Below are 111131 nucleotides of genomic sequence, written 5' to 3'. Positions count from 1 at the left end.
TAGGGTTCGGCCACATCGTCCAACTGGGGCAGCATCCCCGCCGCTTCGCACCAAACCTCGATATGCAGGTCTTGCCCGGCCAGCTTATCGCGGGTGTAGTTCCTGCCCATTTCACGAACGCGGCGCAGAAAAGCATCCCGATCCTCGAAGTGATCGCGGCGATAGGTCGTCACCCCATCGTCACGGATCGCTGCGAAGGGGATGAACCGGCCCCGGCGCGCATTGGCAAGGTGATGGCAAAGGCGACCATAAGCCGCCTCCGTCTTGTCATAGCCATGCGCCCCGACCAGCCGATAGAAGATCTGGCGACAGGTCAGCGGCCAATACTGGCGATATTCGTCCAGCACGTCTTTGACCTGTTCCAGAAGTTCCAGCGTCTTGGCTTGGGGGCGGTAGTTTTCGATGTAGCCACGCGCCCGGCCAGTTTTACGGCTGGCTGTAATATCGTCCGGTTCAGTTTTACGGCTGGCTGTAGAAAGGTGATGAACGCTCATTCGATCACCTCAAAGTCGTCCTGCCCGTCAAAGTCGCCACGGTGCCGATAGACCTCGTTCACCATGCGCATCATTAGGGCGTGTTGCTTGGGGCTTGGTCGCCAGTTGCGCCGCTTGGACTGCTTAGCGATGGACAGGGCAAAGCCCTTGGCCCATTCCTCCTTTGCCGCCTTGCAGACGGACGGCCAGGACCAGAGCAGTTCATCGACCGGGGGCAGGGATTGCGTATTCATGCCGCAGTCCTCCGGTCGATATGCCCCAGGAACGCCGCTTGGTCGCGCCCGCTCATGGCCTCGTAACAGGCCAAGGCATAGGCTTTCAGTTCGGCGCGGCTGGCCCAAGATGCCCAATCGCGGGCCGATGCCATGATGCCCATGAAGGGGGACAGAGGATCGCCGGGGCGCAGCGCGTCGATGAACCGTTCCATCAGCGGGATGCGGTCGTGCGGGTCGCAGGCCAGAACGGCCTCCATCAAGACCCTTGCCGCCGACTCACGCTGAATGTTAAGATCCACCCATTCCAGCCAGGAATGCAGATCAGCCCCGGTTGCGCCCGTCAGCGCGCCGGGGTTTTCGTTTGTGTCTATTTCAGGGCTGGAAAGGCCGTTATCACGTTCACCGCCCGTTCGCGGTATGTCCTGATAACGATTTTCGGGGAAGCGGTTGATCTGGCGGGAAACCAGCGGGGCTTTGCAATCCGCTGCGTAACCTCTCCGCCAACCCGCCGCCGTCAAGGTGGGCATGGAATAGAGGATCGGCCCGCCGCTTGCAAGACGGGAATGTGCGGCGTTGCGAGGTCCACCAAATCGTGGCAATAAGCTTGAAAGCACTTGCAGAGGCTCCCTAAGATGAGCGATTTCGCCACCCGGCGCACCATGATGGTGGACACGCAGGTCCGCCCCAACGATGTCACCCGCTTTCCCGTGATCGAGGCCATGCTGGCCGTCCCGATGGAGGATTTCGTGCCCCCCTCGCGCCGGGCGGTGGCCTATGCGGGGGAAAACCTGGACCTGGGCGGGGGACGCGTCCTGCTGGAGCCGCGGACGCTGGGCAAGATGATCGACATGCTGGACCTGCAGCCCGACGACCTGGTCCTGGATCTGGGCTGCGGCTATGGCTATTCCTCGGCGGTCGTGGCGCGGATGGTCCAGGCCGTCGTCGCCATCGAGGAACAGCCCGAGATGGCGGCCGAGGCCGAGCGCCGCCTGGGCGAGGCGGGCGTCTTCAACGTCGCGGTGCTGAATGCCCCCCTGGCGCAGGGCGCGCCGAAGCACGGTCCCTATGACGCGATCATGATCGGCGGCGGGGTCGAGGAGGTGCCGGAGGCGGTCCTGGACCAGCTGAAGGAAGGCGGGCGCATCATCGCGCTGTTCCTGGAAGGCGCCCTGGGGGTCGTCCGCATCGGCCACAGGCTGAACGGCCGCGTCAACTGGCGCTATGGCTTCAATGCCCAAGCCCCCTTGCTGCCGGGGTTCGAGCGCGAGAGGGGGTTCACGCTATGATCAAGCTGCGTCGTTTTTCAGCGGTCGCCGCCGTCGCGTTGACGGCTTTCACCAGTCACGCAGCCGTGGCCGAATCCTTGGCCGACACGATGGTCGCGGCCTATCGCCATTCCGCCCTGATCGAGCAGAACCGCGCCGTGCTGCGGGCCGCCGACGAGGACGTGGCCGCCGCGCTGGCCGAACTGCGGCCCATCGTCCAATGGACCGCCAGCCATCAGGTGTCGCGCAACGAGAATGCGTCGGACTATCTCACGGCCCGCTCGACCTCGTTGCAGATCGGCGCGCAGATGCTGCTTTACGACTGGGGCCGGTCGCAACTGGCGATCGACGCCGCCAAGGAACAGGTCCTGGCGACCCGCCAAGGCCTTGTCTCGGTCGAGCAGGACATCCTGCTGGCCGCAACCGTAGCCTTTTTCGACATCAAGCAGGCGACCGAGCAGGTGGCCCTGCAGCGCAACTCGGTCGAGGTGCTGAGCCGCGAACGCCAGGCCGCGCAGGACCGCTTCGACGTGGGCGAGATCACCGTGACCGACGTGGCGCTGGCCGATGCGCAGCTGGCGGAAACCCAGGCCGGGCTGGCCTCGGCCCAGGGGGATCTGGAGATCGCGCGCGAAGCCTATCTGGCCGCGACCGGACGCTTTCCCACCGGGCTGGACGCGCCCCCGCCGCTGCCCAGGCTGCCCGCCTCGGTCGATGAGGCGCGGGCCATCGGACAGCGCAACCACCCGCTGATCGCGCAGGCGCAGCGCCAGGCCGCGGCCTCGGAACTGGGCGTTGCCCAGGCCGCGGCCGAACGCAATCCGTCGCTGTCGGCCAATGTCGCGGCGGGCATCACCCGCAGCCCGCAGCAGTTGACCGGGGAATACGACACCCGCAACAGCGCCTCGGTCGGGCTGGAACTGAACCAGACCATCTATTCGGGCGGGCGCCTGCCTGCCGCGCATCGCCGGGCCATGGCGCTGCGCGACCAGGCGCGGGCCAACCTGCTGAACGTGTCGCGCCAGATCAGCCAACTGGTCGGCGAATCATGGGCCAACATCGACGTTGCCCGTGCCCAGATCGGGGCCATCGACGAACAGATCTCGGCGGCGCAGCAGGCCTATAACGGGGTGCGGGAAGAAGCGGCGCTTGGCGCGCGCACGACGCTGGACGTGCTGGACGCCGAACAGTCGCTGCTGGAGGCGCGGGCCAACAAGATTACGGCGGAAGCCAACCTGCAATTAGCACATTATCAACTTCTGGCTGCTATGGGTCGTCTTACGGTAGAACACCTGAACCTGGGGATTCCGACCTATGACCCTTCGCAGTACTACAATGCCGTGCGCGACGCGCCTTATACCAGCAAGCAGGGCGAAAGCCTTGACCGCGTGCTTCGCGCGATCGGCCGCAACTGAACGTCTGATCCGCGGGGGCGTCCATGGCTGACCCCCGCTTTTCACAAAACGCCGCCCGTCTGTCCGAGGACATCGGGGACGTGCTGTCCGCCATCCGCCGCATGATCGCCGATGACGACGCGCTCAGCACCGCGCGGGACCGGATCCGGGCAGGGCGCTCGGACCTGGTCCAGGACGACGCGGGCGAATTCCTGGCCCGCCGCTATGGCGGCAATGCCGCGCTGGCGCGGCAGATGGTCGAAACCGCCGAAGCGGTCCGGCCTGCGCTTCGCGAGCCGCACGACGTTGAGGATGCCCCGCAGGTCCCGGCCTTCATCCTGCGCACGGCACCCAAGCCTGCCGCCCCCGTGGCGCCCCTGAAGCTCGCGGCCGAGCGGCGGATTGCCGAGCCGGAGCAGGCCAAGCCCTCGGGCTGGCGGGCCTGGCTGCGGCCGGAGGCTCGCGAAAGCGCGCCGCTGCCCGAACCCGCGCCCGCCCCGGCCAGCCTTGAAGCGGCGATCCAGGACATTGGCGAGGATGCCGACGATTTTGCCGAAGCCTTCGACTGGAAGGCGCGGATGCGGCCCGAACTGGACGAACCGGCCCCCGTCCTGGCCGCCAAGCCGGTGGACCAGCGCCCCTCCGGCTGGACCCTGCCGCCCGAACCCGCGTCCGATCCCGTCGCCGAACTGGCCGCCGCGGCCGCCGCCTTCGATGCCGAACTGCAGGCGCAGGCCGATGGGGACAGCACCGAGCAGGACATCCGCGACATGCTGCGCGAGATGGTGCAAGAGGAACTGAACGGAGAACTGGGCCAGCGGTTCTCGGCCAATCTGCGCGCCGTCATTCGCCGCGAGGTCGCCGCCGCGCTCGAGGCGCAGCTGGACCGGTTCTGACACCGCGGGGGGCAGCGCCTGACCCGGCGCTGCCCGGACATCCGCTCAGGCGGCCGCGGTTTGCAGCGTCTTGGCCCACCAGGTCAATTCGTCCAGCATGGCCTTCAGCGACCCTTCCAGGTGATCCTCGATCTCGGCTATCGGGGCGTTTGCGCCCAGGGGCGAGACCTTGAAGAAATCGCCTCCGCCGATGTGGACGGCGTTGCGCAGGGGCACCATCTGAAGCTCGATCCCGATCAGGCGCAGGTGTTCCAGGGCGCGCGCCCCGCCCATGCTGCCATAGGCCAGCGCCGAAAACGGCTTGCGGTTCCATTCCTTGAAGGCCTGGTCCAGCGCGTTCTTCAGCGCGCCGGTGATGGAATGGTTGTATTCCGCGACGACGAAGATGAAGCCGTCGAAGCCCGCCAGCGTTTCCTGCCAGGCCACCGCGTTCGGGTCGCCCGACGGCATCCACAGGTTCGACGCGGGCTCGTTGAAGAAGGGCAGGTTCCGGTCGCGCAGGTCGATGAGCGCGAAGTCCAGGTCGGGATGATCCTTGACCTTGTCCATCAGCCAGGCCGTCGGCTTGTCGGCAAAGCGCGTGTCGCGGGTGGAGCTGATGATGACGCCGATGCGGGGCTTGGTCATGTCCGTTTGTCCTTTCGTTGGAATGGCACGGTCAGCCTAACGTCTTTTCGCGGGCGCGGTTCACCCTTTCGGCAGGGCGGGGGCGCACAGCCTGTTCCGCATTCATGCACAACGGTCTTGATCGGGGCGCGCGGCGGTGGTCTACCGATCCTTATGAAAAAGTCCGACAACCCCGCCGATCCGTTCAAGAAGGCCCTGTCCGAGGCGACGCGCGCCCTGGCCGACGATCGCGAACTGAACGTGACCTTCAGCGCCGATCCCTCGGGCGTGGCGGGCGACACGATGCGCCTGCCGCAGGTCAGCCGCCGCATGGGCCGGGACGAGATCCTGCAGGCCCGCGGCACCGCCGACGCCCTGGCGATGCGGATGCGCCACCACGATGCCGCGACCCATGCCCGCTTCGCCCCCGCCGGACCCATGGCGAAGGAGCTTTACGAGGCCATGGAAACCGCCCGCTGCGAGGCGCTTGGCGCCCGCGACATGCCGGGCGCCCTGTCCAACATCGACGCCCGGATCGGCGCGGATGCGGACAAGAAGGGCTACGGCCAGATCAAGGCCCCCGCCGACGCGCCGCTGGCCGTGGCTGCGGGCTATATCGTGCGCCAGGCCGCGACGGGCCGCGCGCTGCCCGGGGGGGCGCAGCATGTGGCCGACCTGTGGCGGCCCTTTGTCGAACAGCAGGCGGGCGGGTCGCTGTCGCATGTGAACGAGGTTCTGGCCGATCAGGCGGCGTTCTCTCGCCTGTCGCGGCAGGTCATCAGCGACCTGGGCTACGGCGACCAGCTGGGCGACGATCCCGACCAGCAGGAAGACGACGATTCGGACGACAGCGCCGAACAGGACGAGGAAGCGGGCGACAACCAGTCCCGCGACCAGGACGACAGCGAGGATGCCGAGGCCTCGCCCGAGCGGTCCCAGGAACAGAGCCAGGACGAACGGCAGGCCCAGGTCAGCATGGATGACCAGTCCGACGAGCAGCTGACCGACGAGGCCGAGATGCCCGAATCGGAAACCCCGCCCGACCTGCCGCCCCCGGTCAGCGATGCGAGCGCGGATTACAAGGTCTTCGCCCAGACCTGGGACGAGGAGATCCGCGCCGAGGATCTGGCCGATCCGGCGGAACTGGAACGGCTGCGCGCCTATCTGGACAAGCAGCTGGAACCCCTGCGCGGCGCGGTCAGCCGCCTGGCGAACAAATTGCAGCGCCGCCTTCAGGCCCAGCAGAACCGCAGCTGGGAATTCGACAAGGAGGAGGGCGTGCTGGACGCGGGCCGCCTGGCGCGGGTAGTGGCGAACCCGACGACTCCGCTGTCCTTCAAGGTCGAAAAGGACACCGAGTTCCGCGACACGGTGGTGACGCTGCTGATCGACAATTCCGGGTCGATGCGCGGTCGCCCCATCAGCATCGCGGCGATCTGCGCCGACGTTCTGGCCCGCACCCTGGAGCGGTGCAGCGTCAAGGTGGAGATCCTGGGCTTCACCACCCGCGCCTGGAAGGGCGGGCAATCGCGCGAGGCTTGGCTGCAGGCGGGCCGTCCCGCCCAACCGGGGCGGCTGAACGACCTGCGCCACATCATCTACAAGCCCGCCGACGCGCCCTGGCGGCGGGTGCGGCCGAACCTGGGGCTGATGATGAAGGAAGGGTTGCTCAAGGAAAACATCGACGGCGAGGCGCTGGAATGGGCGCATCGGCGGCTGGTGCGGCGGAGCGAGGCGCGCAAGATCCTGATGGTGATCTCGGATGGCGCGCCCGTCGATGATTCGACCCTGTCGGTCAACCCGGCGAATTACCTGGAAAAGCACCTGCGCGACGTGATCGCCATGGTGGAAAAGCGGCGCATGGTGGAACTGCTGGCGATCGGCATCGGCCATGACGTGACGCGGTATTACGAACGCGCGGTGACGATCACCGACGCGGACCAGTTGGCCGGCGCGATCACCGAGCAACTGGCCGCGCTGTTCGACGCCGATCCGCGCAAGCGGGCGCGGGTCTTGGGGATGGCCCGCCGCGCCTGATTGCGTCCCGCGGTGGCCGGGGGCTGTCTGCCCCCGCTAGGGCCTGCCGGCCCCTTCTCCGCTGAAAAAGGTCCACTGGACCTTTTTCCGGGCGCTGCGAAGCCCGAGGATATTTCAGCACAGAAGATGAGGCAGGGTGGCGCGCAGCTTTGCCATGCCGCCGGGTTGCCAGCCCAATGCGCGCAAGCGGTCGCAGGTCTGGATGCGCAGAAAGGCGGGATCGGCGCGGTCGGGCAGGGGATGGGGGCAGTTGGTCAGCGTCCGAACCTCGGCCAGCAAGTCGTGGCGGTCTAGGATCAGGTCGCTGCAATTGACCTGCGCGGGCGGGTCGGGCTGGTCCAGCAGCAGCAGGATGGCGGCGGCCAGGTCGTCGCCGTGAACCTCGGTCGCGATGCGGGGCGGGATGGGACGGCCCGCCAGATAATCGTCGAACAGGCCGCGCCATTTGGCGGGCAGGCCATAGACGCCGGTGGCGCGGATCGCGGTGCCCTTGACCGGCAGCTGCGCGAGGAAGGCCTCGGCATCGGCCTTGACCTGGCCGTAAAGGTTGGCGGGGCGGGCGGGCAGGTCGTCGGGCAGGGGCGTGCCCGGCGGATAACCGTCATGGACGGCGCGGGATGACAGGAAGACGATGCGGTCCACCCCATCCCGCACGGCGGCGTCGAACAGCCGGAATGTGCCGTCGCGGTTCAGGCGCCCGAAGGTTTCGGGATCCTCGCCCTCGCCCCCCCGATAGCGGCCGGGGGCATGGGCGAAGGCGCAATGGATCAGCGCGTCATGGCCCGACAGGTCGGGCGCATCGCCCAGGCGGAAGCCGGTGCCGCGGTCCAGGGGCGTGACTTGGTGCCCCGCCGCCCGGGCCGCGCGCAGCACGAAGCCGCCGACGATGCCCGAGGCGCCGGTCAGGGCGATGCGCATCAGGCGGCGGGGCGGGCCTGCGCGGCCAGGTCGGGGACGGGGTGGCCTTCGGCGATGGCGCGCCACAGCTCGATCAAGGGGCGCAGCAGATGCGCCTTGTCGTGGTCCTGCCAGGGCTTTTCGTATTGGAAATGCAGGATGCGGATGTCCTCCCAGCTCCACAGTTCGGGCATGTTCATCCACACGTATTGCAGCATGTTGTGGTGGATCGACAGCCCGTGCCAGTCGGGGAAGTAGTCCTGCAGGAAGGTCTGGTCGGTGCGCCGCCAGAAGACGCCGGGGCGGTCCAGATGCGCCATCATCGCGTGATAGGTGCGGATGTCGGGGCGCGCGGTGAAGACGCCCGAATTCATGCGGTGGAACCCGTCCAGCCCGTCATAGACATTGGGCGCGGCGCAGAATTCCGGCAGGTCGAACAGCTTTTCCACGGAACGCAGCACCACCGCGTCGGCGTCGATGAAGACGCAGCGGTCATAGTCCAGTTGCCACAGCCGCAGCTTGACGAAGTTGTCCAGGGGCGTGTGGAAATCGGGCTTGCCGCCGCGAGTGAAGGCCGCGCGGGCGTGCAGGGCGTCGCGGGCATGGGTGCGGTCGAAGGTCTCGCCGGTGGGCAGCAGGTCGGCGGCGATCAGCCGGGCGCCGTGCGCGCGCAGCCGCGCCAAATGGGCGGGACCAAGGCCGCGATGCATCACCACCAGGTCGGCGCGCGTGCCCGTCAGCTTTAGCGACCGCAGCAGCGCCTCGGCCCCCGGCAGATAGTCGGGATTAGTGACCAGCGTGACATAGGCATGGTCGGATCGGGCGGGGATTTCAGCCTGCAGGCCGTCGGGCAGGGCGTGGCCGTTGCCACGCGATGCGGCGGGGTACAGCGGCGAGATCCGGGTGGTGTCCATCGGGTATCCTGGGCAGTCAAGGAAGTCTGGCGGCGGCTTGGCGCGACGTTATGGCGTTTTTACGAACCGTTGATGACAGAACGCACCGGGCTTTGCCAAGGTTCATCGAAAGGCTAACCTGCCCGCCACAAGCAAGGAAACCGTCATGAGCCTGCCCCCCGACCTTTCCGGCCGCCTGCGTGGCATCTTGGGAACACGCCTGTCCGAGACCGCCGCCGACCGCGGCCACCATGCGCAATCGGAAAGCTTTCACCGTTCGCCCGCGCCCGACGCCGTGGCCTGGCCCGAGAGCGCCGAGGAGGTGGCAGTGATCCTGCGGGCCTGCAACGAGGCGCGCGTTCCGGTGATCGCCTGGGGCACCGGCACCTCGCTGGAAGGGCACGCGCTGCCGGTGCAGGGCGGTCTTTCGCTCGATCTGTCGCGGATGGACAAGGTGCTGGAAGTGCGCCCCGAGGACATGCAGGCCAGCGTCCAGCCCGGCGTCACGCGAGAGGCGCTGAACACGGAACTGCGCGCGACGGGGCTGTTCTTTCCGGTCGATCCCGGGGCCAATGCCAGCCTTGGCGGGATGGCCGCGACGCGGGCCAGCGGCACGACCGCCGTGCGATACGGCACGATGCGCGACAACGTGCTGGCCTTGCAGGTGGTTCTGGCCGACGGGCGCATCATCCGCACCGGCACGCGGGCCGCGAAATCCAGCGCGGGCTACGACCTGACCGGCCTGTTCGTCGGGTCCGAGGGCACGCTGGGCGTCATCACCGAACTGACCCTGCGCCTGCACGGCCAGCCCGAGGAGGTCGCGGCCGCCGTTTGCGCCTTCGACAGCCTGGATCACGCCGTGGAATGCGTCAGCGCGACGATCCAGTCGGGCATCCCCATGGCGCGGATCGAGTTCGTCGATGCGGCCAGCGCGCGGGCCTTCAACCTCCATTCCGGCAGCAGCCTGCCGGAACAGCCGCACCTGATGATCGAGTTCCACGGCAGCCCCAATGCGGTGCGCGAGGATGCGGCCCGGTTCGGGGACATCGCGGCCGAGTTCGGCGCCCGGGGTTTCGACTGGGCCACGACGGCGGAAGATCGCGCCCGGCTGTGGCGGATGCGGCACGGCGCCTATCACGCCTGCCTGGCGCTGCGGCCCGGGGCATCCGGGCTGATCACCGATGTCTGCGTACCGATGTCGCACCTGCCCGCCGCCGTTCATGCCGCCGCCGAAGACATTGCCGCCGAGGGGCTGATCGGTCCCATCCTGGGCCATGTGGGCGACGGCAATTTCCATTCGCTGCTGCTGGTCGATCCCGCCAGCCCCGATGAAATCGCGGCGGCCAAGCGCATCGCCACGCGCATGGCCGAACGCGCGCTGGCCGTGGGCGGCACGATCAGCGGCGAACATGGAATCGGCATCGGCAAGCGCGGCCTGATGGCGGCCCAGCACGGCGAAGGCTGGCAGCTGATGGGCCAGATCAAGGCGGCGCTGGATCCCCGGGGCATCCTCAACCCCGGAAAGCTGGTGCCCGACAGGAACTAGGCCGTCGTCCGGCAGTTGCCTTGCCAAGTCACCGGAGGAAATCCCATGTCCCACAACGACAACAATCCGCAGCGTTCGGCCAGCCGCCACAAGCCCGCGTTGATCGCCCTGGCCATCGCCCTGCTGGCGGCCTTCCTGGCCTTCATGGTGTTCAGGCCCGGAATGGACGAACAGAACGAAGGGCTGGCGACCACGCCCCCGCCCGCCGACACCCCGATCAGCAATGCGGAAGGCACCGACGGCACGGCCCCGCCGGTGGTCTCGCCCGAAGGCCTGCCCGAACCCGAGGACAGCGAGGTCCGCGGAACCGAAGCCGCGCCTGCCACGGAAAACGTCGCCCCCGCGACCCAGGACGCGCCCCGGGATGCGAACTGACTGACGCACTCGTGACCGTCACCGCCCGGTGACTTTCCCTCACGACCTTGCGATAAGCGGCGAAAAGGCGCGGCAAGCGCCCGATGCAAGGTCGAAGGGGCAGGATGCGGTATTTCAGCAAGATACTGATGGGGCTGATGCTTGTGCTGGCGGTGGCCTGCGCGCGGACACCCGAACGGGGCGGCTATCGTGCGGCGCCGGGACCGGGGGCCAATCCGCAACTGGGCGATTCGGCGCCCCATGACTGGGGCGGGCGCCATCCCTATGGCCATGCCGTCCACGGCATCGACGTGTCGCGCTGGCAAGGGGACATCGACTGGAACCGCGTCCGCAGTGCCGGGATCAGCTTTGCCTTCATCAAGGCGACCGAGGGCGGCGACCATTACGACCCCAGCTTCCACCGCTATTGGCGAGAGGCCGCGGCGGCCCGGATCCCGCGGGGGGCCTATCATTACTACTACTTCTGCCGCTCGGGCGCGGAACAGGCGGCCTGGTTCATCCGCCAGGTGCCGCGGGAAATCGGATCGCTGCCGCCGGTCATCGACCTGGAATGGACCCGTTCGCAGACCTGCCCGTATCGCCCCTCGCCGTCCGAGATCAAGCAGCAGGCGTCCATCTTCATGGACATCGTGGGGCGGCATTACGGCCAGCGTCCGATCATCTACACGACGGTCGATTTCTACCGCGACAACCGGCTGGGCGACATGCGGGCGGAATTCTGGCTGCGCTCGACCGCCGGCCATCCCAGCGAGCGTTATCCGGGCCAGCGGTGGGCCTTCTGGCAATATACGGGGACCGGCATCGTTCCGGGGATTCGGGGCAACACCGACCTCAACGCCTTTGCCGGATCGCGCGAGGATTGGGTGCGATGGTTGCAAACACGCCTGACACGGTAAGACCCCGCCTCTGGCTGGGGATCGAGTTCGCGGCGCTTTATGTCGGGGCGCCGCTGGCCATCGCGCTGTTCATGCCGGGCCGCCACCTGTTCGAGGCGCTGGCAGTCTTTTCCGTCGCGGGCCTGCTGCTGTTGTGGCGCACCGGTGGCTTCGGCTTCCGCTCGCTTGTCCGGGGGTGGAGCAGGATGCCCTGGCTGGAGGTCCTGGGCCTGTCGCTCGCCACCCTGCTGGCGGGCACGGCGATCCTGTATGTCACCCATCCCGAGCGGCTGTTCGCCATGCTGCGGTCGGGGATGCTGCCGCTGATCTGGGTGTTCTATCCGCTGCTGTCGGCGCTGCCGCAGGAGCTGATCTTCCGCCCGCTGTTCTTCCACCGCTACGGATCGCTGCTGCCGCAAGGGCAGGGGGCCATCGCCGTCAACGCCGCGATCTTTTCCTTTGCCCACCTGATGTACTGGTCGTCGGTCGTGGCTGTCATGACCTTCGTGGGCGGCTGGATCTTCGCGCGCGCCTATCTGCGCCACGGCTTTCCGGCGGCCTGGATGCTGCACGCGGTCGCCGGGAACGTGCTGTTCACCGTCGGCATGGGGGCCTATTTCTATACCGGCAACGTGGTGCGCCCGTTCTAGGTTGACTTCCCGGCCCTGCCGCGCTTGATGCACGGCGGATTATTCGGGGAACGACCATGCACGCCTATCGCAGCCACACCTGCGGCGACCTGACCGCCGCCCATGCCGGCGAAACCGTCCGCCTGTCCGGCTGGGTCCACCGGGTCCGCGATCATGGCGGCGTGCTGTTCGTCGATCTGCGCGACCATTACGGCATGACGCAGGTGCTGGCCGACAGCGACAGCCCGGCATTCGCCGCGATGGACAAGTTGCGCGCGGAAACCGTCGTGCGCATCGACGGCCGCGTGAAGCTGCGCGATGCCTCGCTGGTGAATGCGAAGCTGCCGACCGGCGAGATCGAGGTCTATGCGACCGAGATCGAGGTGCTTGGCCCGGCCGACGAGCTGCCCCTGCCGGTCTTCGGCGACCAGGAATACCCCGAGGAAACGCGGCTGGCCTATCGCTTCCTGGACCTGCGCCGCGAGTCGCTGCACAACAACATCATGCTGCGGTCGCAGGTGGTGCGATCCATCCGCAACCGCATGTGGGACGGGGGCTTCACCGAGTTCCAGACGCCGATCATCACCGCCTCCAGCCCCGAAGGCGCGCGCGATTTCCTGGTGCCCTCGCGCCTGCATCCGGGCAAGTTCTACGCCCTGCCGCAGGCCCCCCAGCAGTTCAAGCAGCTGATCATGGTCGCGGGCTTCGACCGCTATTTCCAGATCGCCCCCTGCTTCCGCGACGAGGATCCCCGCGCCGACCGCAGCCCCACCGACTTCTATCAGCTTGACCTGGAGATGTCGTTCGTCGAGCAGGAGGATGTCTTTGCCGCGATCCAGCCGGTCATCCAGGGGTTGTTCGAGGAATTCGGAGGCGGCCGTCCCGTCGATGCCGACTGGCCGCGCATTCCCTATGCCGAGGCGCTGCTGAAATACGGCAGCGACAAGCCCGACCTGCGCAACCCGATCGAGATGCAGGTCGTCAGCGACCATTTCCGCGGCTCGGGCTTCGGCATCTTCGCCAAGCTTCTGGAGCAGGAGGGGACCGAGGTCCGCGCCATCCCGGCGCCGGGCGGCGGGTCGCGCAAGTTCGCGGATCGGATGAACGCCTTCGCGCAGCGCGAGGGGCTGCCGGGGATGGGGTATATCTTCTGGCGCTCAACGGTGCCGAATCTCGAAGAACTAGGCTATGAGCAACTTTCCGAAAGGGGTGATGCTTATGAAATGCATGCATTTATGCAGGCTCAAGAGCGGCGCGAGGCATGGCTGGCAGCGCATGGTGAAACGTATGAAGCGGCTGGACCAATCGCCAAGGCACTTGGTCATGAAAAAACAGAAGCAATTCGAAAACAGCTAGGATTGGGGATAGGCGATGCCGCCTTCTTCCTCGGCGGCCGCCCCGAGCAGTTCGAGACCGTGGCAGGCCGTGCGCGCAACGAGATCGGGCGCGCGCTTGGCCTGACCCGGGAAAACCAGTTCAAGTTCGCCTGGATCGTCGATTTCCCGATGTATGAAAAAACCGACGACGGCAGGATCGACTTCAGCCACAACCCGTTCTCCATGCCGCAGGGCGGGCTGGAGGCGCTGAACGGCGATCCCTTGCGGGTCAAGGGCTACCAATACGACCTCGCCTGCAACGGCTACGAGCTGATTTCGGGCGCGATCCGCAACCACAAGCCCGAGATCATGTTCAAGGCCTTCGAACTGGCGGGCTATCCCGCGTCCGAGGTGGAAAAGCGGTTCGGCGGCATGGTCAAGGCCTTCCGCTATGGCGCGCCGCCGCACGGGGGCTGCGCCGCCGGCATCGACCGGATCGTGATGCTGCTGGCGGACGAGGTGAACATCCGCCAGGTCATCATGTTCCCCATGAACCAGCGGGCCGAGGATCTGATGATGGGCGCGCCGTCCGAACCCACCAACGAACAGTTGCGCGAATTGCGCCTGCGCGTCCTGCCGAAAGAGTGATCCGCCCTTCGCCTCGCGCCTGACCCGGGCACGGGGATTGCCGGACAAGGCGAGGGGTCAGGCGGTGCGCGGCATCGGGCTGCGCGTCCCCGGGGATCAGGGTGGCCGCGCGCAAGCGTTTGGTCCGGTTCCAAGGCTCGACAGGGGGAAAAATCCGCGCATTCTTGGCGGGATACCGAAAGGAAGGTGCGGTATGCAGGGTACAAGTTCCACAAGGCCCGAAACCTCCCTGTCCGAATTCGTGCCGCCGCCAGGCCCCGCGGCGCAGCCCATCCGCAGCGACATCCTGCAACCCTTGTCGGCAGACCGCCACGCCGCCGACCTGTTTCAGGCGCAGGCCGGGCACGATGCGCTGTGGACATGGCTGCCCTATGGTCCCTTCCCGTCCCGAAGCGACCACCAGGCCTGGATGACGCGGGCCGAGGCCTCGACGGACCCCTTTTTCCTGGCGATCCTCGATCCCCGGACCGGGCGGGCGGCGGGCCATGCCGCGTTCCTGCGCATCGACACGGCCAATGGCGTGATCGAGATCGGGCATATTCTGCTGACGCCGTCCTTGCAGCGCGGACGGACCGCCAGCGCGGCCCTGATGGCAATGATCGCCTGGGCCATGGATCACGGCTATCGCCGGGTCGAATGGAAATGCAACGCGCTGAACGAACCCTCGCGCCGGGCGGCCCTCCGGCTGGGCTTCACCTACGAAGGCACGTTCCGCAACCACATGATCGTCAAGGGCGCAAACCGCGATTCGGCCTGGTTCTCGATCACCGATGCCGACTGGCGGGCCTTGGCGCCGGCCCATGCGGCCTGGCTGGACGACGCGAATTTCGACGCCGAGGGCCGGCAACGGCAAAGCCTGTCGGATCTGACGGGCAGGGCGCTGCCGGGGCGCGATGGTGCGGCCTAAAGGCTTGCGACCCTGGCCAGACGTTCCTGCACCAGCCCGCTGATCCGCGCCAGGTCGCTGGCCAGGGCGTGGCCTGCCTCGCGGTCGCGTTGCAGCGCGGTGGCGGCGGCTTCCAGCACCGGGTCATGGGCCGACCGGGCGATGCCCGCCAGGAAATGCGCGATGTAATCCACCGCCGTGGTGTCCTGCGCGCTGGCCAGGATCTCGGCTACATGGGCCAGGTCGTCGCGCAGGCCCGAGGGGTCGGGCTGGATCACCTCATCCGGCAGGATGCGCAAGCCGTGGCCCCGCGCCTCGACCGGCAGGGCCGAAAGGATTGTCTGCTGGAAGACCGCCAGGCTTTCGATGGGCTTGGCCAGAAAGCCATCCGCCCCCGCAGCCATCGCCAGATGCCCAAGCCCGGGATCGCCCGAGATGCCCAGCAGCACCGGCACGCGCGGTTCCGTCGCGGCGATCTGCCGGATCAGCCCCGCGCCGTCGCCGTCGGGCAGGCCCAGGTCCACGATCACCACCGCCGGGCGATAGGTCTGCAGGTGCCGCGCGGCCGACCGCAGGCAATCGGCCCGCCGGATCCGCGCGCCCGAGCGCAGGCAGAGCAGCCGCACGGCCTCGCTGGCGAAGCGGGAATCCTCGACCACCAGGACGGTCAGCCCGGCCAGCGGGCGGTTCGGCGATGCGGCCCGCCACAGGGGCAAAGCCTCGACCACGTCGGACGCGATGTCGTTCTGCATGTCAGTGTCCCTACCAATGTCGCCGTTCCAGTTAGCGGCTGATTCGCTAAGAAGCGGTTAATGCCGCCGGGTTTTCCTTTCACCGCCAGCCTGAAGGCCCTAGAAGCGGGGAAAACGGAGGAAATGATGATCGGACGCCTCAATCACGTCGCCATCGCGGTTCCCGACCTGGGCGCGGCGCAGGCCCAATATGCGGACACCCTGGGCGCCCGGGTGGGCGCGCCGCAGGACGAACCCGACCACGGGGTCACGGTGGTCTTCATCGAACTGCCCAACACCAAGATCGAACTGCTTCATCCCCTGGGCGAGGACAGCCCGATCCGGGGCTTTCTGGACAAGAACCCTTCGGGCGGGATCCATCACATGTGCTTCGAGGTGGAGGACATCCTGGCCGCCCGCGACCGGCTGAAGGCCGAGGGCGCGCGCGTGCTGGGCAACGGGGAACCCAAGATCGGCGCGCATGGCAAGCCGGTGCTGTTCCTGCATCCCAAGGATTTCAACGGCTGCCTGATCGAACTGGAGCAGGTCTGATGAACCTGACCGGAGGCATCGTCCTGTTCGCCGTCCTGTGGTTCCTGACGCTGTTCATCGTGATCCTGATCGGCCAGCAAAGCCAGCAGGACGCGGGGGAAATCGTGCCGGGCACCCCCGCAGGCGCGCCCGCCGACCTGCGGCTGCGCGCCAAGCTGATCTGGACCACGGCCATCACCGCCGTGATCTGGGCAGCCATCGCCACCGTCATCCTGGGCGGCTTCGTCACCCGCGCGGATATCGCGAACCTGGACCGGATGTTCCGCTGACCAGATGGAACAGATGCGTGAAGGCCGCTGCCGCCAGCAGCGGCACTGCGATGTTCACCACCGGAATGACCAGCGCCACCGCGACCAGCACGCCCGCCAGCATGACCCGCGCCCCGTTGGCCTTGCGCAGGGCGGTGGCCTGCGGTTCGTCCATGTGACGGCGTGCGGCCATCTGGAAGAACTCTCGCCCCAGCAGCCAGCCGTTCGCGCCGAACAGCAGCACCGGCGCCAGCGGACCCAGGAAGGGCGTCAGGACCAGCGACAGCACGGCCACCGCCAGCACGGCCAGAACAACGGCAACCGATTCCAGCAGCCCGTCCAGGAAATCCAGCCCGCTGCCGCGCCGGGCGGGATAATGGATCTCCTCGACCGCGTCGGCCACCTGTTCGGCGAACAGCCCGGCAAAGCCCGCCGCGACCGGAGCCATCAGAAAGAACCCCATCAGCGGGAACAGCGCCAGCGACCCCCAGGACAGGGCCGATCCGACATCCAGCGTGCCGATCCAGGGCAGCGACCAGCCCCCCGGAACGAAGCTGCGGACGGCCCAGAAGACCGCCGATTGCAGGGCCACGAACAACAGGATCGTCAGCCCGACCCCGATCAGCGCCAGCCGCAGGATGCGCGGGCGCAGCAGGTCCAGCCAAGCCAGGACCAGGGCGCGGAACACCATCATTCCAGCCAGGTCGTCTTGGCCGCGACATCGGGGCGCGGGCGTTCGGGCGGGGTTTCCCCCCGGCTGCCCAGGTGGACCAGGCCCACGATGCGCTCGTTGTCCGACAGGCCCAGGTGCTCGCGTCCGAAGGCCTGATCCAGCACCGCAGGTCCGGTCAGCCAGGCCGCCCCCCAGCCTGCGGCCAGCGCCGCGTTGACCAGCCCCAGGCAGACCGCGCCCGCCGACAGGAACTGTTCCCACTGGGGCACCTTGTCGCTGGCAACCGGGGCCGAGACCACCGCCACGATCACCGGCGAGGCAAAGGCCGAGGCCGCCTTGTCCGCCGCCGCCCCATCCTGACCCGATGCCAGCACCCGGTCGCGCAGGATCGGTGCCATCCGGTCCAGTGCCGCGCGTTCCAGCACGACGAAGCGCCAGGGTTCCAGCTTGCCGTGGTCGGGCGTGCGCGCGGCTAGCGTCAGCAGGCGCAGGATCTCGGCCCGGTCGGGGGCGGGTTCGCGCAGCATCTTGGGCGGATGGGACCGGCGGGTCGCCAGGAAATCCAGCGCGGCCTCGTTGCGATAGGTCATGGCAGTCTCCTTCGCGCCCGTTCTTTCCGAAAGCGGCAGGCGGCGCAACCTAGCCGCGCTCGATCCGGTAATTGCCCTCGGGCAGGTTCAGCGCCAGCCGCAGCTCGGCCAGCTGGTGCATCGACAGGGTGACGCGCACCACCTCGTCGTCGGGACCCACCTGCTCCACCACCACGCGGTCGTCGAAGGACAGGATCACCACGTCCTCGTTCAAGGGACCGGTGTCGGGTTCGACCTCGTCGATCAGGGTGATGACGGTGGCGTCGAAATCATGCTCGATGGTGAACATCCAAAGCTCCTCGGTTCGGGCCGACATTCGCGTGATGAGCGTGCTTCGGCAGGCGGGCAGGGTTTGCGCGGCTTCTGGCGACACGATAAGATCGCCGCGATCAAAGGGTAAGACCGCATCACGGCGAAATGCGGCGAAGGGCAAGGGACAGGGTGATGAGGCAAGTCGCGGCGATCCTGGGTGCGGGGCTTCTGGGCGTGGCGGCCTGCGCGCCCCTGCCGATGGACCAGGCGACGGTGCCGACCGGTCCCTATCCCATCCCCGCGCCCGTCCTGACCAATGACGGCAGCCCGCAATCGACCGCCCGCATGTTCGTGGCCGTGATGCGCCGGATGGAGCCTGCGGTCGAACGCGAATGCCTGCAACGGCGCACGCAGCCCATCAACTGCGACTTCCAGTTCGTCGTGGACGACCGCCCGGGGCAAGAGGCCAATGCCTTCCAGACCATCGACGCCACCGGCCGCCCGATCATCGGCTTTACCCTGTCGCTGATCGCCCAGACCCGCAACGGCGACGAGATCGCCTTTGTCGTGGGCCACGAGGCCAGCCACCATGTCCTGAACCACCTGGACCGCAAGGCGGGCGCGGCGGCGGCAGGGGCGGTGATCCTGGGCAGCATCGCATCCGTTTACGGCAACAACCCCGACGCGATCGAGACCGCGCAGCGCATCGGCGCCTCGGTCGGGTCGCGCTATTATTCCCGTGACTGGGAGCTTCAGGCCGACTATCTGGGCGCGATCATGACGCTGAACGCGGGCTTCGATCCGATCAACGGATCGCGATTCTTCGAGCGAATCCCCGATCCCGGCGATCATGTCCTGGGCACCCATCCGTCGCGTGCCGCGCGGCTTGCCCAGGTCAGGCGGGCTGTCGATGACGTGGTCAGCGGGCGGGTCCGATAGGACAGGCAGGGGCGTGGCCTGCGGCAAATATGCCACGTTTTCTGCCGGAAAATCGGCATCCGGGCAAGGCCATCCCCGACGGAATTCATTTTCGATCAAAAACCTGGGTCATAAACAACGCGTTGGACTTGGTCGTGCCTGCTACCAATGGGGACGCTAACAATTTGCGTCCGGAAGATAAAAAAGGCTGACCTATTGGCGGAAATCTGCTTTTGTCGTCATTACCTTGCACATAAAATGCATGTGACTTGACGTGGTAGCGCGATGCCGGAGGGCGTCCGTTTGGAGTTGCGGAATGATCGGCGTCGTTGTGTGGAGTAGCGTGGACAAGGAAAAGGCGGTGATCTGGTGCGAGGATCACGCAGCCCTGGCCTATCTGCAGGGTCGCGAGAATCTGGCCAGCCCGTCATGCTGGCCCCAGCCAGGGGATCTGGTCGAACTGGAAAGCGAGATCATCGGCGCGCTGCGCAATGCCCGCCGCGTCAGCCTGCTTTCGGAACAGGAATACGCCGACCTTCCCGGAATGCTGCGCGCCATTGTGCCCGCGGCCGAATCGCACCTGCGCATCGTCTGCTCGAACGTCCAGCCCGAGGCGAAGGACCAGCTTGCAGCGCCGCCGGGGCTGAGGGCGGCCGCCGCAAGCTGACGCGGTCAGATCCCGCGCGACAGGGCGGCGACGCCGGTGCGGGCCAGATCGGCCAGCCCCAGGGGGCGCATCAGGTCGGCAAAGGCGTCCAGCTTGGTGGGCGTGCCGACCAGTTCGAAGACAAAGCTTTCCAGCGTCGAATCGACCACGTTGGCGCGAAAGATTTCGGCGATCCGCAGCGCCTCGACCCGCTTTTCGCCTTGGCCGCGCACCTTGAACAGGCCCAGTTCGCGTTCGACCGCCGGACCCTCGACCGTCAGGTCGTGGACCTCGTGCACCGGCACGATCCGCCCCAGCTGCGCCTTGACCTGCGCGATCACCGCGGGCGTGCCGCGCGTGACCAGCGTGATGCGCGAGCGGTGGCCAGTGTGATCGACCTCGGCCACGGTCAGGCTGTCGATGTTGTAGCCGCGGCCTGAAAACAGCCCGATCACGCGGGCCAGCACGCCCGGTTCGTTCTCGACCAGCACGGCCAGGGTGTGGCTTTCCTCGACCTGCGAATTCGGGTCGCGCAGGTCATAGGCCGAATGGCTGGACGCGCCCTTCTGGATGTTCAAAGCGTTCATTGTCTTGCCTTTGCATTGGCATAAATATCCCGGGGGGTGCGGGGGGCTGGCCCCCCGCCCAACGGCTCAGACCAGCACCGCGCCTTCCGATTCGATCACGCCGAAGGTCGCGGCCTCGCCCAGCAGCATCTCGTTATGCGGCTTGCCGGACGGGATCATCGGGAAGCAGTTCTCGTGCTTCTCGACCAGGACATCCAGGATGAAGGGACCGTCGTAATCCAGCATCTGCTGGATCGCACCGTCCAGATCCTTGGGATCCTTGACCAGCGCGCCCTTGCAGCCGAAGGCCTCGGCCAGCTTGACGAAATCGGGCAGGCTGTCCGACCAGCTCTGGCTGTAGCGTTCGCCATGCAGCAATTGCTGCCACTGGCGCACCATGCCAAGGCGTTCGTTGTTCATGATGAACTGCTTGACCGGCAGGCGGAACTGAACCGCGGTGCCCATTTCCTGCATGTTCATCAGCCAGCTTGCATCGCCCGCGACGTTGATGACCAGGGCGTCCGGGTGGGCCATCTGCACGCCGATGCTGGCCGGCAGACCGTAACCCATCGTCCCCAACCCGCCCGAGGTCATCCAGCGATTCGGCGCGTCGAAATGCAGGTATTGCGCGGCCCACATCTGGTGCTGGCCCACCTCGGTCGTGATGTATCGGTCACGGCCCTTGGTCAGCGCCTCCAGCCGTTCCAGGGCGTATTGCGGCTTGATGATCGTGTCGCTGTTCCGATAGCCCAGGCAGTTCTTGGCCTTCCAGCCTTCGATCTGTTGCCACCACTGGTTCAGCGCGGCGCTGTTGACCTTGCGGCCGCGCGACTTCCAGACCTTCAGCAGATCCTCCAGCACGTGACCGACATCGCCGACGATGGGAATGTCCACATGCACGACCTTGTTGATGCTGGACGGGTCGATGTCGATATGGGCCTTGATCGACTGCGGGCTGAAATCCGCGATCCGTCCGGTGATCCGGTCGTCAAAGCGCGCGCCGACGTTGATCATCAGGTCGCAGCCATGCATCGCGAGGTTTGCCTCGTACAGCCCGTGCATCCCCAGCATTCCCAGCCAGTTCTTGCCGGATGCCGGATAGGCGCCAAGCCCCATCAGGGTCGAGGTGACGGGAAAGCCCGTCGCATCCGCCAGTTCGCGCAAAAGCTGGCTCGCGCCGGGACCCGAGTTGATGACGCCGCCGCCGGTATACAGGATCGGCCGCTCCGCCGCCTCGATCAGCTCGACCAGGCGGGTGATGGCGGTGATGTCCCCCTTGCGGACCGGCTGATACCGCGCAGGCTCGATCTGCTTGGGGCCGACATAGGTGCCGGTCGCGAACTGCACGTCCTTCGGAATATCGACCAGCACCGGTCCCGGACGCCCCGAGGTCGCGACCTGGAAGGCCTTGTGGATCGTCCCGGCCAGCTTGTCGGTGTCCTTGACCAGCCAGTTGTGCTTGGTGCAGGGGCGGGTGATGCCGACGGTATCGGCCTCCTGGAAACCGTCGGTGCCGATCATGAAGGTCGGAACCTGGCCCGACAGCACGACCAGCGGAATCGAATCGAGCAGCGCGTCCGTCAGCCCGGTGACCGCGTTCGTCGCCCCCGGACCCGACGTGACCAGCACGACCCCCGGCTTGCCCGTGGACCGGGCATAGCCTTCGGCCATGTGCACCGCGCCCTGTTCGTGGCGGACCAGGACATGGGTGATGTCGTTTTGCTGGAACAGCTCGTCATAGATGGGTAGCACCGCCCCGCCCGGATAGCCGAATACCGTATCGACGCCCTGATCGCGCAGGGCTTCGACAACCATTCTTGCACCCGTCATCATTCGGGACATCGCTTTTCTCCATCACAGCCAAGCCGTCGCCGGGGAATCCCGCCAGCGCGTCGGCGCAAACTATGGATGTGGTCCGGCAGGGTCAATGGGGTGGCGCGGATAAAATGACGCAGTTCACGCGAAATTTGTAATTTTCTTTCGCGGATCAGCGATCGAATTGCGGCAAGGCGATCCGGGCCACCTGTTCGACGATGGGATCGACCGACAGGGGATGCGCCTCGTTGGAATGGTCCTGCGGATCGCCGATCGGCTGCCAGACCCCGCCCTTGTAGATCTCCAGCGCCGAAAAGCGCGCCTTGTAGTCCATCTTGCGGCTGCCCGGCACCCAATAGCCCAGATAGATATAGGGCAGCTTGGCGGCCCGCGCGATCTCGATGTGATCCAGGATCAGGTATGTCCCCAGGCTCGCCGGTTGCAGGACGGGGTGGTAGAAGCTGTAGACCAGGCTCAACCCGTCATCCAGCACGTCGGTCAGGCAGACGGCGGCCAGGAAATCGTCGCCGGGCGCCAGGCGTTCGGGCCGGTCCCCGCTGCAGCGGTATTCGATCACGCGGGTCTTGACCGGCGTTTCCTCGATCATCGCGGCGAATTCGAAGATGTCCATGTCGGCCATCCCGCCGTCGGCGTGGCGGCTGTCCAGGTAACGGCGGAACAGCTCGAACTGCTCCTCGGTCGCCCAGGCACTGGTGGCCAGGCGCTTGAGGCCCGCGTTGCGCCGCATCAACCGGCGCTGCGTGCGCGAGGGCTGGAAGTCGGCCACCCGGATCCGCGCCGACATGCAGGCCACGCAGCTTTCGCAGCTGGGACGATAGAGCACGTTCTGCGACCGCCGGAAGCCCTGGCGGGACAGCGCGTTGTTCAACTCGGCCGCATTGTCGCCATGCAGCGCCGTGAACAGCTTGCGTTCCGCCCGCCCATGCAGGTAAGGGCAGGGCTGCGGGGCCGTGACATAGAATTGCGGCGCATGGGGAAGCGTATGGCGCATCAGGGGCGGCCCTTGTGGCGGGGTGTCGTTCCAGAACTGATCATGCGCCGAAAAGGATCCGTCTGCCCAACTGGGGATTTTCGCGAAAGCCTAGCAACGATTGTCCGGCACGCCAAGCAGGGAAAGCGTTAAAGCTTGAACCGCCGCGGCGATGCCGCACGTTGACGGGACCGGGCCTTTGTCTAACCTGCCGCGCATGGATTTCGCCGCCCGCATCACCCGCCATCCCCTTGCCGCCGATCCCGACCGGGCGCGGCATGTCCTGTCGCTGTTCCCGGCCCTGGATCCCGCGCTGTCCGCCCTGATCGGCGGGACGGCGGGGTGCAGCCCCTATCTGGCAGGGCTGCTGGAAAAAGAGGCGGACTGGCTGCCCGGCGCGCTTGACCATGACGACGTGGTCGCCCGCGAAACGGCGGGGTTCCAGGACCTCGGGCCGGACGATCTGGCCATTGCCCTGCGCCGGGCCAAGCGCCGGGTCGCCCTTTTCACCGCCTTGGCCGACCTGGGCGGCGTCTGGCCGCTGGAGCGGGTGACGGGCGCGCTGTCCGACCTTGCCGACCGGGCCGTCGATCTGGCCCTGCGGGTCCATGTCGCGCAGGAACGCCGCCGGGGCAAGCTGCCTGAAACGGAGGCCGATGCGGGCGGGATCGTCGCGCTGGCCATGGGCAAGGGCGGCGCGCGCGAGTTGAACTACAGTTCCGACATCGACCTGATCGTGCTGTTCGATGAAACTGCCTATGCAGGATCCGACCAGCAGGATGCGCGGGCCGTGCTGATCCGGGCGACCCGCAAGATGGCCGCGATGCTGTCCGAGGTGACGGCGCATGGCTATGTCTTCCGCACCGACCTGCGCCTGCGCCCCGATGCGGCGGTCACGCCGGTCTGCATCTCGACCGCGGCGGCGCTGGCTTACTACGAGGCCGAGGGACGGACCTGGGAACGCGCGGCCTTCATCAAGGCCCGCGCGGCGGCAGGCGACATCGCGGCGGGCGAACGCTTCCTGGCCGAACTGCGGCCCTTCGTCTGGCGCAAGCACCTGGATTTCGCCGCGATCCAGGACGCCCACGACATGCGCCTGCGCATCCGCGACCACAAGGGCCTGGGCGGGCGGCTGGAGGTTCCGGGCCACAACATGAAGCTTGGCCGGGGCGGCATCCGCGAGATCGAGTTCTTCACCCAGACCCGCCAGCTGATCGCGGGCGGGCGCGACCCCGGCCTGCGCCAGCGCGACACGGTGGGCGGGCTTGCCGCGCTGGCCGACAAGGGCTGGATCCCCCCGGACGTGGCCCGCGCGCTGATCGGCCATTACCGCGAACACCGCGACATCGAACACCGCATCCAGATGGTGAACGACGCCCAGACCCACACCCTGCCCAGGGAGGCGGCCGGGCTGGCGCTGATCGCCGCGATGATGGGCGAGGGGGATGCGACCGCCTGGTCCGCCCGCCTGCGGACGCGGCTGGAGCATGTCCACGAGTTGACCGAAAGCTTCTTCGCGCCCGGCGGGGCCGCCGCGCCTCCGCGCATATCGCCACAATCGCAGGCGATCATCGACCGCTGGAACGGCTATCCGGCCCTGCGATCCACCCGCGCCCAGCAGATCTTCAAGCGGGTCGAGCCGGAACTGCTGTCGCGCATGGCCCGCACTGGCCACCCGACCGAGGCGCTGAGCCGCTTTGACGGCTTCCTGTCGGGCCTGCCCGCCGGCGTGCAGATCTTTTCCCTGTTCGAGGCCAATCCGCAACTGATCGACCTGCTGGTCGATATCTGCGGCAGCGCGCCGGGTCTTGCCGCCTATCTGACGCATCATCCGGCGGTGCTGGACGGGGTTCTGGGGGGCAGCTTCTTCTCGCCCTGGCCCGGCGTGCAGGGGCTGCGCACGGATGCCGACCGATTGCTGCAAGGGGCACTGGCCGGACCGGGCGGCGGGTACGAGGCCGCGCTGGACGCCGCCCGCCGCTGGGCGCATGAATGGCATTTCCGCGTGGGCGTCCATCACCTGCGCGGGCTGATCGACGCGGACGAGGCCGCGGGCCAGTATGCCGACATCGCCGACGCCTGCATCGCCGCGCTGTTTCCCGTCACCGCCGCCGAATTCGCGCGCAGGCATGGCCCGCCGCCGGGACGGGGGGCGGTGGTGCTGGGCATGGGTTCGCTGGGCGCGCGCACGCTGAACGCCGGATCCGACCTGGACCTGATCGTGATCTATGACGCGGACGGGATCGACGGCTCGGACGGGCTGCGTCCGCTGGCCGCGCGGCCTTATTACGCGCGGCTGACGCAGGCGATGATCACCGCCGCATCCGCCCCCACGGCCGAGGGGCGGCTTTACGAGGTGGACATGCGGCTGCGTCCCTCGGGGCGGCAGGGACCGGTGGCGACCGCGATTCAGAGCTTTGAAAGCTACCAGATGACCGAGGCCTGGACGTGGGAGCATCTGGCCCTGACCCGCGCGCGCGTGGTGGCCCAGGCGGGCGGGGGGGCCGAGGCTCTGGCGCATGACATCGAAACGCTGCGCCTGGCCGTGCTGCGCGGGCGCGGCTCTGATCCGCGGGTGATGCCCGACCTGGCCGACATGCGCGAGCGGATCTTCGCGGCCAAGCCCATGGACGGCGCGTGGGAGGCGAAGGTCGGCCCCGGCCGGTTGCAGGACATCGACCTGCTGGCGCAATCGCTGGCGCTGCGGGCGGGCGACCCGGCGCGCGGGACGCTGGCGCAACTGCGCGCCGGACGGCGGGCCGGGCTGATCGCCGCCGGTGACGCCGACCGGCTGGCCTCGATCTGGCGGTTCCTGTGGCGGCTTCATGCCTCGGGGAGGCTTCTGACGGCCAAGCCCCTGGACATGGACGAGATCGGCCTGGGCGGGCAGGAATTCCTGCTGCGCGAAAGCGGCGCGAAGTCGATCGCGGACCTGGCCGACCGCCTGCGCGACTTCTGCACCGAGGCCGCCGCGCTGATCGACGCGGCCCTGCCGGTCGGGGCGGACACCGCCTAGGCAATCTTGCGGACGGCAGGGACCGCCGCCGTCGCGGCCTCGCCGGCGATCACGATGTCGCCAGCGGGCGCCGCATCCGGCCTGCGTTCGCCGATGGGACCCAGCAGCGGCACCGCGACCGTGCCATCATGCCCCGGAGCCGCGGCATCGGCAGCGTCATAGATGCCATGGGCCGTCTTGTCCCAATAGAAGGGTTTCACGACCACCTCGTAGATGGCCTTCCACCCGGCAAGGCAACCCAGGGGGAAATACAGGTGCAGGCTGGGCACCCAATACATCAGGTGGCGGTGCTTGTCGGCCCGCACGGCCCACATGCCGACGCCGATGGACAGCAGTTCGGACGCGATGAAGGTGCCGAACAGCGCGGGGATCGCGTAACCGCCCCAGACCCCGGCCAGCGGCTCGCGCAGCGGGTGCGGCAGGCCCAGGCTCAGCAGCCAGAAGCTCCACAGGATCGGGGCCAGCAGGTATTGCGACAGGCTGCCCAGGAACTGGATCTGGAAGCCGATGAAGCGGCGCGGCCCCAGTTCGCGCCACAGGGCGCGCGGGTCGCGCATGTGGACGCCCCAGGTCATCGCATAGCCCTTGAGCCAGCGGGACCGCTGCTTGATCCAGGGCAGGGCGCGGCAGTTCGCCTCCTCGTCGGTGGTGGTGTCGATGATCTCGGTCCGCCAGCCGCGCCGGGCCAGGCGCACGCCCAGGTCGGCGTCCTCGGTCACGTTCCAGGCGTCCCAGGCACCGACCTGTTCCAGCGCGTCGCGGCGGAAGAACAGCGTGGTGCCGCCCAAGGGCACGACCAGGCCAAGCCGGGCGACGCCGGGCAGGATCACCCGGAACCAGGCCGCGTATTCGATGGTGAAGCAGCGCGCCAGCCAGTTGGTGCGCGGATTATAGAAATCCAGCGCGCCTTGCAGGCAGGCCACGTCGGCGGGCGCGAAATGGAAACGGCGGGCGACGGTGTGCAACTGGTCGGGATCGGGCCGGTCCTCGGCGTCCCAAACCCCGATGATCGCCCCCCGGCAGAAGTTCAGCGCATAGTTGAGCGCGCGGGGTTTCGTCTGGACCGGGCCGTTCGGAACCTCGACCACGCGGATCCAGCCGGGCAGGCGCGCGCCCTGCAAGGCCTTCTGGGTGACCTGGTCGCTGGCCTCGATCACCAGAAGGATGTCGGTCAGTTCGCGCGGGTAATCCAGCCGCGACAGGCGGCCCACCAGCTTGCCCGCGACATCGCTTTCGCGGAACAGCGGCACCATGACCGAGATCACCGGCAGCGGTCCCGTCATTTCCGGCTGCTTGGCCCTGCCACGGGCCAGATCCTCGGCCCATTCGCCTTGCTCGGCCAGGATCCGGCGGCTGGACAGGAAGGCCAGCAGCTTCAGCCCGCTCTGCGCCAGCAACGAGGCGGTCGCCCACAGCGTCAGAACCGACAGGATCACCACGGGCGCCAGCCACAGGCCAAGTGCAAGAACCGCCATCGCGCCCAGGGCGATGCGGCCGGTGCGCCCCTCGTTGCGGGACCGGCAGCTCTCGGCGGCGGGAACGCGCATCTCGGCCTGGCGGATCATGGCGATGCGGCGGACGGCGAGGACGGCGGCCTGGACCTGATCCTCGCTGCACAGAAGCATCCGCACCTGGCCGAAGCTGGCGGGGAACGAGGGGATCAGGGCGGCGAAAGCCTCGGGGCGGGCGGTGGCGATCCAGGTGACGCCGCCGATGCGCCGCCAGGGCAGGATGGCGTTGGCCAGGCAGAACTCGGCCCCTAGGGCGTCGATCAGGCGCGGATCGCCCGGCGTTTTCACGGGGTCCAGCGCCGTGGTGCGCCATTGACGGGTCAGCGCCCGCAACAGCGCCTCGGGCGTGACCCAGCCTTGGGACAGCAGGATCTGGCCCAGGCGGCTGTCCTGCCGCCCGCGCATCACGCTGGCCTTCAGCAGGTTGCCGGGATCGACGGCGCCATCTTCCAGCAGCAGTTGTCCCAGGGGGGCCTGGTTGCGGGGCGCCATGGTCGGCGCGGCTGCGTCAGCGGGCAGAACGGCTGAAGTGTGCGGACTGGCCATGGGCGATTCCCTTTTGGATCGCCCATGGGTGGCACGAAAGCCGTTAAGAAGGGGTTAAGCCCCCCGGCGCGCGCGCATCGCGTCCGTGAACCGCTGGAACAGATACAGGCTGTCCTGCGGTCCCGGTGCGGCCTCGGGGTGGTATTGCACGGAAAAGACCGGCTTGTCCTGCACCCGGATGCCGCAATTGCTGCCGTCGAACAGGCTGACATGGGTCTCGATCACGCCGGCGGGCAGGGTCTGGCTGTCCACCGCGAAGCCGTGGTTCATGGACGTGATCTCGACCTTGCCGGTTTCCGTGTCGCGCACGGGATGGTTCGCGCCGTGATGGCCGTGGCCCATCTTCACCGTCTTCGCGCCAAGCGCCAGCGCCAGCATCTGGTGGCCCAGGCAGATGCCGAAGATCGGCATGTCGCGGTCCAGAAGCCCCTGGATCATCGGCACGGCATAGGCGCCGGTCGCCGCCGGATCGCCGGGGCCGTTCGACAGGAACACGCCCTCTGGCTCATGGGCCATGACCTCCTCGGCCGTCGCCGTGGCGGGCAGCACGGTCACGTCAGCGCCGTAGGCCACCAGGGACCGCAGGATGTTGCGTTTCGCGCCGTAATCCAGCGCGACCACCTTGAAGGGCTTCTGTTCAGGCGAGGTGCCGAAACCCTTGCCCCACTCCCATGCGCCCTGGTCCCAGCGATAGCTTTGGCGGCAGGTCACGTCGCGGGCCAGATCCAGACCAACCAGGCCGGTCCAGGCGCGCGCCCGGGCGACCATGGCGGCGATGTCGAAATTGCCCTCGGGGTCGTGGGCCAGCACCACATGGGGCGCACCCTGCTGGCGGATCGCTCGGGTCAGGCGGCGGGTATCGACGCCGCCCATGCCGATGCGGCCGCGCCGGGCCATCCAGCCGGGCAGGTCGCCCGCCGCGCGCCAGTTCGACGGATCGGTCGGATCCCAGCGGACGACGATGCCGCTGGCGACGGGATCGGGGGCCTCGTCGTCTTCCGGCGTGATGCCGGTGTTGCCGATATGGGGGAATGTGAAGGTGACGATCTGGCTGGCATAGGAGGGATCGGTCATGATTTCCTGATAGCCGGTCATGGCGGTGTTGAAGACCAGCTCGGCCACGACCTCTCCGGCGGCGCCGAAGCCCTGGCCGTAGAAGACGGTCCCGTCGGCAAGCGCAAGGCAGGCGGTCGGTTTCATGGCCATGGCAGGCACCCCTTGTCTGAAATCTGCCGGTGAATAAGGGGCAGGGCGGGCAAGGTCAAGGACATCGCCCCATCTTGATTTGCCGGGGGGACTGGCCTAGACCGCAGGCTTTCGCGACCGGGAGACGACCATGGACCTTCGCGCCACGCTGCAAGCCGCCACCAAGGAGGCCATGAAGGCCAAGGACAGCGCGCGCCTGTCCACGCTGCGCCTGATCTCTGCCGCCATCAAGGACCGGGAAATCGCGGCGCGGGTGGGCGACGGGGACGGGACGCTGGGCGACGCCGACCTGATCGCGATCCTGTCGAAGATGGTCAAGCAGCGCCAGGAATCGGCCAAGGCCTATGAGGAAGGCGGCCGGCTGGAGCTGGCCCAGAAGGAAGAAGCCGAGATCGGCGTGATCCAGGAATTCCTGCCCCGGCAGCTGACGGAGGGCGAAACCACGGCGGCCATCGACGCGGCCATTGCCGCCCTTGGCGCGACCGGCATCCGCGACATGGGGCGGGTCATGGCGGAACTGCGCGACCGGCACGCGGGGCAGATGGATTTCGGCGCCGTGGGGCCGATGGTCAAGGCGCGGCTGCTGAACTGAAGGGGCTTGGCGGTCCGGTCAGCGCAGGCTGGCCAGCCGCCGTTGCAGGTCGTCGTGCAGGCTGCGGCGTTCCTCGGGCGTCAGGAAGGCGCCCAGCTCGATCTCTCGTTGCCCGTCGGTAAGCGTCAGATAGGATTCGACCGGCCCGCGCCGCAAGGTCGCCCGCAACCAGTAACTGTTCGTGGTCCATTCGCGCAGCCGCCCGCCCGGATCGCGGCGCGATACCCGGGCGGTCTTGCGGTCCATCACCAGTTCCTCGGCCCTCTCGCCCTGGGCATAGCTGCGCTGGATCGCATACCAGACCCCGCCGATCACCAGCAGCACGAAGGGCAACAGTCCCCACAGCACCGCCGTGCCCAGCATCGCCACGACCGGCAGCGCCATGAAGCCCGCCGTCACCCCGATGAACCAGACAAAGCCGCGGCGGGGCAGCGACTGATAGGGCCAGAGCCGCAGCCGATATGATAAGGCCCCGGTGTGATCCGGGGCCGTTTGGGTCCATTCATAGGGCATCAGTGGCCGTGGGCGTGGTCCCAATCCTCGCGCTTGGGAAGCTGCTCGAAGGTATGCTCCGGCGGGGGCGAGGGCAGGGTCCATTCCAGCGTGTCCGCGTGGACGTTCCAGTAGTTGTTTTCCGTCACGCGCTTGCCTGCGAACAGGGTGTAGAACACGACGCCGATGAAGAACAGGAACGACGCGAAGGACAGATAGGCGCCCAGCGAACTGATGTAGTTCCAGTAGGAAAATTCCACCGGATAGTCGATGTAACGGCGCGGCATCCCCTGGCGGCCCAGGAAGTGCTGCGGGAAGAAGGTCAGGTTCGCGCCGATGAACATCATCCAGAAGTGCAGCTTGCCCGCCCATTCCGGATACTGGCGGCCCGACATCTTGCCGATCCAGTAATAAACGCCCGCGAAGATCGCGAAGACCGCGCCCAGCGACATCACGTAGTGGAAATGCGCCACGACATAGTAGGTGTCGTGATACACGCGGTCCAGCGGCGCCTGGCTGAGGACAACGCCGGTCACGCCGCCCACGGTGAACAGGAACAAAAAGCCGAAGGCCCAGAGCATCGGCGTCTTGAACTCGACCGAGCCGCCCCACATCGTCGCGATCCACGAGAAGACCTTGATGCCCGTGGGCACGGCGATGGTCATGGTGGCCAGCATGAAATAGGACTGCTGGGTCAGCGACATGCCCACCGTGTACATGTGGTGCGCCCAGACCACGAAGCCCAGCACGCCGATCGCGGCCATGGCCAGCACCATCGGCAGATAGCCGAAGATCGGCTTTTTCGCGAAGGTCGAGATCACGTGGCTGATGATGCCGAAGCCCGGCAGGATGATGATGTACACTTCCGGGTGGCCGAAGAACCACAGGATGTGCTGGTACAGCACCGGGTCGCCGCCGCCGGCCGGGTTGAAGAAGTTCGTCCCGAAGTTGCGGTCCATCAGCAGCATGGTGATGGCGCCAGCCAGAACCGGCAGGGCCAGCAGGATCAGCCAGGCGGTGATGAAGACCGACCAGGCGAACAGCGGCACCTTGAACAGCGTCATGCCCGGCGCGCGCATGTTCAGGAAGGTGGTGATGATGTTGATCGACCCCAGGATCGAGGACGCGCCCGAGACGTGGACGGCGAAGATCGCCAGATCCATGGAATACCCGGCCTCGGTCGTGGACAACGGCGGGTACAGCACCCAACCCACGCCCGACCCCATCTGGTCCGACCCGCCCGGCGCCAGCAGCGACGCCACGCCAAGCGCCACGCCCGCCACGTACATCCAGTAGGACAGGTTGTTCAGGCGCGGAAAGCTCATGTCCGGGGCGCCGATGTGCAGCGGCATGAAATAGTTGCCGAAGCCCCCGAACAGCGCGGGAATCACCACGAAGAACATCATCAGGACGCCGTGATAGGTGATCATCACGTTCCACAGATGCCCGTTCGGGGTACATTCGGCGGCCGCGTCTGCGATGAAGCGCGCGCCCTCCAGGCACATGTACTGCACGCCCGGATTTTGCAGTTCCATCCGCATGTAGACGGTGAAGCTGACCGAGATCAGCCCCACCAGCCCTGCGGTGAACAGGTAAAGGATACCGATGTCCTTGTGATTGGTGGACATGAACCAGCGGGTAAAGAACCCGCGCGTGTCGTGATGGTCGTCGTGGCCATGAACGGCTGCGTCTGCCATACCCGAACTCCCTCAGATATAGTGATCCGGTCCGGCAGACCGGCAATTCCCTGAGGTTGTTCTAGACCAGCGATGCCGACCCGGCAATGCCCTAAGGGCACCGGGACGGCAGCTTTTGGTGGCAGGCGCAGCCGCCATGGGCTTAGCGATACACCAGCACCGGGATCTTGGAATGGGTCAGGATCTTGGTGGCCTGGCTGCCCATCACCACCGCCGCCATCCCGCGCCGCCCATGGGACGCCATGGCGATCAGGTCGCAGCCCTCGGCCAGAGCGGTGTCGATGATCGCCTCGTAAGGGCTGTCGTGCCATTTGTGGTGGGTCTGGACGGACACCCCCGCCGCCTCGGCCTTGGCGCGGGCGGCCTGCAGGATCCGCTCCGCGTGCGCAGTGGCGTCCGCGTCATAGCTGGCGCGCGTGCTTTCGACCTGCATCGAACCCGTGCTGAGAATGCGGAACGGTTCGGTCACGGTCATGACCGTGACGGCCGCGCCCGTCCCGGCGGCAAGGTCGATGCCCTTGTCCACCGCCTGGGTTGCCAGTTCCGACCCGTCGGTCGGGATCAGGATATGCTTGAACATTGCCCCTCCATCGCTGTGGATCCGCCCCTGCGGTCCGGTTGCGACGGAAGCCTGCCATGGCTGGCACCCGGGCAGAATGATCCAAATCAAACGGGCCGATCCGAAGGACCGGCCCGTTGCAGGAAGCGTCAGGCCGTCACTGGGCCGCGGGCGAGGCGCTGGCCAGATAGGCCGCGATGTCGGCCTGGTTCTTGTTCAGCTTGAAGGTCATCTTCGTGCGCGCCGAGGTGTCGCCGGTCTTTTCCTGCACGAACTTGTTGGGATCGGTGACATAGGCGGCCAGATCCTCGACCGTCCAGACCTCGCCCGAATCCTTCAGCGCGATCAGCGCCTCGGAATACTTGTATCCCTCCTGGCTGCCCGCCGGGCGGCCCACGACGCCGTACAGGTTCGGCCCGGTGGCGCCGCCCTTCACGATGTCCTCGCCCTCGGGCGACTGGATCATGTGGCAGGCCTTGCACTTGCGGAATTCCTTTTCGCCGGTGGCGGCGTCGCCGTCCTGTGCCAATGCGGGCATGGCCAGGGCTGCACCCATCAGGGCGCCAATGATCGCAATCTTCATTCTTTTCCTCGCTCGTCCAAGAAACTGGAGTTCCCAACAGATCTACATAAGCCCGCGGCGGGCATTTGCCAGCCGTCAGAAGGTCGCAGCCAGAACAAGGAAGTCAGCCGAAGGTTGCATCGAACTGCCGGCGCAGCGCCACGTCCAGGTCGGCCATGCCCACGGGCAGGCCCAGATCGACCAGGCTGGTGATGCCGTGGCCGCTGATTCCGCAGGGCACGATGCCGTTGTAATGGGACAGGTCGGGTTCGACATTGACCGCGATGCCGTGAAAGCTGACCCAGCGGCGCAGCTTGACACCGATGGCCGCGATCTTGTCGTCGCGGATGCTGCCGTCGGGCAGGGGCGCCTTGTCGGGGCGCGGCACCCAGACACCGACGCGCCCTTCGCGGATCACGCCCGTCACGCCGAATTCGGCCAGCACGGCGATGATCCAGGCTTCCAGCCGGGCGACAAAGGCGCGCACGTCGCGCCCGCGCCGGTTCAGGTCCAGCATGACATAGACGATTCGCTGGCCCGGCCCGTGATAGGTGTATTGCCCGCCCCGCCCGGCCACATGCACCGGAAAGCGCGCGTCCAGCAGGTCGCCGTCCCGGGCGCTGGTGCCCGCGGTGTAAAGCGGCGGGTGTTCGACCAGCCACACGGCCTCGTCCGCAGTCCCCGCATGGATCGCGGCCACCCGCGCCTCCATGAAGGCCACGGCCGCGTCGTAATCGGTCAGCCCGTCTGCCGTGATCCAGTCCACCATGCGCGCGGTCTGGCCCGCCCGCGGCGCGCCGTCAAGCGGGGGTTTCAGAATCCCCCTTTTCAATCCATGGCGCCTCGGCTATGACCCGCCGCACTGCCCGGATGCGGTCGTGGCGGAATTGGTAGACGCGCAGCGTTGAGGTCGCTGTTCCTTAACCGGAGTGGAAGTTCGAGTCTTCTCGACCGCACCATCTTTTCCTGACACTGTCATTGCGGCAAAACCGGGCACAAGGCCCGTTGCGAATGAGGGTGTTATGAAGATTGCCGTTGTCGGCCTGGGCTATGTCGGCCTTTCGAATGCGGTGCTGCTGGCGCAGCAGTCCACGGTCGTCGCGCTGGACATCGACAAGGGCAGGGTCGCTGCCGTCAAGGCCCGCCAAAGCCCCATCGAGGATGCCGACATCACCCGCTTCCTGGCCGAGCGCGATCTTGACCTGACCGCCACGACCGATCCCGCGCAGGCGCTGGAAGGCGCGGACTTCGTGATCGTCGCCACGCCCACGAACTATGACCCGCGCACCAACGGCTTTGACACCACCTCGGTCGAGGCGGTGATCGCCCTTGCCCGCCAGCACGCCCCCGCGACGCCGATCATCGTCAAGTCCACGGTGCCGGTCGGCTTCACCAGCCGGATGCGGGCCAGCACCGGCTTTGACGGCATCATCTTCTCGCCCGAGTTCCTGCGCGAAGGGCTGGCCTTGCACGACAACCTTCATCCCAGCCGGATCGTGGTGGGCGACAAGGGAGAGGCCGCGCGCCGCTTTGCCGGCCTGCTGGTCCAGGGCGCCCTGTCCCCGGACGTGCCGGTCCTGTTTACCGATTCGACCGAGGCCGAGGCGATCAAGCTGTTCGCCAATACCTTCCTGGCCATGCGCGTCGCCTATTTCAACGAGTTGGACAGCTATGCCCTGACGCATGGCCTGGATCCGCACGCGATCATCCGGGGCGTCTCGCTGGATCCGCGGGTGGGCGACTACTACAACAACCCTTCCTTCGGTTATGGCGGCTATTGCCTGCCCAAGGACACCAAGCAGCTGCTGGCGAACTATTCCCTGGTCCCGCAGAACCTGATCGCGGCCATCGTCGATTCGAACCGCACGCGCAAGGACTTCATCGCCGAACAGATCATCGCGCGGAACCCGCGGACGGTCGGGGTCTATCGGCTGGTGATGAAGGAAGGCTCGGACAATTTCCGCGACAGCGCCATCCAGGGGATCATGAAGCGGATCAAGGCCAAGGGCATTTCCTGCATCGTCTACGAGCCTGCCTTGCAAACGGATCACTTCTTCCACTCGCCGGTCGAACGCGACCTGGGGGCGTTCAAGGCCAAATCGGACCTGATCATCGCCAACCGCCGCCACGACGACCTGGCCGATGTCGCGGACAAGCTGTTCACCCGCGACCTGCTGCAGCGCGACATCTAGGCGCGGATGACGCCGGGTGCCCGCATATCCGCCGCGGTCGAGGTCCTGGACCTGATCCTTGCGGGCCAGCCCGCCGAACAGGCGCTGCTGCGCTGGTCGCGCGCCAGCCGCTTCGCGGGGTCGGGCGACCGGGCGGCGGTGCGCGACCTGGTCTTCGACGCGCTGCGCTGCCGCAACAGCCATGCAGCACTTGGTGGCGCGCTGACCGGGCGCGGGCTGATGATCGGCGGGTTGCGCGCTGCCGGGGGCGATCCGGCCGGGCTGTTCACGGGCGAGGGTCATGCCCCCGTGCCCTTGGCTGCAGGCGAGGGGACCGGTTCGGCCGGTGAGGTTTCCGACATCCCGGACTGGCTTGCCCCCTTGTGGAACAACTCGCTGGGCGCTGATGCCGATGCCGTCGCGGCGGCGCTGCGGCAACGGGCGCCGGTCTGGCTGCGCGTCAACACGCTCAAGGCCACGCCTGCCGAGGCCCTCCGCGCCCTGGCCGAGAACGGCATCGCCGCCACGCCGGACCCGCGCCTGGCCACCGCCCTGCGGGTGACGGAAAACGAGCGCCGCCTGTCGCAAGGCCGCGCCTATCGCGACGGACTGGTCGAGTTGCAGGACCTGTCGCCGCAACTGGCCTGCGCCGCCCTGCCGGTGGCGCCGGGGATGCGCGTCCTGGATTACTGCGCGGGCGGGGGCGGCAAGACGCTGGCCGTGGCCGCGCGGGCCAAGGGCCTGGTGCTGGTGGCGCACGACGCCGATCCCGCCCGGATGCGCGATCTGCCGCAGCGGGCCGAACGGGCGGGGGTCAAGGTGCGGCTGGAGGCCGATCCGGCGGGCCGCTTCGACCTGGTGATCGTCGATGCGCCCTGTTCGGGGTCGGGCACATGGCGGCGGACCCCCGATGCGAAATGGCGCCTGACCGAGGCCGCGCTGCGCGATCTGGTCGCGTTGCAGGCGGAAATCCTGCGCAAGGCCGCGCGGCATGTCCCGCCGGGCAGGCACCTGGCCTACATGACCTGTTCCGTCCTCGATCCCGAAAACGACGGGCAGGTGACGGCCTTCCTGCGCGATCACCCGGACTTCCGGCAGGTTTCGCGCCATCTCTGGACCCCCCTCGATGCCGGGGACGGTTTCTTCCTGTCCGTGCTGACCCGCCAATGAGGCCGCGCGCCGTCATTAACGCTATCTTAAGGGCTTTGGCGGTATCGAGCCTCTGGAGGAACAGAAAAGGGACTCGGCGCATGGTCTTGGGGGATACGCAGTCAACCTTGTCGCGAAATGCCGCGATGGCCTTGCCCTTGCTGATGTTTCCGGTCGTCATCGCGGCCGTCATCGCCCTGGTCGCGCCGCAAAGCGGCTATGGCGCGCTGGCCCTGGTGATCGGGACCATCGCGGTGGCCTGGTATATCCTGGGGGGCGTGATCTCGCTGGGCTACGTGCTGGACCGGCTGGCCGTGCGGCGGGCGCTGGCGTCAATCCGGCACGAGGTCACGGCCGCGCCCGATCCGGTCTGGATCTGCGATTCCGACGGGCTGGTGATGCTGCAGAACGATGCCTCGCGCACGGGCTTCGGCGACATCGCCGGGCAGAACATCCTGCGGCTGGTGTCCGGCCTGCGGGCCGATGCGGTCCCGGACATGGAGGGTTTGGTGCGCCGCGCGGGCTATGCGGGCTGCGCGGACCTGTCGCTGGCCTCGGGCGATACGCTGACGCTGAGCCGGGCCGAGGATGCGCCCCTCCAGATCTGGTCCTATCACCGCCGGGGCAGTCCCGCGCCCACCCCCGTCGTCGAGGACGAGGAAGAAGCCCCCGACGATTTCGAGGCGATCCCGGTCGCCTTGCTGCGCATCGCGCCGAACGGCTATATCCGCCGCGCCAATGCCGCGGCCCGGCGCCTTCTGGGCGACAGCCTGCCCGAGGGACCCGACCCGGTGCATGTCGGCAGCCTGCTGGACGGTCCCGGCCGGCCTGCGGGGGAATGGATCGCCGAAACCCATGCGGCGCGGCGCACCGATGGCCGGGCCGAGGTGCTGCGCCTGCGCGTCCCCGACGACGCGGCCCGGGAACAGCATTTCCAGGTCACGCTGGCCATCGACCCGGTGGAACAGCCGGGCGTGATCGCGGTGCTGAACGACGCTAGCGCGCTGAAGACCTTGGAAGCGCAGTTCGTGCAAAGCCAGAAGATGCAGGCCATCGGCCAGCTGGCGGGGGGCGTCGCGCATGACTTCAACAACCTGCTGACGGCCATCCGGGGCCATTGCGACCTTCTGATGCTGCGCCATGACAAGGGCGACCCGGATTATGCCGACCTGGACCAGATCGGCCAGAACGCCAACCGCGCCGCCGCGCTGGTGGGCCAGCTTCTGGCCTTCTCGCGCCGCCAGCAGCTGAAGCTGGAAACCCTGGATCCGCGCGACGTGCTGGCGGATCTGACCCATCTTCTGAACCGCCTGGTGGGCGAAAAGGTCACGCTGACCATCGCCCACGATTCCGCCTTGCGCGCCATCCGCGCCGACAAACGCCAGCTGGAGCAGGTCATCATGAACCTTGTCGTCAACGCCCGAGACGCCATGCCCGCGGGCGGCAACATCGAGATCCGCACCGACGTGACGACCATCGGCGGCGACGGCGCGCGCGGCAAGGTCTCGCTGCCCCAGGGGGACTACCTGCGCATCCGCGTCACCGACGAGGGCTGCGGCATCGACCCCGCGCTGCGCGACAAGATTTTCGAGCCGTTCTTCACCACCAAGCGCGTGGGCGAGGGGACCGGCCTGGGCCTATCCACCGCCTACGGCATCGTGAAGCAGACGGGCGGCTATATCTTCTGCGACAGCGAACTGGGCCGCGGCACCTGCTTCTCGCTCTACTTCCCCGCGCAGGCCGGGATGCAGCCCGCGCCGCGCCCGGCGCCCGCGGTGGCCCCCGTCCCGCAGCCCGAACGCCGCGCCACCGTCCTGCTGGTCGAGGACGAGGCCCCGGTCCGCGCCTTCGCCGCCCGCGCCCTGCGGCTCAAGGGCTACGAGGTCCACGAGGCCGCAAGCGCCGAGGAGGCGCTGTCGCTGCTGGACGGAACGCTGGCCGTGGACATCTTCGTCACCGACGTGGTCATGCCCGGCATGGACGGGCCAAGCTGGGTCCGCGCGGCCTTGCAGGAGCGGCCCGGCACCAAGGTGATCTTCATGTCGGGCTATACCGAGGACATCTTCGGCGAAGGCCACGACCCCATCCCCAATGCCACCTTCCTGGCCAAGCCCTTCACGCTGAACGAACTGGCGCAATGCGTCGCCCGCCAGTTGCAGGGTCCGCCGCGCCGCCTGGATGCGTGAACGGTTTGTTAACCGTTCGGGGGGCAAACTGGTTAAGAAAACGTGATTCTTCCCAGGGGATTGCGCTTGAAAAACCGGCGGTGAACACGCATCTAGGGACAGGAACAAGAAGTGAACATCAACCTCCCGTGGCCGGCAGATTGCTGTATCGGCCGGGCTGTGAAATAACGGTAAGGACGATATGGCACAGGCGAGCATCTTCGACATGAACGACAAGCGCAGCGCGGACAAGCAGAAGGCGCTCGACAGCGCCCTGGCCCAGATCGAACGCCAGTTCGGCAAGGGTTCGATCATGAAGCTGGGCAAGGACAACCCCGTGGCCGAGATCGAGTCAACCTCGACCGGGTCGCTGGGCCTGGACATCGCGCTTGGCATCGGCGGCCTGCCCAAGGGCCGGATCATCGAAATCTTCGGCCCGGAAAGCTCGGGGAAAACCACGCTGACGCTGCATGTCGTGGCCGAGGAACAGAAGAAGGGCGGCGTTTGCGCCTTCGTGGACGCGGAACACGCGCTGGATCCGCTGTATGCCCGCAAGCTGGGCGTGAACCTGGACGAGCTGCTGATCTCGCAGCCCGACACGGGCGAACAGGCGCTGGAAATCGTCGATACGCTGGTGCGGTCCGGCGCGGTCAGCCTGGTCGTGGTCGATTCGGTCGCGGCGCTGACGCCCAAGTCGGAAATCGAAGGCGACATGGGCGACATGCAGATGGGTTCTCAGGCCCGTCTGATGAGCCAGGCGATGCGCAAGCTGACGGCCTCCATCGGGCGGTCGAACTGCATGGTGATCTTCATCAACCAGATCCGCATGAAGATCGGCGTGATGTTCGGAAACCCGGAAACCACGACGGGCGGCAACGCGCTGAAATTCTATGCCTCGGTCCGCCTGGACATCCGCCGCACCGGCGCCGTCAAGGACCGCGACGAGGTGATCGGCAACGCCACCCGCGTGAAGGTCGTCAAGAACAAGGTGGCACCTCCCTTCCGGCAGGTGGAATTCGACATCATGTATGGCGAAGGCATCAGCAAGGTGGGCGAGCTGATCGACCTGGGCGTGAAGGCCGGCGTGGTCGAGAAGTCGGGCGCCTGGTATTCCTATGGCGACGAGCGCATCGGCCAGGGCCGCGAGAATGCCAAGCAGTTCCTGCGCGACAACCCCGAAAAGGCCGCGGCGATCGAGGACAAGATCCGCGCAAGCCACGGCCTAGAATTCGCGGTGGCGGGCGGCGAAAGCGAAGACGACAGCCTGACCGAGGAATGATCGGCCAGGCATGACCTTTCAAACGCGCGGGCAGGCTTGTCCGCGCGTTTTCCTTTGCTCGGGGCCGCCCGCGCGTCGGCCCTTGCGGCGATTGCTGGACAGGGCAGGCCGCGGGTTATAGATCATTCGCAAACCCCGCGCGCGTATCCCCGGCCGCGCCACCAGAACGCGAAGGCCCACCATGCCCACACTGAACGACATCCGCTCGACGTTCCTGAGCTTCTTTGAACGCAACGGCCATCGCGTCGTGGACAGCTCGCCCCTGGTGCCGCGCAACGACCCGACGCTGATGTTCACCAACTCGGGCATGGTGCAGTTCAAGAACCTGTTCACCGGGGTGGAAACCCGCGACTACAAGCGCGCCACGACCGCGCAGAAATGCGTGCGCGCGGGCGGCAAGCACAACGACCTGGACAACGTGGGTTACACCGCGCGCCACCACACCTTTTTCGAGATGCTGGGCAATTTCAGCTTCGGCGACTACTTCAAGGAACAGGCGATCCCCTATGCCTGGGAATTGCTGACCAAGGATTTCGGCATCCCCAAGGACCAGCTGCTGGTCACGGTCTATCACACCGACGACGAGGCGGCGAACATCTGGAAGAAGGTCGCGGGCCTGACCGACGACCGGATCATCCGCATCCCGACCAGCGACAACTTCTGGCAGATGGGCCCGACCGGCCCCTGCGGCCCCTGCACCGAGATCTTCTATGACCACGGCGACCATATCTGGGGCGGCCCTCCGGGGTCTGCGGACGAGGACGGCGACCGCTTCATCGAGATCTGGAACCTCGTCTTCATGCAGAACGAGCAGTTCGAGGACGGGTCCATGCGCGCGCTGGACATGCAGTCGATCGACACCGGCATGGGCCTGGAACGGATCGGCGCGCTTTTGCAGGGCAAGCACGACAATTACGACACCGACCTGATGCGCAGCCTGATCGAGGCCAGCGCCCACGCGACCAGCGCCGATCCCGACGGGCCGGGCAAGGTCCATCACCGGGTGATCGCCGACCACCTGCGATCGACCAGCTTCCTGATCGCGGACGGGGTGATGCCCTCGAACGAAGGGCGCGGCTATGTCCTGCGCCGGATCATGCGCCGGGCGATGCGGCACGCGCACATGCTGGGGGCGCAGGATCCGGTCATGCACAAGCTGGTGCCCGCCCTGGTCCGCCAGATGGGCGCGGCATACCCTGAACTGACCCGCGCCCAGGCCCTGATCGAGGAAACCCTGCGCAGCGAGGAAAGCCGTTTCCGCCAGACGCTCGACCGCGGGCTGCGGCTGCTGGACGACGAACTGGCGCGCCTGCCCGAAGGGGCGAACCTGCCCGGTGAGGCCGCGTTCAAGCTTTATGACACCTATGGCTTCCCGCTGGACCTGACCCAGGATGCGCTGCGCGAGCAGGGCCGGTCGGTCGACACTGCCGGTTTCGACGCCGCCATGGCCGAGCAGAAGGCCAAGGCCCGCGCGGCCTGGTCGGGTTCGGGCGAATCGAAGGACGCCGCCATCTGGTTCGAGCTGGCCGAAAGGCACGGCGCGACCGAGTTCCTGGGCTATGACACCGAGGAGGCCGAAGGCCAGATCCTCGCCGTGGTCGCGGACGGCGCCGACGTGGGGCAGGCGACCGAGGGGCAGACCGTCTCCCTGGTCGTGAACCAGTCGCCCTTCTACGCCGAATCCGGCGGGCAGGTGGGCGACACCGGCCTCATCAAGACCGAAACCGGCGCGGCCCGCGTGACCGACACCCGCAAGGTCGCGGGCGTGTTCCTGCACGTGGCCGAGGTGACGCTGGGCACCATCAGCCGTGGGCAGGGGGCGACGCTGTCGGTCGATCACGCCCGCCGCAGCGCCATCCGCGCCAACCATTCCGCCACGCACCTGCTGCACGAGGCGCTGCGCCGCGCGTTGGGCGATCATGTGGCCCAACGCGGCAGCCTGAACGCGCCGGATCGCCTGCGCTTCGACTTCAGCCACAACAGCGCGGTGTCCCCCGACGAACTGGCCCGGGTCGAGGCCGAGGTGAACGAGTTCATCCGCCAGAACAGCCCGGTGGAAACGCGCATCATGACGCCGGACGACGCGCGCGGTCTGGGGGCGCAGGCGCTGTTCGGCGAGAAGTACGGCGACGAGGTGCGGGTGGTTTCCATGGGCCAGTTGCCCGACAGCGGCAAGGGCGCGGACGGCCAGACCTATTCGCTGGAGCTTTGCGGCGGCACCCATGTCGCGCGCACGGGCGACATCGGGGCCTTCGCCCTGCTGGGCGACAGCGCCTCCAGTGCGGGTGTCCGGCGAATCGAGGCGTTGACCGGGCAGGAGGCCCTGGCCTATCTGCGCCATTCCGACAACCAGTTGTCGGAAATCGCCGGTATCCTCAAGGCGCAGGCAGGCGATGTCGTGAACCGCGTCAAGACGCTGGCCGAGGAACGTAAGGCGTTGGCCAACGAGGTCGCGCAGCTCAAGCGCCAGCTTGCCATGGGCGGCGGACAGGCGCAGGCGGCCAAGGACATCGGCGGCGTCAAGTTCATCGGCCGCCGGGTCGAGGGCGTGGGCGGCAAGGACCTGGGCGCCCTGGTCGATGAGATGAAGTCGCAACTGGGCAGCGGGGCAGTGCTGGTCCTGGCCGAGGCCGAGGGCAAGGCCACGGTCGCCGCGGGCGTGACGGCGGATCTGGTGGACCGGATCAGCGCGGTGACGCTGGTGCAGACCGCGACCGCAGCACTGGGCGGCAAGGGCGGCGGCGGCAGGCCCGACCGCGCGCAGGGCGGCGCGCCCAGCCTGGCGGCTGCCGACAGTGCCATTGCCGAAGTCGAGAAACTGATCGAGGAAACGGCATGACCGCGCTGTGGATTGCCCACGTGACCGTCACCGACCCCGAGGCTTACGCGAAATACGCGCAGGCCGCCGGTCCGGCGATTGCCGCGCATGGCGGGGTTTTCCTGGTGCGGGGCGGACGTTACCGGCAGATGGAGGGCAACGACCGTTCCCGCAACGTGGTCGCGCGCTTTCCTAGCTTTGACGCCGCCGTTGCCTGCTATGACAGCAGCGACTATCAGGCGGCGCTGGCCCCTGCCAAGGGCGCGTCCGAACGCGACCTCGTGATCGTCGAGGAAACGCCCGCGCCTGCGGAATAGGCTGTCTTTGTCATCCTTTCGTGGTATTTCTGACGCATAGACAGAAACACGAAGGGACAGGGTCATGTGCCGTTGGGCCGCCTATGTGGGCCAACCGATCTTTCTTGAAGACATCGTCAGCCGTCCCGATCATTCGCTGATCCGGCAAAGCCAGGGGGCGCGGCGCTGTCATACGCCGGTCAACGCCGATGGCTTTGGCCTTGCCTGGTATGGCGAACGCCCGGAACCCGGGCTTTACCGCGACGTGATGCCCGCCTGGTCGGATCCGAACCTGCACAGCCTGGTGGCGCAGGTCCGGTCGGGCCTGTTCATGGCGCATGTCCGCGCATCCACCGGGACGGCGACCAGCCGCAACAACTGCCATCCCTTCGTGTCGGGCCGCTGGTCCTTCATGCACAATGGGCAGTTCGGCGGCTATGACGCGTTCCGCCGGGACGCCGACGTGATGATCCCGGACGACCTTTATCCCCACCGCAAGGGCGCCACCGACAGCGAGGCGCTGTTCCTGATCGCCTTGGGCGAGGGGTTGGACCGTGATCCCAAGGGGGCAATGGAACGGGCGGTGGCGCGGTTGACCGATCTGGCGATGCGGCGCGGCAGCGCGCCTTTCGTGCGGGCGGCCTGCGCGTTTTCGGACGGGCGGCGGCTTTATGCGATCCGCCATGCCAGCGATGACCAGGCGCCCAGCCTGTTCCACCGCTGGTCCCGGACCCGGAACGGGCGCGCCGTGGTGTCCGAGCCGCTGGAAACCGAGGAAGACGACTGGACCGAGGTGCCGCCCGGCAGCTTCTGCATCTTCGACGGGGGCAGCGTCACGGTCGAACCCTTCCTGCCGCAGGCGCAGGCGCGCGCGGCCTGATCCTTATCCCTGCGACGGGGCGCTGCGCGGGGCAGGGGGCGTGGCTTCATCCATGGTCACGGCGACCGTGCCGCCTGCGGCAGCATGATCGCTGGGCTTCGGCGCGGCCGCCTGAGGCAGCACCGGCACGGGTTCCGGCGCCCGCGCGGGCGAGGCTGCGGCGGGATATTCCGGCTGCGGCGGGCGGGTCTGCGACAGGGCCGTGGCCGCGACCGTGCGGCGGAAGACCAGCAGGTTGTGGTAAACCGTGCTGCGCCCGGTCAGGCCGCTGCGTTCCTCGGACGGCAGGACATCGGCGCGGACATATTCCCAGCCGTCGCGCGCCATCCGGTTCAGTTCAGCCGTCAGCGCCGCCGAATAGCGGTCCGTGGGCGTTTTCGCATCCTTGGCCTTTTCGCCGCGGGACGGGGCGGGAATGACGCTGTATTCGAACTGGCCCAAGGCGATGCTCCTTTGATGCGCGGCTGCGTCCCGCGATAACCTGATGTGGGGGGCGAGGTTCCAGACGCCGGAACCGCCCCGGTCACATCCCGAGTTTCCGGGCGACCAGATCGTTGACCGCCGCCGGGTTGGCCTTGCCGCCGGTGGCCTTCAGCACCTGGCCCACGAACCAGCCGGCCAGTTTCGGGTTCGCGCGGGCCTTTTCGACCTGGGCGGGGTTGGCGGCGATGATCTCGTCCACGGCCTTTTCGATGGCGCCAAGATCCGTCACCTGGCGCATCCCGCGCGATTCGACGATCTGCGCGGGGTCGCCGCCTTCGGTCCACAGGATCTCGAACAGGTCCTTGGCGATCTTGCCGGAAATGTCGCCGCTGGCGATCAGGTCGATCACGCCGCCAAGCTGCGCGGCCGACACGGGCGAGGTCTCGACCGAAAGCCCTTCCTTGTTCAACCGCCCGAACAGTTCGTTGATGACCCAGTTCGCGGCCTGCTTGCCGTCGCGGCCCTTCGCCACGGCCTCGAAGTAATCGGCGTTCTCGACCTCGGCCGTCAGGACGCCCGCGTCGTATTCCGAAAGCCCCATGTCGCGCACGAAGCGGGCCTTCTTTTCATCCGGCAGTTCGGGCATCGCGGCGGCAATGTCATCCACCCAGGCCTGCTCGATGTCCAGGGGCAGCAGGTCGGGGTCGGGGAAATAGCGATAGTCATGCGCCTCCTCCTTGGATCGCATCGACCGGGTTTCGCCCTTGTCGGGGTCGTAAAGGCGGGTTTCCTGCACCACGCTGCCGCCATCCTCGATGATGGCGATCTGGCGGCGGGCCTCGTATTCGATGGCGGCCTGGATGAACCGCAGCGAGTTCATGTTCTTGATCTCGCAGCGCGTGCCCAGGTGGCTGAAGTCCTGGGTTTCCTGGTAGCGTTCATAGGCGCCGGGGGGGCAGACCGACACGTTCACGTCGGCGCGCAGGTTGCCGTTCTGCATGTTGCCGTCGCAGGTGCCCAGATAGCGCATGATCTGGCGGAGTTTCGCGACATAGGCCGCCGCTTCCTCCGGCCCGCGGATGTCGGGGCGGCTGACGATCTCCATCAGGGCCACGCCCGTGCGGTTCAGGTCCACGAAGGACATGGTCGGATCCATGTCGTGGATGGACTTGCCCGCGTCCTGTTCCAGGTGGATGCGTTCGATGCGCACGCGGCGGGCCACGCCGGGGGCCATGTCCACGATCACGGCGCCCTCGCCCACGATGGGGTGGTAAAGCTGGCTGATCTGATAGCCTTGCGGCAGATCCGGGTAGAAATAGTTCTTGCGGTCGAAGGCCGAGCGCAGGTTGATCGCGGCGTTCAGACCAAGGCCCGTGCGCACGGCCTGGGCCACGCAGAATTCGTTGATGACCGGCAGCATCCCCGGCATCGCCGCATCGACGAAGGCCACGTTGCTGTTGGGTTCGGCCCCGAAGGCGGTCGAGGCGCCCGAGAACAGCTTGGCCTTGGAGGCGACCTGGGCGTGAACCTCAAGCCCGATCACCAGTTCCCAATCTCCCTTCGCCCCGGCGATGGTCCTGGGCTGCGGGGCCGTGAAGGAAAGGTGGTCAAGCATCGGGAACCTCGGATGGGTCGAACGAGTATAAAGGGTGCAGGTCTTTTAGGTCAGCGCGCGGGTGATGTCACGGGGGCGGCGGAGGCAAATCGTCCCGAGATCGTGGCGAGCGAATCAACCGGCTGGCAGAAAAGCCGATGCAAAGTGTTAACGCAGGGGCGTGCAACGGCCCTGTCGGCGGATTTCCGACCATCGGAATTCCGGCGGTTGGCGTGATGCCGCCGACGGTTTGGCCGCCGTCTTGCCAGATTTTCCAATGGGGCTATGGGTTTGTTTGACGAAACAATCCCACGAGGACCGGATGCGCTTTGCGCTTGTGCCCCTTGCCGCCCTGGCTTTCCTGGCTGCGTGCCAGTCCACCATGACCCCCCAGTCGGAAAGCAAGGCCGCGGCCGAGGCACGGCAGATGGAACTGGCAAGCCAGCCGCCCATGCGGTGGGGACAGGCCGCAGGGTCGGACCAGTGGACCAAGGCCACGCTGTCGGCGCTGGACCGCGAAGGGGTCACGATCCTGTCGCGTGTGCCGGGCGACATCGACACCTTCTGCCCGAACTATGCGCAGCTGAACCCGACGGGGCGCAAGGCCTTCTGGGCCGGCCTGCTGTCGGCGGTGGCCAAGCACGAAAGCACCTACAACCCGCAGGCCAGCGGCGGCGGCGGCAAGTGGCTGGGCCTGATGCAGATCGCGCCCGCGACTTGGCGCACCTATGGCTGCAACGGCAACATCAAGAACGGCGGCGACAACATGTCCTGCGCGGTCAAGATCATGTCGCGGCAGGTGGCGCGCGACAACGCGGTGGCCCAGGACGGCAGCGGCTGGCGCGGCATCGCGCGGGATTGGGCGCCGCTGCGCAACGCGTCCAAGCGCGCCGACATCGCCGCTTGGACCAGCAGCCAGAGCTATTGCAAGCCGCAGGCGTAAGGGGCTTCGCCCCTCGGCTCGTTCCGAGCCTCACCCCAGGATATTTGTATGAAGAAGAAGGGCGGGGTTCCCCGCCTTTCCTTATCGCAGCGCCGCGATGACCCGCGCCCAGGATCGTGCGCCCTTGGCGAAGCTTTGCACGTCGTATTTCTCGTTCGGGGAATGGATGCGGTCGTCGTCGCGGGCGAATCCGATCAGCATCGAATCCATGCCCAGGATCGTCTTGAAGTCGCCCGCGATCGGGATGGACCCGCCGCTGCCGATGAAGGCCGCGTCCTGCCCCCATTCGTCGCCCAAGGCCTGGCGCGCTGCCGCAAAGGCCGGGTCCGAGGTGTCCATCACGCTGGCCGGGCTGCCGCCGTGTTCGTGGAATTCCGCTGTGCAGTCGGGCGGCAGGAAGCCTCGCACATGGTCGCGGAAGGCCGCGCGAATTTGGGCGGGATCCTGGGTGCCGGTCAGGCGGAAGCTGACCTTGGCGCGCGCCTCGGCGGGAAGGACGGTCTTGAAGCCGTCGCCGGTATAGCCGCCGGTGATGCCGTTGATTTCCGCCGTGGGGCGGTTCCAGGCCATTTCCACCGGCATCCGGCCCTGTTCGCCGACCGGATGGGACAGGCCCACGCGGCCCAGCATCGTGCCCGCGTCAAACCCCAGCGATTCCCAATCGCGGCGCAGGCCGGGCGACAGATCCTGCACGCCGTCATAGAAGCCGGGCAGCGTGACGCGGCCATCCGCGTCCCTCAGCGCGGCAAGCGCCTGCGCCAGAATCATGATCGGATTGGCCGCCAACCCGCCGAACAGGCCGGAATGCAGGTCGCGGTCGGCACCGCGGATCACGACCTCCTCGCCCACCAGGCCGCGCAGTTGCGTGACGATGGCGGGCCGCGTGCCGCCGAACAACTCGGTGTCGCAGATCATCGCCAGGGATGCGCGCAACGCGTCGGCATTGTCGCGCAGGAAGGGGCGCAGGGAAGGGGAGCCTGACTCCTCCTCGCCCTCGAACAGCAGGATCAGGTCGGGGGGGACTTCGCCGTGGACATCGCGCCAAGCCCGGAAGGCCTCGACGAAGGTCATCAACTGGCCCTTGTCGTCGGAGGCGCCGCGCGCGCGGATGATGCGGCCTGCCGGCGTGTCCTCGATCCGCGGATCGAAGGGCGAGCGGTCCCACAAGGACAAGGGATCGACCGGCTGCACGTCATAGTGGCCATAGAACAGCAGGGGCCGCGCGCCCCCGGGCTGCGACCGCGCGACCACCATCGGGTGCCCCGGCGTGTCGCGGACCGCCGCGTCAAAGCCGATCCCGGCCAGTTCGTCCCGCAGCCATTCGGCGGCGGCGCGCACATCGCCCGCATGGGCCGGATCGGTCGAAATCGAGGGGATGCGCAGAAAGGCGATCAACCTGTCCAAAGCGGTGTCCAGCCCTTGATCCAGCCGGGCCAGAACCTCATCTAATCTTGCGTCTTGCGCCATCCTCACCCTGCTTTCCGAGTCGTTTTCCACGCCTTGCGAATGGTCCCTTGGTCGATCTGCGACATTTTTGACCTGTCATTTGCGGCATTTGACATGTATCAACGCAGGACCGCGCGCGATCTGACAATGATTGCCCCCAGCCAGCTATGCAAGGGAACGCCCGCAATGAATTACGATGCCGCCTTGGACCAGGCTATCGGTCGGCTGCATGAGGAAGGCCGCTATCGGACCTTCATCGATATCGAGCGGGTGAAGGGCCAGTTCCCCCAAGCCGTCTGGACGCGCCCCGATGGCGAAAAGCAGGACATCACCGTCTGGTGCGGCAACGATTACCTGGGGATGGGCCAGCACCCGGTGGTGCTGGCGGCGATGCACGAGGCCCTGGACGCGGTGGGCGCGGGGTCCGGCGGGACGCGCAACATTTCCGGCACGACGGTCTATCACAAGCGGCTGGAGGCCGAACTGGCCGACCTGCACGGCAAGGAAGCCGCGCTTGTCTTTTCCAGCGCCTACATCGCCAACGACGCCACGCTGTCCACGCTGCGCAAGCTGTTCCCGGGCCTCATCATCTATTCGGACGAGCTGAACCACGCGTCCATGATCGAGGGGATCAAGCGGTTCGACGGCGCCAAGCGCATCTTCCGCCACAACGACCTGGCCCATCTGCGGCAACTGCTGGCCGCTGACGATCCCAGCCTGCCCAAGCTGATCGCGTTCGAGTCGATCTATTCGATGGACGGCGATTTCGGGCCGATCAAGGCGATCTGCGACCTGGCCGACGAATTCAACGCCCTGACCTATCTGGACGAGGTTCACGCGGTCGGCATGTACGGCCCGCGCGGCGGCGGCGTGGCCGAACGCGACGGGCTGTCGGGCCGCATCGACATCTTCAACGGCACCCTGGGCAAGGCCTTCGGCGTCTTCGGCGGCTATATCGCGGGCACGGCCAAGATGATGGACGCGATCCGGTCCTATGCGCCGGGCTTCATCTTCACCACGTCGCTGCCGCCTGCCGTCGCGGCAGGGGCCGCGGCCTCGATCGCCCTTTTGAAAGGCCCCGAAGGCCAGCACCTGCGCGATGCCCAGCAGTTGCACGCCCGGATCCTGAAGATGCGGCTGAAATCGCTGGGGATGCCGATCATCGACCATGGCAGCCATATCGTGCCCGTGCATGTCGGCCATCCGGTCCATTGCAAGATGCTGTCGGACATGCTGCTGCGTGACTATGGCATCTATGTCCAGCCGATCAACTTTCCCACCGTGCCGCGCGGCACGGAACGGCTGCGCTTCACCCCGTCGCCGGTTCATGCGCCCCGCCAGATCGACCATCTGGTCAAGGCGATGGACAGGTTGTGGTCACATTGTGCGCTCAACCGTCAGGAAATGAGCGCATAATCAAATCGCTTGGTGAACTGCTCTCGCCTGCGTGATAAGCTCGGGCTAAAGAAAAGCACGGAACCGTTCGATTCGGGCGGGGTTCCTGCACCGGGCTATGAGGCAGACAAGAAAATGAGCAGGCTGCGGGCTGAGAACCCGGCAGAAGAGGATTCGCGGGTGGAGGGAATGGACCATTTCCTCGGCGACGACACGCGCCTTGGCGACATCATGCGGGGCGAAAGGGCAACCCTGGGCAAGTCGCTGCTGGACGTGCAGCGAGAGCTTCGCATCCGCGCGTCCTATGTCGCCGCGATCGAGAATTGCGACATCACCGCCTTTGACGCGCCCAGCTTCGTGTCGGGCTATGTGCGGTCCTATGCGCGCTATCTGGGGATGGATCCCGACTGGACCTTCCGCCGCTTTTGCCTGGAGTCGGGGTTCCAGCCGACGCATGGCATGGCCCCCACGGCAGCCGGACCCAAGCCCGCGCGGCGCCCGTCCGACCCGGTCGAGGCTTTGGCCAATCCCAAGGCGCTGTTCATCCCGCAGCAGGAAAGCTTCTGGTCCGACATCGAGCCGCGCGCCATCGGTGCGGTGCTAGTGCTGATCGCGCTGGTCTGCGGGCTGGCCTATGGCGGCTGGTCGGTCCTGCAAGAGGTGCAGCGCGTCACCCTGACGCCGGGCGAGAATGCGCCGGGCGTCGTGACGGCCCTGGATCCGGCCGAGGGCGCGGGCATGGCCGAGCCCCCGCTGGACATGTCCGGCACCACGGAACTGGCCGAAAGCCTGCCGCAGCCCGAAGGGCTTGACCGGCTGTATCGCCCGCAGATCCTCGAGGCGCCGGTCATGACCGCGCGCGACGGCCCGATCGCCGCCATCGACCCCGGACTGACCCAGGTTCCCGTCGCCGGTGACACGGCGGTCGCGCAGGCTGCGCCCGGGGCGGCGAGTGCCATCCAGCAAGCCCTGGCCGAGGCCGCGCAGGCGCCCTTTGGCCCGCCCATGCCCGAACAGACCACCGCCGCGATCACCGTGGCGCCCGATGCGCCCGCGCTGGAACTCTTGGCGGCGCGCCCGGCCTGGGTGCGCGTCACCTCGGCCGACGGGACGGTGCTGCTGGAAAAGATCATGGACGCGGGCGAACGCTTCACGCTGCCCAGCCTGGAGGAACCGCCGGTGCTGCGCACGGGCAATTCGGGCGCGGTCTATTTCGCGGTGAACGGGCAGACCTATGGTCCCGCGGCACCCGGTCCGCAGGTGGTCAAGAACATCAAGCTGTCGCCCGAGGACGTGACGGGCAAATACGCCTTGGCGGATCTGAACGCGGATCCCGAACTGGCGCAGATGGTCGCGGTGGCGCAGGCGACGCCGGTGACGGACGCGCAGACCACGGCGACCGAGTAGCCGTTTGCGTCCCGCGAAAGCCGGGGGCCAGCCCCCGGACCCCCGGGATATTTGGGCAAAGGTGAACGGGCCTAGTCGCCCCAGGTTCGTTCCAGCAGGGTGATCCAGTTTTCGCTGGCGATCTTGCGGATCAGGGTGTCGCCATAGCCGTGGTCCTGCATGGCGCCGATCAGCGCGGGCAGGGCGGCGGCATCCGGCAGGTCGCGCGGCATCAGGGCGCCGTCGAAATCGGAGCCGAGCGCCACGCCATCCTCGCCCAGGATCGCCAGCAGGTGATCCAGGTGGCGCAGCATGGTGTCGAAGCCCTCCAAGGGCAGGCGGCGGCCATCCGGGCGCAGGAAGCTGGAGGCGAAGTTCAGGCCGACCAGGCCACCGCTGTCGGCGATGACCTGCAACTGCCGGTCGGTCAGGTTGCGGCTGCTTTCGCTGATGACATGGACGCAGCTGTGGCTGGCGACCAGGGGGGCGTCGGACAGGCGGGCCACGTCGTTGAACCCGGCCTCGTTCAGATGGGACAGATCCAGCATGATCCGCAACCCGTTGCATTCGCGGACCAGGGTCTTGCCCGCATCCGTCAGGCCCGCCCCCGTATCGGGGGACGAGGGGAAGGCGAAGGGCACGCCCTCGGCATAAATGGTCGGCCGCGACCAGACCGGACCCAGCGACCGCAGCCCCGCCGCGTGCCACAGGTGCAGCGCATCCATGTCGGGGATCGCCTCGGCCCCCTCCATGTGCATGACCGCGGCGATGCGGCCCGCAGCGATGGTTTCGCGGATGCCGCGGGCCGAGGTCACGATGTCCAGCGTGCCGGTCCGTTCCAGGGCCTTCAGCGCGGCCGCCTGGGCGAAGGCGTGGGGCAGGGCCTCGGCAAAGGGGATCCGGGGCGGCAGGGGCATGGAGAAGGGCGGATGTTCCATCAGCGCCACGGCGGCGGCGTCGTTGGGGTTCAGCGGCGCGGGGATCCAGATCGCGAAGAAGCCGCCGACCAGCCCGCCCGCCCGGGCGCGCGGCAGGTCCAGGTGGCCGGTGCCGTCCCCCTTCAGCCAGACATCGGGGCCGGACGCCACGACGCGTTGCAGGAAATCGTTGTGGCCGTCGAATACCGGGATCATCCGCTTCTCCTTGGTTTGACCCGACCATGCACATCCCCGCGCGGGCGGCAATGGCTGGCGCTTGGCGCGGCGCGCGATTCGGCGCTAGGCTGGTTTCCGCAAGCAAGGGAGACGCCAGCCATGCCCGACATCCGCCGCGATTTCGACGGCCAGACCGTCATCACCACCTTCGAGGTGACGCCCGGCAGCGCCCACGACGTGCTGGATCTGCTGACCGACGCCTGGGACCAGGTGATCCGCCGCCAGCCGGGCTTCGTGTCGGGCGCGATCCACCTCAACGACGCCCAGACCCGGATCGCCACCTATTCCCAATGGCGCGACCGCCGCGATTACCAGGCCATGCTGCGCGAGCCGGAGATGCGGCGCAGGAACCGCGCCATCAACGGCATGTGCAAGAGCTTCGAGCCGGTGATGTACGAGGTCCAAGCCGTTTTCGACAGGGATGCTGCAACCGCGAAATAGGCCGTGCAATGGCAGCGTCCGGCCGCTAACCTTCCGTCAACCGGGCAGGAGTGGGCGATGGCAGGCAGGATCATCACGGTCGCGCAGCAAAAGGGCGGGTCAGGCAAGACCACCCTGGCCGTCAACCTGGCCGTCAGCCTGCACGAACGCGGCCATTCCGTCGCGCTGATCGACACCGATCCCCAGGGCAGCCTGGGCCGCTGGTTCATCGAACGGATGGCTGCGCGGGGCGAGGACGAGGCGATGGATTTTTCCACCTCGTCCGCCTGGGGGGCCAGCTACGAATCGGAAAAGCTGAAGAAGCGGTTCGATTTCGTGATCATCGACACGCCGCCCAAGATCGACAGCGACCTGCGCCCCGCGCTGCGGGTGGCCGATCTGGTGCTGGTGCCGGTGGCCATCAGCCATGTGGATCTGTGGGCGACCGAAGGCGTGCTGGATCTGGCGCGGCGCGAAAAGGCCCGCGTGCTGGTGGTGATGAACCGCGTGCGGCCCCATACCCGCCTGTCCGCCGAGGTGGCGCAAAAGGCCGCCGACCTGGGCGCCGATGTCGCCGGGACGCAGCTGGCCAGCCGGATGGTTTACGCCGAAACGCTGGGGCAGGGGGTGGGCGCCCTGGAACGCGCCCGCAGCGGCCCCGCGCGGGACGAGATGGTGAAGCTGACGGACGAGATCCTGGCCGCGATGGCCTAGACCGGCAGGATCGCCGGGCCGTCGGGCGTGTCCACCCGCCGCACGGTGATGTTGAAGGCGCGGCGCAGCAGGTCGTCGCGCAGGACCGCCTCGGGCGGGCCATCCGCCAGCACATGCCCGTTCGACAGCAGCACCAGCCGCGAACAGAACCGCGCCGCAAGCCCCAGGTCGTGGATCGAGGCGAGGACCGTCCTGCCTTCGCCCGCCAGTTCCCGGAACAGGCGCAGGCAGGCCAACTGCTGCGCCGGATCCAGGCCCGCGATGGGTTCGTCGGCGATCAGCAGGGGCGTGTCCTGCGCCAGCGCGCGGGCGATCAGGGCGCGGTTCTGTTCGCCCCCCGACAGGCGCAGGGCGGTGCGCTTGCGGAACGGCTCCAGCCCCATGCGGGCGATAGCCGCGTCGGTGGCGATACGGTCGATGCCGCTGCGCCCGCCGCCGGGCCAGGGGATGCGTCCCAAGGCTACCAGATCGGCGACGCTGACGGGCCAGGCGATCTCGCGCGATTGCGGCAGATAGGCGGCGTGGCGCGCGCGGCGGTCGGCAGGCATGGCGGCCAGGGTCGAGATGCCGGTGAAGGGGATCAGGCCAAGCGCGGCCTCCATCAGGGACGACTTGCCCGCGCCGTTGGGACCGATCAGGCCGACGAATTCGCCTGGGTTCAGGGCCAGGCTGACGCCGTGCAGCACGGGGCGGCGGCGGCGGGTGACGGAGAGACGGGTCACGGTCAGGACCATCAAACGCGCCCCCCGCTGCGGGTTTTCCAGATCAGGTGCAGGAACAAGGGCGCGCCCACGATGGCCGTCAGCACGCCCAGCTTCAGGTCGCGGTCCGGCACGATCAGCCGCACCGCGATGTCGGATGCCAGCAGCAGCGCCGCCCCGCCGAGCGCCGAGGCGGGCAGCAGCGCCGAGGGCCGCGCGCCCACCCAGGGGCGCAGGACATGCGGGACGACCAGTCCCACGAAGCCGATGGCCCCGGCCACGGCGGTCGCAGGCCCGACGATCAGCGCGGTGCCCGCGATCAGACGCCAGCGCAGCGACGGCCCGGCCATGCCAAGGGTCTGCGCCGCGGCCTCGCCCAGGGTCAGGGCGTCGAGCGCGTGGCGGGTGGTCAGGATCAGCGCCGCGCCAAGCAGCATCGGCGGCAGGGCCAGCCAGACATGCAGCATGGACTTGTCGGCCAGCGATCCCATCAGCCAGAAGACGATCTCGCTGGCGGCATAGGGGTTGGGCGACAGGTTCAGCACCAGGGCGGTGCCCGCGCCCGCGAGCGCCGAGATCGCCACCCCCGCCAGGATCAGCGTCACGGACCCGCCGCGCGGACCGGCCAGCGCCACCAGCATCGCCACCCCGGCAGCCGCCCCGACCAGGGCGGCAAGCGGCAGGGCCAGCGCGGCCACCAGAGACAGCCCGGTCTGGATCGCGATCACCGCACCCAGGGCAGCCATGCCGGATATGCCGATCAGCCCCGGCTCGGCCAGCGGGTTGCGCAGGTATCCCTGCAAGGCCGCGCCCGTCAGCCCAAGGCCCGCGCCCACGGCCACGCCCAGGATCGCGCGGGGCAGGCGGATTTCGCGCATCACGATGGGCAGCGGGCCGTCGCCCCCAAGGGCCAGGGCGCGCAGCGCATCCATCGCGGGCAGTCCCGCCGGGCCGGTCAGCAGGGATGCCAGGAACAGCGCCGCGACCAGCAGCAACAGGGCGGGGAACAGCCCCCTCATTCCAGCGACCGGATGGCGCGGGTGACGAAGGGGGTGCCGCAGGTCCAGTTCAGGTCCGTGACCTGCGCGCGGCCCGGAAAGGCGGCCAGGGCGGGATGATCCAGGATCGCCTCGCCCTGCGACTGGCCGGGCCATTTGGCCCCGGTGATCAGGCGGTCGGGGTCCGACATGACCAGCAGTTCCAGGGGCAGGGTTGTCGTGGCGCTGATGCCGTGGTCGGCGGCGATGTTGGCGTATCCCGCAGCCTCCAGGATCGACCCGGCCAGCGTGTCCGGTCCCGAGGTGAAGCCGTTCGCCTCATACAGCGCCGCGCGGCCCCGGCCGCCGGGGCGGCGGGCGGCGGCCAGATCGGCGTCGAAGCGGGCCAGCAGGTCGCGCGCGGCCTGGGGTTGGCCCAGCCAGTCGCCCATGCGGGTGATGTCGGCGCGGATGGCGTCGAAATCCTCGGCGGGGGGCGGGGTTTCGACGCGGATGCCCAGGCGGCGCAGCATCGCCACCGTCGCGGGCGGGGTATAGGTGCCCGCGATCACCAGGTCGGGGCGCATCAGATAGATCTCCTCGGCCCGGCCGGTGTTGGCCTTGTAGGCTGCGGCCTGGTCCGCCATGGGCGACAGGCGCGGATCCTGGGCCAGGCTGCTGACCGACACCAGTTGCTCGGGCGCCGCCAGCATCATCGCCAGCTGGTCGCTGCACAGGTTCATCGACACCACGCGCTGCGGCGCGGCCCCCGCTGGCAAGGCGGCGGCGATCAGGACCGCCGCTGCCAGGATGGCATCAGAACGACGCACGCAGCCCCGCATAAACCGCCCGGCCCGAGGTGCCATAGCCGCTGACCCACTGGTAATCCTCGTCGAACACGTTCTCCAGCCGCAGATAGGCGGTGGCGTTGTCGCGGAGGGGATGGCTGACCAGCAGATCGACGGTGGTGAAGTCGTCGAGATCGTTCGCGCGCCCGGCGACGTGCTGCAGGTCGATGCCTGCCGTGGTGCCGGTGGCGAAGGTCGTCTCGGCCCCCAGGTTCAGCACGCGCTCGGGGACTTGTGCCCAGTCCACATCCGTCTGGTTGTCGATGAAGGTATAGCTGGCGGTCAGCGCATGGCCCGCGCCGAAGGCATGGCGGCCGTCGATTTCCACCCCCCGGCGGCGGGCGGTGCCGGGCACCTGGGCATAGCCGTCGTCCATCCAGTCCACCGTGCCGCGATCATCCCAGCCGATCATGTTGTCCGCCTTCAGCCAGAATGCCGTCGCGCGCAGGTGGCTGTCGCCCCATCGCTTTTCGACGCCGATCTCGTGGGTGCGGCTTTCCTCGCGTTCCAGGGTGGGATCGCCGTAGATGCTGAACAGTTCGTACAGCGACGGCGCGCGGAAGCCGTTGCCGATGGCGGCACGGAACAGCAGGTCGCCGTCGGCGCGATAGACCGCCGCCACCCGCCCCGAGGTGAAGCCGCCGAACCGCGAATGATCGTCGCGGCGCAGCGATGTGGTCACGTCGATCCTGTCGCCAAGGGCGGTGGTGGTTTCCACGAAAACGCCGCTGATGCGGGCATCGGCGCTGCCCTCGGCTTCCTCTTTTTCGGTGTCGGCGCCGAAGACCGCGCGGACGCCCGCCCCGATGTCGGTCGCGCCTTGCCAGGACAGCTTGGTCCGGGTGCCGTCGAAGGGCGTGGCGAAGCCGTCATAAACGCTGGTGCGATCGATGCGGTAACGGGTCAGGGCGATGTCGTGATCCACCGCGCCTGTCGTGAATTCTGCAAAGCCGCGCAGGCCATAGGATTCGTTTTCCGAATAGTCGTTGCCCGGCGTGCCCGCCACGTCGCTGAAGTCGTCGAAATCGCCGGTGCTGTCCTCCCAGAAGCCGTTGAAGCCGACCGTGACGCCGTTTTCCAGCCGGTGCGCGCTGTAGAAGGACAGGCGCGTCGCCTCGTATCCGTCGTCCTCGAAATTGCCGTCATCCTCGTCCAGGGCAGAAAAACCGTCGCTGCGGAGATGGCTGACCTGGAAGGCCACGTCGGTGCCGTCCCGGCGCAGGGTGGCACCATAGGTGGCGGTCAGCGTGTCGTAGCTGCCGGCCTCGATCCCGAAATGGTGGTGCAACCCGTCCTGGGTCGGGCGCAGCGATTGCAGCGTCAGGACGCCTGCCACGGCACGCGAGCCATAGAGCGCAGATTGCGCGCCGCGCAGCAGTTCGGCCCGGCCGACGCTTGTGCCGGTCAGCCCGCCGAAATCATAGGCGGGCTTCGGTCCGGTCGGGTCCGATACCTCGATCCCGTCGATCACGACGGGCAGGTATTGGGCGGGCGCGCCCCGGACCTGCAGGAACCCGGTGGTGCCCAGCGGTCCCGACTGGCGCAGCGTCACGCCCGGCAAGCGGGTCAGGCTGCGCGTCAGGGGCTGGCCTGCACGGTTGTCCAGGTCCCCGGCCGTCAGGACGGACACGGAGCTGCCCGACCGGCTGAGTTCCGTGGCCTCTCGGTTGGCGGTCAGGGTGATCTCGTCCAGGACAAAGCGGTCCTGCGCCAGGGCGGGCAGGGCGGTGGTCAGCGACAGGGCGGCGGTCAGGGTCAGGAATAGCGGTCTTGCGGTCACGAATGACATCCTTCCAGGAACCCGGGTGGATGACCCGGGCGCGATGCGGTTCGTCTGACGGGAATTGACCCGCCGGACAGCGACACCACCACGACGGAAGTTTCCGTTTCCGGCGCGCCCCTCGCACGCCGTCAGGGTGATCGCGTTCGGCAGGTCTCCTGACTTGCGGGTCAAGGCTTGGCCGGGCCTTCCCATCCCCGCGGGGGACAGTGGCGTCATCCGGCCTCGCTCTCCGCTGACAGTTGCGGGGGCAGTCGCGGATTTCCACCGCGTTCCCTTTTAACCGGGGATGAACCCGGAACCGAGGCAGGGTTGCCTTAGCTCACAACCCCGTCATCAGGCAAGGGCAATCAGCCCAGCGAGGCGACCCAGTCCGGCACCGTTCGGCTAGCGGGGCCGGTGATGCGGCGGTGAAAGTCGTGGGCATTGGCGCTGGCGTCCAGGTTCAGTTCCACGCAATCCACGCCGCGCCGCCGGGCATGTTGGGCGAAACCGGCCGCCGGATAGACATTGCCCGAGGTGCCGATGGCCGCGAACAGGTCGGCGGTTTCCAGCGCCTCCCATATCCGCTCCATGTGATGGGGCATCTCTCCGAACCAGACGATGTCGGGGCGGGTGGCGGGACGCGTGCAGACGGGGCAGGGGTCGGTGGGCGCCATCACGGGCGGCGCGGGCCAGCGATGCCCGCAGGCGGCGCAGAGCGCGCCGGTCAGGGTGCCGTGCATGTGGATCACGTCCGGACTGCCCGCGCGTTCGTGCAGGTCATCGACATTCTGCGTGACCAGCGTCAGGTCGTGGCGCCGCGCCAGATCGGCCAGGGCCAGATGGGCGGCATTGGGCTGCGCCGCCGCGGCGTTCGCCCGGCGCATGTTGTAGAAGCGGTGGACCAGGCCGGGATCGGCGGTGAAGCCTTCGGGCGTGGCCACATCCTCGATCCGGTGGCTTTCCCACAGCCCGTCGCTGGCGCGAAAGGTCGCAAGCCCGCTTTCGGCGGAAATGCCCGCGCCGGTCAGGACGGTGATGCGCAAGGGGCTTACCGGCAATAGGCCTCGGCCTGGGACGCGAACCGCTTGTAGCGCGCCCAGAAGGCGTTGTCGGCATTGCTTTTGGACGTGCGGACCTCTTGCGCCTCGTGCGGGTCGCGGAAGAAGGACGCGGCGCGGCGCTGGTCGGACCGCGACAGGGTCTGGTTCGCGACCTGCTGGATGCAGCCGCACAAGGGCGCGTTGCCCCGCGCGCGGTCGGACCGCACGCAGGCGCTGTCGATGGGACCGGCGACGGCCAGCGGTGCGGTCATGATGATGGCTGCGGCCGCGATGACGATGCGGTTGAACATGAGCTGTCTCCTCGGTTGCCTTTGGGGTGGCGGGGGCCGGTTGAACCCGGTCTGCGATGCCCGTCCGGCGATGATGCTAGCAGGAATGGCCCGCCCGCTCAATCTGGCGCTGTGCCGCAGGGTTCGCCTGCCCCGTCAGGACGTTGCAACGGCAACCTCGTATCCCGCCGCGCGAATCACGTCCGCTGCACGGGCGGGGTCCAGCCCCTCGACCGTGACGGTCTTCGTGGCCAGATCGACGGCGGCGCGACCGCCGGCTTCGGCGATGGCAGCCTCGACGGCGGCCTTGCAATGGCCGCAGCTCATGTCGGGAACGGTGAAGGTCATGGAATCCTCCGGGGGTTTACAAGTCCGTGCCAGCATGATCCTGCAGGACGGCGACGGCAAGGCGGGGGATGCGATGATAACGGCCATCGGGTTGGATGCCGACGACACCCTGTGGGAAAACGAGACCTTCTTCCGCGTGACCGAAGCCGAATTCGCGGCCCTGCTGGCCGATCACGCCGAAAGCGCCGACATCGCCGGCCGGTTGCTGGACGTGGAGCGCGCGAACCTGGCGCGCTATGGCTTCGGCATCAAGGGCTTCATGCTGTCGATGGTCCAGACCGCGATCGAGCTGACGGACGGGCGCATCGACGGCCGCGCCATCGGCCGCATCCTGGACCTGGGGGCCGAGATGCTGGCCCATCCGGTCACCCTGCTGCCCGGCGTGACGCAGGCCTTGGACGCGCTGGCCGGGCGGCGGCTGATCCTGATCACCAAGGGCGATCTGATCGACCAGGAACGCAAGATCGCCGCATCGGGCCTGGCGGACCGCTTCGAGGCCGTCGAGATCCTGGCCGACAAGTCGCCCGAGACCTATGCCCGCGTGCTGCTGCGCGCGGGCGTGGCGGCGCAGGATTTTCTGATGGTCGGCAATTCGATGAAAAGCGACGTGCTGCCGGTGGTGGACCTGGGCGGCCACGGCGTCTTCATTCCCCACGCCCTGACCTGGGCCATCGAACATGCCGATGCGCCCCACCACCCCCGCGTGCATCGGCTGGCGGCCATCGCCGACCTGCCCGCCCTGATCGCGCGACTGGAGGTTGCCCATGCATAACCTGCGCGCCGCCATGCTGATGGTGCTGGCCATGGCCGCCTTCGCCTGCGAGGACGCGCTGCTGAAGGGCCTGTCGGGCCATATCCCCACGGGGCAGTTGCTGGCGGTGATCGGCTTTGCCGGGATGGTGGTCTTCGGCCTGTGGATCGCGCTTGGACCCGAAGGGCTGCGCCTGCGCACCCTGCTGCGCCCCCCCGTGGCCCTGCGCAACCTGTGCGAAGGCATCTGCGCCATCACCTTCCTAACCGCGCTGGCCACGGGCGACCTGTCCATCGCCTCCGCCATCCTGCAGGCGCAGCCCTTGCTGATGACGCTGGGCGCGGCGCTGTTCCTGGGCGAGCAGGTCGGCTGGCGCCGCTGGCTGTCGATTGCCGTGGGCTTTGCGGGGGTGCTGCTGATCGTCAAGCCCGGCACGGCGTCCTTCGAGGTCAGCTCGATCTTTGCCGTGATCGCCGTGCTGTCGCTTGCGGTGCGCGACCTGATCACGCGTCGCCTGCCGCCCGACGTGGGGTCGGGCCTGCTGTCCGCCGGGGCCTTCGGGTCGATGGGTGTCGCGGGCCTGGTGCTGATGGGATTCGGCGGGCAGGCGGCGGTTGCGCCGACAGCGGGGCAGGGGGCGCTGATGGCAGCGACGCTGTGCTTCGGCCTGCTGGGATACATCACCATGGTCGTCGCCACCCGCATCGCCGAGATCGCGGTGATCGCGCCGTTCCGGTACTCTCGCCTGCTGTTCGCGATGCTGCTGGCGGTGATCGTCTTCCGCGAGCGCCCCGACGCCCTGACCCTGGCCGGGGCGGCGCTGATCGCGGGCGCGGGCATCTATTCCATGTGGCGCGAGGCGCGGCTGCGGCGGGCGCGCCTGGCGGCTGTCCGGGGGGAGTAAAATCCCCTTCCCGCAGGGCCAAAGCCCTTGTATAGCCCGGCCATGACCGAGCTTTCCCTGATCCGCAATTTTTCGATCGTGGCCCATATCGACCACGGCAAATCCACCCTGGCCGACCGGCTGATCCAGTCCACGGGCACCGTCGCCGACCGCGACATGAAGGCCCAGATGCTGGACAGCATGGACATCGAGCGGGAACGCGGCATCACCATCAAGGCCAACACCGTCCGCATCATCTATCCCGCGCGCGACGGCAAAACCTATGTCTTGAACCTGATCGACACGCCGGGCCACGTGGACTTCGCGTATGAGGTCAGCCGGTCCATGCGCGCGGTCGAGGGATCGCTGCTGGTCGTGGACGCCTCCCAGGGGGTCGAGGCGCAGACGCTGGCCAACGTCTATCAGGCCATCGACGCGGGCCACGAGATCGTGCCGGTCCTGAACAAGATCGACCTGCCCGCCGCCGAACCCGACCGCGTCAAGGAAAACATCGAGGAGGTGATCGGCATCGACGCCTCGGACGCGATCCCCATCAGCGCCAAGACCGGCCTCGGCATCCCCGAGGTGCTGGAGGCCATCGTCACCCGCCTGCCCGCCCCCAAGGGCGACCGCGACGCGCCCCTGACGGCGATGCTGGTGGACTCGTGGTATGACGCCTATCTGGGCGTCGTGGTGATGATCCGCGTGATGGACGGTGTGATCCGCAAGGGCGACCGGGTGCGCATGATGCAGACCGGCGCGATCTACGGCATCGACAAGCTGGCCGTGCTGACCCCGCAGATGGTGGACATCGCCGAACTGGGACCGGGCGAGATCGGCGTCTTCACCGCGTCCATCAAGCAGGTCCGCGACACCCGCGTGGGCGACACCATCACGCATGAAAAGCGCGGCGCCACCGTCGCGCTGCCGGGCTTCAAGCCCGCCCAGCCGGTGGTCTTCTGCGGGCTGTTCCCCGTGGACGCCGCCGACTTCGAGGCCCTGCGCGACGCCATCGAGAAGCTGGCGCTGAACGACGCGAGTTTCAGCTACGAGATGGAAACCTCGGCCGCCTTGGGCTTCGGCTTCCGCTGTGGCTTCCTGGGGCTGCTGCACCTCGAGGTCGTGCGCGACCGCTTGGAACGCGAATACGACCTGGACCTGATCACCACCGCCCCAAGCGTGGTCTTCAAGCTGCACATGCGCGACGGAGAGGTGCGCGACCTGCACAACCCCGCCGACATGCCCGACCTGACCCATGTGGACCATATCGAGGAGCCGCGCATCAAGGCCACGATCATGGTTCCCGACGAATACCTGGGCGACGTGCTGAAGCTGTGCCAGGACCGCCGCGGCATCCAGCTGGACCTGACCTATGCCGGGCAGCGCGCGATGGTCGTCTATGACTTGCCCCTGGCCGAGGTCGTCTTCGACTTCTACGACCGCCTGAAATCCGTGACCAAGGGCTATGCGTCCTTCGACTACCAGATCAGCGAATACCGCGAGGATTTCCTGGTCAAGATGTCGATCCTGGTGAACGACGAACCCGTGGACGCCCTGTCCATCATGGTCCACCGCGACCGCGCCGAAGCCCGCGGCCGGGTGATGGTCGAAAAACTCAAGGAACTGATCCCCCGGCACATGTTCAAGATCCCGATCCAGGCGGCCATCGGGGCGCGCGTGATCGCCCGCGAGACGTTGAGCGCGATGCGCAAGGACGTGACGGCCAAGTGCTATGGCGGCGACGCCACGCGCAAGAAGAAGCTGCTGGAGAAGCAGAAGGCCGGGAAGAAGAAGATGCGCCAGTTCGGGAAGGTCGAGATCCCGCAGACGGCATTCATTCAGGCGTTGAAGATGGATGGGTGAATAATGGAATTAGAGAATCCTTTGGCGAAACTTGAACTCCCTACGCGATGGGAAGTTTTGATTAAAAGAGCGGAAGAAAGAAATCTTCGAGCATCGGAGTTTGTTGAAAGAATAGATAGTGCATCAAGCTTTGTGGATGGACTTCTTTATAGGGTGCGCAGCAATGGCATTGGTGCTTTTGAGGTAATATTTGGATTATCGTGAAGCGGCAAGACAACATTTGTCAATACATTACCAAAATTCTTCAACGGTGTCAGGGTGGTCGAATTCCCTCCCAATAAGGAGATATCGTCTCTAATTGATTTTATAAAAGATGATTATAACTCTGCACTTACTCAAGTCCCTATATATCTAATTAGTCGGAGGGATAATCCGAAGTCGAAAGATGTCAAGGATGCAGAAGATCTTATGTCTGATCTCGTCGACTTCTTTCGTACTGCGGAGGGTCGGTGCTTGATCCTTTGGACGATTACTCGACAGCCAGCTGCTGAAAAGATTGCAGAGGCCGCTTGGGCAGCCGGGCGAAACTCAGTAACAAGTCCTGAAACTAAAGGAAAATATTATTTTGAAGGGCTAGAAAAGCAAAAATACCGTATGGTTGCTGATTCAACTGCACGTAGTCTTACAGGAGATGGTTTAGATAGCTTTGGCCTAAGCCATCATAAGACAGATTTACTGCTTCCCTCATCAGAAACCATCTCGGATTTCTATGAAAAGCTAAATACGGAAGCCCAAAAAATCAGAGGTGATGCATGGTCCGTTCTTAAAGAGCAGGTTCGACCAAAACTTTGGATCATAGTGCCCGCCGATGATCCCTCTGCTATTGAAGCCTCAGTTCGCTCACTTACGCAAGGTCAAAGAGGTCGTATTGATGTCGATACTCTGCAAGAGTGGGTCGATAATGAATCAAATGATGCTAATTATGCAGTAAGTTGGCGATCCATAAGACACAAGATGGCGTATTTGTTCCGAGTCTTGGATGTACGCTTGTTTGAGATGTATCCTAACGCTGCTGTATCTGCTGTACGAGGATATGGTGACGATGATCTTCGGGCATTGCTAAATTCTAAAGGAAAAATCCCACGGTCAAGTGCGCAAACAACCATTAGAAATACAAGATTCTATAAAGAAGTTATCGCTGAACTTACCGGGGTCCCCCAGTCCTTTGGAGGTAGAGGGAACATAAAGAGTGCCACTCATGTTGAGTATCGTCGAATTCAAGCCTTGGCTGAAAAGCGAGACTCTCGACTCAATAGAGCTGTCGGAGCTGCTTTACGAGATGCGCTAGAGCAGGATCTTCCAAGTCGTCCAACTGTAACTGTTGATAATCGATCAATTACCGGAACTACATTGCGTCCTGACATTTCTATTACGTTGGACGATGTTAACTATATCTGTCTGGAACCTACTTGGCGTAGTACCGGCGAAGCTCTTCCAGGCGGCGTAGGGAAGCAAAACACTCTTACACCTGGATACCTCCAAATCTATGTCATGAGTAAAACTTTAGAGTACGTCAAGGCGCTTGGTCTATTTGATTAGCAAGCGTAGGGTGGGGTTTCACCCCACCATTTTTTACGTCCTCATTGCAAATGGCGCGATGAAATCACACCCTACACTCCCGATACTCACCGCCGATGCGCATCCCTTACCGCCGCATGGTGGGGTGAAACCCCACCCTACGCCGCGTCCTGCACCCGCTGCGATTGCCCCGTGCCCGGGGCATGGTGGTGGAACCCCACCCTACGGCATGTCCCACGCCCTCGGATCATGCCGGCCCACGGCGATGTCGCGGTGAACCGACGAATGCGGCCAGTGCTCGGGGCGCTGCACATATCCGTGTTTCACCGGGTTCCACCAGCAATATCGCACATGCGCCGCCAGATCGCGCTCATCCCGGATGTGGTGGTCCCAAAACCGCCGCTGCCACAACCCGGCATCGCCCTTGGCTACCTTCGACGGCGACCGTAGGGTGGGGTTCCACCCCACCTCATCCCTCACCCCCCGCGTGAACCGCGCCTTGATCGCACCCCAGCGGACCGAATAATCGCAATCACCTTCGGGCAGCCGCCAGATGCAATGCAGATGATCCGGCAGCACCACCCATGCCTCGATCCCGAACGGCCGTTCCGCCTGCGTGACCCGCACCGCCTCTCGCAAGACCTCGACCTGATCAACCAGCAACTGCCCGCCCCGCTGCGCCAGGGCCACGGTGAAGAACACCGGCACGGCAGGCAAACGGGGGCGGAGATAGCGCGACATGGCCCCATCATCGCGCCCTTCGGCTAAAAAGCCGTTAATCGAAATAGGGCACGATCACCCGGCAAAAGCTGCCTACAGCCATGCTGACGGGGATCGAGCCGTCGCGCGGGCCGCTGCCGAACTGCGACAATCCCGCTCCCTCGGCGGCCTTCCCCTTGTCCAGCGTGAAGACGATGCCGTCCCCCGCCCCGCGCGGCTTTTGCGAGGCGCGCCACAGCCGCGTGTTTCCCGGCGCGCCCATCACCCGCTGCACGAAATCGCCCGCCGCGCACCAATAGTCGGTGTCGCCGCGCCGGACCTCGTGGATGACGGTGATCTCGGCCGGGCCGGTCTGCACCGCCGTCATGCCGTTCCGTGCGGTAAAGGCTTCCGCTGTCATCGGCATCAGCAGCGGGGCAAGGAACATCAGTCGCATCGCATCCTCCTTTTCTGGAACCGCCGTCGCCGCCCGCTCGTTTCCCCGGAACCTTTCATCGGAGCATGATCATGCATCTTCGACTGTTCCTGATCCACATCTGGGTCGCCTCGATCGGCGGGGCGGTGGTGATCGCGGGGCTGACCATGGGCTATGTCACGGCCGCCACCTTCATCTGGGGCGCGGTCCTGGGCCTGGTTCTGGGCATTCCCGCCGCGCTGCTGAACTGGGTTTATCTGCGGCCCAACCGCTCGCGCGAGATCGGCTGGACCTGGCCGGTTGCCAGGAAGATCCGGGCGGCGGCCAAGCAGCACCCCTCGACCCGATAAGCCTGATGATCGAAGGCGGCCCCGAAAGGCCGCCTTTGATCCGTTTCACATCGCCTGCGCGCTTTCCTGCTGGATCACCTGGCCCGCGGTCGAAACGTCGCGGCCAAGGCCCTGGGCAGTCTGGCAGCCCGCCAGCGTCATCATTGCCAGAATGGCGCCAAGGCCGATAAGGGTCTTCTGCATCCGTCAAGCTCCTTTGCCATGATCTGCCAGCCGAACGCCGTCCCTTGCGGCAGGTTCCACCCTCAGAACGCCACCCCGGACCATAGGGCGACATTGGCATGGGGCGTGAATTCCCCGGTGCGCACGACCGCGCGGGCATCGCGGGTCAGCGCCTTGAAGGCCTCATGCGCCAGGGTGGCCGGCGTGCCCAGATCGCGCGCCTGAAAGGCCTGTTGCAGGGGCGCACCCGCCTCGCTGGCCCAGGCGGAGCGTTCCACAACCATCTCGGCCAGGACGGCATCCAGCACGTCCAGGAACCTGGGCACGTTGCGCGTCACGGCCAGGTCGATGCAGCGCACCCCGGGCGGGACCGGCAGGCCCGCGTCGCCGATCACCAGCAGGTCGCCATGGCCCATCGCGGCGATCAGGCCGGACAGTTCGGAATGGATCAGGGGGGTGCGTTTCATGGCCTAGCCTTCGGGCAGGGTTTCGGACAGATAGCTGATCATGTTGCCGCCCATGACCTTGGCGATCTGCGCCTCGGTCAGGCCTTCGTCCAGCAGCGCCTGCGTCAGCGCCGCCAGATGCGCCGCATCGAACGGCACGCCGACCGAGCCGTCATAGTCCGACCCCAGCGAGACGTGATCCTCACCCACCAGATTGATCGCGGCGACGATGCTTTCCGCGATATGGGCGGGGGTGCCGCCGCAGACCACGTCGGCCCAGAAGCCGATGCCGATGACACCGCCCTTGGCCGCGATCCGGCGGACCAGCTCGTCATCCAGGTTCCGCGCGCTGCCGCAATGGCCGCGGATGCCCGTATGGGACAGGATCGGGCGCGCGTCGGGGATCGCCAGCACGTCCTGCACCATCAGGGGCGAGGCGTGGGCCAGGTCGATCACCATCCCGCGCCGGATCATCCCATCGACCACCTGCCGCCCGAAATCCGACAGGCCCGCGCCCGTGCCGCCTTCGCCATGCAGGCTGCCGCCCAGTTCGTTGTCGAAAAAATGCGTCAGGCCCAGCAGGCGGAAACCCGCGTCATACATCACGTCCAGGTTGGCGATGTCGCCTTCCAGAGGATGCGCGCCCTCGGACCCCAGCACCGCGCCCAGCACCCGCTGCCCGCCCGCCCGCGCGTCCAGAACGGCTTGCAGGTCGGCCCGCGTGCGGATCAGGCGCAGCCGGTCGGGCGCATCCTGCGCGGCCTGCGCCAGGGCCTCGGCCTGCACCAGGGCACGTTCGCGCAAGGAAAACCACGACCGCAGGGGGCGCAACTGGCCCATGAACAGGGGCGTGATGTTGTCGGGGGCATCAGCGCTGTTCTGGTCATAGTTCTGGCCGCGCGGGCTTTTGGTGACGGTGGTGAAGACCTGCACCGCGACGTTGCCGTCAGCCAGGCGCGGCACGTCCGTGTGGCCCCGGTCCGCGCGGTCCAGGATGTCGCGGTCCCACAGCAGCGCGTCGGAATGCCAGTCGCCGATCACCAACCGGTCATGCAGCGCCTGCGCCTCGGGCGATACGGGCCAGCCCTCGGCGGGCATCCGCAGCGGGTTCAGCCCGCGTTCGACATAGCCCGGCGCAAACGTGAAGAACGCAGTGGCGGCCAGAAGAACCAGCACCGCTACCCCTGCCAGTATCCGTCTCAGCATCGCCACCTTCTTCTTCACGAAAATATCCGCGGGGGAATCCGCGCAGCGGATGGGGGCGGCAGCCCCCTATGCCTCCAGGGCTTCAAGCTCGTCGATGAAGCCCTCGATCATCGACAAGCCCTTGTCCCAGAACGTCGGGTCCGAGGCATCCAGGCCGAAGGGGGCCAGCAGTTCGCTGTGGTGCTTCGATCCGCCCGCCGCCAGCAGGTCGAAATACTTGTCTTGGAAGTCCGGCAGCCCGTCCTCATAGGCCGCATAAAGCGCGTTCACCAAGCCGTCGCCGAAGGCATAGGCGTAAACGTAGAAGGGCGAATGCACGAAATGCGGCACATAGGTCCAGAAGGTCTCGTATCCCGGCATGAACTCGAACACCGGACCCAGGCTTTCGTGCTGGACCGACATCCACAGGGCGTTGATGTCGTCGGGAGTCAGTTCCCCTTCCGCGCGTGCCGCGTGCAGTCGGCACTCGAAGTCGTAGAAGGCGATCTGGCGGACGACCGTGTTGATCATGTCCTCGACCTTGCCGGCCAGCAGGGCCTTTTTCTGGGCAGGGTCGGTGGTTTTCGCCAGAAGCGCGCGGAACGTCAGCATCTCGCCGAAAACCGACGCGGTCTCCGCCAGCGTCAGCGGGGTCGAGGACAGCAACTCGCCCTGACCTGCCGCCAGCCGCTGGTGGACGCCGTGGCCCAGTTCGTGCGCAAGCGTCATCACGTCGCGCGGCTTGCCCAGATAGTTCAGCAGGACATAGGGATGCACGGTCGTCACGGTCGGATGGGCGAAGGCCCCGGGCGCCTTGCCGGGGGTCACGGCGGCGTCGATCCAGCCCTTGTCGAAGAAGGGTTCGGCCAGGTCCGCCAACCGGGGCGAGAAGCCCGCATAGGCGTCCAGCACCGTTTGCCGCGCCTCGTCCCAACCAATGGTCCGGGCAGGGGCGGTCGGCAGCGGCGCGTTGCGGTCCCAGACCTGCAGCTTGTCCAGGCCCAGCCATTTGGCCTTCAGCGCGTAATAACGGTGCGACAGGCGGGGATAGGCGGCGGTCACGGCGTTGCGCAGAGCCTCGACCACCTCGGGTTCGACATGGTTGGACAGGTGGCGGCCATATTGAGGGGTGGGCATCTTGCGCCACTTGTCCTCGATGGCCTTTTCCTTGGTCAGGGTATTGTGGATGCGGGCGAACAGCTTGACGTTTTTCCCGAACACGGCGGCCAGGGCGCGGGCCGCAGCCTCGCGCCGCGCGCGGTCGTGGTCCGTCAGCAGGTTCAGCGTGGCTTCCAGGCCCATCGTCTCGCCTTCCACCTGGAATTCCAGGGCGGCGGTGGTTTCGTCGAACAGCCGGTTCCAGGCGGCGGCGCCGACGACCGAGGTGTCGTGCAGGAACTGTTCCAGTTCGTCCGACAGCTGGTGCGGGCGCATGGCGCGCATCCGGTCGAAGACGGGCTTGTAGCGGGCGGGACCGTCGGCGGCGGTGAAAACCGCCTGATAGGTTTCATCGGGGATGCGGTTGAATTCCAGGCTGAAGAAGACCAGCGGCGTGGTGATGTCGGTGATCCGGCCCTGAAGGTCGCCCATCATCTTGGCGCGCGCGGCATCGACCGTGTTCTGGTAATAGCGCAGCCCCGCATAAGACATGACGCGGCCCGCGGTGATGTCGATGCGCTGATAAGCCTCGATGCAGGCCAGCATCTCCGCAGGCGTCAGGTCGGCCAGCTTGCCCTGGTAGCGGGCGGCGAAGTCGCGCGCCTCGGTTTCCAGCATTGCGATGTCGGCGGCCAGTTCGACCGAATCCGGCGCGGGATACAGATCCGTCAGATCCCATGCGGGAAGGGAGCCAAGGTCGCTGCCCGAAGCGGCCTCAGCGGCGTCGAAGGTCGGTTGTCCTGCCATGGGGGATCCTTTCTTGCTTGGCCCAGATGTAACCAGCCGGGGCCGGGGCGCAAGGCCAGAGCCGCGCTTTCCGGTCAGAGCGAATCGAAGGCAGGGGCGTGGCGGACGGGGCTGCCCTTGGGCAGGTCGCCGATCATCTGCAGGGAAAGCCCTGCATAGGGCGAAGTCAGTTGGGCGGGCTTGAAGCCCAGGGGGCCGTAATAGCCCGGATTGCCCACCACCACCACCGCCGCGGTATCGGCCCAGGCGACGGCCTCGTGGATCAGCGCCCCACCCAGGCCAAGCCGCTGCGCCTTGGGGGCGATCGCCACAGGTGCCAGGGCATAGGCCGGGCCTTCGGCCCCGAGCGGCGACAGGGAAAGGTGGCCCAGAACGACGCCCGCCGCATCGACAACCAGCGAGAGGGCCAGGTCACCCTGCTCGCGCAGCTTGCGGACCAGCCGCGCCTCGTCCTCGCCGCCGAAGGTGTCGCGCAGCAGGGCGTCGATGGCGTCCAGGTCGTGGCGGGTTTCGCGCCGGATGACGGGGGTCACGTCATGACGATGGACATCGCGCCCGATCCCGCCGCTTTCGCGGCCCCATGCGCTGGCCTTGGTCCGCGCGCCGTGGGCGGCAAAAGCATCCGCATCGACGAACAGCTCGGACAGGTGCCAGACCAGCGGATCCTCGTCCTGCCACAACTCGAACCGCAGGCAGCCCGGTTCCTCGCGGCTAAGGCGCATGTGGTCGGGCAGCAGCGACAGCGCCGTCATCATCTGCCCCGCATCTGCGCAGGTCAGACGCCCGGTCAGCCCGACCATGGGCTGTTTCAGCGCCACGGGCGTGCCGCTGGCGGCATGGGGATGGCGGGGAGGGTGGTGATGGCCGCAGGCGCAGGTCATGGGGATCCTTGCAAAGGCGTTAACGGGTCATTCCCATTCGATCGTGCCCGGCGGCTTCGAGGTGATGTCATAGGTGCAGCGGTTGATGCCCTTGACCTCGTTGATGATGCGGGTCGCCGTCTCGCCCAGGAAGTCGTGGGTGAAGGGATAGTAATCCGCCGTCATGCCGTCCACGGAGGTGACCGCCCGCAGCGCGCAGGCGAAGTCATAGGTCCGCCCGTCGCCCATCACGCCCACGGTGCGCACCGGCAGGATGGCGACGAAGGCCTGCCAGATCTCGTCGTAAAGGCCGTGGCGGCGGATCTGGTCGATGAAGACGGCATCGGCGCGGCGCAGGATGTCCAGCTTTTCGCGCGTGATCTCTCCGGGGCAGCGGATGGCAAGGCCCGGGCCGGGAAAGGGGTGGCGGCCGATGAACTTGTCGGGCAGGCCAAGCTCTCGGCCCAGGGCGCGGACCTCGTCCTTGAACAGCTCGCGCAGCGGCTCGACCAGCTTCAGGCCCATCTTCTCGGGCAATCCGCCGACATTGTGGTGCGACTTGATCGTGACGGACGGGCCGCCGCTGAAGCTGACGCTTTCGATCACGTCGGGATAAAGCGTCCCTTGCGCCAGGAACTCGGCCCCTTCGATGCCGCTGGCGTAACGCTGGAACACGTCGATAAACAGCCGGCCGATGGTCTTGCGCTTGACCTCGGGGTCCGAGACGCCTTCCAGCGCGCCCAGGAACAGCTCGGATTCGTCGGCGTGGATCAGCGGGATGTTGTAGTTGTCGCGGAACATGGTCACGACTTCCTGCGCCTCGTTCAGGCGCAGCAGGCCGTGGTCCACGAAGACGCAGGTCAGCTGGTCGCCGATGGCCTCGTGGATCAGGACCGCCGCGACGGAACTGTCCACGCCGCCCGACAACCCGCAGATTACCTTCTTGTCGCCGACCTGTTCGCGGATCTTGCGGATCGCCTCGTCCCGGTAACCGGCCATGGTCCAGTCGCCGGTGAAGCCCGCCAGGCGCACGAAGTTTTCCAGCATCCGCCGCCCGTTCGGGGTGTGGTGCACCTCGGGGTGGAACTGCACGGCGTAGAAGCGGCGCGATTCGTCCGCGATCATGGCGAAGGGGGCGTTGGGGGATGTGCCGATGACCTGAAACCCCGGGGCGAGGGCGGTCACGCGGTCGCCGTGGCTCATCCAGACTTCTTCACGCCCGTTGTCGAACAGGCCCGCGAAGATGCCGTCGCCCTTGTGACCCGGCGCGGGGGCGATGAAGGCGCGGCCGTATTCGGCGTGGTGGCCTGCCTCGACCGCGCCGCCCAGTTGCTCCATCATCACCTGCTGGCCATAGCAGATGCCGAAGACCGGTACGCCCAGGTCGAAGACCGCCTGGGGCGCGCGGGGGCTGCCCGGGCGGGTCACGCTGTCCGGTCCGCCCGACAGGATCACCGCCTGGGGGTTCAGCCCGCGCAGGATGTCGTCGGTCAGCAGGTTGTAGGGGTGGATTTCGCAAAAGACGTTCAGTTCCCGCAGGCGGCGCGCGATCAGTTGCGTGACCTGGGATCCGAAGTCGATGATCAGAAGGCGTTGATGCTGGGTCATGGTTGCGCTTTAAGCGCGGCCATGCCGCCGCGCAAGGGATTTGCGGGGCCGGAACTGCCCCTGCGCAGCCCGCGTTTTCCGCGACAATCAGCCGAGGTTCCTCATGCCCACGTTTCGCGCCCTTGTCGCTGCCGCCAGCTTGTCCGCGCTTGCCGCCTGCCAGCAGGGCGTTGACCTGACGATGCCCTGGGGCCAGCCGGAACCCCCGGCCGAGGAAGCCCTGGCCTCTACCTGCCAGGGCAGTCCGGCCAGCGCGGCGCCCCTGGACGCCGCCGTCAACGCCGCACGCGAGGCCGAGGGCAAGACCCTGCTGGACAGCGCCCCCCTGCTGGCGCGGATCGCCCAAAGTCACGCCTGCGACATGGCCGCCCTGGGGCGCGTCGATGTCGAGGGATCGAACGGATCGAGCGTCGTGGACCGGGCGCGGGCGGTCGGCTATCCGACCTGCGGCGTGGTGCAGCTTGTCTGGCGGGGCGGCGGCCCGGCGGATGCGGTCGCGAACTGGCTGGCGCGCGAGGCGCAGCGGACCGAATTGCTGGGCCAGACCAGCCGGCAGGTCGGCAGCGGCCAGGCCACGGGCGCCGACGGGGTGGCCTATTACAGCGTGGTGCTGGGCGACGACTGCCGCTGATCCTGGCAGGAAGAAGGGGGGCCGACTGCCCCCCGATCGCCGTTCCGGCGATTTCCCCCCGTGGATATTTGGACCAAGGCAAAGAGCCGAGGTCGCGTCATCTTTCAGGCACCAGCCCCCGTGGCGCGAAGCGCAGGACCAGCAGCAGGACCAGGCCCATGGCGATGAAGCGCATGTGCGGCGCGCTGCCCAGCAGATGGGCCTTGATGTCACCCTCGGGCAGGGGACCGACCAGGGCGCCGATCAGGTTCGGACCCCAGACCTCGGCCTTGATCCACAGGAACCAGATCAGCACCGCGCCCAGGACCGAACCCCAGTTGTTGCCCGATCCGCCAACGATCACCATCACCCAGATCAGGAAGGTATAGCGCAACGGGTTGTAGCTGTTGGGCGCCATCAGCCCGTCCAGCGTGATCATCATCGCCCCGGCGATGCCGATCACCGCCGATCCCAGGACGAAGATTTGCAGATGGCGGGCGGTCACGTCCTTGCCCATGGCCTCGGCCGCCGTCTCGTTGTCGCGGATGGCGCGCATCATCCGGCCCCAGGGGGATTTCAGCGCCAGTTCCGCCAGCAGGATGATCCCCAGCAGCACCACCAGGAACAGCGACATGTAGCACAGCTTGACCCAGATGCCCGAGGCCTCGGCCGCGCCGAAGCCCCAGCGGGCGGCGAAATCGACGAAGGCCGGGTTCTGCTGCAAGTCGATCTCGTACGGCACCGGGCGGGGGATCGAGGTGACGTTCATGACCCCGCGGGCCAGCCAGTTCTCGTTGCGCAGCACGGCCACGATGATCTCGCCGATGCCCAGCGTGGCGATGGCCAGATAGTCCGACCGCAGCCCGAGCGCGACCTTGCCCACGCCCCAGGCGGCAGCTGCGGCGAAGGCCCCGCCCACGATCCAGGACAGCAGGACCGGCAGGCCAAGGCCGCCGATGTTGCCGGTGCGCGCGCTGTCGTTTGCCTCGATCGCCAGGACGGCGGGGTCGAACAGCCAGCGATAGGCGACAAGGCCCGCCAGCAGCACCAGGGCCATCGCCCAGATGCGGCCGGTGCGGGTATAGACGATCTTGGCCAGCGCCAGCGTGCCGAGGCCCGCCAGCAGCGCCCCGATCAGGCGCGGCCCGCCCGCGTCCCAGGCACCCTGCACGGGGGGCAGCGAGACCAGCACCGGGGCCAGCCCGCCGATGGCCAGGAAACCCACCACGCCGGTGTTGAACAGCCCGGCATAGCCCCATTGCATGTTCACCCCAAGCGCGGTGATGGCCGAGATCAGCCCCATGTTCAGGATCGCCAGCGCGGTGTTCCACGACCCCGAGAACAGGCCGTTCCTGACCGTCCCTTCCAGCAGGAACAGGACGGCAAGGGCCGCGAACAGGATGGGCGCGCGCCAGGGGCTTGCAGCGGATGCTTGACGGTTGGATGACATGACGGACCCTCCTTACACCGACTTGCCGCGGAACAGCCCCGTCGGGCGGAACAGCAGCACCACGATCAGGATGACGAAGCTGACGGCGAACTTGTATTCGGTCCCCAGCAGTTGCAGCAGCCCGCCCGGCTGCCAGCCGGGAAACAGATAGCCCGCGACCTTGACCCAGGGGTAGGTCACGGCGACTTCGGAGAACGCGACCAGGAAGCCGCCGGCGATGGCGCCGACCGGGTTGCCCAGGCCCCCCACGATAGCGGCGGCGAAGATCGGCAGCAGGATCTGGAAATAGTTGAAGGCCTTGAAGGACTTGTCCAGGCCATAAAGCGTGCCCGCGATGGTCGCCAGGCCCGCCGCGATGATCCAGGTCAGGCGCACAACGCGTTCGGGGTCGATCCCGGACAGCAGCGCCAGATCCTCGTTGTCGGAATAGGCGCGCATGGCCTTGCCGGATTTCGTGCGGTTCAGGAACCAGAACAGCGCCGCGCAGACGATCACCGTCACCACCAGCGTCAGCGCCTGCGTGGACCGCAGCGCCAGCCCTTCGGCGAGGCCCGACCATTCGCGGAAGTCGCGCACGGCGATGATGAAGCGCGCGCCGTCGTCGAAGCGGTATTCATCGACGCCGATCAGCAGGCGCGTCAGGCCGTTCATCACGAACATCACGCCCACCGAGGCCATGACGAAGATGATCGGCGCGGCCCGCTGCGCGCGATAGAAGCGATAAACCGCGCGGTCGGTGCCCAGCACCAGGGCCGCGGTCGCCGCGATCCCCACGGGCAGGGCCAGCAGCGCGGTGGGCAGCGGTCCCAGCGACACGCCCCACGATTGCAGGCCCCAGGTCACCAGGATCGTGATGGCAGTGCCGAAGGCCATGGTGTCGCCATGGGCGAAGTTCGAAAACCGCAGGATGGCATAGATCAGCGTCACCCCGAGCGCGCCAAGCGCCAGTTGCGCGCCATAGGCGGCGGCGGGGATGAAGACGAAGTTCAGGAATGCCACGAGGGCGTTGAGGATATCCAAGGCTCAGCCCCCCAGGAAGGTGCGGCGCACCTCGTCGTTCTGCATCAACTCGTGGCCGGTGCCGGTGTGGGCGTTGGCCCCTTGCACCAGGACATAGGCCTTGTCGGCGATCATCATCGCCTGCTTGGCGTTCTGTTCCACCATCAGCACCGGCAACCCGCCGCGCGCGATGGCGATGATGCGGTCGAACAGTTCGTCCATGACGATGGGGCTGACGCCCGCGGTGGGTTCGTCCAGCATCAGCACGGATGGCTGCGTCATCAGCGCCCGGCCCACGGCGACCTGCTGGCGCTGCCCGCCCGAGAGTTCGCCCGCGGCCTGGCGGCGCTTGGCGGCGACGGCGGGGAACAGCTCGTAGACCTGCTCCATGGTCCGGCGGATGTCGTCGCCCCGGATATAGGCGCCCATTTCCAGGTTCTCCTCGACCGTCATGGACGGGAAGATGTTGTTGACCTGGGGCACGAAGCCCATGCCCGCCTTGACGCGGTCCTGCGGGTTCAGGGCGGTGATGTCGCGCCCGTCCAGCCGCACGCTGCCCTTGCGCAGGGTCAGCATCCCGAAGATCGCCTTCATGGCGGTGGACTTGCCCGCGCCGTTCGGACCGACGATCACCGCGATCTGGCCGCGTTCGACCGCGATGGTGCAATCGTGCAGGATGTCGGCGCCCTTGCCGTATCCGCCGGTCATGCCCTCGCCGATCAGGAAGGGGTCGCCCGCCTGGCCCATGCCTACGGAACCTGACCTGCGGGTGCCGTCGATGCTGCCGCGCCCCTTGGGGTTCACGACCGACCGGTCGCGGTTGCCGCGATGGCCGAAGACTGCGTCCTGATCGCTCATGCGCCCACCATGTCCTTGTTCTTGAGGCCGGTGCCCAGATAGGCCTCGATCACGGCCTCGTTCTTCATGATGTCGGCGGCGCTGCCCTGGGCCAGCACCTTGCCCTCGGCCATGACGATGACCGGGTCGCACAGCTTGCCGATGAAATCCATGTCGTGTTCGATCACGCAAAAGGTATAGCCGCGTTCGCGGTTCAGCCGGATGATCGCGTCGGCGATGGTCATCAGCAGCGTGCGGTTCACGCCCGCGCCGACCTCGTCCAGGAACACCACCTTGGCATCGACCATCATGGTGCGGCCCAGTTCCAGCAGCTTCTTCTGGCCGCCCGACAGGTTTCCGGCCTTTTCATGGGCCAGGTGGCGGATGGTCAGGAAATCCAGAACCTCGTCGGCGCGGCGGCGCAGTTCGGCCTCCTCGCGCCAAATCCGGCCGCGTTGCAGCCAGGTCTTCCAGATCGTCTCGCCCGATTGCGCGCCGGGCACCATCATCAGGTTCTCGCGCACGGTCATGGACGAAAACTCGTGCGCCAGCTGGAAGGTCCGCAGCAGGCCCTTGTGGAACAGGGTGTGCGGGGGCAGGCCCGTGATGTCCTCGTTATCCATGAAGACGCGGCCCGATGTCGGCGGCAGCACGCCCGCGATCACGTTGAACAGCGTGGACTTGCCCGCGCCGTTGGGACCGATCAGCCCGGTGATGGACCCGGTCTCGATCGTCAGGCTGGCGCCATCGACGGCGTGGAAGCCGCCGAAATGCCGGTGAAGGTCTTCGACCCTGATCATTCTTCGTTACCCCGTCTTCACGCCATTGGTGAAGTGTGACCGCATTCAGCGGCTTTTGTCATGAAAAATGGCCCGGCAACCGCAAGGCTGCCGGGCCTTAGCACAGGCTTTTGCTCAGCGATAGCCGACGACGGTCATTTCGCCGTTGTCGAAGGCGACCTCGCGGTAAACGCCGGCGGTTTCGCCCGCGCCCACCATCTCGATCGACGAGGCGCCGACATAGTCGATGTCGCCGCCGCCGTTCAGGATCTCCAGCCCCTTGGCCAGCTCGCCCGGCAGGATCTTTTCGCCCGGCGCGTTGGCGACATCCATCACGTTGTTCTTCCACACGTTCGGATCGCTGGACTTGGCCGCGGCCATCGACAGCAGCATCAGCGCGGCCGCGTCATAGGCTTCGGCGGAATAGGCGCTGGTGCCGTCGAACCCGGCGGTCTTGGCCATTTCCAGGAACTTCTCGCGGCCCTCGCCCTCGGCTGCGGGGTTCTGGCCGAAGCTGCCGTCGATTTCCGCGCCGAAGTTGTCCACCAGGGCCTGGCCCACCATGCCGTCGGGGAAGACGAAGGTGTCGAAGGCGCCGGTGTCCAGCGCGGCGCGCACCACGCCCGAGCCGCCCTGATCGACATAGCCCGCCACCACCAGGGCGTCGCCGCCCGCCGCCGCAAGCGCCGCGACCTCGGCCGAATAGTCGGCCTTGCCGTCGTCATGGGCGCTGTTCACCGTGACGGTGCCGCCCTTGGCGGTGAAGGCCGCCGCGAAGGCATCGGCCAGGCCCTTGCCGTAATCGTTGTTGGTATAGGTGACGGCGGCGGTCTTGATGCCCTTTTCCATCATGATCTCGGCCATGACCTCGCCCTGGCGGGCGTCCGACGGCGAGGTGCGGAAGAACAGGCCCTGATCCTCGATGGTGGACAACGCGGGCGAGGTGGCGGAAGGCGAGATCATCACCACGCCGTTCGGCACGGCGACGTTCTGCAAGGACGCGATCGCCTCGCCCGAACACATGCCGCCGACGATGCCCTTGACCCCCTCGGCGGTGATCAGGCGTTCCACCGTCGCGGTCGCGGCGGCGGCGTCGATGCAGGTCGAATCGCCCTGCACCGGAACAATGGTCGATCCGTCCAGCAGCAGGCCGGAGTCGCTGACCTCCTTCATCGCCATCTCGGCGCCCGCCGCCATGCCCGGCGCCATGGATTCCAGCGGCCCGGTAAAGCCCAGCGACATGCCCATCTTGATCTCTTCGGCAGAGGCGGCACCGGCCATCAACGCGCCGATGGCGGTGGCCAGAAGAAGTTTTTTCATGTGATTGTCTCCCAGTTGGAACAATGTCCTGCGCCGCAGGTTAGAAGCGCCTTTTGCAAAAGAAAAGCAGGATATTGCCGGAAATCCCTGCCTTTTCGGGCCGGTGACGCGGGGTCAGCGCCAGCCGAGGCGGTCCTGCCTGCGTCGGAACGGCAGGCCGGGCAGGGCGCCCAGCCACCAGCCGAGCGCCAGCCCGATCCCCGCCGCCCAGAAGCCCGCAACCGTCACGGGAACGGCAGGCCGAAAGTCGCCCCAGGTGGCGGCTAGGGTTTCCGTGTCGCGCAGGCGATGCGGCAGCAGCATCCGTTCCAGAGGCCCGGCAAGGCGCAGCATCTGCAAATCGGCGCGCGCCCGGTCCAGGCGGGCAAAGACCGCGCGCATGTTGGATTGATGCGCGTCGCGGAAGGCGCTGCCCGAGAGATCCGCCAGGGCCTGGTCCCGTGTCAGGCCTGCCGCCCGGGCGCTGGCGTCGAATTCGGCGGCCACGCGGGACAGGGCATCGACCTGCCCGCCAAGCCGCTGGACATACTGGTCGGAAAAGGCCGGGAACTGCGACAGGACGATGGCGCAAAGAACCGCCACCGCCAGCCGCAGCAGCCCGGTCACTTGTCCTGCACCGTCAGCCCCAGCACGGGCGCATAGACCTGTTCCAGCCGGGCGATGGCGTCCTTGGGCGACATCTCCTCGGTCGCGCCCGTGCGGCGGTTGGTCAGTTCCACCTTGTTCGCCGCCAGCCCGCGCGGCCCGACGGTGATGCGCCAGGGCAGGCCGATCAGGTCCATGGTGGCGAACTTCGCCCCCGCCCGGTCGTCGCGGTCGTCGTACAGCGGATCCAGGCCGCGTGCCTGCAATTCCGCATAGATCGCATCGCAGGCGCTGTCGGTGGAATTGTCGCCCTGTTTCAGGTTGACGATGCCCACATGGAACGGCGTCACGCCCTCGGGCCAGATGATGCCGCGGTCGTCGTGATTGGCCTCGATGATGGCGCCCAGCAGGCGGGACACGCCGATGCCGTGGCTGCCCATTTCCACCGGGACGCGGGTGCCGTCGGGACCGACGACGGTGGCGCCCATGGCTTCGGAATACTTGGTGCCGAAATAGAAGATCTGGCCCACCTCGATCCCGCGCGCGGTGCGGCGGCGTTCTTCGGGGACCTGGGCAAAGACCGCCTCGTCATGGGTTTCGTCCGTGCGGGCGTATCGGCTGGTGAACTCCTCCAGCACGGCCTGGCACTGGTCCACGCTGTCATAGTCGATCTGGCGGTCGCCGAAGGTCAGGTCGGTGATCTGGCTGTCATAGAAGACCTCGGATTCGCCCGTCTCGGCCAGCACCAGGAATTCATGGGTATAGTCGCCGCCGATCGGCCCGCCATCCGCGCGCATCGGGATCGCCTGCAACCCCATCCGCTCATAGGTGCGCAGATAGCTGACCAGGTGGCGGTTATAGGCGTGCAGCGCGGCGTCCTTCGTCAGGTCGAAGGTGTAGCCGTCCTTCATCAGGAACTCGCGGCCCCGCATCACGCCGAAGCGGGGGCGGATCTCGTCGCGGAACTTCCACTGGACGTGATACAGCGTCAGGGGCAGATCCTTGTAGCTGTTCACATGGCTGCGGAAGATGTCGGTGATCATCTCCTCGTTCGTGGGGCCATACAGCAGATCGCGCTTGTGCCGGTCCTGAAGGCGCAGCATCTCCTCGCCGTAATCGTCATACCGCCCGCTTTCGCGCCACAGGTCCGCCGGTTGCAGCGTCGGCATCAGCAGCGGGATATGGCCCGCGCGCTGCTGTTCCTCGTCCACGATCTGCTGGATGCGGCGCAAGACCTTGTAGCCCAGCGGCAGCCAGGAATAGATCCCCGCGGCCTGCTGCTTGATCATTCCGGCGCGCAGCATCAGCCGGTGGCTGACGATCTGCGCCTCTTTCGGGTCTTCCTTCAGCACCGGCAGGAAATAGCGCGTGAGACGCATGGGCGGGATCCTTTGAGCGTATAACGCGCGAACCGTTAGCGGATCGGTCCTGCCTTGCCAAGAACCGCCCGCTTGCAACTGCCGCGCGTCGCGGTCACATTCCACCCCGACACTCGCAGCAGGAACCGGCCATGCGCATACCGATACACAAGCAACTGATGTGGTGGGGCGTGTCGGCGGTGGTGCTGCTGCTGGCGATGTGGCTGCTGGGGAACGCGATCCTGCCCTTCATCCTGGGGGCGGGGGTGGCCTATCTGCTGGACCCGGTGGCCGACCGGCTGGAACGGGCGGGCCTGAGCCGCGTCATGTCGGTGGTGGTCATCACCGTGGCCGCCGTGCTGGCCTTCGCGCTGGTGGTTCTGCTGGTGGTGCCCGTCATGCTGCGCCAGGCCACCTCGCTGATCGAGACCGCGCCCGCGATGCTGGAACAGGCGCGCGCCTTCCTGTCGGTGCGGTTCCCCGAACTGCTGCCCGCGGACGGCGACGTGGGCACCGCGCTGACCGACCTGGGCGCGGCCATGGGCGAACAGATGGGCACGCTGGCGTCCCGCCTGCTGTCGTCGGTGGGCGGCATCATCAGCGCGGTCGCGATCCTGGTGATCGTGCCGGTGGTGGCCTTCTATCTGCTGCTGGACTGGGACCACCTGGTGGACCGGGTGGACACGCTGCTGCCGCGCGAACACGCCCCCACCCTGCGCCGCATCTCGCGAGAGATCGACGAAGCGCTGTCGGGCTTCGTGCGCGGACAGGGGCTGGTGATGCTGATCCTGGGCACCTGGTATGCCATCGGGCTGATGATCGTGGGGCTGCCCTTCGGCTTCTTCATCGGGGTGATGGCTGCGCTGTTGTCGTTCATCCCCTATGTGGGCGTGCTGATCGGCGGGGCCACGGCCATCGGGGTGGCGCTGTTCAGCTTCTGGGGCGATCCCTTGTGGATCGGCCTGGTCGTCGCGATCTTCGCCATCGGCCAGATCGTCGAGGGCAACTATCTGCAACCCAAGATCGTGGGCCACCATGTCGGCCTGCACCCGGTCTGGCTGCTGCTGGCCTTGTCGGTCTTTGGCGCGCTGTTCGGCTTTGTCGGCATGGTCATGGCCGTGCCGCTGGCCGCGGCCCTGGGGGTGGTCGGGCGGTTCCTGACGCAGCGGTATCAGGAAAGCGCCTTGTTCACCGGGCAGGCGCTGCCCCCCGATCCGGGCCAGCCGATGCTGGTCGAGATCGTGCCCCGGGGCACCGTGTCCAACACCATCCGCGAGGCGCGCATCCGCGCCGACCAGAACCGCGCCCAGGGCCAGATCGAGATCATGCGCGAGGAAATCGCCCGCAAGCATCCCGACGCCGGGTAGATGGCCGTGATTTCCCGCCAGTTGACGCTGGATCTGACGACGCCGCCCGCCCATTCCCGCGCCGACTTCCTGCCAGCAGCGGCGAACCGGGCGGCGCTGGCAGCCCTGGACGCGCCGCAGGACTGGCCCCAGGGGCGGATGCTGCTGATCGGGCCGGAAGGGGCGGGCAAGTCCCATCTGGCGGCCTTCTGGGCGGCGGAAAACGGCGCGCGCCGCCTGAAGGCCGCCGCCCTGCGCCCCGACGCCGCCGACCACCTTGCCACCGAAGGCGGCGCCCTGGTGATCGAGGATGCGGACCGCGCGGGCCGGGCGGCGGGGGCGGAACAGGCTTTGTTCCACCTGTGGAACCTGTGCGCGCCGCGCGACTGCCTGCTGCTGCTGACGGCCCGCACGCCGCCGCGTGACTGGGGGCTGGTGCTGCCCGACCTGCGGTCGCGCATGGACGCCATGCCGCAGGTCCGGCTGATGCCGCCCGACGAATCCCTTTTGGCCGCCGTGCTGGTCAAGCTGTTCGCGGACCGCCAGCAGGCCGTGCCTGCCGACCTGATCGACTGGCTGGTCCTGCACATGCCGCGCGACCTGGGGCTGGCCCGCCGCCTTGTCGCGGCGATGGACCGCGCGGCCATGGCCGACAAGCGCCCGATCACCCGCCGCATCGCGGCCGAGTTGCTGAACGGCCTTTCCGAACCCGAGACATGAATCGCAGCCCCCAAGGTCAGACACCATGACGCAAGCCGATTTCCTCCGGACCCCCTTTCCCGAACCGCAGGACTTGCCCGAAGGCGTGCCCCAGGACGGCGCGCGGTTCTTCAACCGGGAAATCAGCTGGCTGTCCTTCAACTGGCGCGTCCTGGACGAGGCGCGCAATTCCCGCGTGCCGCTGCTGGAACGGCTGCGCTTCGTGTCGATCAGCGCGACCAACCTGGACGAATTCTACACCGTCCGCGTCGCGGGCCTGCGCGAACTGGTGCGCGAGGGGAACACCACCCCATCCGACGACGGGCTGACCCCTGCCGAACAGCTGGCCATGATCAACGCCGACGCCCGCCGCCTGATGGGCGCGCAGCAAGGTGTCTGGAACCGCATCCGCCGAGAGATGGAGGAGGCGGGCATCGTCATCCTGTCCCGGTCCCGTTTGACGCGGGCCGAAGAGGAATTCCTGCACGACTACTTTGAACGCAAGGTCTTTCCGGTCCTGTCGCCGCTGGCCATCGACCCCGCGCATCCGTTCCCCTTCATCCCCAACACCGGCTTCTCGCTGGCGCTGGAACTGGCGCGCGAAACCGACGGGCGGCAGATGCAGGCGCTGCTGCCGATCCCCGCGCAGCTGAACCGCTTCGTCCCCCTGCCGGGCGGAGAGCGGTTCTTCCGGCTGGAGGATCTGCTGCTGATGCACCTGTCCAGCCTGTTCCCCGGCTATCGCGACACGGGCCATTGCGCCTTTCGCGTGCTGCGCGACAGCGACCTGGAGGTCGAGGAGGAAGCCGAGGATCTGGTCCGCGAGTTCGAGACCGCCCTGAAACGCCGCCGCCGCGGCAGCGTCATCCGGCTGAAGATCACGCGCGGCGCGCCCGACCGTTTGCGCCGCCTCATCATGGAGGAGCTGGAGGTCGGTCCCGACGAGGTGATCGAGGTCGAGGGCCTGCTGGGCGTGGCGGACCTGCGCGAATTGGTGCTGGACAACCGCCGCGACCTCTTGTGGCCCGCCTTCACGCCGCGCGTTCCCGAACGGGTGCAGGACCACGACGGCGACATGTTCGCCGCCATCCAGCACAAGGACATGCTGCTGCACCATCCTTACGAGACTTTCGACATGGTGGTCCGCTTTCTGGCGCAGGCGGCGCGCGACCCCGACGTGCTGGCGATCAAGCAGACGCTTTATCGCACCAGCCGCGACAGTCCCATCGTGGACGCGCTGTGCGAGGCCGCCGAATCCGGCAAGTCCGTCACCGCTTTGGTGGAACTCAAGGCGCGGTTCGATGAGGCCGCCAATATCCGCCAGTCCCGGCGGCTGGAACGGGCAGGCGCGCATGTCGTCTATGGCTTCGTGAACTACAAGACGCACGCCAAGATCAGCACCGTGGTGCGGCGCGAAGGCGACAACCTTGTCACCTATACCCATTACGGGACCGGCAACTATCACCCGATCACCGCGCGGATTTACACCGACCTGTCGCTGTTCACCTGCGACCCGGCGCTTGGGCGGGACGCGACAAAGGTCTTCAACTACCTGTCCGGCTATGTCCAGCCTGCGGGACTGGAAAACATTTCCATTTCGCCCATCGACCTCAAGGACCGGCTGCTCTCGCTGATCGGGCGCGAGGCGGAACTGGCGCGCCAGGGGCGGCCTGCGGCAATCTGGGCCAAGATGAACTCGCTGATCGAAAAGGACGTGATCGACGCGCTTTATGCGGCCAGCGCGGCGGGCGTGAAGATCAGCCTTGTCGTGCGCGGCATCTGCGGGATCCGGCCCGGCATCCGGGGGCTGTCGGACAACATCCGCGTGAAATCCATCGTCGGGCGATACCTGGAACATTCGCGCATCGTCTGCTTCGGCAACGGGCACGGGTTGCCGTCCAAGCGGGCGCGGGTGTTCATCAGTTCCGCCGACTGGATGGACCGCAACCTGAACCGGCGGGTGGAAACGCTGGTCGAATGCATGAACGACACCGTCAAGGCGCAGATCGTCAGCCAGATCATGGCAGCCAACATGGCGGACGAGGCGCAAAGCTGGCTATTGCAACCCGATGGCCGGTTCGTGCGCTATCTGCCCGAAGGGCGGGACGACCTGTTCAATTGTCACCGCTTCTTCATGGACCACCCCTCGCTGTCCGGGCGGGGCACGGCGGGGGCAGGCGACGTTCCGGCACTGACCCATTCCAACGATTGACGCCCCCGGACGGGCAAGTCATTAACACCGCGATGCGGCAGCAGGAGAGGCGGCCATGAACGGCGTACGCACCACGACCGGCAAGACGGTCGAGCCTTTCGGCAAGATGTTCGGAAAACTGCCAAAGCGGGCCTTGTCGCGCGTGGGCGTGGTCGATGTCGGCTCGAACTCGATCCGGATGGTGGTCTTCGACGGGGCGGCCCGCTCGCCCGCCTATTTCTACAACGAAAAGGTCATGGCCGGGCTTGGCGCCAGGATGGCCCAGACCGGCCGCCTGAACCCCGAAGGGGTCGAGCGCGGCTTTGCCGCCTTGCAGCGTTTCGCGGCCCTGGCCAAGGGTATGGATATCGACCCCCTGACCTGCGTGGCCACCGCCGCCGTGCGCGAGGCCGAAGACGGTCCCGCCTTCAAGGAACGGGTCGAACGCGAGACCGGCATCAGGATGCACGTGATCGACGGCGAGGAGGAAGCGCGCCTGTCCGCCCAGGGCGTGCTGCTGGGCTGGCCCGACGCCAAGGGGCTGGTTTGCGACATCGGCGGCAACTCGATGGAACTGGCCGAGGTCGCGGACGGCCAGATCGGCAAGCGCGTCACCTCGCCCCTGGGACCGTTCCGGTTGCAGCAGGTGGGCGGCGGCAAGGACGGGCTGCGCAAGCATATCCGGAAGGTCATGGCCGGGTTGGCGCAGGTGATGGGCACCCATCACGAACGCATCTATCTGGTCGGCGGCTCGTGGCGCGCCATCGCCCGGCTGGACATGGAACGCGTGTCCTATCCCATGACGGTGCTGCACGAATACCGCATGACGCCCAAGGCCGTGGCCGATACCGTCGCCTGGATCGGGGCGGGCGACCTGGGCACGCTCAAGGCGCAGACCGGGCTGTCGTCCTCGCGGATCGAGCTTGTGCCGCTGGCCGCCCAGGTTCTGGCGCAACTGTCCGAGACCTTCGCGCCCACGGAACTTGCGGTGTCCAGCTATGGCATCCGCGAGGGGCTGCTGTACGAACAGATGCCCGACAGCCTGCGCAAGCGCGACCCGCTGATCGAGGCCGCCCGCTTTACCGAACGCCAGATGGCGCGGATGCCGGGGTCGGGCAAGAAGCTGCATCTGTTCCTGCAGCCCTTGTTCCAGGACGTGCCGCCCGGACGCGACCGCCTGATCCGCGCCGCCTGCCTGCTGCACGACACGAGCTGGCGCGCCCATCCCGATTACCGCGCCGATGCCTGCTTCGACAACGTGACCCGCGCCAACATGGCGGCGCTGAGCCACCCGGAACGCGTGTTCCTGGGCCTGGCGCTGCTGCACCGCTACAAGAACAGCCGCGCGGGTTCGCCCATGGCCCCCTTGTTCAAGCTGCTGACCGATGCCGAGATCGCCGACGCCGAGATCCTGGGCAAGGCCATGCGCTTTGGCGCGATGCTGGCGCTGGACGATCCGGCCGATGCGGGCAAGCTGACCTTCGACAAAAGGCAACTGCTGCTGAAGCTGACGCCCAACGGCCGCAAGTTGATGGGCGAGGTCGCCGAGGCGCGGTTCGGATCCCTGTGCAACGCCCTGGGGGTCGAGGGGAAGATCACCTGAACCCCTCCGCCCGGCGCGGTTGCCGGGCGGAGGGGCGGGCTTACAGCGTTTCCGCCGTGCGCTGCATCCATTCCCGGTGGCGCAACTCGTCGGCATGGGCCTTCTGGAAGAAGGCGCGCGACTTCTCGATGGCGTCCGGGTGGACCGAGGCGCGTTCATAGGCCGTGACGGTGTCGTTCTCGTTCGTGGCCATGGCCTTGAGGATGGCCCCGTCGCCGAACAGATCCGCCAGGGCGATCTTGCCGGTGGTCAGCAGTTGCTTCATGTCGCCCTGCTGCGGCGCCTCGGCACCCGTCTGGGAAGCCATTTCCTGCAAAACTTCAAGATGTTGCAGGTGATCCTGGCGGAACGCATCGACCTGCCGGGACAGGGCCGCGTCCCCAAGCCGCTCGATGGTGGATTCATAGGCCGCGATCGCGTCGTGTTCCAGAAGGATCAGGTTGCGGACCAGATCCTCGATGGTGTCTTCGGTGCCGATGGTGGTCGCCATGCTTGCCTCGTGATGGGAAGGGGTGTGACAGGCTGAACCGTTCGGGCCGCCGTTTGTTCCGTCATGCGGGGACGGGGCGTCCCTTGCGTTCAGGCATTCGGGGGCAGGGATGGAACAGATGACGACCTTTTCGCTGTCCGATCACCTTGGCCCGCTGACGCCCGCCTTCGAATGGATGGTGGTCGCCATCGAACTGTTCGCCATCGCGATCCTGCTGCTGGGGCTGCTGCAATTCGCGCGCGCCTTCGCCTCGGGCGAGATCCTGGAACGCGATGCCCACAAGCGCGGCCACCAGTTGAACCTGGGCCGCCTGACGCTGGGCCGGCACATCCTGGCGGGGCTGGAGGTGCTGATCGTGGCCGACCTGATCCGCACCATGCTGCACCTGACGATGGACAACATCCTGCTGCTGGGCGGGTTGGTGGCGATCCGGTCGCTGATCTCGTTCTTCCTGGAGCGCGAGCTGAGCCGTCTGGGGCGCGACGAACGATCCTGAACGAAAAGGGCCTTTGAGGTCCGGTTCAGGGCGCTGTGCGGCAAGGGTGTCAGCCGGGCCGAAACCTGCGGCCCTTGGCTGCGGTCACAACTGGTCACCCTCATCGGGTATCGGGCCGTCCACGGCGACGGCCCCTTCGACGTAAACACCGTCAGCGCCGAACGACGGGTCCGTTCCGCTGTCGTCGCCCGGCCAGGCGCCTGCCTGTTCCTCAGCCCGACTTCGCCTGTCGCCTCCGCCCATCGGTTGCGCGACCCAACCGTCAGTGCAGAAGGTGCTGCTGGCCTGGGTCGTGCAGGCCCGCGCAGGGTCGGCCATTCCCAAGACAGCCAGGATCAGGACTGCAATGACGCGGATCATGTGATTACCCCGTGGACCGTGCTGCCCATCCCCTACAGCGAAATCCTCAAGGCAAGGTTAGCGTCCCTGCATGATTGCGACCGGCCAAGCAAAAAGGGCGCCCGAAGGCGCCCTTTCCGTCTGCCGCAAGGCAGGGATGATCACATCATCCCGCCCATGCCGCCCATGTCGGGCATACCGCCGCCCTGGCCTTTCGGCTCGGGCTTTTCGGCGATCATGGCTTCGGTGGTGATCAGCAGGCCCGCGACCGAGGCCGCGTCTTCCAGGGCGGTGCGCACCACCTTGGCCGGGTCGATCACGCCGAACTTGAACATGTCGCCATATTCCTCGGTCTGCGCGTTGAAGCCGAAGGTCTTGTCGTCGGATTCGCGGACCTTGCCGGCAACCACGGCACCGTCAACGCCGGCGTTCTCGGCGATCTGGCGCATCGGCGCTTCCAGCGCGCGGCGCACGATGGCGATGCCCGCTTCCTGATCCGAGTTTTCGCCCTTGAGGCCTTGCAGCGTCTTCCCGGCCTGGACCAGGGCCACGCCGCCGCCGACGACCACGCCTTCCTGCACCGCGGCGCGGGTCGCGTTCAGCGCGTCATCGACGCGGTCCTTGCGCTCCTTCACCTCGATCTCGGTCATGCCGCCCACGCGGATGACGGCAACGCCGCCCGCCAGCTTGGCCACACGTTCCTGCAGCTTTTCACGGTCATAGTCCGAGGTGGTTTCCTCGATCTGCTGGCGGATCTGGCTGACGCGGGCCTCGATCTCGGACTTTTCACCGTTGCCATCGACGATGGTGGTGTTGTCCTTGTTGATCGTGACCTTCTTCGCGCGGCCCAGCATGTCGATGCCGACATTCTCCAGCTTCATGCCCAGGTCTTCGCTGATGACCTGGCCGCCGGTCAGGATCGCGATGTCCTGCAGCATGGCCTTGCGCCGATCGCCGAAGCCCGGAGCCTTGACGGCGGCGATCTTCAACCCGCCGCGCAGCTTGTTGACGACCAGGGTCGCCAGGGCTTCGCCCTCGACATCCTCGGCTACGATGACCAGCGGCTTGCCCGACTGGATCACGGCTTCCAGCAGCGGAACCATCGGTTGCAGCGAGGACAGCTTCTTTTCGTGCAGCAGGATGTACACGTCTTCCAGATCCGCGATCATCTTGTCGGGATTGGTGACGAAGTAGGGCGACAGATAGCCGCGGTCGAACTGCATCCCTTCGACGACTTCGACCTCGGTCTCCATCCCCTTGTTTTCTTCGACGGTGATGACACCCTCGTTGCCGACCTTCTGCATCGCGTCGGCGATGAAGCGGCCGATATTGGATTCGCCGTTGGCCGAGATGGTGCCGACCTGGGCCACTTCGTCGCTGTCGGTGACGGGACGCGAGGCGGCCTTGATCGCCTCGACGACCTTCAGGGTCGCCATGTCGATGCCGCGTTTCAGATCCATCGGGTTCATGCCGGCGGCAACCGCCTTCATGCCTTCCTTGACGATGGCCTGGGCCAGCACGGTGGCGGTGGTGGTGCCGTCGCCGGCCTCGTCATTGGTTCGCGAAGCGACTTCGCGGACCATCTGGGCGCCCATGTTCTCGAACTTGTCGGACAGTTCGATCTCCTTGGCGACCGTCACGCCGTCCTTGGTGATGCGGGGCGCACCGAAGGACTTGTCGATCACGACGTTGCGGCCCTTGGGACCCAGCGTGACCTTGACGGCATCGGCCAGGATGTTGACGCCTTTCAGCATCCGGTCGCGGGCGTCCGTGTTGAACTTGACTTCTTTCGCAGCCATTGGAATCTCCTGAAGTTAGGGGTGAAGGACGCGGATCAGGCGATGACGCCCAGGATGTCGCTTTCCTTCATGATCAGCAGCTCTTCGCCGTCGATCGTGACTTCGGTGCCCGACCACTTGCCGAACAGCACGCGGTCGCCCGTCTGGACCGACGGCGCGATCAGTTCGCCCGAGTCCTTGCGCGCGCCTTCGCCGGTCGAGATGATCTCGCCCTCGGCGGGCTTTTCCTTGGCGCTGTCGGGGATGATCAGCCCGCCCTTGGTCTTTTCGTCCGACTGGACGCGACGGACCAGAACGCGGTCATGCAGCGGTTTGAATGCCATAGGGGAACACTCCGTGTTTCAGGTTGCAGTGTTGCGTTGTTGGCACTCATCAGTGTCGAGTGCCAATAGCGATGATCTAGGCCAATGGATCGGACCTGTCAACGGCAGGTTGCCGCCAAATGTGTTCCGGCCCGGCTGGCCAAGGGGGCGGGGCTGTGCCAGCCTTGCGGTGGGCAACGACAGGAAGGATCGGATGCGTATCGTTCTGACGGCAATCCTGACGCTGTGGGCCGGGGCGGCCCCTGCGTCCGAATGCGTGGGCACCAACCTGTTCCAGACCATGCCCCCCGACCAGCGGGCCGAGATCGACGCGGCGGTGGCGGACGTTCCCTATCACCGGGGACTGCTGTGGCGGGCCGGCAAGGGCGATCAGTCGATCACCCTGGTGGGCACCTATCATTTCGGCGATCCGCGCCACGATCCCATGCTGGTCCGGCTGGAGCCGGCCCTTGCCGATGCCGCCGTTGTCCTTGTCGAGGCAGGCCCGGCCGAGGAGCGCAAGCTGACCGAGGCGCTGGCGGACGATCCCACGCTGATGGTCGATCCGACGGGGCCGACGCTGCCCGAACGGCTGAGCGACAAGGATTGGCAACTGCTGTCTATGGCCATGGCGGAACGCGGCACGCCCGCCGTCGTCACCTCGAAGCTGCGGCCCTGGTATGTGGCGATGATGCTGGGGATCAGCCCCTGCATGATGAAGCAGGTGGCGGATACCGGCGCCCGGGGGCTGGATCACCGCCTGGTCGAGCGGGCCGAGGCCCTGGACGTGCCCGTCCGCGCGCTGGAGCCATGGGACACGGTCTTCACCCTGTTCCGCGACCTGACGCCCGACCAGGAAATCGAGATGATCCGCACCGCCTTGCCCGCCGCCGCCTATGCCGACGATTACGCTGTGACGCTGACGGACGCCTATTTCGCGGGCGATGTCTGGGCGATCTGGGAATTCGGGCGCTTCGATGCCTATCGCACGTCCGGGCTGACGCGCGATCAGGTCGATGCGCAGATGCGGCTTGCGCAGGACCAGCTGATGGACAAGCGCAATCGGGCCTGGATCGGCCCGCTGACCCGAAGCGCGCGGGAGGCCGCAGCCCAAGGCAAGGGCATCGTGGCGGGCTTCGGCGCGCTGCACCTGCCGGGCGAGGGCGGCGTGCTGCGCCTGCTGGAACGGGACGGCTGGACGATCACCCGGCTGGACGGCTAGCGCCCGCCCAGCACCGACAGCGCCTGCGCCTGTCCGCCCTTGACGAAGGTGATGCGGCTGTCGCCGATGTCGGTGATGGTGCCGCCGTTGATCTTGTCGCCAAGCCGCAGCGTCAGCACGCGGCCGTTCGACAGGCGCACAAGGGCGCGGCTGGCCTTGCCCGCGCCGATGGTGCCGATGATCTGCGTGCGGTTGATCTGGATGCCATCCTCGACGGTGGCGGCGATGCCCGCGGTGGTCGGCGTGCGGCCGTCGGGGATAGCAGTTGCGACCTCGGGTTCCTCCTCGGCCTCGGGGGGGGCATAGCGTTGCTGGCGGGCGGCGGCGGCGCGGGCCTCGGCCTCGGCCTGGGCGCGGGCGCGGGCTTCGGCGGCGGCGCGGGCCTGCGCCTCGGCCTGGGCGTCCTGGGCGGCGCGGGCGCGGGCGCGGGCCTCGGCCTGGGCCTGCAGTTCGGCATCCTCGCGGCGCTGTTCGGCCAGCGCCGCGTCCTCGGACTGGGCCTGGGCTGCGGCGCGCAGGTCGTCGGGGGTGGGGGCCAGGGGGGCCGCGGCGGCGGTGACGGTCGCCGCGGCGGCAGCGGCGGCCCCGCCCGCGCGGCGCGGCGGAAGGGCAGATGAACGAAGCGCCGTCAAAGCGACGGCGCCGGGCAGGGAGGAGCTTTCGGATACGGCGGCGGCGACGGCCTGGTCGATGGCGGCACCGGACAGGCTGGCCTTGCCGGGACCGGGATCGCTGCGGGTCGCCGTTCGCGATCCGCCGGGCCGTGCGGCGGGGCGCGCCGACTGGTCCAGTCCCGCCGTTGACGCCGAAGGCCGGGACGCGGCCCGGCCCTCGGGGCGATCCGCGTCCGCCACCGCGGCGGCGACCGCGTCCCGCACCGCGCGTTGCGAGGGCGCGCCGACCGCCACCGGCTTGCGCGCCGGGCGGGCATCGGCCAGGCGGATGACCGCCGCGCGTTCGGCCTGCGACAGCCGGGATGCGCCCGCCTGCGCCGTGCGCAGGTCGCGCAGCAGATCCCTCAGGGCCTGTTCCTCGGCCCGGGTCAGGCGGGTTGGCTGGCCGTCCTCGGACCCGCTGCCTTGCTCGATGCTGCCTTGCCGTTCGGGGCGGGCGGGCGGGCGGGCCGACCCGGTCGCGGGTTGCGAGGCGCGAGCGGGCGCGGCCACGGGCGCGGCAGCCGGGGCGCGGGCCGGGGCGACCACAGCGGGCCGGGGCGGGCGGGCCGTCGTCAGCCGCGAGGGTTCGGGCTGCGCGCGTTCCGTATAGGGCCGGGGATTGGCGGGCACCGCCGGGCGGGCATCCGTCCGCGCCGGGGCCGAGGCGCGCACGGGCGCCACGCGCGGCGGACGGGCCGAACTGGCCAGTTGCCGGCGCGCCGGAGCGGCCGCGCGCGGCGTGGCTGCGGGGGCAGCCGCGGCCTTGGCCGCAGGCGCGGGGCTGGCGGGGGCAGCGGCAGGGGCACTCGCCCTCGGGCGCGGCGCCTCGGCCAGTTCGGCTGCCAGGGTCGCGGCGCTGATCGGGGTTTTCGGGGTTGCCGGTGCCGGGCTGTTCATCGCCTCGGCCAGGGCCTGGGTCAGCGCGTCACCGGCCTGCGCGGCAGGAACCTGCTGTTGCGGCTGCGCGGGCGCGGGCAGCGCCGCCGTCACGGGGCTGGTTGTCGGCGCATCGCGCTGGACCTGTGCAGGGGCAGGGACGGGCGGGGTCGCGTCCGCCGCGGCGGTTTCCGGCTGCGTGGCCGCAGGCGTCGGGCCGGCCAGGGCCGGTTCGACCGGCGGGGTCGCCGCTTGGGCCACCGGCTCGCTTGCGGGCGGGACCATGGCGGTTTCCACGGGCGCGGGTTCGGGCGTCGCAGCGGCGGTTTCGGCGGGGGCGGGGACCGGGGCGGCGTCCACCGGCTGCGGGACCGGCGCGGTCGCCGCGATCTCGGGCGCCGGGGCCTCGCCCGAGGGTTCGGTGCCGAAGAAGGCCAGCACCGCCACAAGGCCCAGGACCAAGAGGCCCATCATCACGGGCAACCGGCCCGGATCCAGTCGCCGCAGGCGGGCCAGCAGGGACGGGGCAGGCGTCCCGGCCTCCTCGGGTCCGGCGGCACGGATCGCGCGGGCCTGGCGGGCACGGTCATGCACGGCCTGCGCGCGCGGCGGCAGGACACGGGGCGCGGCCGGGGCCTTGCCTTCGCCATGCCGGATCACCTCGGCCGCGGCTGCGGGCATCGCCTTTTCTGCGGCTTCCGCGGGGACGGGCGGCGCCTCGGCCCGGGGCGGCACCACATGGGGCACGATGCGGGAAACGGTCAAGGCGGCGCTTGCGGCCACCTGCGGTGCCGCGGCGGCGGGATCGGCCACCGCTGGGTCCGTCACCCGGGCCTGCGTCAGGTCGGGTTCGCTGAAGGGCGTGCGGACAAAGCGGTCGCCCGCCAGCCGGCTGGGTCCGAAATCGGGCTGGCCGTCGAAGCGGGCGTCATCGGGGCGGGCGACGAAGCCCGAGGGGCGGAAGCCCTGGGCACGGGCAAAATCCTCGGCCTCCTCCAGGGTGCGGCGGGCGACGGCGGCGATGCGCAGCGTCTCGATGTCGCCGTTGTCCGACGGGCACCAGTCGAAGGCCAGTTCGTCGGCCGTGTAAGGGGTCATGGCCTCCAGCGCGCGGGCGATGGCCTTGGGCGTGTCGGACCCGACCGGAACCGTCAGCGTGGTGTACAGGATCTGGTCGTCGGGAATGACCAGGACCGTGTCCAGGTCCCCCGGCACCACGCCGGCCTGATCGCGCAGCGCGGCAAGCCTGGCCGTCATCTCGCGCCCCGCGAAGGGAGCCTGGCCCAGGGGCCGCCAGCCGAATCCGTCGCGATGTTCAAGCAGGACCGCCTCGGACGTGAAGCTCATGGCGAATTCGGGCGGCGCGATATGTCTGTTCATGGTGGATCACTGCTCGATTACGATCGCGTGTTTTACGGGTCCGCGACTTGGTGGGTTGTGCCAGATCTACCGGAAATTGCCGGATGGGGAAAGCGAATCTGGCGCAGCCGTGAACGGATTTGCCTTGAACCGCCCGGCCTGCCCCGGTGTTAGCTGGGGAACGGAATTTTCCGCAGAGAGGACAGAACCATGACACAGGTTTCGCGCAATCTGGCACGGGCCGCGCTGGCGGCATCGGCGGCCCTGGTGCTTGCCGCGCCCGCAATGGCGGCCCCCGGCAAGGGCGGCCATCCCATGTGCCACCCCGGCCTGTCGCGCCTGACCGTGACGGGCCAGGGCGAGACGCGCGTGGCCCCCGACATGGCGACGATCCAGCTGGGCGTGACCACGCAGGCCGCCAGCGCGGCCGAGGCGATGCGCCAGAATTCGACGCAGCAGACCGCCGTCATCGCAGCCTTGACGGGTGCGGGGATCGAGGGGGCGGATGTCCAGACCTCGGGGCTGAACCTCAATCCGCTGATGGATTACGCCGAAGGCCGCGCGCCCACCGTCACGGGCTATCAGGCCACCAACATGGTCGCGGTGCGCGTCCGCGACGTGGCCCGCCTGGGCGAGGTTCTGGACGCCATCGTCGCGGCGGGCGCGAACGAGATCAACGGCATCGGCTTCATCCGCGACGACAGCGCCGCCACCGAGGACGAGGCGCGCCGCGCCGCCGTCACGGACGCCCGCCACAAGGCCGAGGTTCTGGCCGAGGCGGCGGGCCTGACGCTGGGTCCGGTGCTGGTGTTGCGCGACACGCCCGCGATGGAAGGCCCGCGTCCGATGATGATGGAGGCGCGTGCCGCGGCGGACGCCGCCAAGGTGCCGATCGCGGCAGGGGAACTGGCGATGACCGCCATGGTCGAAATGCAGTTTGCCCTGACGGGACAGGATTGCGGACCGATGCCCGGCGGCCACGGCCACATGCAAGGCAAGCATGGCCACATGAAGGGCGGGCACGGTCCTATGCACGGCGATCATCCGCCGATGCCGGGCGGGGCCGGACGCCTGCCCGAAGGACACCCCCCGGTGCCGGGCGATGCCCCCGCCCCCGAAGGTGGCCCCGCCGCCCCTGCGCCGGGCGACATGCCCCCGCCGATGGGCACCGACGGCGGCGCCCCCGAACCGGGCGAGCCTATGGCGCCGATGGGCGAGGCCCCGGCGGCTCCGCCTCCGCCGCCTGCGAACTGACCGGAAAGGGGGCCTTGCGCCCCCTTTTCCTCAGGCGACCGCCGCCGCCAGGGCCTGGTCCAGATCCGCGATCAGGTCGGCCGGGTCCTCGATCCCGATGGACAGGCGCAGCAGGTCGGGGGCGGCGCCCGCGGCGCGCTGCTGATCGGCGGTCAGTTGCCGGTGGGTGGTGGATGCCGAATGGATCACCAGCGACCGCGCATCGCCCAGGTTCGCCACATGGCTGAACAGCTTCAGCGCGCCCACCACCTTGACCGCCGCATCATAGCCGCCCTTGACCGCGAATGTGAACAACGCCCCCGCGCCCTTGGGATACAGCCGCCGCGCCGTCGCGTTCCAGGGAGAGGACGCCAGTCCCGCATAGGTGACGGCCGTCACGCGCGGGTCGCTTTCCAGCCATTCCGCAACCTTTTGGGCGTTCTCGACATGGCGCGCCATGCGCAGGCCCAGCGTCTCGATCCCCATCAGCGTGTAATGCGCGCCCTGCGGGTTCATGGTCATGCCCAGGTCGCGCAGGCCGATGGCGATGGAATGGAAGGTGAAGGCCGCCGGGCCGAAGGTCTCGTGAAACCGCAGCCCGTGATAGGCGGGTTCCGGGTCGGACAGGCTGGGGAACTTGCCCGAGGCCGACCAGTCGAACGCGCCGCTGTCCACGACCGCGCCGCCCGTCACCGTGCCGTTGCCGGTCATGTATTTGGTCAGGCTGTGGATGACCAGGGTCGCGCCCATCTCGATCGGGCGGCACAGGTAGGGGGTGGCCAGCGTGTTGTCCACGATCAGGGGAATGCCCGCCGCCTTGGCGACCTCGGCCACCGCCGGGATGTCGGTGACATAGCCGCCGGGATTGCTGATCGATTCGCAGAACACCGCGCGGGTGTCGCCGTCGATGGCCGCAGCCAGGGCGTCGAGGTCGTCGAAATCCACGAACTTCGCGGACCAGCCGAACCGCCTGATGGTGTGGCTGAACTGCGTGACCGTGCCGCCGTATAGCCGGGTCGAAGCGACGATGTTGCGCCCCGGCGCCATCAGCGGGAACAGCGCCATGATCTGCGCCGCGTGGCCCGACGAACAGCAGACCGCGCCCGCGCCACCCTCCAGCGCGGCGACGCGGTTCTGCAACGCGCCCACGGTCGGGTTGGTCAGCCGGGAATAGATGTATCCGACCTCTTGCAGCCCGAACAGGCGAGCGGCGTGGTCGGCGTCCCGGAACACATAGGACGTGGTCTGATAGATCGGCACCTGCCGCGCGCCGGTTGCGGGATCGGGTTCGGCGCCCGCGTGGATCGCCGTCGTGTCAAAGCCCTGGGTCATGTCGTCCTCCTTTGATCCTGCGCAGAAGGTCACGACAAGACCGCGTTTTCAATTCCGAAATCGGGCTTGTTCCCACCGCTTCATGCCCCGAACATGCGGCCAGCCGACAGGAAGGATCCCTCATGCGCATGATCGACTTCAGCAACTGGAACAGCATCCTGTCCACGGTGATCGGGATCGCGCTGTTCGCGCTGATCGGCATCGGCATCCGGGTGCTGGTGATGTTCACCGTCCAGCAGCGGCGTGAACGCATGAACCGCCAGATCAACGAACGCCTGCGCGTGCTGATCGCCGCCTACAAGGTTCTGGGCGGATCCTTCACGGGCGACCTGGCGGTCGATCCCACCCACCTGCGCGACCTGCGCCAGCGCGCCGCCGAGGGCGCAGAGCCGTCCGAGGGGTCGGACCGCCGCCGCCGCATCCGCGACGCGGTCGAGGCCGCGCTGTCCGACATCCTGCTGTTGGGAACGGAAACCCATGTCCGCCTGGCCGAACGCGCCGCCCGCGACCTGGTCGAGGGCCGGCCCGTGCATACCGGCGAATTGGTCCGGTCCCTGCGCGATTTCATCCGCCAGGCGCTGGATCTGGACCCCGTGCCCGCAAACCTCGCCATTCCGCCGCAGGGTCCGACGCGACCCGCGCCGGGCGGCGGCAAGGGCCGCGACGAAGCGCGGTCCCGCAGCGGCGGCGGGGGTGGTGGGGGCGGAGAAGGAGGCGGCGGAGGCATGGGGATGGGCATGGGCATGGGCCGCGCCGCCGACGAACCCGCCAGCGGGTCCGGTCCCGCGTCCTAAAGCGGCCGGTTGTATCGGATGAACGGCGTCCGCACCCCCACCCGATCATACAGCATCCGGCCCGCATAGTTGAACTCCTGCGTCAGCCAATAGACGCGCGGCCCTCCCGCCGCGTCCGCCGCCGCATAGACCCCTTCGATCAGTGCCCGTCCGACGCCCTTGCCCCGCGCATCTGCCGACGCGAACAGATCCTGCAGATAGCAGACCCCTTCGGGAAACCACATGTGCGGGTGAAAGACGTAATGCGTCAAACCCAGCAACCGGCCATCCGCCTCGGCCACGAGGGCGTGGAAATCCTGCGGGTCGCCGCCCATCAGCCGGTCGAAGACCCCGTCGAAGAAATCCTGCGGCAGATCCGGCCGGTCATAGAACCGGTGATAGCCGTCGTAAAGCGCCTGCCACTGGTCCTTGTCACCGGCGTCCAGGGGGCGGACGATCATCGCTGCCGCCGCGCCATGAAGGCCAGTTTCTCGAACAGCGCCACGTCCTGCTCGTTCTTCAGCAGCGCGCCATGCAGTTTCGGCAGCATCGTGTGGGGATCGCGCTTCAGATCCTCGGGGGCCAGATCCTCGGCCAGGATCAGCTTCAGCCAGTCCAGAAGCTCGCTGGTGGAGGGCTTCTTCTTCAGCCCCGGCGTGTCGCGCAGCTCGAAGAACTGGTGCAGCGCCTGATCCAGCAAGGCCCGCTTCAGCCCAGGGTAATGCACGTCCACGATGGCCCGCAGCGTGTCGGCATCCGGGAAGCGGATATAGTGGAAAAAGCACCGCCGCAAGAACGCGTCCGGCAGTTCCTTTTCGTTGTTCGAGGTGATGATGACCACCGGGCGGTGCGCGGCCCGGATCGTCTCGGCCGTCTCGTAAACGTGAAACTCCATCCGGTCGAGTTCCTGCAGAAGGTCGTTGGGAAACTCGATATCCGCCTTGTCGATCTCGTCGATCAGCAGGACCACCTTGCCGGGCGCCGTGAAGGCCTGCCACAGCTTGCCCTTGCGGATATAGTTCGACACGTCATGGACCCGCGCATCGCCCAGCTGGCTGTCGCGCAACCGGCTGACAGCGTCGTATTCATACAACCCCTGCTGGGCCTTCGTGGTTGATTTCACGTGCCATTCGATGATCGGCAGGTCCAGGCTTTCCGCCACCTGCCGGGCCAGTTCCGTCTTGCCCGTCCCCGGTTCGCCCTTGACCAGCAGAGGACGTTCCAGCGTCACGGCGGCATTGACCGCAATCGCCAGGTCGGGCGGGGCGACATAGCGGTCGGTGCCTGTGAACTGCATGAAACTCTCCTTTCAGGTGAACTGGTTGTGGCACAACAACGCAGGGTGTCGGCTGTCTTCGCCCCGGCCTCGTTTCGCCTTTTGACAAGCAGCACGTCATACTTTAAGGGGGCGCGCAAGGGTGCCGGTTCGCGTTGCAGCCCGGCTCTGCCGGAGAGGATTTATGAAAGCCCAGACCTTCCTGCCCCAGGACTATCGTCCCGCCGAGGATGAACCCTTCATGAACGACCGGCAGCTGGAATATTTCCGGCGCAAGCTGGAAGCCTGGAAACAGGAATTGCTGGAACAATCCGCCGAAACGCTGGAAGGCCTGCAGGACAGCGCCCGGTCGGTGCCCGACCTGGCCGACCGCGCCAGCGAGGAAACCGACCGCGCGCTCGAACTGCGCACCCGCGACCGCCAGCGCAAGCTGGTCAGCAAGATCGACGCGGCCCTGCGCCGGATCGAGACGGGCGAATACGGCTATTGCGAGATGACGGGAGAGCCGATCAGCCTGAAACGCCTGGACGCGCGCCCCATCGCCACCATGACGCTGGAAGCGCAGGAACGCCACGAACGGCGCGAGCGGGTCCACCGCGACGACTGATCCCATGCCCGGGGCGCTGCAATCACGGCCCGTGACCATCGTCGGCGGTGGCGTGGCCGGCCTGACCGTTGCCCTGGCGCTGCGCCGGCGCGGGGCCGATGTCACCGTTCTGGAACGCGCCCCCGCGATAACCGAGGTGGGCGCGGGCCTGCAGCTTTCCCCCAATGCGATGCGTGTCCTGGACGCGCTTGGCCTTGGCCCGGCGCTGGACGCGCTGTCGCTGCCAAGCCGGGCGGTGCGGCTGCGCGATGCCTCGGGGACCGAGGTGGTGCGGCTGGATCTGGCCCGCCATCGCCCTGGCGCGCGCTTCCGCCTGATCCACCGCGCCCGCCTGATCGAGGTCCTGGAACAGGCCGCCCTGTCTGCCGGGGTGCGGATCGACCTGGGCCGGACCATCGAAACCCCGCCCGATGTCCCCCTGCTGATCGGCGCCGACGGGCTGCACAGCCGCATCCGCGCCGCCCTGAACGGACGCGAGGTGCCGTTCTTCACCGGCCAGACCGCCTGGCGCGCCGTGATCGCCGCCGAGGACGCCGAACCCGAGGCGCAGGTCTTCATGGGACCGAACCGCCATCTGGTCAGCTATCCGCTGGCGGGGGGCCTGCGCAACATCGTGGCCGTTCTGGAAACCCGCGACTGGCAGGACGAGGGCTGGTCGCGCCCCGACGATCCCGCCAACCTGCGCGCGGCCTTTGCCGGGTTTGGCGGACCCGTGCCCGGCTGGCTGGCGCAGGTGGACCAGGTCCATGTCTGGGGCCTGTTCCGGCACGAGGTCGCCGCCCGCTGGCAGGACGGCCGCATGGCCATCCTTGGCGACGCCGCCCATCCGACGCTGCCCTTCATGGCGCAGGGCGCCTGCATGGCGATCGAGGATGCCTGGACGCTCGTCGCCTGCCTGGACGCGACCTCTGATCAGGAAACCGCGCTGTCCCGTTATCAGAACCTGCGCAAGCCGCGCACCGCCAGCATCGTCGCCGCCGCGAACGACAACGCGCGCAACTATCACCTGACGGGTCCGAAGCGGCTGGCCGCCCATGCCGCGCTGCGCCTTGGCGGCCGCATCGCGCCGGGCGCGATCCTGTCACGGTTCGATTGGATCTATGATTTCGATCCGGTGGCGGAAACGCCCTGACACTTTCATCTTTGTAAAAATATCCCACGGGGGTCCGGGGGTGTGAAACCCCCGGCCTTGCCGCCTCAGGCCGCCTTTTCCACGGCCGCGACGATCCCGTCCACGACCTCGCGCAGGACGGTTTCGTTCTCGGCCTCGGCCATCACGCGGATCAGGGGTTCGGTGCCCGACTTGCGGATCAGCACCCGCCCGCTGCCTGCCAGACGCGCCTCGGCATCGGCGATGACGGCCCGGACCGCGGCGGCCGACAGGGGATCGGCGCCTGCGGCGTAACGCACGTTCTTCAGCATCTGCGGCACGGGGTCGAACTGCGCGGCAAGCCGGCTGGCGGTCTGGCCGGTTTCCGCCATTGCGGCCAGGACCTGCATGGCGGCGATCAGCCCGTCGCCGGTGGTGGCATAGTCGGTCATCACGATATGGCCCGACTGCTCGCCGCCCAGGTTGAAGCCGCCCTCGCGCATCCGTTCGACCACATAGCGGTCGCCCACGCGCGTGCGTTCCAGCCGCAGGCCCCGGCCCGCCAGGAAATGCTCCAGCCCCAGGTTCGACATGACCGTGGCGACCAGGGCATTGCCTCGCAGGCGGCCCTGCTCGGCCCAGCGGGCGGCCATCAGCGCCATGATCTGGTCGCCGTCGGCCACGCGGCCCCCTTCGTCGATGATGATGACCCGGTCCGCATCGCCGTCCAGGCTGATGCCCAGATGCGCGCCGTTTTCAACCACCGCCCGCGCGCAGGCCTCGGGGTGGGTGGACCCCACGCCCGCGTTGATGTTGCGCCCGTCGGGATCGACGCCGATGGAAATCACCTCGGCCCCCAGTTCCCACAGCACGTCGGGCGCGGCGCGATAGGCCGCGCCGTTGGCGCAGTCGATCACCACGCGCAGCCCGTCCAGGCGCTGGCCCGCCGGAAAGGTCGTCTTGGCATATTCGACATATCGCCCGCGTCCGTCGTCGATCCGCCTGGCGCGGCCGATATTGGCGGGCTGCGCGGGAACGATCTCTCCGGCGACGATGCTTTCGATCTCGGCCTCGGCCTCGTCGGACAGCTTGAAGCCGTCGGGACCGAAGAACTTGATGCCGTTGTCCTCGGCGGGGTTGTGGCTGGCGGAAATCATGATGCCCACATCCGCCCGCATCGACCGGGTCAGGAACCCCACGGCGGGGGTCGGCACCGGACCCAGCAGCAGCACGTTCATGCCGGTGCTGGTCAGCCCGGCGGTCAGCGCGTTTTCCAGCATGTAGCCCGACAGGCGCGTGTCCTTGCCGATCACCACGCGATGCGCGCTGTTCTGGCCCTCGCGCCGGAAGTAACGTCCCGCCGCCGCGCCAAGGCGCAGCGCCATCTCGGCCGTCATGGGGTGGGTGTTGGCGCGCCCGCGCACGCCGTCGGTCCCGAACAAGCCTCTGCTCATCTACCTTGCCTTTTCGTTATCGTTGACGGCCTGCCACAGCCGCAGTCCTTGAACCAATCCGCGCACGTCATGGACGCGGTGAACCTGCACGCCTTGGGCCACCGCCGCCAGCGTCAGCGCAAGCGTCCCGGGCGCGCGGTCGGCGGGGTTGTCCGCGCCCCCGATCGTGCCGATGAACCGCTTGCGCGAGACGCCCAGCAGGATCGCGCAGCCAAGCCCATGATACAGCGAAATCCGCCGCAAGATGGCAAGATTATGCGCCTGCGTCTTGCCGAAGCCGATGCCCGGATCGACGACGATGCGCGCGCGCGGAATGCCCGCCGCCTCGGCCCGCCGGATCCGGGCGTCAAGCGCGTCATAGACATCCAGCAGCACGTCGTCATAGCGCGGATCGTCCTGCATGGTCGCGGGCAGGCCCTGCGCGTGCATCAGGCAGACCGGCACTTGGCGCTCGGCGACCAGGGGGGCCAGCGCGGGGTCGAAGTCGAAGCCCGAGACATCGTTGACCATCGCCGCCCCGGCCTCCAGCGCGGCCTGCGCCACGGGGGCCTTGCGCGTATCGACGGACACCGGCGCGCTGCCGGACAGCGCGCGGATTGCCGGGACGATGCGGGCGATTTCGTCAGCCACCGGAACCTCGGCCGCGCCGGGGCGGGTCGATTCGCCGCCGATGTCCAGAAGGTCGGTGCCATCTTGGACCAGCTGCTGGCCATGCCGCACCGGGTCATAGGCGCCGCCGTCCGAAAAGCTGTCGGGCGTGGCGTTGACGATGCCCATGACGCGCGGGCGGTCCAGCGACAGCCCGGCCAGAGCAGGACGAGGGGCCGTCAGGCGGCCCAGCACATCCGCCGGGATGTCGTCACTGACCCGGGCTGCGGCCCCGCGTTCCAGGATTTCGACCTGCGAAAAGCGCGTCCAGCCGCCCGCCAGGGCATGGCGTCCGTGGGCAACGGGAATGGGGCGGTAATAGAGCGTCACTCCGCAGCCCCGGGAATCCGGCCCACCGCAAGCCCGTCGGGCGGCACGGGCAAGGGCGCGGGTGTCGCGAAATCCACGCGATCCGCCGACAGGCGCAGGGCCAGCCAGAAGGCCAGGGCAGGGGCCTCGGGCGCGGTTGCAGAGGCTTCGACGGCCAGACGCGCGGGCGCCCAGACCACCGGGCGTTCGTCGCGGATGGCGGCGTCAAGTTCTGTCCGCGTCTCGGCCACCTCGATCCCCAGGGCGGCGGCCAGGATCCAGGCGGCTTGGTCGAAGGCCAGCAGGGCGATGCGCCGGGCATCGCCGCCTTGCGGCAGGGGCCGGACGGGGGCATCGGGAAGGACAATCGTGGCGCCACGGGGCAAGGCAGCGGGCTGGCCCAGGACGATCCGCACCGGCAGAGGCGAGCGCGCCACGGCCACGCGGCCCGCGTCGCGGCTGATCGTGATGCCAAGCGCCCCCGGACTCCGGTCCAGCTTTTCCACGCAAACCTCGATCCGGGCGGCGCGGGGATCGGCCAGCACCTCGGCGGCGATGCGTTCGGCCAGCGTCTCGACCAGGTTGTATCGCTGGTCGGCCAGGGCGGCATCCACCGCCTGGACCAGCACGTCATAGGACAGGATCCGGTCCACATGGTCGTCGCCCGCATCCACGGGATCGCGCAGATCGACCGTCAGGGTAAAGCGCAGGCGCTGCCGGTGGCCGCGTTCGGACTGGAAGGCGCCGATTTCGGCGTCGATGACATGGTCGCGCAGGTGGATGCGGTCAGGCTGGTTCATGCCCGGCTATTCACAGCAAATCCCGCCCGCAGGCAAGCCCGGCCTTCAGTTCGAGGCGACGCGCTGCCCGCCCGGGCGATAGAAGATGTGCTGCCCGATCTGCACCGTGCGCTGGAAGCGGCGCGACCAGGCCGGGTTGACGGCGGGGGTGTGGAAATAGGTGGCCCCGCCGGTCAGGACGCGCGGCGCGCCCGCCAGCGCATTGCGGGCGATGTCGCGGGCGCGCAGATAGGCGGCCTTGTTGCCGATCGCCTTGCGCCCGCCGATGGTATAGCTGAACTGGCTGGGCTGGTTCACCACCCCGCAGACCGAGGACGCGAATTGCCGGCTGTCCACGCGGTTCAGGATCACCTCGGCCACGGCGGCCTGGCCGCGGGTGCTTTCGCCGCGCGCCTCGTGATAGATCGCCTCGGCCAGGCAGTTCAGGTCGCGTTCGTCGAAACGGCCCCGCGCGGCCTTGGCGGTGCTGGCCAGGAACAGTTCCGCCTCGGGATTTTCGTCGGCCACGGGACTTTCGACCTTCACAGGCTCTGCGCCCGTATATAGAAGCGGCTTCGGGCGGCGGGTGTCGCCGCCGTGTGCGGCAGCCAGGGTCGGGGCGTCGAACAGCCCGGAATCGGTCGAGAACAGCGAGCCGTTGCCCGCGAGTACGCTTGTCGCAGTCAGGGTCAGGGCGGCGGCGCACAGGCAAGACGGCGCCAACCGCTGAAGCAGCGTTTTCATAAGCATTCCTATAGCCGTGCCAGATGGACGAGGCGTTAACAGCACCGCAGGGCCAGGCAGATGGCGTGCCGCGGGATCAGCGGAATGATTACGGTTTTAACGACCGGCTCATCTACGGAACTTGCCCGCGAAGTCCCGGATGGGGGCGAAACGGGGGTTTTCCGGCAGCATCCCGCCGACCCGAAAAGCGCGGACCGGCAGGTTTCGGCAGAATGACAACCTGAGGGGGTGCGATAAGGGACTGTCGCAACGCGATAATCCGCATCCTGGGACGGCGAATCAGTCAGCCGTCCGTGTCGCGCGAGCGTGCCCGCAGCGCCGATTGCGCCGCCGCCAGACGCGCCACCGGCACCCGGAAGGGCGAGCAGGAGACGTAATCGAAGCCGGCGTCATGGCAAAAGGCGATGGATTCGGGATTGCCGCCATGTTCGCCGCAGACCGAGATGGTGATGCCCGGATGCCGCTGGCGCGCCCGCTGCGCCCCCGTCAGCAGCAATTCCCCCACACCCTCCTGGTCCAGGCAATGGAACGGGTCTTCCTCGTAGACGCCCTGGCCGACATAGGTGCCCATGAAGCGCCCGGCATCGTCGCGCGACAGGCCATAGGTCATCTGCGTCAGGTCGTTCGTGCCGAAGGACAGGAACGCGGAATGCGCGGCGATGTCGCCCGCCCGCAGGCAGGCGCGCGGCGTTTCGACCATCACCCCCAGGCGATAGGTGAAATCGGCGTGGCGGTCGTTCCTGACGGCGGCGGCCACGGCGTCGATGCGGTTCTTGACCAGTTCGACCTCGCGCATGGCGCTGACAAGGGGGATCATGATTTCCGGCACGACGGGATCGCCCTTGCGGCTGGCCTCGATGGTCGCCTCGAAGATGGCGCGGGCCTGCATGTCGTAGATCTCGGGGACGGTGATGCCCAGTCGGACCCCGCGCATCCCCAGCATCGGGTTGAATTCCGACAGCGCCTCGACCCGGCGGGTCACGTCGGACAAGGGCAGGTCCATGGAATCGGCCAGTTCCCGCAGCCCCTCGCGGTCGTGGGGCAGGAATTCGTGCAGGGGCGGGTCGAACAGGCGGATGGTGACGGGCAGGCCGGCCATGATCTCGAAGAGCGCGGTGAAATCCTGGCGCTGCATGGGCAGGATGCGGTCCAGCGCCAGGCGGCGATCCTGGGGGGTGTCGGCGAATATCATCTCGCGCATGGCGGGCAGGCGCTCGGCGTCGAAGAACATGTGTTCGGTCCGGCAGAGGCCGATACCCTGCGCCTTGAAGCGCCGCGCGGCCAGCGCATCCTCGGGCGTGTCGGCATTGGCGCGCACGCCGATGCCCCCCGCCGCGTCGGCCCAGTCCAGAAGCTGCGTGAAGTTGTCGTCCAGCGCCGGTTCCAGCAAGGGCACGCGGCCCGCCAGAACCTCTCCGCTGGAACCGTCCAGAGTGATCTCGTCCCCTTCGCGCAGCGTGACGGCGCCCGCGCGCAGCGTCCGCTGGCGGGCGTCGATGCTGATGCCGGTCGCGCCCACGATGCAGGGCAGGCCCATGCCGCGCGCGATCACCGCCGCGTGGCTGGTGGTGCCCCCCCGTTCGGTCAGCACCCCGACCGAGGCGTGCATCCCGCGCACATCCTCGGGGGCGGTTTCGCGGCGGACCAGAATGCAGGCCTCGTCGCGTGCGGCCGCGGCCTGGGCCGCCGCCGAGGTGAAGACGATGCGGCCGGTGGCGGCCCCGGGACTGGCGTTGATGCCGCGCGCGATCACCTCGCGCGGGGCGCGCGGATCGACCTGCTGGTGCAGAAGGTCGGCCAGCGCGCGGGGTTCGACGCGCATCACGGCCTCGGATTCCGGGATGATGCCGTCGCGGGCCAGCGCCACGGCGATGCGGACGCCCGCGCGCGACGTGCGCTGCACCCGCGTGGCGTCGATGACCGCAATCTGGCCGTCCACGATGACGAATTCGATCTGCATCTCCTCTCGCAGGCGTTCGCGGGCGGCGACGCCGAAGCGGATCAGGTCGGCAAAGACCTCGGGCGCGGTGTCCTCCAGTGACGGGCCGCGCTCGTCGCGGGTCAGGAACTGCGTTTGCGCCCCCGGACCATCGGTGCCGCCGTGATGCTGGCGGCGAAAGCGGCCGGTGATGCGCGGGGCGCCGGTGACGGAATCGGCGAACTGGATGCTGCCCGACCCGCACAGCCCCGGTCCCAGGCCAAGCGCCATCTGCTGCACCACCAGCCCCAGCGGCGCATCAGGGGGCGCGCCCTTGGCCTGGCGCAGCAGGCGCGCGGTCGGCCCCTCCCAGGCACGGGCCATGGACCGCAGCACCTCGGCCAGCTGGGTGGCGGGATCCTGGGGGAAATCCTCGTCGGTTTCATTGCGATAGCAGCGCAGGGCCTCGGCCAGGGCATCGTCGCCCTCCTGGGCGAACATGTCGGGATCGAGGCGGGCGATGTGGATCGCGTATCCCTGGACGAAGCGGCGATAGAGCGTGTCGGCATTTGCCTTGCCGATCCGGGCGGCCAGCCGGTCGTGGGTGGCGTCATTGATGCCCACGTTCAGGATGGTGCCCGGCCCGCCCCATTCCGGCATCATGGCCGAGGGGCGCACGCTGACCAGCCCGTCCCCGTCGCTGAACAGATCCGACAGCGCGCCCAGATCGACCGGTTTTCCGGTGGCGATGGACTGCACCGATTCGGACGGAATGGCAAAGCTGCGCGGCACCGGCAGGCGCATCCTGACAAGCCGTTGCAGGCATTTCGCCCGCCAGCCGTGGCAGGCGCGTTCCACCCCGGCCGAGGGGGTGATCTCTGTCACATCGGGAAGGCTGCGCGGTTCCATGTCGCGCGAACGATAGGCGCGCGGCAACCGATGCCGCAAGCGCGAAAAAGGGGGGCGAGGCCCCCTTTGCCGGTCTTGTTCGACGCCGATCCGGTTCGACGCCGATCCTATTCGACGCCAATCCTATTCGACGATCGTGACCTTGGCCATGTAGTCGGGGGCCTCGACCGCGCCGTTGGCGTTCGCATCGCCCTTCTTGATCTGGGTCAGCACGTCCCAGCCATCGACCAACTGGCCCACGACCGTGTATTGCCCGTCGAGGAAGGTCGCGGGGGCCAGGTCGATGAAGAACTGGCTGTTGGCGCTGTTCGGATCCTGGGCGCGGGCCATGCCCACGGTGCCCGCCTGGAAGGACACGTCGTTGAACTCGGCCTCCAGATCCGGCAGGTCGGAGCCGCCGGTGCCCGCCATGGCGACGCTGGCGCCGCCCTGTAGCCCGTGTTCAACGTCGCCCGTCTGGGCCATGAAGCCGTCGATCACGCGGTGAAAGACCACGCCGTCATAGGCGCCGGATTTCGCCAGCTCGACCAGGCGGGCCACATGGTTCGGCGCCTTGTCGGCCAGCAGGTCCAGGGTGATGGTGCCCTTGGACGTGCCGTCGGCGGCGGCCACCTCGATCACCATGTTCGGGCCGGGGCCGTCCTGGTGCGCGGGGGCCTGGGCTTGGGCTGCGGTTGCGGCCAGGATGAAGGCGGGGACCAGCAGCTTACGCATCGGCGGCCACCTTGACCGAGATCATGCGGTCGGGGTTCGCGGGCGGCTCGCCCTTGGCGATCTTGTCCACATGCTCCATCCCCGAGATCACGCGGCCATAGACGGTGTACTGGCCGTTCAGGAAATGGTTGTCCTTGAAGTTGATGAAGAACTGGCTGTTGGCGCTGTTGGGGTTCTGCGACCGCGCGGCACCCAGGGTGCCCCGGTCATGGGGCAGCTTGGAAAATTCCGCCGGAAGGTCGGGCAGGTCTGATCCGCCGGTGCCTGCGCGGCCGGGGTTGTAGGCGTTTTCCATGTTGGCGTGTTCCACGTCGCCGGTCTGGGCCATGAAGCCGTCGATCACGCGGTGAAAGGCCACGTTGTCGTATTTCCCGGCGCGGGCCAGTTCCTTCATGCGCGCGGCATGTTTCGGGGCGACATCGGTCAGCAGCTGGATGACGACCGGGCCATCCTTCAGTTCGATGATGATGGTGTTTTCGGGATCGGTGATCTCGGCCATGCGGTCCTCCTTTGCCATGTTCGGGTCTTGGTCTAGGGCTTTGGCGCCCCAAGGGCAACGCGCAAAGCCGTTCACGCGTTGATCACCGTTATGCGAGAGTTGACGCCGCCCGCCCCATGCGGGACAAGCCTTCGACGCCCCAAATGCCCGAAAGGACGACATGATGGCCGATTTCAAGACGATCGATGATCTGGACATGGACGGCAAGGTCGTCCTGACCCGCGTGGACGTGAACGTGCCGGTGGAAGACGGCCGCGTGACGGACGCGACGCGGATCGAGAAGATCGTGCCCACCGTCAAGGACATCCAGGCCAAGGGGGGCATCCCGGTCCTGCTGGCGCATTTCGACCGTCCCAAGGGCAAGCGCGTGGAGTCGATGAGCCTGAAGCAGATCGTGCCCGCGCTAGAAGCGGCCCTGGGCCAGCCGGTGGTCTTTGCCGACGACTGCATCGGCGGCCCGGCCAAGCGCGTGGTGGCGGGCCTCAAGCCAGGCGACGTGGCGCTGCTGGAAAACACGCGGTTTCATGAAGGCGAGGAAAAGAACGATCCGACCTTCGCGGCCTCGCTGGCGGCCTTGGGCGCGGTTTATGTGAACGACGCCTTTTCCGCCGCGCACCGGGCGCATGGATCGACCGAAGGCCTGGCGCGGCTGCTGCCGTCCGGCGCGGGACGGCTGATGGAGGCGGAACTCAAGGCGCTGGATGCGGCCCTCGGCACGCCGCAGCGGCCGGTGATGGCGGTGGTGGGCGGGGCCAAGGTGTCCACCAAGCTCGACCTGCTGATGAACCTGGTGGACAGGGTCGATCACCTGGTGATCGGCGGCGGCATGGCCAACACCTTCCTGGTGGCCAAGGGGGTCGAGGTCGGCAAGTCGCTGGCCGAACGCGACATGGCCGACACCGCGCGCCAGATCCTGGAAAAGGCCGACGCGGGCGGCTGCGTGATCCATCTGCCGCTGGACATCGTCGTGGCGCGCGCGTTCAAGGCGGGCGCGGAATCCCAGGTGCTGCCGGTGGACCAATGCCCGGCGGACGCGATGATCCTGGATGCGGGTCCGGCGACCGTCGAGGCGCTGCGCGAGGCGATGGCCCGGTGCAAGACGCTGATCTGGAACGGCCCGCTGGGCGCCTTCGAGATCGAGCCTTTCGACCGCGCGACCAACGCCGCGGCCCAGGCGGCGGCAGGGTTGACGCGGGACGGCAGGCTGATTTCGGTCGCGGGGGGCGGGGATACGGTCGCGGCGCTGAACAAGGCGGGGGTGGCGGGCGATTTCACCTTCATCTCGACCGCCGGGGGGGCCTTCCTGGAATGGATGGAAGGCAAGGAACTGCCCGGCGTGGCGGCGTTGAAGGCGGCGCGGCACGTTTGACAAAGGAAAGGGGGCGCTCGCGCGCCCTCTTGCGCCCGGGGGCGCAATTCACCCCCCGAGGATACTTGCGTGAAGAAGAAATCCTAGCCGCGCAGGCCGGTCTTTTTCAGCAGGCCCTTGCGCTTGGCCTCGTAGTAATAGCCGCGCGAATACCACATGACCGTGCGGTCCGGGTCGCCATCGGCCACCATCCAGGCGCCGCGCAGGTATTTCACGCCGTAGCGCAGGTTCGTGTCGGCATCGAGCAGGCTGGCGGCAGGTCCGCGATGGCCCATGGTGCGGGCCGTCTGCGGGTTCAGTTGCATCAGGCCGTAATGAGGGCCGTTGCGCAGGCCGGGATTGTGCCGCGATTCCCGCAGGATGATCCGCTGCACGATGGCGGGCGGCACGTCGTAATGGTCCGCCCAGAAGTTGATGCGCGCGCGCAACTGCGGCGTCTCGTTCGGGTAAAGCCCGTTCCGGCTGAGACCTGCCGGCATCTGCTGGCCGCCCCCGCCGCCGCAGGCGGCAAGGGCAAGCGTGGCAAGGATCAGGCCGCGGCGGCCAAGGTCAGACATGGATCGCGCCGTCCCCGCAGGCCAGCGCGGCCTCGCGCACCGCTTCCGAGGTCGTGGGATGCGCGTGGCAGGTCAGCGCCAGATCCTGCGCGGCGGCGCCGAATTCCATGGCCACGCAAACCTCGTGGATCATCTCGCCCGCGTTGGGACCGATGATGTGGCAGCCGAGGATCCGGTCGGTGTCCGCGTCCGCGATCAGCTTGACGAAGCCGTCCGCCTGCATCACCGCCTTGGCCCGCGCGTTGCCCATGAAGGGGAACTTGCCGACCTTGATCTTGCGGCCGGCGGCCTTGGCGGCTTCCTCGGTCAGGCCCACGGCGGCGACCTCGGGGGTGGTGTAGATCACGCCGGGGATCACGTCGTAATTGACGTGCCCGTGCTTGCCCGCGATCACCTCGGCAACCGCCATCCCCTCGTCCTCGGCCTTGTGGGCCAGCATCGGGCCGGGGGCCGCGTCGCCGATGGCATAGATGCCGGGGACGGATGTCTGCCAATGCCCGTCCACCTTGACATAGCCTCGGTCGGTCATCTGAACGCCCAAGCTGTCCAGGCCCAGGCCGTCGGCATAGGGGCGGCGGCCGGTGGCGACCAGAACCACTTCGGCCTCCAGCGCCTGTTCGCTGTTGTCCTTGCGCAGGGTGTAGCTGACCTTGGCCGCGCCGTCCGTGGTTTCCACGCCCGACACCGCCGCGCCCAGGACGAATTTCAGGCCCTGCTTGGTCAGGATCTTCTGGAATTGCTTTTGCACCTCGCCGTCCATGCCGGGGGTGATGGCGTCCAGGTATTCGACGACCGTGACCTGCGTGCCCAGGCGGGCATAGACGGAACCCAGTTCAAGCCCGATCACGCCCGCGCCGATCACGACCATGGATGCGGGGATCTTCGGCAGGGCTAGGACGCCGGTCGAATCCACCACGATGCCCGCCTCGTTGTCCACCGTCACGCCCTTCAGTGCGGACGACACCGATCCCGTGGCGATCACGACGGTCTTCGCCTCGTGCGTCGTGTCGCCGACCTTGACCTTGCCCGGGGCTTCGATCACCGCCCAGCCTTTCAGCCAGTCGATCTTGTTCTTCTTGAACAGGAACTCGATGCCCTTGGTGTTGCCCGCGACGGTTTCCGCCTTGTAGGCCTGCATCTTCTGCCAGTCGATTTCGACATGGCCGACGTTCAGGCCCATCTTCGCGAAATTCTCGTGCGTCTCGTGCGCCATGTGGCTGGCGTGCAGCAGCGCCTTGGACGGGATGCAGCCCACGTTCAGGCAGGTGCCGCCCAGCGTCTCGCGCCCCTCGACGCAGGCGACCTTGAGGCCCAGCTGGGCCGCGCGGATGGCGCAGACATAGCCGCCCGGCCCCGCGCCGATCACGATCAGGTCATAGGTGGACATGGCTTGTTCCTTCTTGTCCCTCGGGGCCGCGGGTCAGACCAGCGCGGCCAGTATCATCAACATCGTCGCCGCGAAGCCCACGGCCCAGATGGCCGAGCGCCAGGGCACCCAGCCAAAGACATAGGCGGGCACATAAAGGATCCGCGCGGCAAGATAAATCCAGGCGCAGGCGCCGGTCACGCCGCTGGCCTGCCCGCCCAGCGTCACCACCACG

The 111131-nt window shown here is 67.5% G+C and carries 110 protein-coding genes, 1 tRNA gene and 1 riboswitch (2 of these 112 running past the window's edge); of the genes, 47 read left to right on the top strand and 64 right to left on the bottom strand.

The genetic code is table 11. From position 1 onward, the window contains the following. The 3 genes in view from GIY56_RS03040 to GIY56_RS18455 are tightly spaced (each overlapping or abutting the next) and all read right to left on the bottom strand, a layout consistent with a single transcriptional unit that may run on beyond the window. Nucleotides 1-494 carry the 5' portion of a hypothetical protein gene (locus GIY56_RS03040; RefSeq protein WP_230312236.1) on the bottom strand. It extends 469 nt beyond the left edge of the window, so 494 of the gene's 963 nt are visible here — the first part of the coding sequence; the start codon lies at nt 492-494; the stop codon falls past the left edge of the window. Continuing rightward, nucleotides 491-727, bottom strand: a complete 237-nt coding sequence (locus GIY56_RS03035; RefSeq protein ID WP_154763324.1) for a mycothiol transferase — start codon at nt 725-727, stop codon at nt 491-493. The genes GIY56_RS03040 and GIY56_RS03035 overlap by 4 nt, the downstream gene beginning before the upstream one ends. Then, nucleotides 724-1227, bottom strand: coding sequence for a hypothetical protein (locus tag GIY56_RS18455; protein ID WP_154763323.1), 504 nt, complete (start codon nt 1225-1227; stop codon nt 724-726). Before GIY56_RS18455 ends, GIY56_RS03035 begins: the two co-directional genes overlap by 4 nt. A 114-nt stretch (nt 1228-1341) precedes the next feature. On the opposite strand from GIY56_RS18455, the gene GIY56_RS03025 reads away from it, so the two are divergent. From GIY56_RS03025 to GIY56_RS03015, 3 genes are read left to right on the top strand one after another with little or no spacing between them, the layout of a single operon-like run. Next, on the top strand, nt 1342-1995 hold the full coding sequence (locus tag GIY56_RS03025) for a protein-L-isoaspartate O-methyltransferase family protein (protein WP_154763322.1): 654 nt from the start codon (nt 1342-1344) through the stop codon (nt 1993-1995). Then, on the top strand, nt 1992-3389 hold the full coding sequence (locus GIY56_RS03020) for a TolC family outer membrane protein (protein WP_154763321.1): 1398 nt from the start codon (nt 1992-1994) through the stop codon (nt 3387-3389). The genes GIY56_RS03025 and GIY56_RS03020 overlap by 4 nt, the downstream gene beginning before the upstream one ends. Before the next feature lie 23 nt (nt 3390-3412). Next, nucleotides 3413-4264, top strand: a complete 852-nt coding sequence (locus GIY56_RS03015; RefSeq protein ID WP_154763320.1) for a hypothetical protein — start codon at nt 3413-3415, stop codon at nt 4262-4264. A 45-nt stretch (nt 4265-4309) separates the two neighbouring features. On the opposite strand, the gene GIY56_RS03010 is transcribed toward GIY56_RS03015, so the two are convergent. Further along, complete coding sequence (locus GIY56_RS03010) at nt 4310-4891, bottom strand: NADPH-dependent FMN reductase (protein WP_154763319.1); 582 nt, start codon at nt 4889-4891, stop codon at nt 4310-4312. A gap of 153 nt (nt 4892-5044) precedes the next feature. Here GIY56_RS03010 and cobT point away from each other — a divergent pair, with 153 nt between their 5' ends. Next, nucleotides 5045-6907 (top strand): cobaltochelatase subunit CobT, encoded by a 1863-nt coding sequence (cobT, locus tag GIY56_RS03005; protein ID WP_154763318.1) that lies wholly within the window; start codon nt 5045-5047, stop codon nt 6905-6907. A 114-nt stretch (nt 6908-7021) separates the two neighbouring features. On the opposite strand, the gene GIY56_RS03000 is transcribed toward cobT, so the two are convergent. Together GIY56_RS03000 and GIY56_RS02995 are read right to left on the bottom strand one after the other, a co-directional pair. Further along, nucleotides 7022-7825 (bottom strand): NAD-dependent epimerase/dehydratase family protein, encoded by an 804-nt coding sequence (locus tag GIY56_RS03000; protein WP_154763317.1) that lies wholly within the window; start codon nt 7823-7825, stop codon nt 7022-7024. After that, the gene (locus tag GIY56_RS02995; protein ID WP_154763316.1) at nt 7825-8718 is read right to left on the bottom strand and encodes a glycosyltransferase; all 894 of its coding nucleotides are present in this window, start codon (nt 8716-8718) and stop codon (nt 7825-7827) included. The genes GIY56_RS03000 and GIY56_RS02995 overlap by 1 nt, the downstream gene beginning before the upstream one ends. A gap of 145 nt (nt 8719-8863) precedes the next feature. Here GIY56_RS02995 and GIY56_RS02990 point away from each other — a divergent pair, with 145 nt between their 5' ends. From GIY56_RS02990 to GIY56_RS02965, 6 genes are all read left to right on the top strand, one after another. After that, nucleotides 8864-10243, top strand: a complete 1380-nt coding sequence (locus GIY56_RS02990) for an FAD-binding oxidoreductase (RefSeq protein WP_154763315.1) — start codon at nt 8864-8866, stop codon at nt 10241-10243. A gap of 45 nt (nt 10244-10288) precedes the next feature. Then, complete coding sequence (locus GIY56_RS02985; protein ID WP_154763314.1) at nt 10289-10618, top strand: hypothetical protein; 330 nt, start codon at nt 10289-10291, stop codon at nt 10616-10618. Between the two features lie 104 nt (nt 10619-10722). Continuing rightward, nucleotides 10723-11514, top strand: a complete 792-nt coding sequence (locus tag GIY56_RS02980; RefSeq protein ID WP_154763313.1) for a glycoside hydrolase family 25 protein — start codon at nt 10723-10725, stop codon at nt 11512-11514. Further along, nucleotides 11487-12143 carry a CPBP family glutamic-type intramembrane protease gene (locus GIY56_RS02975; RefSeq protein WP_154763312.1) on the top strand — a complete coding sequence of 219 codons (657 nt, stop codon included), beginning with the start codon at nt 11487-11489 and terminating at the stop codon, nt 12141-12143. The genes GIY56_RS02980 and GIY56_RS02975 overlap by 28 nt, the downstream gene beginning before the upstream one ends. A gap of 56 nt (nt 12144-12199) precedes the next feature. Then, nucleotides 12200-14086 carry an aspartate--tRNA ligase gene (aspS, locus tag GIY56_RS02970; RefSeq protein WP_154763311.1) on the top strand — a complete coding sequence of 629 codons (1887 nt, stop codon included), beginning with the start codon at nt 12200-12202 and terminating at the stop codon, nt 14084-14086. Between the two features lie 193 nt (nt 14087-14279). Further along, nucleotides 14280-14993 (top strand): GNAT family N-acetyltransferase, encoded by a 714-nt coding sequence (locus GIY56_RS02965; RefSeq protein ID WP_154763310.1) that lies wholly within the window; start codon nt 14280-14282, stop codon nt 14991-14993. Here GIY56_RS02965 and GIY56_RS02960 read toward each other — a convergent pair. Next, nucleotides 14990-15724, bottom strand: coding sequence for a response regulator (locus GIY56_RS02960; protein WP_154763309.1), 735 nt, complete (start codon nt 15722-15724; stop codon nt 14990-14992). The genes GIY56_RS02965 and GIY56_RS02960 overlap by 4 nt on opposite strands. Nucleotides 15725-15850: 126 nt before the next feature. Between GIY56_RS02960 and mce the strand changes: the two genes are divergently transcribed. Continuing rightward, nucleotides 15851-16255, top strand: a complete 405-nt coding sequence (gene mce / locus GIY56_RS02955) for a methylmalonyl-CoA epimerase (protein ID WP_154763308.1) — start codon at nt 15851-15853, stop codon at nt 16253-16255. Continuing rightward, nucleotides 16255-16524, top strand: a complete 270-nt coding sequence (locus GIY56_RS02950; protein ID WP_154763307.1) for a DUF1467 family protein — start codon at nt 16255-16257, stop codon at nt 16522-16524. Before mce ends, GIY56_RS02950 begins: the two co-directional genes overlap by 1 nt. Here GIY56_RS02950 and GIY56_RS02945 read toward each other — a convergent pair. Genes GIY56_RS02945 through GIY56_RS02935 form a run of 3 tightly spaced genes read right to left on the bottom strand, consistent with a single transcriptional unit; the run spans nt 16481 to nt 18055 of the window. After that, the gene (locus tag GIY56_RS02945; protein ID WP_230312234.1) at nt 16481-17197 is read right to left on the bottom strand and encodes an EI24 domain-containing protein; all 717 of its coding nucleotides are present in this window, start codon (nt 17195-17197) and stop codon (nt 16481-16483) included. The genes GIY56_RS02950 and GIY56_RS02945 overlap by 44 nt on opposite strands. Further along, nucleotides 17194-17766 carry a nitroreductase family protein gene (locus tag GIY56_RS02940; protein WP_154763306.1) on the bottom strand — a complete coding sequence of 191 codons (573 nt, stop codon included), beginning with the start codon at nt 17764-17766 and terminating at the stop codon, nt 17194-17196. Before GIY56_RS02940 ends, GIY56_RS02945 begins: the two co-directional genes overlap by 4 nt. Before the next feature lie 49 nt (nt 17767-17815). Beyond that, a complete protein-coding gene (locus tag GIY56_RS02935) occupies nt 17816-18055 on the bottom strand; it encodes a hypothetical protein (RefSeq protein ID WP_154763305.1) in 240 nt (79 codons plus the stop codon). Nucleotides 18056-18210: 155 nt separating this feature from the next. Between GIY56_RS02935 and GIY56_RS02930 the strand changes: the two genes are divergently transcribed. Both GIY56_RS02930 and GIY56_RS02925 read left to right on the top strand, forming a co-directional pair. Beyond that, nucleotides 18211-18957, top strand: a complete 747-nt coding sequence (locus GIY56_RS02930; RefSeq protein ID WP_154763304.1) for a M48 family metallopeptidase — start codon at nt 18211-18213, stop codon at nt 18955-18957. A 295-nt stretch (nt 18958-19252) separates the two neighbouring features. Then, nucleotides 19253-19603 carry a hypothetical protein gene (locus GIY56_RS02925; RefSeq protein WP_154763303.1) on the top strand — a complete coding sequence of 117 codons (351 nt, stop codon included), beginning with the start codon at nt 19253-19255 and terminating at the stop codon, nt 19601-19603. Nucleotides 19604-19608: 5 nt separating this feature from the next. Here GIY56_RS02925 and ilvN read toward each other — a convergent pair whose 3' ends face one another. From ilvN to GIY56_RS02910, 3 genes are all read right to left on the bottom strand, one after another. Then, on the bottom strand, nt 19609-20169 hold the full coding sequence (gene ilvN / locus GIY56_RS02920) for an acetolactate synthase small subunit (RefSeq protein WP_154763302.1): 561 nt from the start codon (nt 20167-20169) through the stop codon (nt 19609-19611). Between the two features lie 66 nt (nt 20170-20235). Continuing rightward, on the bottom strand, nt 20236-21990 hold the full coding sequence (locus tag GIY56_RS02915) for an acetolactate synthase 3 large subunit (protein ID WP_154763301.1): 1755 nt from the start codon (nt 21988-21990) through the stop codon (nt 20236-20238). Nucleotides 21991-22135: 145 nt separating this feature from the next. Further along, on the bottom strand, nt 22136-22975 hold the full coding sequence (locus GIY56_RS02910) for an arginyltransferase (RefSeq protein WP_154763300.1): 840 nt from the start codon (nt 22973-22975) through the stop codon (nt 22136-22138). 196 nt (nt 22976-23171) lie between these two features. On the opposite strand from GIY56_RS02910, the gene GIY56_RS02905 reads away from it, so the two are divergent. Continuing rightward, on the top strand, nt 23172-25970 hold the full coding sequence (locus GIY56_RS02905) for a [protein-PII] uridylyltransferase family protein (protein WP_154763299.1): 2799 nt from the start codon (nt 23172-23174) through the stop codon (nt 25968-25970). Here the strand turns inward: GIY56_RS02905 and GIY56_RS02900 are convergent. Both GIY56_RS02900 and carA read right to left on the bottom strand, forming a co-directional pair. After that, on the bottom strand, nt 25967-28027 hold the full coding sequence (locus GIY56_RS02900; RefSeq protein ID WP_154763298.1) for a glycosyltransferase: 2061 nt from the start codon (nt 28025-28027) through the stop codon (nt 25967-25969). The two genes, GIY56_RS02905 and GIY56_RS02900, sit on opposite strands and share 4 nt — an antisense overlap. A 54-nt stretch (nt 28028-28081) precedes the next feature. Further along, nucleotides 28082-29233 carry a glutamine-hydrolyzing carbamoyl-phosphate synthase small subunit gene (gene carA / locus GIY56_RS02895; RefSeq protein ID WP_154763297.1) on the bottom strand — a complete coding sequence of 384 codons (1152 nt, stop codon included), beginning with the start codon at nt 29231-29233 and terminating at the stop codon, nt 28082-28084. A gap of 130 nt (nt 29234-29363) precedes the next feature. Between carA and GIY56_RS02890 the strand changes: the two genes are divergently transcribed. Further along, nucleotides 29364-29825, top strand: a complete 462-nt coding sequence (locus GIY56_RS02890) for a GatB/YqeY domain-containing protein (RefSeq protein ID WP_154763296.1) — start codon at nt 29364-29366, stop codon at nt 29823-29825. Between the two features lie 18 nt (nt 29826-29843). On the opposite strand, the gene GIY56_RS02885 is transcribed toward GIY56_RS02890, so the two are convergent. The 5 genes from GIY56_RS02885 to lipB all read right to left on the bottom strand — a co-directional run bounded on the left by GIY56_RS02885 (nt 29844) and on the right by lipB (nt 33904). After that, nucleotides 29844-30338 carry a DUF2244 domain-containing protein gene (locus GIY56_RS02885; protein WP_154763295.1) on the bottom strand — a complete coding sequence of 165 codons (495 nt, stop codon included), beginning with the start codon at nt 30336-30338 and terminating at the stop codon, nt 29844-29846. Further along, nucleotides 30338-32014 (bottom strand): cytochrome c oxidase subunit I, encoded by a 1677-nt coding sequence (locus tag GIY56_RS02880; protein ID WP_154763294.1) that lies wholly within the window; start codon nt 32012-32014, stop codon nt 30338-30340. Before GIY56_RS02880 ends, GIY56_RS02885 begins: the two co-directional genes overlap by 1 nt. 142 nt (nt 32015-32156) lie before the next feature. Next, nucleotides 32157-32594, bottom strand: a complete 438-nt coding sequence (locus tag GIY56_RS02875; protein ID WP_154763293.1) for a universal stress protein — start codon at nt 32592-32594, stop codon at nt 32157-32159. Between the two features lie 136 nt (nt 32595-32730). Further along, nucleotides 32731-33156, bottom strand: a complete 426-nt coding sequence (locus GIY56_RS02870; protein WP_154763292.1) for a c-type cytochrome — start codon at nt 33154-33156, stop codon at nt 32731-32733. A 103-nt stretch (nt 33157-33259) separates the two neighbouring features. Next, on the bottom strand, nt 33260-33904 hold the full coding sequence (gene lipB, locus GIY56_RS02865) for a lipoyl(octanoyl) transferase LipB (protein WP_154763291.1): 645 nt from the start codon (nt 33902-33904) through the stop codon (nt 33260-33262). A gap of 103 nt (nt 33905-34007) precedes the next feature. Here lipB and GIY56_RS02860 point away from each other — a divergent pair. From GIY56_RS02860 to GIY56_RS02825, 8 genes are all read left to right on the top strand, one after another. Beyond that, nucleotides 34008-34094 (top strand) — tRNA-Leu (locus tag GIY56_RS02860). A 63-nt stretch (nt 34095-34157) separates the two neighbouring features. After that, a complete protein-coding gene (locus GIY56_RS02855) occupies nt 34158-35327 on the top strand; it encodes a nucleotide sugar dehydrogenase (protein ID WP_154763290.1) in 1170 nt (389 codons plus the stop codon). A gap of 6 nt (nt 35328-35333) precedes the next feature. Next, nucleotides 35334-36476 (top strand): RsmB/NOP family class I SAM-dependent RNA methyltransferase, encoded by a 1143-nt coding sequence (locus tag GIY56_RS02850; RefSeq protein ID WP_154763289.1) that lies wholly within the window; start codon nt 35334-35336, stop codon nt 36474-36476. Between the two features lie 143 nt (nt 36477-36619). Continuing rightward, entirely contained in the window at nt 36620-38641 is a 2022-nt protein-coding gene (locus tag GIY56_RS02845) for a hybrid sensor histidine kinase/response regulator (RefSeq protein ID WP_230312232.1), read from the top strand. A gap of 181 nt (nt 38642-38822) precedes the next feature. Then, nucleotides 38823-39899: a recombinase RecA gene (recA, locus tag GIY56_RS02840; protein WP_154763287.1), complete on the top strand. Its 1077-nt coding sequence runs from the start codon at nt 38823-38825 to the stop codon at nt 39897-39899. Nucleotides 39900-40080: 181 nt separating this feature from the next. Then, on the top strand, nt 40081-42738 hold the full coding sequence (gene alaS / locus GIY56_RS02835) for an alanine--tRNA ligase (RefSeq protein ID WP_154763286.1): 2658 nt from the start codon (nt 40081-40083) through the stop codon (nt 42736-42738). Continuing rightward, entirely contained in the window at nt 42735-43034 is a 300-nt protein-coding gene (locus GIY56_RS02830; RefSeq protein ID WP_154763285.1) for a DUF1330 domain-containing protein, read from the top strand. Before alaS ends, GIY56_RS02830 begins: the two co-directional genes overlap by 4 nt. A gap of 64 nt (nt 43035-43098) precedes the next feature. Then, the gene (locus GIY56_RS02825) at nt 43099-43893 is read left to right on the top strand and encodes a class II glutamine amidotransferase (RefSeq protein WP_154763284.1); all 795 of its coding nucleotides are present in this window, start codon (nt 43099-43101) and stop codon (nt 43891-43893) included. A 3-nt stretch (nt 43894-43896) separates the two neighbouring features. Here the strand turns inward: GIY56_RS02825 and GIY56_RS18325 are convergent, their stop codons facing one another. Both GIY56_RS18325 and gatB read right to left on the bottom strand, forming a co-directional pair. After that, complete coding sequence (locus tag GIY56_RS18325; protein WP_196053527.1) at nt 43897-44334, bottom strand: DUF4177 domain-containing protein; 438 nt, start codon at nt 44332-44334, stop codon at nt 43897-43899. Between the two features lie 82 nt (nt 44335-44416). Beyond that, nucleotides 44417-45931, bottom strand: coding sequence for an Asp-tRNA(Asn)/Glu-tRNA(Gln) amidotransferase subunit GatB (gene gatB, locus GIY56_RS02815; RefSeq protein ID WP_154763283.1), 1515 nt, complete (start codon nt 45929-45931; stop codon nt 44417-44419). Between the two features lie 301 nt (nt 45932-46232). On the opposite strand from gatB, the gene GIY56_RS02810 reads away from it, so the two are divergent. Beyond that, nucleotides 46233-46853 (top strand): transglycosylase SLT domain-containing protein, encoded by a 621-nt coding sequence (locus GIY56_RS02810; protein ID WP_230312230.1) that lies wholly within the window; start codon nt 46233-46235, stop codon nt 46851-46853. A gap of 81 nt (nt 46854-46934) precedes the next feature. Here the strand turns inward: GIY56_RS02810 and GIY56_RS02805 are convergent, their stop codons facing one another. Further along, on the bottom strand, nt 46935-48320 hold the full coding sequence (locus GIY56_RS02805) for a M20/M25/M40 family metallo-hydrolase (protein WP_154763281.1): 1386 nt from the start codon (nt 48318-48320) through the stop codon (nt 46935-46937). Between the two features lie 165 nt (nt 48321-48485). Between GIY56_RS02805 and hemA the strand changes: the two genes are divergently transcribed. After that, a complete protein-coding gene (gene hemA, locus GIY56_RS02800; protein ID WP_154763280.1) occupies nt 48486-49715 on the top strand; it encodes a 5-aminolevulinate synthase in 1230 nt (409 codons plus the stop codon). Between the two features lie 168 nt (nt 49716-49883). Further along, a complete protein-coding gene (locus GIY56_RS02795; RefSeq protein ID WP_230312228.1) occupies nt 49884-51101 on the top strand; it encodes a helix-turn-helix domain-containing protein in 1218 nt (405 codons plus the stop codon). Nucleotides 51102-51172: 71 nt separating this feature from the next. Here GIY56_RS02795 and GIY56_RS02790 read toward each other — a convergent pair whose 3' ends face one another. Further along, a complete protein-coding gene (locus GIY56_RS02790) occupies nt 51173-52213 on the bottom strand; it encodes a dipeptidase (RefSeq protein WP_154763278.1) in 1041 nt (346 codons plus the stop codon). A gap of 120 nt (nt 52214-52333) precedes the next feature. Here GIY56_RS02790 and GIY56_RS02785 point away from each other — a divergent pair, with 120 nt between their 5' ends. Next, nucleotides 52334-52675 (top strand): antibiotic biosynthesis monooxygenase family protein, encoded by a 342-nt coding sequence (locus GIY56_RS02785; protein WP_154763277.1) that lies wholly within the window; start codon nt 52334-52336, stop codon nt 52673-52675. A 57-nt stretch (nt 52676-52732) separates the two neighbouring features. Then, nucleotides 52733-53368 carry a ParA family partition ATPase gene (gene parA / locus GIY56_RS02780; protein WP_154763276.1) on the top strand — a complete coding sequence of 212 codons (636 nt, stop codon included), beginning with the start codon at nt 52733-52735 and terminating at the stop codon, nt 53366-53368. Here the strand turns inward: parA and GIY56_RS02775 are convergent. From GIY56_RS02775 to GIY56_RS02745, 7 genes are all read right to left on the bottom strand, one after another. Continuing rightward, nucleotides 53365-54105, bottom strand: coding sequence for an ABC transporter ATP-binding protein (locus GIY56_RS02775; protein ID WP_196053526.1), 741 nt, complete (start codon nt 54103-54105; stop codon nt 53365-53367). The two genes, parA and GIY56_RS02775, sit on opposite strands and share 4 nt — an antisense overlap. Beyond that, the gene (locus tag GIY56_RS02770) at nt 54102-55088 is read right to left on the bottom strand and encodes a FecCD family ABC transporter permease (RefSeq protein WP_154763274.1); all 987 of its coding nucleotides are present in this window, start codon (nt 55086-55088) and stop codon (nt 54102-54104) included. The genes GIY56_RS02775 and GIY56_RS02770 overlap by 4 nt, the downstream gene beginning before the upstream one ends. Next, nucleotides 55085-55876: an ABC transporter substrate-binding protein gene (locus GIY56_RS02765; RefSeq protein WP_328288413.1), complete on the bottom strand. Its 792-nt coding sequence runs from the start codon at nt 55874-55876 to the stop codon at nt 55085-55087. Before GIY56_RS02765 ends, GIY56_RS02770 begins: the two co-directional genes overlap by 4 nt. Continuing rightward, nucleotides 55863-57674, bottom strand: coding sequence for a TonB-dependent receptor plug domain-containing protein (locus tag GIY56_RS02760; protein WP_196053525.1), 1812 nt, complete (start codon nt 57672-57674; stop codon nt 55863-55865). The genes GIY56_RS02765 and GIY56_RS02760 overlap by 14 nt, the downstream gene beginning before the upstream one ends. A gap of 131 nt (nt 57675-57805) precedes the next feature. Beyond that, a riboswitch (cobalamin riboswitch) is annotated at nt 57806-57995 on the bottom strand. Between the two features lie 29 nt (nt 57996-58024). Then, on the bottom strand, nt 58025-58702 hold the full coding sequence (locus tag GIY56_RS02755) for an NAD-dependent deacylase (protein ID WP_154763271.1): 678 nt from the start codon (nt 58700-58702) through the stop codon (nt 58025-58027). Nucleotides 58703-58707: 5 nt separating this feature from the next. Beyond that, nucleotides 58708-59010, bottom strand: a complete 303-nt coding sequence (locus GIY56_RS02750; protein WP_154763270.1) for a hypothetical protein — start codon at nt 59008-59010, stop codon at nt 58708-58710. Nucleotides 59011-59145: 135 nt separating this feature from the next. Continuing rightward, nucleotides 59146-59337, bottom strand: coding sequence for a heavy-metal-associated domain-containing protein (locus GIY56_RS02745; protein WP_154763269.1), 192 nt, complete (start codon nt 59335-59337; stop codon nt 59146-59148). Between the two features lie 34 nt (nt 59338-59371). On the opposite strand from GIY56_RS02745, the gene GIY56_RS02740 reads away from it, so the two are divergent. From GIY56_RS02740 to GIY56_RS02720, 5 genes are read left to right on the top strand one after another with little or no spacing between them, the layout of a single operon-like run. Continuing rightward, nucleotides 59372-60109, top strand: coding sequence for an HAD family hydrolase (locus tag GIY56_RS02740; protein WP_230312227.1), 738 nt, complete (start codon nt 59372-59374; stop codon nt 60107-60109). Then, entirely contained in the window at nt 60102-60992 is an 891-nt protein-coding gene (locus GIY56_RS02735; RefSeq protein ID WP_154763268.1) for a DMT family transporter, read from the top strand. Before GIY56_RS02740 ends, GIY56_RS02735 begins: the two co-directional genes overlap by 8 nt. A gap of 42 nt (nt 60993-61034) precedes the next feature. Further along, nucleotides 61035-62834 carry a translation elongation factor 4 gene (gene lepA / locus GIY56_RS02730; RefSeq protein ID WP_154763267.1) on the top strand — a complete coding sequence of 600 codons (1800 nt, stop codon included), beginning with the start codon at nt 61035-61037 and terminating at the stop codon, nt 62832-62834. A gap of 3 nt (nt 62835-62837) precedes the next feature. After that, a complete protein-coding gene (locus GIY56_RS02725; RefSeq protein ID WP_154763266.1) occupies nt 62838-63038 on the top strand; it encodes a hypothetical protein in 201 nt (66 codons plus the stop codon). A gap of 54 nt (nt 63039-63092) precedes the next feature. After that, nucleotides 63093-64373, top strand: a complete 1281-nt coding sequence (locus tag GIY56_RS02720; RefSeq protein ID WP_154763265.1) for a hypothetical protein — start codon at nt 63093-63095, stop codon at nt 64371-64373. 201 nt (nt 64374-64574) lie between these two features. Here GIY56_RS02720 and GIY56_RS02715 read toward each other — a convergent pair whose 3' ends face one another. Continuing rightward, the gene (locus GIY56_RS02715) at nt 64575-65093 is read right to left on the bottom strand and encodes an REP-associated tyrosine transposase (protein ID WP_154763264.1); all 519 of its coding nucleotides are present in this window, start codon (nt 65091-65093) and stop codon (nt 64575-64577) included. 34 nt (nt 65094-65127) lie between these two features. Next, nucleotides 65128-65508, bottom strand: a complete 381-nt coding sequence (locus GIY56_RS02710) for a hypothetical protein (RefSeq protein WP_154763263.1) — start codon at nt 65506-65508, stop codon at nt 65128-65130. Nucleotides 65509-65579: 71 nt separating this feature from the next. Here GIY56_RS02710 and GIY56_RS02705 point away from each other — a divergent pair, with 71 nt between their 5' ends. Then, nucleotides 65580-65837 carry a hypothetical protein gene (locus GIY56_RS02705; RefSeq protein ID WP_196053523.1) on the top strand — a complete coding sequence of 86 codons (258 nt, stop codon included), beginning with the start codon at nt 65580-65582 and terminating at the stop codon, nt 65835-65837. Between the two features lie 45 nt (nt 65838-65882). On the opposite strand, the gene GIY56_RS02700 is transcribed toward GIY56_RS02705, so the two are convergent. The 6 genes from GIY56_RS02700 to guaA all read right to left on the bottom strand — a co-directional run bounded on the left by GIY56_RS02700 (nt 65883) and on the right by guaA (nt 72003). Then, nucleotides 65883-66020, bottom strand: a complete 138-nt coding sequence (locus tag GIY56_RS02700) for an entericidin EcnAB (RefSeq protein ID WP_154763261.1) — start codon at nt 66018-66020, stop codon at nt 65883-65885. A gap of 62 nt (nt 66021-66082) precedes the next feature. After that, nucleotides 66083-66466, bottom strand: a complete 384-nt coding sequence (gene rbsD / locus GIY56_RS02695) for a D-ribose pyranase (protein WP_154763260.1) — start codon at nt 66464-66466, stop codon at nt 66083-66085. Between the two features lie 3 nt (nt 66467-66469). Continuing rightward, a complete protein-coding gene (locus tag GIY56_RS02690) occupies nt 66470-67651 on the bottom strand; it encodes a dipeptidase (RefSeq protein WP_154763418.1) in 1182 nt (393 codons plus the stop codon). A gap of 66 nt (nt 67652-67717) precedes the next feature. Beyond that, nucleotides 67718-69535, bottom strand: a complete 1818-nt coding sequence (locus tag GIY56_RS02685; RefSeq protein WP_154763259.1) for a M3 family oligoendopeptidase — start codon at nt 69533-69535, stop codon at nt 67718-67720. A gap of 74 nt (nt 69536-69609) precedes the next feature. Next, a complete protein-coding gene (locus GIY56_RS02680; protein ID WP_154763258.1) occupies nt 69610-70416 on the bottom strand; it encodes a GNAT family N-acetyltransferase in 807 nt (268 codons plus the stop codon). A 27-nt stretch (nt 70417-70443) separates the two neighbouring features. Continuing rightward, nucleotides 70444-72003 (bottom strand): glutamine-hydrolyzing GMP synthase, encoded by a 1560-nt coding sequence (gene guaA / locus GIY56_RS02675; RefSeq protein ID WP_154763257.1) that lies wholly within the window; start codon nt 72001-72003, stop codon nt 70444-70446. A 103-nt stretch (nt 72004-72106) separates the two neighbouring features. Between guaA and GIY56_RS02670 the strand changes: the two genes are divergently transcribed. After that, entirely contained in the window at nt 72107-72634 is a 528-nt protein-coding gene (locus GIY56_RS02670; RefSeq protein ID WP_154763256.1) for a CAP domain-containing protein, read from the top strand. 97 nt (nt 72635-72731) lie between these two features. Here the strand turns inward: GIY56_RS02670 and GIY56_RS02665 are convergent, their stop codons facing one another. From GIY56_RS02665 to proS, 7 genes are all read right to left on the bottom strand, one after another. Next, nucleotides 72732-74063: a branched-chain amino acid ABC transporter permease gene (locus tag GIY56_RS02665; RefSeq protein WP_154763255.1), complete on the bottom strand. Its 1332-nt coding sequence runs from the start codon at nt 74061-74063 to the stop codon at nt 72732-72734. A gap of 12 nt (nt 74064-74075) precedes the next feature. Continuing rightward, nucleotides 74076-75083: a branched-chain amino acid ABC transporter permease gene (locus tag GIY56_RS02660; RefSeq protein ID WP_154763254.1), complete on the bottom strand. Its 1008-nt coding sequence runs from the start codon at nt 75081-75083 to the stop codon at nt 74076-74078. Nucleotides 75084-75086: 3 nt separating this feature from the next. Continuing rightward, the gene (locus GIY56_RS02655; RefSeq protein WP_154763253.1) at nt 75087-75920 is read right to left on the bottom strand and encodes an ABC transporter ATP-binding protein; all 834 of its coding nucleotides are present in this window, start codon (nt 75918-75920) and stop codon (nt 75087-75089) included. Further along, nucleotides 75917-76699 (bottom strand): ABC transporter ATP-binding protein, encoded by a 783-nt coding sequence (locus GIY56_RS02650; RefSeq protein WP_154763252.1) that lies wholly within the window; start codon nt 76697-76699, stop codon nt 75917-75919. Before GIY56_RS02650 ends, GIY56_RS02655 begins: the two co-directional genes overlap by 4 nt. A gap of 114 nt (nt 76700-76813) precedes the next feature. Beyond that, nucleotides 76814-77998, bottom strand: coding sequence for an ABC transporter substrate-binding protein (locus GIY56_RS02645; RefSeq protein ID WP_154763251.1), 1185 nt, complete (start codon nt 77996-77998; stop codon nt 76814-76816). 114 nt (nt 77999-78112) lie between these two features. Then, the gene (locus GIY56_RS02640) at nt 78113-78604 is read right to left on the bottom strand and encodes a DUF2937 family protein (RefSeq protein WP_328288412.1); all 492 of its coding nucleotides are present in this window, start codon (nt 78602-78604) and stop codon (nt 78113-78115) included. Next, nucleotides 78601-79962, bottom strand: coding sequence for a proline--tRNA ligase (gene proS, locus GIY56_RS02635; RefSeq protein WP_154763250.1), 1362 nt, complete (start codon nt 79960-79962; stop codon nt 78601-78603). The genes GIY56_RS02640 and proS overlap by 4 nt, the downstream gene beginning before the upstream one ends. A 131-nt stretch (nt 79963-80093) precedes the next feature. Between proS and GIY56_RS02630 the strand changes: the two genes are divergently transcribed. Genes GIY56_RS02630 through GIY56_RS02615 form a run of 4 tightly spaced genes read left to right on the top strand, consistent with a single transcriptional unit; the run spans nt 80094 to nt 85780 of the window. Continuing rightward, complete coding sequence (locus GIY56_RS02630) at nt 80094-81308, top strand: AI-2E family transporter (protein ID WP_154763249.1); 1215 nt, start codon at nt 80094-80096, stop codon at nt 81306-81308. Further along, a complete protein-coding gene (locus tag GIY56_RS02625) occupies nt 81309-82007 on the top strand; it encodes a P-loop NTPase family protein (protein WP_154763248.1) in 699 nt (232 codons plus the stop codon). It begins immediately after the preceding gene. A 25-nt stretch (nt 82008-82032) separates the two neighbouring features. Further along, complete coding sequence (locus GIY56_RS02620; protein WP_154763247.1) at nt 82033-84198, top strand: RNA degradosome polyphosphate kinase; 2166 nt, start codon at nt 82033-82035, stop codon at nt 84196-84198. A gap of 55 nt (nt 84199-84253) precedes the next feature. Next, nucleotides 84254-85780 (top strand): Ppx/GppA family phosphatase, encoded by a 1527-nt coding sequence (locus tag GIY56_RS02615; RefSeq protein WP_154763246.1) that lies wholly within the window; start codon nt 84254-84256, stop codon nt 85778-85780. A gap of 40 nt (nt 85781-85820) precedes the next feature. Here GIY56_RS02615 and GIY56_RS02610 read toward each other — a convergent pair whose 3' ends face one another. Next, nucleotides 85821-86270 (bottom strand): DUF892 family protein, encoded by a 450-nt coding sequence (locus GIY56_RS02610; protein WP_154763245.1) that lies wholly within the window; start codon nt 86268-86270, stop codon nt 85821-85823. Between the two features lie 118 nt (nt 86271-86388). Here GIY56_RS02610 and GIY56_RS02605 point away from each other — a divergent pair, with 118 nt between their 5' ends. Next, the gene (locus GIY56_RS02605; RefSeq protein ID WP_196053522.1) at nt 86389-86766 is read left to right on the top strand and encodes a DUF1622 domain-containing protein; all 378 of its coding nucleotides are present in this window, start codon (nt 86389-86391) and stop codon (nt 86764-86766) included. A gap of 84 nt (nt 86767-86850) precedes the next feature. Here the strand turns inward: GIY56_RS02605 and GIY56_RS02600 are convergent, their stop codons facing one another. From GIY56_RS02600 to GIY56_RS02590, 3 genes are all read right to left on the bottom strand, one after another. Beyond that, nucleotides 86851-87126: a hypothetical protein gene (locus tag GIY56_RS02600; RefSeq protein ID WP_154763243.1), complete on the bottom strand. Its 276-nt coding sequence runs from the start codon at nt 87124-87126 to the stop codon at nt 86851-86853. 140 nt (nt 87127-87266) lie between these two features. Next, complete coding sequence (gene groL / locus GIY56_RS02595; protein WP_154763242.1) at nt 87267-88904, bottom strand: chaperonin GroEL; 1638 nt, start codon at nt 88902-88904, stop codon at nt 87267-87269. A gap of 35 nt (nt 88905-88939) precedes the next feature. Then, nucleotides 88940-89227, bottom strand: coding sequence for a co-chaperone GroES (locus tag GIY56_RS02590; RefSeq protein ID WP_154763241.1), 288 nt, complete (start codon nt 89225-89227; stop codon nt 88940-88942). Between the two features lie 193 nt (nt 89228-89420). On the opposite strand from GIY56_RS02590, the gene GIY56_RS02585 reads away from it, so the two are divergent. Continuing rightward, nucleotides 89421-90428: a TraB/GumN family protein gene (locus GIY56_RS02585; protein WP_154763240.1), complete on the top strand. Its 1008-nt coding sequence runs from the start codon at nt 89421-89423 to the stop codon at nt 90426-90428. Here GIY56_RS02585 and GIY56_RS02580 read toward each other — a convergent pair. Beyond that, nucleotides 90425-93340: a hypothetical protein gene (locus GIY56_RS02580; RefSeq protein ID WP_154763239.1), complete on the bottom strand. Its 2916-nt coding sequence runs from the start codon at nt 93338-93340 to the stop codon at nt 90425-90427. The genes GIY56_RS02585 and GIY56_RS02580 overlap by 4 nt on opposite strands. A 189-nt stretch (nt 93341-93529) precedes the next feature. Between GIY56_RS02580 and GIY56_RS02575 the strand changes: the two genes are divergently transcribed. Continuing rightward, nucleotides 93530-94573 (top strand): SIMPL domain-containing protein, encoded by a 1044-nt coding sequence (locus tag GIY56_RS02575; protein WP_154763238.1) that lies wholly within the window; start codon nt 93530-93532, stop codon nt 94571-94573. Between the two features lie 30 nt (nt 94574-94603). Here GIY56_RS02575 and GIY56_RS02570 read toward each other — a convergent pair whose 3' ends face one another. Next, a complete protein-coding gene (locus tag GIY56_RS02570) occupies nt 94604-95884 on the bottom strand; it encodes an O-acetylhomoserine aminocarboxypropyltransferase/cysteine synthase family protein (protein WP_154763237.1) in 1281 nt (426 codons plus the stop codon). 122 nt (nt 95885-96006) lie between these two features. Between GIY56_RS02570 and GIY56_RS02565 the strand changes: the two genes are divergently transcribed. Then, complete coding sequence (locus GIY56_RS02565) at nt 96007-96678, top strand: hypothetical protein (RefSeq protein ID WP_154763236.1); 672 nt, start codon at nt 96007-96009, stop codon at nt 96676-96678. Here the strand turns inward: GIY56_RS02565 and GIY56_RS02560 are convergent. Further along, a complete protein-coding gene (locus GIY56_RS02560; protein WP_154763235.1) occupies nt 96675-97118 on the bottom strand; it encodes a GNAT family N-acetyltransferase in 444 nt (147 codons plus the stop codon). The two genes, GIY56_RS02565 and GIY56_RS02560, sit on opposite strands and share 4 nt — an antisense overlap. Continuing rightward, nucleotides 97115-97954, bottom strand: a complete 840-nt coding sequence (locus tag GIY56_RS02555) for an AAA family ATPase (RefSeq protein ID WP_154763234.1) — start codon at nt 97952-97954, stop codon at nt 97115-97117. Before GIY56_RS02555 ends, GIY56_RS02560 begins: the two co-directional genes overlap by 4 nt. A gap of 163 nt (nt 97955-98117) precedes the next feature. Here GIY56_RS02555 and dksA point away from each other — a divergent pair, with 163 nt between their 5' ends. Further along, entirely contained in the window at nt 98118-98540 is a 423-nt protein-coding gene (gene dksA, locus GIY56_RS02550) for an RNA polymerase-binding protein DksA (RefSeq protein WP_154763233.1), read from the top strand. 4 nt (nt 98541-98544) lie between these two features. After that, nucleotides 98545-99672, top strand: coding sequence for an FAD-dependent oxidoreductase (locus GIY56_RS02545; protein ID WP_154763232.1), 1128 nt, complete (start codon nt 98545-98547; stop codon nt 99670-99672). Between the two features lie 65 nt (nt 99673-99737). Here the strand turns inward: GIY56_RS02545 and glmM are convergent, their stop codons facing one another. From glmM to GIY56_RS02510, 7 genes are all read right to left on the bottom strand, one after another. Then, a complete protein-coding gene (glmM, locus tag GIY56_RS02540) occupies nt 99738-101084 on the bottom strand; it encodes a phosphoglucosamine mutase (protein WP_154763231.1) in 1347 nt (448 codons plus the stop codon). Continuing rightward, nucleotides 101085-102062 carry a dihydropteroate synthase gene (gene folP / locus GIY56_RS02535; protein ID WP_328288411.1) on the bottom strand — a complete coding sequence of 326 codons (978 nt, stop codon included), beginning with the start codon at nt 102060-102062 and terminating at the stop codon, nt 101085-101087. It abuts the gene before it with no gap. Next, nucleotides 102059-102841, bottom strand: a complete 783-nt coding sequence (locus GIY56_RS02530) for a dihydroneopterin aldolase (protein ID WP_154763230.1) — start codon at nt 102839-102841, stop codon at nt 102059-102061. The genes folP and GIY56_RS02530 overlap by 4 nt, the downstream gene beginning before the upstream one ends. A 45-nt stretch (nt 102842-102886) precedes the next feature. Further along, on the bottom strand, nt 102887-103564 hold the full coding sequence (locus tag GIY56_RS02525) for a cell wall hydrolase (protein WP_154763229.1): 678 nt from the start codon (nt 103562-103564) through the stop codon (nt 102887-102889). A gap of 283 nt (nt 103565-103847) precedes the next feature. After that, nucleotides 103848-106391, bottom strand: coding sequence for a putative PEP-binding protein (locus GIY56_RS02520; protein WP_154763228.1), 2544 nt, complete (start codon nt 106389-106391; stop codon nt 103848-103850). A 123-nt stretch (nt 106392-106514) separates the two neighbouring features. After that, nucleotides 106515-107105, bottom strand: coding sequence for a peptidylprolyl isomerase (locus GIY56_RS02515; RefSeq protein ID WP_154763227.1), 591 nt, complete (start codon nt 107103-107105; stop codon nt 106515-106517). Beyond that, nucleotides 107098-107604, bottom strand: a complete 507-nt coding sequence (locus tag GIY56_RS02510) for a peptidylprolyl isomerase (RefSeq protein ID WP_154763226.1) — start codon at nt 107602-107604, stop codon at nt 107098-107100. Before GIY56_RS02510 ends, GIY56_RS02515 begins: the two co-directional genes overlap by 8 nt. A 163-nt stretch (nt 107605-107767) precedes the next feature. Here GIY56_RS02510 and GIY56_RS02505 point away from each other — a divergent pair, with 163 nt between their 5' ends. Then, nucleotides 107768-108973 carry a phosphoglycerate kinase gene (locus GIY56_RS02505; RefSeq protein WP_154763225.1) on the top strand — a complete coding sequence of 402 codons (1206 nt, stop codon included), beginning with the start codon at nt 107768-107770 and terminating at the stop codon, nt 108971-108973. 83 nt (nt 108974-109056) lie between these two features. Here GIY56_RS02505 and GIY56_RS02500 read toward each other — a convergent pair whose 3' ends face one another. The 3 genes in view from GIY56_RS02500 to GIY56_RS02490 are tightly spaced (at most 33 nt apart) and all read right to left on the bottom strand, a layout consistent with a single transcriptional unit that may run on beyond the window. Beyond that, nucleotides 109057-109530, bottom strand: coding sequence for a lytic transglycosylase domain-containing protein (locus tag GIY56_RS02500; protein ID WP_154763224.1), 474 nt, complete (start codon nt 109528-109530; stop codon nt 109057-109059). After that, a complete protein-coding gene (lpdA, locus tag GIY56_RS02495; protein ID WP_154763223.1) occupies nt 109523-110917 on the bottom strand; it encodes a dihydrolipoyl dehydrogenase in 1395 nt (464 codons plus the stop codon). Before lpdA ends, GIY56_RS02500 begins: the two co-directional genes overlap by 8 nt. A 33-nt stretch (nt 110918-110950) precedes the next feature. After that, nucleotides 110951-111131, bottom strand: the end of a protein-coding gene (locus GIY56_RS02490) for an MAPEG family protein (protein WP_154763222.1). The gene runs 209 nt beyond the window's last position; only the last 181 of its 390 coding nucleotides appear in the window; the start codon falls outside the window, past its right edge; its stop codon occupies nt 110951-110953.

Origin of the sequence: Paracoccus lichenicola, assembly GCF_009708075.1 — a bacterium.
Classification (GTDB): Bacteria; Pseudomonadota; Alphaproteobacteria; order Rhodobacterales; family Rhodobacteraceae; genus Paracoccus; species Paracoccus lichenicola.
The sequence above is the reverse complement of the archived record's forward strand: the minus strand, read 5'-3'. Positions and strand labels throughout refer to the sequence as shown.

Coding starts and splice junctions, on each gene's coding strand:
- GIY56_RS02630 (WP_154763249.1), top strand. CDS start 80,094: ATGCGCATACCGATACACAAGCAACTGATGTGGTGGGGCGTGTCGGCG.
- GIY56_RS02940 (WP_154763306.1), bottom strand. CDS start 17,766: ATGACCTATCGCAACGAGGCCGCGCTGGATTTCCTGGCGACCCGCCGG.
- GIY56_RS02605 (WP_196053522.1), top strand. CDS start 86,389: ATGACGACCTTTTCGCTGTCCGATCACCTTGGCCCGCTGACGCCCGCC.
- GIY56_RS02610 (WP_154763245.1), bottom strand. CDS start 86,270: ATGGCGACCACCATCGGCACCGAAGACACCATCGAGGATCTGGTCCGC.
- GIY56_RS02575 (WP_154763238.1), top strand. CDS start 93,530: ATGACACAGGTTTCGCGCAATCTGGCACGGGCCGCGCTGGCGGCATCG.
- hemA (WP_154763280.1), top strand. CDS start 48,486: ATGAATTACGATGCCGCCTTGGACCAGGCTATCGGTCGGCTGCATGAG.
- GIY56_RS02690 (WP_154763418.1), bottom strand. CDS start 67,651: ATGCTGAGACGGATACTGGCAGGGGTAGCGGTGCTGGTTCTTCTGGCC.
- GIY56_RS02890 (WP_154763296.1), top strand. CDS start 29,364: ATGGACCTTCGCGCCACGCTGCAAGCCGCCACCAAGGAGGCCATGAAG.
- GIY56_RS02900 (WP_154763298.1), bottom strand. CDS start 28,027: ATGGCCAGTCCGCACACTTCAGCCGTTCTGCCCGCTGACGCAGCCGCG.
- groL (WP_154763242.1), bottom strand. CDS start 88,904: ATGGCTGCGAAAGAAGTCAAGTTCAACACGGACGCCCGCGACCGGATG.
- GIY56_RS02950 (WP_154763307.1), top strand. CDS start 16,255: ATGAACCTGACCGGAGGCATCGTCCTGTTCGCCGTCCTGTGGTTCCTG.
- alaS (WP_154763286.1), top strand. CDS start 40,081: ATGCCCACACTGAACGACATCCGCTCGACGTTCCTGAGCTTCTTTGAA.
- GIY56_RS02655 (WP_154763253.1), bottom strand. CDS start 75,920: ATGAGCGATCAGGACGCAGTCTTCGGCCATCGCGGCAACCGCGACCGG.
- GIY56_RS03000 (WP_154763317.1), bottom strand. CDS start 7,825: ATGCGCATCGCCCTGACCGGCGCCTCGGGCATCGTCGGCGGCTTCGTG.
- dksA (WP_154763233.1), top strand. CDS start 98,118: ATGAAAGCCCAGACCTTCCTGCCCCAGGACTATCGTCCCGCCGAGGAT.
- GIY56_RS02975 (WP_154763312.1), top strand. CDS start 11,487: ATGGTTGCAAACACGCCTGACACGGTAAGACCCCGCCTCTGGCTGGGG.
- parA (WP_154763276.1), top strand. CDS start 52,733: ATGGCAGGCAGGATCATCACGGTCGCGCAGCAAAAGGGCGGGTCAGGC.
- GIY56_RS03015 (WP_154763320.1), top strand. CDS start 3,413: ATGGCTGACCCCCGCTTTTCACAAAACGCCGCCCGTCTGTCCGAGGAC.
- cobT (WP_154763318.1), top strand. CDS start 5,045: ATGAAAAAGTCCGACAACCCCGCCGATCCGTTCAAGAAGGCCCTGTCC.
- glmM (WP_154763231.1), bottom strand. CDS start 101,084: ATGAGCAGAGGCTTGTTCGGGACCGACGGCGTGCGCGGGCGCGCCAAC.
- GIY56_RS02705 (WP_196053523.1), top strand. CDS start 65,580: ATGCATCTTCGACTGTTCCTGATCCACATCTGGGTCGCCTCGATCGGC.
- GIY56_RS02850 (WP_154763289.1), top strand. CDS start 35,334: ATGACGCCGGGTGCCCGCATATCCGCCGCGGTCGAGGTCCTGGACCTG.
- GIY56_RS02500 (WP_154763224.1), bottom strand. CDS start 109,530: ATGTCTGACCTTGGCCGCCGCGGCCTGATCCTTGCCACGCTTGCCCTT.
- GIY56_RS02915 (WP_154763301.1), bottom strand. CDS start 21,990: ATGTCCCGAATGATGACGGGTGCAAGAATGGTTGTCGAAGCCCTGCGC.
- GIY56_RS02810 (WP_230312230.1), top strand. CDS start 46,233: ATGCGCTTTGCGCTTGTGCCCCTTGCCGCCCTGGCTTTCCTGGCTGCG.
- GIY56_RS02600 (WP_154763243.1), bottom strand. CDS start 87,126: ATGATCCGCGTCATTGCAGTCCTGATCCTGGCTGTCTTGGGAATGGCC.
- GIY56_RS02825 (WP_154763284.1), top strand. CDS start 43,099: ATGTGCCGTTGGGCCGCCTATGTGGGCCAACCGATCTTTCTTGAAGAC.
- GIY56_RS02580 (WP_154763239.1), bottom strand. CDS start 93,340: ATGAACAGACATATCGCGCCGCCCGAATTCGCCATGAGCTTCACGTCC.
- GIY56_RS02930 (WP_154763304.1), top strand. CDS start 18,211: ATGAGGCAAGTCGCGGCGATCCTGGGTGCGGGGCTTCTGGGCGTGGCG.
- GIY56_RS02590 (WP_154763241.1), bottom strand. CDS start 89,227: ATGGCATTCAAACCGCTGCATGACCGCGTTCTGGTCCGTCGCGTCCAG.
- GIY56_RS02525 (WP_154763229.1), bottom strand. CDS start 103,564: ATGAAAACGCTGCTTCAGCGGTTGGCGCCGTCTTGCCTGTGCGCCGCC.
- GIY56_RS02805 (WP_154763281.1), bottom strand. CDS start 48,320: ATGGCGCAAGACGCAAGATTAGATGAGGTTCTGGCCCGGCTGGATCAA.
- guaA (WP_154763257.1), bottom strand. CDS start 72,003: ATGACCCAGCATCAACGCCTTCTGATCATCGACTTCGGATCCCAGGTC.
- GIY56_RS02935 (WP_154763305.1), bottom strand. CDS start 18,055: ATGTTCACCATCGAGCATGATTTCGACGCCACCGTCATCACCCTGATC.
- GIY56_RS02990 (WP_154763315.1), top strand. CDS start 8,864: ATGAGCCTGCCCCCCGACCTTTCCGGCCGCCTGCGTGGCATCTTGGGA.
- GIY56_RS02560 (WP_154763235.1), bottom strand. CDS start 97,118: ATGATCGTCCGCCCCCTGGACGCCGGTGACAAGGACCAGTGGCAGGCG.
- GIY56_RS02615 (WP_154763246.1), top strand. CDS start 84,254: ATGAACGGCGTACGCACCACGACCGGCAAGACGGTCGAGCCTTTCGGC.
- aspS (WP_154763311.1), top strand. CDS start 12,200: ATGCACGCCTATCGCAGCCACACCTGCGGCGACCTGACCGCCGCCCAT.
- GIY56_RS02620 (WP_154763247.1), top strand. CDS start 82,033: ATGACGCAAGCCGATTTCCTCCGGACCCCCTTTCCCGAACCGCAGGAC.
- GIY56_RS03010 (WP_154763319.1), bottom strand. CDS start 4,891: ATGACCAAGCCCCGCATCGGCGTCATCATCAGCTCCACCCGCGACACG.
- lepA (WP_154763267.1), top strand. CDS start 61,035: ATGACCGAGCTTTCCCTGATCCGCAATTTTTCGATCGTGGCCCATATC.
- GIY56_RS02680 (WP_154763258.1), bottom strand. CDS start 70,416: ATGACCTGCGCCTGCGGCCATCACCACCCTCCCCGCCATCCCCATGCC.
- GIY56_RS02885 (WP_154763295.1), bottom strand. CDS start 30,338: ATGCCCTATGAATGGACCCAAACGGCCCCGGATCACACCGGGGCCTTA.
- GIY56_RS02905 (WP_154763299.1), top strand. CDS start 23,172: ATGGATTTCGCCGCCCGCATCACCCGCCATCCCCTTGCCGCCGATCCC.
- GIY56_RS02625 (WP_154763248.1), top strand. CDS start 81,309: ATGGCCGTGATTTCCCGCCAGTTGACGCTGGATCTGACGACGCCGCCC.
- GIY56_RS02565 (WP_154763236.1), top strand. CDS start 96,007: ATGCGCATGATCGACTTCAGCAACTGGAACAGCATCCTGTCCACGGTG.
- GIY56_RS02965 (WP_154763310.1), top strand. CDS start 14,280: ATGCAGGGTACAAGTTCCACAAGGCCCGAAACCTCCCTGTCCGAATTC.
- GIY56_RS02745 (WP_154763269.1), bottom strand. CDS start 59,337: ATGACCTTCACCGTTCCCGACATGAGCTGCGGCCATTGCAAGGCCGCC.
- GIY56_RS02790 (WP_154763278.1), bottom strand. CDS start 52,213: ATGATCCCGGTATTCGACGGCCACAACGATTTCCTGCAACGCGTCGTG.
- GIY56_RS03025 (WP_154763322.1), top strand. CDS start 1,342: ATGAGCGATTTCGCCACCCGGCGCACCATGATGGTGGACACGCAGGTC.
- GIY56_RS02785 (WP_154763277.1), top strand. CDS start 52,334: ATGCCCGACATCCGCCGCGATTTCGACGGCCAGACCGTCATCACCACC.
- GIY56_RS02910 (WP_154763300.1), bottom strand. CDS start 22,975: ATGCGCCATACGCTTCCCCATGCGCCGCAATTCTATGTCACGGCCCCG.
- GIY56_RS02750 (WP_154763270.1), bottom strand. CDS start 59,010: ATGTTCAACCGCATCGTCATCGCGGCCGCAGCCATCATCATGACCGCA.
- GIY56_RS02710 (WP_154763263.1), bottom strand. CDS start 65,508: ATGCGACTGATGTTCCTTGCCCCGCTGCTGATGCCGATGACAGCGGAA.
- GIY56_RS03020 (WP_154763321.1), top strand. CDS start 1,992: ATGATCAAGCTGCGTCGTTTTTCAGCGGTCGCCGCCGTCGCGTTGACG.
- GIY56_RS02770 (WP_154763274.1), bottom strand. CDS start 55,088: ATGAGGGGGCTGTTCCCCGCCCTGTTGCTGCTGGTCGCGGCGCTGTTC.
- GIY56_RS02650 (WP_154763252.1), bottom strand. CDS start 76,699: ATGATCAGGGTCGAAGACCTTCACCGGCATTTCGGCGGCTTCCACGCC.
- GIY56_RS02960 (WP_154763309.1), bottom strand. CDS start 15,724: ATGCAGAACGACATCGCGTCCGACGTGGTCGAGGCTTTGCCCCTGTGG.
- GIY56_RS02830 (WP_154763285.1), top strand. CDS start 42,735: ATGACCGCGCTGTGGATTGCCCACGTGACCGTCACCGACCCCGAGGCT.
- rbsD (WP_154763260.1), bottom strand. CDS start 66,466: ATGAAACGCACCCCCCTGATCCATTCCGAACTGTCCGGCCTGATCGCC.
- carA (WP_154763297.1), bottom strand. CDS start 29,233: ATGGCCATGAAACCGACCGCCTGCCTTGCGCTTGCCGACGGGACCGTC.
- proS (WP_154763250.1), bottom strand. CDS start 79,962: ATGCGTCTCACGCGCTATTTCCTGCCGGTGCTGAAGGAAGACCCGAAA.
- GIY56_RS02530 (WP_154763230.1), bottom strand. CDS start 102,841: ATGAACCAGCCTGACCGCATCCACCTGCGCGACCATGTCATCGACGCC.
- GIY56_RS02795 (WP_230312228.1), top strand. CDS start 49,884: ATGGACCATTTCCTCGGCGACGACACGCGCCTTGGCGACATCATGCGG.
- GIY56_RS02725 (WP_154763266.1), top strand. CDS start 62,838: ATGGAATTAGAGAATCCTTTGGCGAAACTTGAACTCCCTACGCGATGG.
- mce (WP_154763308.1), top strand. CDS start 15,851: ATGATCGGACGCCTCAATCACGTCGCCATCGCGGTTCCCGACCTGGGC.
- GIY56_RS02700 (WP_154763261.1), bottom strand. CDS start 66,020: ATGCAGAAGACCCTTATCGGCCTTGGCGCCATTCTGGCAATGATGACG.
- GIY56_RS02855 (WP_154763290.1), top strand. CDS start 34,158: ATGAAGATTGCCGTTGTCGGCCTGGGCTATGTCGGCCTTTCGAATGCG.
- GIY56_RS02735 (WP_154763268.1), top strand. CDS start 60,102: ATGCATAACCTGCGCGCCGCCATGCTGATGGTGCTGGCCATGGCCGCC.
- GIY56_RS02925 (WP_154763303.1), top strand. CDS start 19,253: ATGATCGGCGTCGTTGTGTGGAGTAGCGTGGACAAGGAAAAGGCGGTG.
- GIY56_RS02510 (WP_154763226.1), bottom strand. CDS start 107,604: ATGGCCGAGATCACCGATCCCGAAAACACCATCATCATCGAACTGAAG.
- GIY56_RS02870 (WP_154763292.1), bottom strand. CDS start 33,156: ATGAAGATTGCGATCATTGGCGCCCTGATGGGTGCAGCCCTGGCCATG.
- GIY56_RS02545 (WP_154763232.1), top strand. CDS start 98,545: ATGCCCGGGGCGCTGCAATCACGGCCCGTGACCATCGTCGGCGGTGGC.
- GIY56_RS02945 (WP_230312234.1), bottom strand. CDS start 17,197: ATGATGGTGTTCCGCGCCCTGGTCCTGGCTTGGCTGGACCTGCTGCGC.
- GIY56_RS02845 (WP_230312232.1), top strand. CDS start 36,620: ATGTTTCCGGTCGTCATCGCGGCCGTCATCGCCCTGGTCGCGCCGCAA.
- GIY56_RS02505 (WP_154763225.1), top strand. CDS start 107,768: ATGGCCGATTTCAAGACGATCGATGATCTGGACATGGACGGCAAGGTC.
- lpdA (WP_154763223.1), bottom strand. CDS start 110,917: ATGTCCACCTATGACCTGATCGTGATCGGCGCGGGGCCGGGCGGCTAT.
- GIY56_RS02715 (WP_154763264.1), bottom strand. CDS start 65,093: ATGTCGCGCTATCTCCGCCCCCGTTTGCCTGCCGTGCCGGTGTTCTTC.
- ilvN (WP_154763302.1), bottom strand. CDS start 20,169: ATGAACGCTTTGAACATCCAGAAGGGCGCGTCCAGCCATTCGGCCTAT.
- GIY56_RS02980 (WP_154763313.1), top strand. CDS start 10,723: ATGCGGTATTTCAGCAAGATACTGATGGGGCTGATGCTTGTGCTGGCG.
- gatB (WP_154763283.1), bottom strand. CDS start 45,931: ATGCTTGACCACCTTTCCTTCACGGCCCCGCAGCCCAGGACCATCGCC.
- recA (WP_154763287.1), top strand. CDS start 38,823: ATGGCACAGGCGAGCATCTTCGACATGAACGACAAGCGCAGCGCGGAC.
- GIY56_RS03035 (WP_154763324.1), bottom strand. CDS start 727: ATGAATACGCAATCCCTGCCCCCGGTCGATGAACTGCTCTGGTCCTGG.
- GIY56_RS02670 (WP_154763256.1), top strand. CDS start 72,107: ATGCCCACGTTTCGCGCCCTTGTCGCTGCCGCCAGCTTGTCCGCGCTT.
- GIY56_RS02740 (WP_230312227.1), top strand. CDS start 59,372: ATGATCCTGCAGGACGGCGACGGCAAGGCGGGGGATGCGATGATAACG.
- GIY56_RS02665 (WP_154763255.1), bottom strand. CDS start 74,063: ATGTCATCCAACCGTCAAGCATCCGCTGCAAGCCCCTGGCGCGCGCCC.
- GIY56_RS02875 (WP_154763293.1), bottom strand. CDS start 32,594: ATGTTCAAGCATATCCTGATCCCGACCGACGGGTCGGAACTGGCAACC.
- GIY56_RS02570 (WP_154763237.1), bottom strand. CDS start 95,884: ATGACCCAGGGCTTTGACACGACGGCGATCCACGCGGGCGCCGAACCC.
- GIY56_RS02985 (WP_154763314.1), top strand. CDS start 10,289: ATGTCCCACAACGACAACAATCCGCAGCGTTCGGCCAGCCGCCACAAG.
- GIY56_RS02520 (WP_154763228.1), bottom strand. CDS start 106,391: ATGGAACCGCGCAGCCTTCCCGATGTGACAGAGATCACCCCCTCGGCC.
- lipB (WP_154763291.1), bottom strand. CDS start 33,904: ATGGTGGACTGGATCACGGCAGACGGGCTGACCGATTACGACGCGGCC.
- GIY56_RS02555 (WP_154763234.1), bottom strand. CDS start 97,954: ATGCAGTTCACAGGCACCGACCGCTATGTCGCCCCGCCCGACCTGGCG.
- GIY56_RS02515 (WP_154763227.1), bottom strand. CDS start 107,105: ATGCGTAAGCTGCTGGTCCCCGCCTTCATCCTGGCCGCAACCGCAGCC.
- GIY56_RS02995 (WP_154763316.1), bottom strand. CDS start 8,718: ATGGACACCACCCGGATCTCGCCGCTGTACCCCGCCGCATCGCGTGGC.
- GIY56_RS02645 (WP_154763251.1), bottom strand. CDS start 77,998: ATGAAAAAACTTCTTCTGGCCACCGCCATCGGCGCGTTGATGGCCGGT.
- GIY56_RS02685 (WP_154763259.1), bottom strand. CDS start 69,535: ATGGCAGGACAACCGACCTTCGACGCCGCTGAGGCCGCTTCGGGCAGC.
- GIY56_RS02880 (WP_154763294.1), bottom strand. CDS start 32,014: ATGGCAGACGCAGCCGTTCATGGCCACGACGACCATCACGACACGCGC.
- GIY56_RS02585 (WP_154763240.1), top strand. CDS start 89,421: ATGCGTATCGTTCTGACGGCAATCCTGACGCTGTGGGCCGGGGCGGCC.